This is a genomic window from Goekera deserti (assembly GCF_010685995.1).
Classification (GTDB): domain Bacteria; phylum Actinomycetota; class Actinomycetes; order Mycobacteriales; family Geodermatophilaceae; genus Goekera; species Goekera deserti.
In genome coordinates, this window is sequence record NZ_JAAGWK010000002.1 from 1 (window position 1) to 113,738 (window position 113,738).

Genomic DNA, 113,738 nt, shown 5'->3' on the forward strand with positions numbered 1-113,738 from the left:
GCCGCCGCGGTCGGCGTCGCGAGAAGGGCGGTCGTTGTCGCGGGCGGGGCGGTCGGCGGGGCCGTCACCGGCGTCGGCGGCGACGACGCCACCGCGGTTGCGGGTGCGGGTGCCGCGCTCGTTCCCGTCACGGGCGGGACGCTCGTCGCGGCCGCCGTCCCGCTCGACGCGCGTGCCACGCCGGGCGCGGTCGCCGGCCGGCTCGTCCTCGACCTGCTCCGGCGCGCGGTCCACCGACTCGGTCGTGGTCTCGGCGGGGGCGCCGGCCGGGCGGCTGGCCCCACGACGACGGCGACCGGTGGCGACCTCGGGCGGGGCGCTCGCGGTGTCGGCCGGTCCCCCGTCGGCGGTCGCACCCTGGTCCGGGGCCTCGGTACCGCTGGATCGCGGGCCGGTGTCGGCCGGGGCCTGCTCGGCGGCGGGCGTGCGGGTCGTGCGTGCGGACCGGGCCGACGCGGGACGGCCGGTCGCACCCGGCTCGACGCCGGTCGGTGCCGCCGCGTCCGGTGCGATGGCGTCGGGTGCAGTGGCGTCCGGTGCAGTGACGTCCGGTGCAGTGACGGCCGGTGCGGCGGCCGCGGGGGGCGCCGTCACGGGCGCGGCGGTGCCGGTGGCCGGGGTCCCGTTCGACGCGGCGGTGCCGCCGGTCTGGCGCTCACCGATGGCGGCGACCAGGTCGCCCTTGCGCATCCGGCCGGCGCCGGGGATGCCCAGCTCGCCCGCGAGTCGCTGCAGCTCCGGCAGCAACATCCCGGACAGTCCGCTGCCGCGGCGACGGGAGCGGACGGCCGCTCCGCTCTCGGCAGCGGCCTCGGTCGTGTCCGGCGCGGGGGCGCCGTCGACGACGAGGTCGGTTGTTTCGCTCACGTACAGGTCCTTCCCTGCGGTGACCTGCGCCTACCAGCGCAGGAGGTGACCTGAGCACCCTCGGCCCCGGCGTGCTGCAGGGAACGGAGGGCCGGGCTCTGGTCTGTGGATGCGAGGCGGATCAGCGGCGACGGCTCGAGAAGTCCGCATCGCCTGCGCGTGGAACTCGCCCGGAGGCGGCTACGAGGTGAGACTAGAACAGCCTCACGAGGCCGACAACACCGGCTGCACCCGGTGTCCCCCCGCGCGAGGAGGACGATACCGCACCGCGGGCGGGCGGCCAGGGGCGTCACCCGTCCCGGTGACCTCAGCCGAGGGGGGTGCGCGAGACGCGTGCGCCGGAGTGGTCGACGGCGAGCGGCAGGCACGTCCAGTCCGGTGGTGCGAGCGCGGCCACCCGGCGCGCGGCGGCCCCGGCCGCCGGCGTCGACGGGTCGTCGTCGGGGCCCCGGACGCCGAGCACCAGCACGCTCGGGCCGGCCCCGGACACGACGGCGGCGTGCCCCTCGGCGCGTAGCGCCGCGATCAGCTCGGCGGTCCGCGGCATCGCGGGGGCGCGCTGCGCCTGGTGCAGCCGGTCCTCGGTGGCGTCGAGCAGCAGGCCCGGCTCCCGGGTCAGCGCGTGCACCAGCAGCGCTCCGCGCCCGGCGGCGAACGCGGCGTCCGCGTGCGGCACGACGGGCGGGAGCAGCCCGCGCGCGACGTGGGTGGACAGCGTCCCGCCCGGCACGAGCACGATCGGGACGACGTCGTCCCGCAGCGCCAGCCGGTCGGCGGCGACGTGCTCCCCCCGCGTCCAGGACAGGGTCGCCCCGCCCAGCAGGCAGGCCGCGACGTTGTCCGGGTGGCCTTCGAGCTCGGTCGCCAGCGCCAGCACGCGGTCGTCGTCCCGGGTGTCGACGTCGGGGCACAGCTGCCAGGCCGCGACGATGCCGGCGACGACGGCGGCGGCCGAGGAGCCCATGCCGCGACCGTGCGGGATGGTGTTGACGCAGTGCATCCGCAGGCCCCGCGGCGTCCAGCCCAGGTCGTCGCACGCAGCGCGGAACGCGCGCACCACCAGGTGCGTCTCGTCGCAGGCCAGCGTGCCGGCGCCCTCCCCCGCCACGCTGACCTGCAGCCCGTCGGCCAGCTCGACGTCCACGAGGTCGTGGTGGGTCAGGGCGAGGCCCGCGCAGTCGAAGGCGGGCCCGAGGTTGGCGCTGGTCGCCGGCACGCGGATGCGCCAGCTGCCGGGCGCGGCGCCCGGGGGCGTGCTCACCCGGTCACAGGCCCAGCTTCGCGGCGGCGACCGCGGCGTCCACCGGGATGGTGACCGGCGCGGGGGCACCGGAGATGGCCCACTCGGGATCCTTGAGGCCGTTGCCGGTGACGGTGCAGACCACGCGCTGGCCGGGCTCGAGCTCACCGGCGGCCGCGACCTGCAGCAGACCGGCCACCGAGGCGGCCGAGGCCGGCTCGACGAAGACGGCCTCGGTGCGGGCCAGCAGCCGGTAGGCGGCCAGGATCGCCCGGTCGGTGACGGCGTCGATGCGCCCCGCCGAGTCGTCCCGGGCGCTCAGCGCCTTGCTCCAGGACGCCGGGTTGCCGATCCGGATGGCGGTGGCGATCGTGCTGGGCTGCTCGACGACGGCGCCCCGCACGATCGGTGCGGCGCCGGCGGCCTGGAAGCCCCACATGCGGGGCAGCCGGCTGGCCGGCCCGTCGGAGGCGTACTCGCGGTAGCCCTGCCAGTAGGCGGTGATGTTGCCGGCGTTGCCGACCGGCAGGCAGTGCACGTCCGGGGCGTCGCCGAGCACGTCGACGACCTCGAAGGACGCCGTCTTCTGGCCCTCGATGCGGAACTGGTTGACGCTGTTGACCAGGCTGACCGGGTAGTCGATGGCCAGCTTGGAGGCCAGGGCCAGGCAGTCGTCGAAGTTGCCCTCGACCTGCAGCAGCGTGGCGCCGTGCACCAGCGCCTGGGCCAGCTTGCCCGTGGCGATCTTGCCCTGCGGCACCAGGACGGCGCAGATCAGCCCGGCGCGCGCGGCGTAGGCGGCGGCGCTGGCGCTGGTGTTCCCGGTGGAGGCACAGATGACCGCGCGGGCGCCCTCCTCGACGGCCTTGCTGATCGCCATCGTCATGCCGCGGTCCTTGAAGGAGCCGGTGGGGTTGGCGCCCTCGACCTTCAGCCACACCTCGCAGCCGGTGCGGCGGGACAGCTCGCGCGCCGGCACCAGCGGGGTGGCGCCCTCCTGCAGCGTCACCACGGGGGTCGCGTCGGTGACCGGCAGCCGGTGACGGTAGGCCTCGATCAGGCCGGGCCACAGCGGTGACACGGCGCCCTGCAGGGGTGTGATCACGTCGGGCTCCTTCAGCCGCCCGGGAACTGTCCGGGGGTGGGGCGGGGTGTCAGCGGGGGCAGGGTGGGCGTGCCGCCGGGAGGCGTCGTCCGGGTGCGGTGGTGCGGTGATCCTACGAGGGTCGGGCCCTGCTCAGGTGAGACCCTCGACGCGCAGCACGCTGGTCACCGCGCGCACGGCGTCCATCTCCCGCAGCCGGGCGACGGTCGTGGCGAGCGCGGCGTCCGGCGCGCTGTGGGTGACCAGCACCAGTGTCGCCGCCTCGCCGCGGCCGTCCTGGCGGACCGTGGAGATGCTCACCCCGCGCGAGGCGAACTCGGCGGCCACCGTCGCGAGCACGCCGGGCTTGTCGGCGACGTCCAGGCTGACGTGGTACCTGGTCGGCGTGTCGGCCATCGGCCGGGTGGCGAGGCCCGCGTAGGCGTTCACGTTGGGCCCGGCGACGCCGGCGACCCGGTTGCGCGCGACGGCGACCAGGTCGCCGAGCACGGCGCTGGCGGTGGGTTCCCCACCGGCGCCCTGGCCGTAGAACATGAGCTGGCCGGCCGCCTCGGCCTCGACGAACACCGCGTTGAAGGCGCCGCTGACCGCCGCGAGCGGGTGCGTGGTGGGGATCATCGCCGGGTGCACGCGGACGGCGATCGAGTCGGTGCTGGTGCCGTCGGCCGCCACGTCGCTGACCCGCTCGCAGATGGCCAGCAGCTTCACCGTGCAGCCGATCTCGGCGGCCCGGGCGACGTCGGTCGCGCTGACCGCGGAGATGCCCTCGCGGTACACGTCGGAGGCACGGACCGGCGAGTGGAACGCCAGGGTGGCCAGGATGGCGGCCTTGGAAGCAGCGTCGAACCCGTCGACGTCGGCGGTCGGGTCGGCCTCGGCGTAGCCCAGCTCGGTGGCCTCGGCCAGCGCCTCGGCGAACCCGGCGCCGGTCTCGACCATCCGGGACAGGATGTAGTTGGTCGTGCCGTTGACGATGCCGACGACGCGCCGCAGCTGGTCACCGGCCAGCGACTCGCGCAGCGGGCGCAGCAGCGGGATCGCCCCGGCCACGGCGGCCTCGTAGTAGAGGTCGACGCCGGCGTCGGCGGCGGCGGCGTGCAGGGCGATGCCGTCCTCGGCCAGCAGCGCCTTGTTGGCGCTGACCACGCTCTTGCCTGCGCCGATCGCGGCCAGCAGCAGGCTGCGGGCCGGCTCGATGCCGCCGATCACCTCGACCACGAGGTCGACGTCGCCCGAGGTGACCAGGGCGTGCGCGTCGGTGGTGAGCAGGTGGGCGGGCACCCCGGGGTGCCGGTCGGGCCGGCGCACCGCGATGCCGGCCACCTCCACCGGCCGGCCGATGCGGGCGGCGAGGTCGGCGCCCTGCTCGTCCAGCAGCCGCAGCACGGCGCTGCCCACGGTGCCGCAGCCCAGCAGCGCGACCCGCAGCGGCTCGGTCACGGGCGGGGTCACGGGCGGGGTCACGACGCTGCCTCGGCGTGCAGCTCGGGTGCCGGTTGCGAGGGCGCGGGGTGCGGGGCCGGCACGTCGGCGAGCACGGCGTCGAGGGCGAAGACGTCGGCCAGGGTCTGCCGCCGCACGATGCCGGTGGCCCGGCCCTCGCGCACGGCCACCACCGGGGGCTTGAGCAGGTAGTTGTAGTTGCTGGCCATCGACCAGCAGTAGGCGCCGGTGGCGGCGACCGCGAGCAGGTCGCCCGGCACGACGTCGGCCGGCAGCCAGAGGTCGCGGACCAGGATGTCGCCGCTTTCGCAGTGCTTGCCGACCACGCGGCACAGCGCCGGCGGCGCCTGCGACTCCCGGTTGGCCAGCACGCAGGTGTAGCTGGCGTCGTAGAGGGCGGTGCGGATGTTGTCGCTCATCCCGCCGTCGACGGACACGTAGTTGCGCACCAGCGGTGTGCCCGGCGAGCCGCTGGCCCCCAGCCGCACCGGCTTGATGGTGCCGATCTCGTACAGCGTCACGGTGCCCGGGCCGGCGATGGCGCGGCCCGGCTCCACGGCCAGCCGCGGGACGGGCAGGTCCAGCGCGGCGCACTCGGCCGCGACCACCGAGCGCAGCCGTGCGGCGACGTCGCCGGGGGTGACCGGGTCGTCCTCGGACAGGTAGGCGATGCCGAAGCCGCCGCCGAGGTTGAGCTCGGTCAGCACCTCGCCGGTGGCCTGGTGCACCTGGCCCATCAGCCCCACCACGCGGTGGGCGGCCGCGTCGAAGCCGGCGGTGTCGAAGATCTGCGAGCCGATGTGGCTGTGCAGGCCGGCCAGGCGCAGCGCGGGCTCCCGGATGACCCGCACGGCGGCGGTCAGCGCGTCCCCGGTGGCCAGCGAGAAGCCGAACTTCTGGTCCTCGTGCGCGGTGGCGATGAACTCGTGGGTGTGCGCCTCGATGCCGACCGTGGACCGGATCAGCACCGGCACCGGGGCACCGCCGGCGCTGACCCGCGCCTGCGCCAGCGGAACCAGGCGGTCGATCTCGTCGAAGGAGTCGAGCACGACGTGGCCGATCCCGGCGTCCACGGCCAGCTGCAGCTCGGCCAGGGACTTGTTGTTGCCGTGCAGCGCGATCCGCTCCGCGGGGAAGCCGGCGGCCAGCGCGACGGCGAGCTCGTTGCCGCTGCAGGCGTCCAGGTGCAGGCCGTCCTCGGCCACCCAGCGGGCCACCTGGCCGCAGAGGAACGCCTTGGACGCGTAGTGCACGTCGGCGCCGGCGAACGCGTCGGTGAAGTCGGCCGCCCGGCTGCGGAAGTCGGCCTCGTCCAGCACGAACAGCGGGGTGCCGTGCTCGCGCACCAGCGCGGTGACCGGCAGCCCGCCCAGGTGCAGCTCGCCGTCGACCCGCTGCGCCGAGCGCGGCCACACCAGCGGGTCGAGCGCACCGAGCACCGCGGGTGGGGCGCCGGCGGCCGGCGGCGGGGAGATGTTCCCGTGCAGCGGCCCGGCCGGGTGCGCCCTCACATCCGCTCCGGGGCGTGCACGCCGAGCACGTCCAGGCCGTTGCGCAGCACCGTGGCGGTGGCGGCGCACAGCCACAGCCGCGCCGTGGTCAGCGACGTCGCCTCCTCGTCGCCGCGGGGCAGCACCCGGCAGGAGTCGTAGAAGCGGTGGTAGGTGCCGGCCAGCTCCTCCAGGTAGCGGGCCACCCGGTGCGGGGCCCGCAGCTCCGCGGCGGTGGACACCACCTGCGGGAACTCCGCGACCGCCCGGATCAGGTCGCTCTCCCGCTGGGTGGCCAGCGCGGCGACGTCGACATCGTCCGGCTCGCCCAGGGCCAGGCCGAGGTCGGCCGCGCCCCGCAGCAGCGAGGCGATCCGGGCGTGCGCGTACTGCACGTAGAAGACCGGGTTGTCGCTGCTCTGCCGGCTCCACAGGTCCAGGTCCAGGTCGATCTGCTGGTCGACCGAGGCCCGGGCCAGGGCGTAGCGCGCGGCGTCCGCGCCGACCGCCTCGACCAGGTCGGCGAGCAGCACGAAGTTGCCCTTGCGCTTGCTCATCCGGACGATCTCGCCGTCCTTGACCAGGTTGACCAGCTGGCCGAGCAGGATCTCCAGGTGCACGTCGGGGTCGTCGCCCATCGCCGCCACCAGGGCCTTGTACCGGCCCACGTACCCGGAGTGGTCGGCCCCCAGCATGATCAGGACCTTGTCGAAGCCGCGCTCGCGCTTGTCCAGGTAGTAGGCGCAGTCGGCGGCGAAGTAGGTGGTCTCGCCGTCGCCCTTGACCAGGACCCGGTCCTTGTCGTCGCCGAACGTGGTGGTGCGCAGCCACACGGCACCGTCGGCCTCGTAGACGTGCCCGCCCTCGCGCAGCCGGCCGACCGCCTTGTCCAGCGCGCCGGACTCGTGCAGCGTGCGCTCGCTGAAGTAGACGTCGAACCGGACGCCGAAGTCGGCCAGCGAGCCCTTGATCTCGGCGAACATCAGCTCCACGCCCCGGGCCCGGAACACCGCGAGCTGCTCGTGGTCCGGGCGGTCGAGCAGGCCGGGCTCCAGCGCCACCACCTGGGCGCCGATGTCCTGCACGTACTCCCCCGCGTAGCCGTCCTCCGGGGTCGGCCGGCCGGCCGCAGCGGCCTGCAGGCTGGCGGCGAAGCGGTCGATCTGGGCACCGGCGTCGTTGAAGTAGTACTCCCGGGTGACCTCGGCGCCGCTGGCGGTCAGCAGCCGGCCGAGCGCGTCGCCCACCGCGGCCCACCGGGTCGACCCGATGGTCACCGGCCCGGTCGGGTTGGCCGAGACGAACTCCAGGTCCAGCCGCTGCCCGGCCAGCACCTGGGTGCGCCCGTAGCCGGCACCGGCGGTGACCGCCTGCACGGCGAGCCGGCCGAGCGCGGCCTTGGCCAGGGTGACGTTGAGGAAGCCCGGCCCGGCCACGTCGACCCGGTCGATGCCCGGCTGCAGGCGCAGCTCGGCGGCGACGAGCTCGGCGACCTCGCGGGGCGGGCGGCCGGCCGGCTTGGCCAGCCGCATGGCCACGTTGGTGGCGTAGTCGCCGTGCTCGGGGTTCTTCGGACGGTCGACGACGACGTCGTCGGGGACGTCGACGGCGAGCTCCCCGCGGCCGACGACCCCCGCCACGGCGGTCCGGACGACGTCACGCAGCTGCTCGGGTGTCACCGCGCGATCGTAGGCGACCTGGTGGTCCGCCCCGGCCGCACACCTCCCTCGACGGGGTGCACAGGCCGGTCACAGCACCGCCGGGGAGGCCGGGTCGCACAGCCTGCCGCCCTACACTCGCAGGCTCCGGGGCCTCCGCACCCCGCCGGGCCGCCGCCGGCGAGGGCGGCGCCGACCGCCACGGAGCACCCGACACCAGCCGGCGCAGGACCACGTGGGTCCGCGCCCAGCACCGAGGAGAGGCCTTGGCCAAGGACCCTGACCCGCAGGACCGCACGACCGGTCGGAAGGGGTCCACACGGGCGACCGGGGGCCGGGACAGCGCTGCTGCCAAGGCCGGCGCGAAGGCGGTCGGCAAGGCCGCCGCGGCCGGCGGCCGGTCCGACCGGTCCAGCCGGCCCAGCGCCACCGCCCGGGGCAAGGGCGGGCGCACCCGCCCGCCGACGCAGGTCGTCGCGCAGCCCAAGCCGTGGGGGCTGATCGCCGCGGCCGCCGCCGTGGTCGTCTTCGCCGCCGCCGTGATCGGCTACGCCGTCGTCCAGGTGCGGGAGAAGAACGAGAACTCGGTGGCCAGCGCCGAGGACATCTCCGGCATCCGGACCTTCGACTACGCCAACGGCCAGGAACACGTCGCCACCCCGGTCGACTACTCCGAGTCCCCGCCGGTGGGCGGGCCGCACGACCCCTACTGGGCCGACTGCACCGGCACCGTCTACTCCATCCCGATCCGCACGGAGAACGCGGTGCACTCCGAGGAGCACGGCGCGGTGTGGATCACCTACGACCCGGACGCGGTCTCCGACGGTGACCTGGACACGCTGACCGGCCTGGTCGACGGCCGGTCCGGGATGATGCTGTCGCCCTACCCGGGCCAGAGCTCGCCGATCATGCTGCAGGCCTGGAACCACCAGCTCGGCGTGGACTCCGCCAGCGACGTGCGCGTGCAGCAGTTCATCGACACGCTGCTCTACGACCCGGAGAACACCCCGGAGCCGGGCGCGAGCTGCGAGAACCCCGAGTTCGCCGCCAACCCGCTCGCGGCCGACGCCGAGAGCGCCCCGATCGGCAACAGCGACGCGCCCACCACCACCAGCCCGGCCACCGGCTCCGGCGCCCCGGCCACCCCGGCGCCGTGACCGCACCCGCTGCCGGCGGGGCCAGCCGGCTGCTGCGGCCGCTGCTCGCCGCGGTCATCGCCGTCGCGCTGGTGCTGATCGGCGGCGGGCTGGCCGTGGCACTCGGCATCGGCCAGCAGCAGACCCCGGGCACCGACTCGGTGGACGCCGGCTTCTCCCGCGACATGTCCCGCCACCACCTGCAGGGCGTGGAGATGGCGAACCTGGCCGCGTCCCGGAGCCAGGACCCCGAGGTGCTCTCGCTGGCCTTCGACATCTCCGCCACGCAGACCAACCAGGCGGGCCGGATGCAGGGCTGGCTGGCGCTGTGGGGCCTGCCGGCGACGAGCGCGGAGACGATGACCTGGATGGGCGGCTCGCACGGGCACGGCTCGGGGTCGAGCCAGATGGGGTCGGTGGCGATGGACGACATGGCGATGGGCCCCGGCGGCCTCATGCCCGGCATGGCGACCGAGGAGGAGCTGGCCGAGCTGCGCTCGCTGTCCGGCCCGGCCTTCGACGTGCGGTTCCTGCAGCTGATGACCCGGCACCACCAGGGCGGGCTGGAGATGGCGCAGTACGCCGGCTCGCACGCCATCGAGCCCGCCGTCGCCACCCTGGCCCGCACCATCGCCGAGACCCAGACGGCCGAGGTCACGACCATGACGGACATGCTGGCCGCCCGCGGCGGCGCGCCCCTGCCGGCACCCTGAGCCGGCGCCCCGGCCCGACCGGGCGGACGCCCCGCGTCGGTGCGCCCGGGGCGGCTGATAACGTCTACGCCGCCACCCCGCACCACGAGCCCCCGTAGCTCAGGGGATAGAGCACTGCCCTCCGGAGGCAGGGGCGCAGGTTCGAATCCTGCCGGGGGCACCACGATCGACCAGGGCGCAGCGCCCCGGCGGCGGGCCACCCGGCCCGCCGCTCACACCTCCCGCACCGCGCCGTCCTCGACGTGCAGCCGGCGGGTCACCCGCACCGCCTCGAGCATCCGGCGGTCGTGCGTCACCAGCACCAGCGTGCCGGCGTAGCCCTCCATCGCCTGCTCCAGTTGCTCGATCGCCGGCAGGTCCAGGTGGTTGGTCGGCTCGTCGAGCACCAGCACGTTGACCCCGCGGGCCTGCAGCAGGGCCAGCGCCGCGCGGGTGCGCTCGCCCGGGGACAGCGTGTCGGCCGGTCGCAGGACGTGGTCGGCGCGCAGCCCGAACTTGGCCAGCAGCGTGCGCACCTCGGCGTCGGGCAGGTCGGGCACCTCGGCGCCGAAGGCCAGCGCCAGCGGCTCGCTGCCCAGGAAGCGGCCGCGTGCCTGGTCGACCTCGCCGACCTGCACGCCGCTGCCCAGCGACGCGGTGCCGACGTCCAGCGGCACCCGCCCGAGCAGGGCACCGATGAGCGTGGACTTGCCCGCACCGTTGGCCCCGGTGACGGCCAGCCGGTCACCCCAGTCCACCTGCAGGTCCAGTGGGCCCAGCCGGAACCCAGACCGGGTCACCACCGCACCGCGCAGCGTGGCGACGACGGCGCCGGCCCGCGGCGCAGGCGCGATCTGCATCTGCAGCTCCCACTCCTTGCGCGGCTCCTCGACCACCTCCAGCCGCTCGATGCGCCGATCGGTCTGCCTCGCCTTGGCCGCCTGCTTCTCCGACGACGCCCGGGCGGCTGCCTTGATGTTCTTGTCGCCGTCCTTGGACTTCTTGATCGAGTCGCGGACGCCCTTGGCCATCCAGTTGCGCTGCATGCGCGCCCGGCCCTCCAGCCCGGCCTTGGTGTCGGCGTACTCCTCGAACTCCTCGCGGGCGTGCCGGCGGGCCACCTCCCGCTCGGTCAGGTAGGCGTCGTAGCCGCCGTCGTGCACGCGCACCAGCTGCTGGGCGAGGTCGAGCTCGACGACGCGGGTGACGGTGCGGGCGAGGAACTCCCGGTCGTGGCTGACCAGCACGACGCCGGTGCGCAGCGAGGCGACGAAGCGCTCCAGCTGGTCCAGCCCGGCGAGGTCCAGGTCGTTGGTGGGCTCGTCGAGCATCAGCAGGTCGTAGCGGGACAGCAGCAGCGAGGCGAGCCCCACCCGGGCGGCCTGACCGCCGGACAGCCCGGTCATCAGCGCCTCGGGCGCCACCCCGGGCGCGACCTCGGCGAGCACGTCGGCGGCCCGGTCGTCCAGGTCGGCACCACCGAGGGCCAGCCAGCGCTCCAGTGCCTCGCCGTAGCGGTCGTCGGCCCCGGCGACGCCCTCGGTCAGCGCCTCCAGCGCCGCGTCCATCTCCTGCTGCGCCGCCGTCACCCCGGTGCGCCGGCCCAGTGCACCCAGCACGGTCTCCCCCGCGCGCCGCTCGTGCTCCTGCGGCAGGAACCCGACGGTCGCCGACGGGGGACTCAGGACGACGCTGCCCGCCTCCGCGGCCGCCTGGCCGGCGAGGGTGCGCAGCAGCGTCGACTTGCCCGCACCGTTGACCCCGACCAGCCCGACGACGTCGCCGGGGGCGACGACGAGGTCCAGGCCGGAGAACAGCACGCGGGCACCGTGACCGGCGGCGAGGCCGCGGGCGAGGAGGGTGGCCATGGGCCCCATGGTCCCTGCCCGCGGTCCCACCCCGCTCCGCCCTACTCCGCGACCCTGTCCCCCTCGGCCTCGACCGGCTCGTCCAGCACGTCGCGGGCGATCTCGTCCAGCAGGTCCTCCAGCACCGTGTCGTCGTCCCCGGACCGGCGTCGGACCAGCCACGGCCGCAGGTTGTCGTACCCCCGCACCGAGACCCGGCGCAGCGGCCGGACCCGGTAGGCGGTCCGGCCGCGCAGCCGGCGGGCCAGCTGCTGGTCGGCCAGGACGGCGCCCGGACGGGCGATGGAGGTCAGCCGGCTCGCGAGGTTGACCACCGGTGAGTAGACGTCGCCGAGCCGGGTGAGCACCCGGCCGTGGGCCAGGCCGACCCGCAGCGGCGGCCGGTCCTCCGCGGCCCAGCCGACCGGCAGGTCCAGGGCGATCTCCGCGGCGTCGACCGGGTCCTCGGCGGTGAACAGCACGCCGTCACCGACGGTCTTGACCACCCGGCCGCGGTGCCGGGCGATCACGTCGGCGGCGAGGCTCTCGAAGTCCTCGACCATGCGGCCCAGCTCCCGCCCGCCCATGCCCCGGGAGCGTGAGGTGTAGCCGACCAGGTCGGCGAACCCGACCGACAGCTCGCGCACGTCGGTGCCGGGGCCGGGCACCAGCAGCCGGTCGACGTTGGCCGCCAGGTGCCGGCGCCAGATGTGGTCCTGCACGTTGCGCATGAGCGGCACGAGCAGCTCGGCGACCTGCGCGGCCCGCGCGGCGGCGTCCTCGGGACCGTCCCCGACCGGGGCGGACGCCGGCTCACCGCCGGGCTGCCCCGCGGGGTCACCGCCGTCCCGGGGCCGGGGCGCGGCGAGGATCGCGGCCAGCATGTCGGTCTGCCAGTCGGCCAGCCGGGACAGCGACTGGCCCATCGCCCGGGCGATCGAGGCCTCCGCGTCCGCGTCGACGAAGCCCGAGGAGATGAGCCGGCTCAGCGTGGAGAGCGCGGCGACGTCGGCGTCGGTGAAGGCGGCCTCGTCGTCGGGGACGTCGGGGAAGCCCAGCGCGCGCCACAGCCGCCGGCTGCGCTCGGAGGACACACCGGACAGCGCCGCGACGTCCTGCCGGGTGTAACGGCGGGGACCGCCGAGCAGCAGTTGCTCGAGCGTGTCCCGGGGGTCGACCGGGTCGCTCACCGCCCCGTCCCGCACGCGGTCGACCGGCCGGGCACCGGCCTCGCGTCGCCCCTCGGGCGGGGGACGACGGCAGCAGCACGGGTCACGCGCCGCAAGATAACCCGTGCGGAGTCAGGAGTGGCGTGGGTCACCTGCGCCGCGCCGGGGGCAGGTGCGCCGCACGGCCCCGGTGCGCTTGGATGCCCCCGACAGGCCATCGCGTCGAGGAGGAGCCATCAGCAGCGCAGTGCGGACCACGGTCGACCCGGTGCGGGTCGACGTGCAGGGGTTGAGCAAGAGCTTCGGCTCGGTGCGGGCGGTGCACGACCTGAGCTTCACCGTCGAGCCGGGCCAGGTCACCGGCTTCCTGGGGCCCAACGGCGCCGGCAAGACGACGACGCTGCGGATGGCGCTCGGGCTGATCACGCCGGACGCCGGTTCCACCACGTTCGACGGCGTGCCCTACGCCGACCTGCCGTCGCCGCTGCGCCGCGTGGGTGCCGTGCTGGAGACGGCGTTCCACCCGGCCCGCACCGGGCGCAACCACCTGCGCGTCTACTGCCGCGCCGCGGGGCTGCCGATCGAACGCGCCGACCAGGTGCTCGACCAGGTCGGCCTCACCGCGGCGGCCGGCCGCAAGGCCGGCAACTACAGCCTCGGCATGCGCCAGCGGCTGGGCCTGGCGACCGCGCTGCTGGGCGACCCCGACGTCCTGGTGCTGGACGAGCCGGCCAACGGGCTGGACCCGGAGGGCATCCAGTGGCTGCGTGGGTTCCTGCGCCACCTCGCCCACGACCAGGGCCGCACGGTGCTGGTCTCCAGCCACCTGCTGACCGAGGTCGAGCAGACCGCCGACCGGGTGGTGATCGTGGGGGCAGGCCGGCTCGTGCGGCAGGGCTCGATGGCCGAGCTGCGGGCCGGCGCGGGCGCCGGCACCGTGCTGGTGCGCAGCCCGGAGGCACCCCGGCTGGCCGAGGTGCTGCGCGGCGCGGGGGCCACCGTGCTCAGCGCCGAGGGCCAGGAGCTCACCGTGGGTGGCTCGACCACCGACGACGTGGGCCGGCACGCGTTCGCCGCGGGCGTCGAGCTGCACGAGCTGCGCTCGAACACCAGCGGCCTGGAGGAGATCTACTTCCGGCTCACCGCCGGTCAGGAGCAGTACGCCGCCGGCAGTCCGGCCGGCGGACCGGGTCCGGACCCTGCCGTGGCCGGCGCCCACGCAGCCCAGGGAGGACAGTCGTGATCGGCGCGCTGGTGCGCTCGGAGTGGACCAAGCTGCTCACCACGCGGGTGTGGATCGGCCTGCTGCTGGGCGCCTGCGCCTTCGGCGGCGGTTTCGCCGCGCTGTTCACCGGGCTGGCCGGCGGCGAGGGCGTGCCGGCCCTCGGCACGCCCGACTACGAGCAGACGGTGCTGGCCGTGGCCGCCAACGGCACGGTCTTCGCGCTGATCCTGGGCATCATCGGGGTCACCCAGGAGTACCGGCACCGCACGGCCACGCCGACGTTCCTGTCCAGCCCGCACCGCTGGCGGGTGGTCGTGGCGAAGCTGCTGGCCTACGTCGCGGCGGCGGTGCCCTTCGCCCTGGTGGCCTGCGCGGTCACCGCGGTCGTGGCGCTCGTGTACTCCTCTGCCCGCGGCACCGCGCTGACGTTCGACCAGGACAACCTGGTCGTGCTGGCCCGGGCCGGGCTGGCGATCGTGATCTACGTGGTGATCGGCATCGGGCTCGGTGCGCTGCTGCGCAACCAGGTGGGGGCCATCGTCGGCGCGCTGGTGTTCCTGTACGTGGTGGAGCCGCTGCTGGGCAGCATCCCGGCCACGCAGGGGCTGTACAAGTGGCTGCCCGGCGGGGCCCTGTCCGCGATGACCAGCGACTTCCAGGCCCCGGACGTGCTCGGCCCCTGGCAGGGCGCCGCGATCCTGGTCGCCTACGGCCTGGTCGCCGCGGCCCTGGCCACCCTGCTCACCGTCCGCCGGGACGTCGTGTGACCGCACGGCACGCCCCACCGCAGCCCGGCTGCGCCGACCGAGGACGTGCCCGCGGATGACCACCCGGATGACCGCGGCCCGGCTGGCCCGGCTGATCGGCGCGGGCGACCTGCCCGGCGTCGTCGAGGCGGTCGCCACCTCCCCCGCGCTGCTCCGGCGCACGGTCGAGCACGAGGGCACCGACGGGTGGACGCCCCTGCACCTTGCCGTGGCCACCGGGCGGGCCGACCTCGTCGAGGCCCTGGTCGACGCCGGGGCCGACCTCGGCGCCCGCACCGAGCAGGGCCTCACGCCGCTGCACGTCGCGCTTGGCCGGGCACTCGGGCTGGTCGAGGTGCTGTGCCGCCTCGGTGCGGAGGTCGACGCCCCGACGGCCGCCTGGCTGGGCGACGTGCCCCGGCTGGAGATGTTCCTGGACGGCGGCAGCCCGCTGCTCGACCCGGTCACCGGCACCCCCTTGCTGTCCTGGGCGGCGCACGGCGGATCGGTGCCGGCCGTGCGCCTGCTGCTGGCCCGCGGCGCGCCCGCCGAGGTCGGTGCGCTGCGCACGGCCGTGCTGGCCGGTCGGGTCGACGTCGTCCGGGTGCTGCTGGCGGCCGGCGCCGACGTGCACGACCGGGACGCCGCCAGCGGGCAGTCCGCCCTGCACGCGGCCGTGACCGCCCCGCTGACCGACGACTCCGCGCGGCTGGTGCAGCTGTTCCTGGAGGCGGGCGCCGACGTCGACGCCACCACCTCCGACGGCGCCACCGCCCTGGACATCACCCGGGTCGCCGCGGCACGCCAGCGGGCCGACTCCCCGGGCGGGACCCCCGAGTACGAGGCGCTGGGCGCGCTGCTCGTCGCCCACGGCGCCACGCACTGAGCGGCCCACGCACCTGCGGGGCGGCCGCCGCGGGCCCCCGACGCAGATCACCCCCGGGACGGCCGCGACCTCCGCGACCAGATCGGCCGGGTGGATAGACTCCCCCCTGGTCCAACGACGTCCACAGACGAAGAAGGCACTCGACCCCGTGTCAAGCGTGAGCTCATCCCAGCCGTCCACGAACCAGCCCTCCGCGGTGGCTGGTTTCGGAACCAACGAGTGGCTGGTCGAGGAGATGTACCAGCAGTACCTCGCCGACCCCGGCAGCGTCGACCGCGCGTGGCACGACTTCTTCGACGACTACCGACCGGGCAGCCCGGTCGCGGCCGGTGAGGACCGGGCAGCCCCCGAGCCCTCGGCCAGCACACCGGACGACGCCCCGGACGACGAGCCGGCCGCCGGCCCGGGCAGCGCCAGCTCCTACGCCTCGCCGGCCCCCTCGCAGGAGGTGGCCCCCCCGGCAGCGCAGCGCACGCCGGCCCCGGCGCCTGCCGCCCCGGCGCCCGTGGCAGCTGCGCCGGCCGCACCGGAGCCGCCCGCGCCGACGCCGGCCGCACCGAAGCCGGTGACGCCGAAGGCCGAGCCGCCCAAGGCCGACCGGCCGCGGGTCGAGGCGCCGAAGGTGCCCGCGCCGGCCGCCGAGTCCACCGGCCCCACGCGCACCCAGCTGCGCGGCGCCGCGGCCAGCATCGTCAAGAACATGAACGCCTCGCTCGCCGTCCCCACGGCGACCAGCGTGCGCGCCGTGCCGGCGAAGCTGCTGGCCGACAACCGCATCGTGATCAACAACCACCTGGCCCGCTCCCGCGGCGGCAAGGTGTCCTTCACGCACCTGATCGGCTACGCGCTGGTGCGGGCGCTGGACGACTTCCCGGAGATGAACGCCGCCTTCGCCGAGGTGGACGGCAAGCCGACGCTGGTCCAGCCCGAGCACGTCAACTTCGGCCTGGCCATCGACCTGCCCAAGGCCGACGGCAGCCGCTCGCTGGTGGTGGCCAACATCAAGGCCGCCGAGGAGCTCGACTTCGCGGGCTTCTGGGGCGCCTACGAGGACGTGATCCGGCGCGCCCGGGCCGGCAAGCTGGTCATGGAGGACTTCACCGGCACCACGGTCAGCCTGACCAACCCCGGAACCCTGGGCACCAACCACTCGGTGCCGCGGCTCACCGCCGGCCAGGGCACGATCGTCGGCGTCGGGGCGATGGACTACCCCGCGGAGTTCCAGGGCATGAGCCCGGAGACGCTCGCCGACCTCGCCGTCGCCAAGACGATCACGCTCACCTCGACCTACGACCACCGGATCATCCAGGGCGCCCAGTCCGGTGACTTCCTGCGCCGGCTGCACGGCCTGCTGCTCGGCCAGGACGGCTTCTACGACGACGTCTTCCGGTCGCTGCGCATCCCCTACGAGCCGGTGCGCTGGGCGCCGGACGTCACGGTGCGGCACGAGGGGCAGATCGACAAGGAAGCACGGGTCATCGAGCTCATCGAGGCCTACCGGCGCAACGGCCACCTCATGGCCGACACCGACCCGCTGGAGTTCAAGGCCCGCACGCACCCCGACCTGGACATCGTCCGGCACGGGCTGACCCTGTGGGACCTCGACCGCCGGTTCCCGGTCGGCGGGTTCGCCGGCGAGCGGATGATGAGCCTGCGCGACATCCTCGGCGTGCTGCGCAACTCCTACTGCCGCACCGTCGGCGTGGAGTACATGCACATCACCGACCCCGCCGAGCGGGCGTGGCTGCAGGCCCGGATCGAGGTCAAGCACGACCAGCTCGAGCGGGAGAAGCAGAAGCACGTGCTCGGCCGGCTCAACGCCGCCGAGGCGTTCGAGACGTTCCTGCAGACCAAGTACGTCGGGCAGAAGCGGTTCAGCCTCGAGGGCGGCGAGTCGGTGATCCCGCTGCTGGACGAGGTGCTGGTGGCCTCCACCGACTACGAGCTCGAGGAGGTCGCGATCGGCATGGCCCACCGGGGCCGGCTCAACGTGCTGGCCAACGTGCTGGGCAAGAGCTACTCGAAGATCTTCGGTGAGTTCGAGGGCAACATCGACCCGGGCACCGTGCAGGGCTCCGGCGACGTGAAGTACCACCTCGGCGCCGAGGGGTGCTTCCAGAACCCGTTCCGGGACGCCCAGATCAACGTCTCGCTGGCCAGCAACCCCAGCCACCTGGAGACGGTCAACCCGGTGCTCGAGGGCATCGTGCGGGCCAAGCAGGACATGATCGACAAGGGTGAGGGCGGCTTCACCGTCCTGCCGGTGCTGTTGCACGGCGACTCGGCGTTCGCCGGCCAGGGCGTCGTCCAGGAGACGCTGAACCTGTCGCAGCTGCGCGGCTACCGCACCGGCGGCACCGTGCACGTGGTCATCAACAACCAGGTCGGCTTCACCACCAGCCCGGCCGCGGCGCGCTCCAGCCTCTACTCCACCGACGTCGCCCGGATGATCGGTGCCCCGGTCTTCCACGTGAACGGCGACGACCCGGAGGCCTGCGTGCGGGTGGCCCGGCTGGCGGTCGACTACCGCCAGGAGTTCCGCAAGGACGTCGTCATCGACCTGGTCTGCTACCGGCGCCGCGGTCACAACGAGGGCGACGACCCGTCGATGACCCAGCCGATGATGTACGACATCATCGACCGCAAGCGCTCGGTCCGGAAGCTGTACACCGAGGCGCTGGTCGGCCGCGGGGACATCACCATGGCCGAGGCGGAGGACGCGCTCAAGGACTACCGCGGGCAGCTGGAGCGGGCGTTCGCCGAGACCCACGACGCCCGGGACTCCTCCGCCCCCGAGCCGGTCATGGACCCGCGCACCCCGCAGCAGTCCACCGTGGTCACCGCCACGACCCCCGAGGTGCTCAAGACCATCGGCGACGCGCACGTCTCGCTGCCGCAGGGGTTCACCGTGCACCCGAAGCTGCAGCGGATGCTCGAGCGCCGGGCCGCGATGCCCAGCGAGGGCGGGATCGACTGGGCGATGGGCGAGCTGCTGGCCTTCGGGTCGCTGCTCATGGAGGGCGTGCCGGTGCGGCTGGCCGGCCAGGACTCCCGCCGTGGCACGTTCGTGCAGCGGCACTCGGTGCTCATCGACCGGGAGAACGCCGACGAGTACACCCCGCTGGGCAACCTCACCCAGGACCAGGCGAAGTTCTTCGTCTACGACTCGCTGCTGAGCGAGTACGCCGCACTCGGCTTCGAGTACGGCTACTCGGTGGCCAACCCCCAGGCGCTGGTGCTCTGGGAGGCCCAGTTCGGCGACTTCGTCGACGGCGCCCAGATGGTCATCGACGAGTTCATCAGCTCCGGTGAGGCCAAGTGGGGCCAGCGCTCCGGCGTGGTCATGCTGCTGCCGCACGGGCTGGAGGGGCAGGGGCCCGACCACTCCTCGGGTCGCATCGAGCGCTTCCTGCAGCTGTCCGCGGAGAACAACATGACCGTGGCGAACTGCTCGACGCCGGCGAACTACTTCCACCTGCTGCGCCGCCAGGCCCTCTCCGACGTGCACCGGCCGCTGGTCGTGTTCACGCCGAAGTCGCTGCTGCGCGCCAAGGTGGCCGTCAGCTCGGTGAGCGACTTCACCGAGCAGGGCTTCCGACCGGTGCTGCCCGACCCCGGGGTCGGCGGTGCCCCGCTGGACGCCGCGGCCGTCACCCGGGTGCTGCTGTGCAGCGGGAAGGTCGCCTACGACCTGCTCGCCGCCCGCGAGGCCGAGGGCACCGCGCACGTCGCCGTGCTCCGGGTCGAGCAGCTCTACCCGCTGCCCGAGACCGAGATCGCCGCGGCGCTGGAGCAGTACCCGAACGCGACCGACGTCGTCTGGGTGCAGGAGGAGCCGGCCAACATGGGCGCCTGGCAGTTCATGGCGGTCAACCTGCCCGAGCACCTGCCCGCCGGGCGGACCCTGCGGCCGGTCAGCCGGCGGGCGTCGGCCAGCCCCGCGGTCGGGTCGGCGAAGGTGCACGAGCGCGAGCAGAAGCAGCTCGTCGTCCAGGCCTTCGCGGACTGAGCGGGAGCAGGGCAGGCGTGTACTTCACCGACCGCGGCATCGAGGAGCTGGCGGGCCGGCGCGGCGAGGAGCAGGTGTCGCTGGCCTGGCTGGCCGACCAGCTGCAGGCCTTCGTCGACCAGCACCCCGACTTCGAGGTGCCGGTCGAGCGGCTGGCCACCTGGCTGGCCCGCGGTGGCACCGACGACGTGGACGAGGACGGGTGACCGTCCCGACCCCCGCCGTCCCCCGGACGGCGCTGCTCGTCGACGCGCTCAGCAACAACGGCGCCGTGCAGATCACCATCGGGCTGGCCCGGCGCTGGGCCCCGGCCGGTGCCCGCCTCGGCGTGCTCCGGCAGCCCACCGGCGCCGGGTTGCCCACGCCGGGGGTGGACGTGGTCCCGCTCATGCCCCCCGGCACCCCGCTGCACCGGGGTCTGCCGCGGGTGCTCACCCGGCTCGTCCGGCTCTCCCGCGGGTCGCAGGTGGTGCTCGTCGGCTCCGAGATCGGCCCGGCCCTGCTGCTGGGCTTCCTCGGCGCCCGGCTCGCGCGCCGACACGTCGTCGTCGCTGTGCACGCCGACCTCGGTCAGGCGCTGCGCGAGTGGATGCCCCCGCGCACGCACGGGCTGCACCGCTGGGTGCACGGCCACGTGGACGGCGCCATCTGCGTCTCCCCCGGCCTGGTCGAGGAGCTGGTCGGCAACGGCCTGCCCGCGGAGCGCATCTGGGTGGTCCGCAACGGGATCGACACGGCGGCGATCGCCCGGGCGGCAGCGACCGCCACCGATCCGGCGCCCGCCGACGTGCCGGTGGTGGTGGCCACCGGCCGGCTGGCGGCGCAGAAGGGCCACGACCTGCTGCTGCGCGCCCACGCCCGGCTGGTCGCCGACCACCCGCACCGCGTGCGGCTGCTCAACGACGGACCCGACCTGGCCGGGCTGCAGGCACTGGCGGCCGAGCTGGGGGTCACCGGCTCCGTCGAGTTCGCCGGTGCCGTGCCCCCGCTGCCCAGCGTCTCCCGGGCGGACCTGTTCTGCCTGCCCTCCCGGCACGAGGGGCTCCCGCTGGCCCTGCTGGAGGCGGTGTCCCTGGGCGTGCCGGTGATCGCGGCCGACTGCTCGCAGGGCGTGCGGGACGCGCTGGACGGCGGCCGGGTCGGCGCGCTGGTCCCGGTGGAGGACGTCGACGCGCTGACCGAGGCGCTGCGCCGGCATCTGACCGACCCGGCCGACCTGCGCGCCCGGGCCGGCCACGGGCCGGCGCACGCCCGGGCCTTCGACGTCGAGGTGATGACCGCCGGGTGGGCGGCCGCCCTGGCCGACGTCGTCTCCCGCCCCCGGCGCCCGCTGTGGGCGTCCCGGAACGGTGGGGTCCGCGCCGGGGTGCTCAGCCGGCTGCGTAGAAGGACCGCACCCCGTCGATGACCTGCTCGAGCACCTCGGGCGTCATGTAGGGGTGCAGCGGCAGCGTGAGCACCTCACCGGCTGCCTGCTCGGTGACCGACAGGTCACCGCGGCGGCTGTCGGCGTAGAAGCTGAACTCGTGCGCGCCCAGGAAGTGGATGCCGGTGGACACGCCCCGGGCCGACAGGTGGGCCGCCAGGTCGGCGCGCCGGCCGTCGGCCACGCGCAGCACGTAGATGTACGGCGCGATGTCCTTCCAGTCGGTGTCGAACAACCGCAGACCCTCGATGTCGGCGAAGGCCTGGTCGTAGGTCCGGCAGTAGGTCTGCCGGTTGAGCACGAACTCGTCGACCATCGCCAGCTGCGCCAGGCCGATCGCGGCCGGGACCGACCCCAGGTGGCAGCGGTACCCCTGCCGGACGACGTCGAAGTCCCAGTTCCGCTGGTTGCGGTAGCGGGCGTCCGTGTCGGCGTCGATGCCGAGGTGGCGCAGCTCGTGGAGGGCCTGCACGTCGCGCTCGTCCGGGGTGATCACCGCCCCGCCCTCCAGCGTGGTGATGGTCTTGACCGGCCCGAAGCTGAAGCAGGTGATGTCACCGAAGGACCCCACCGGCCGACCCTTGCTGGACGAGCCGAAGGCGTGCGCGGCGTCCTCCAGCACGCGCAGGTCGTGCTCCCGGGCGATGTCCATGAGCTCGTCGAGCTGGCACGGGATGCCCAGGTAGTCGACGGCCAGGACGGCCCGGGTCCGGTCGGTGATCAGCTCGCGCACCCGTGCCGGGTCGATGGACAGGTTGTCCGGCTCCACGTCGCAGAACACGATCGACGCCCCGGTCCGGCTGATCGCCTGGTGGCCGGCGACGTAGGTGAACGACGGGCAGATGACCTCGTCACCCGGGCCCAGGCCGATGAGCCGGGCCGCGATGTGCAGCGCCTCGGTGCAGGAGTTCGTGGAGACGGCCCGCCGGCCGTCGAGCAGCAGCCGTGCCTCCAGGGCCTGCTCGAACTCGCGGGTCAGCGCGCCCATGCCCAGCCAGCCGACCTCCAGCGCCTTCCGCGCGGCCTCCTGCACCTCGACACCGAGGTAGGGCCGGTAGACCGGCACCTTCGGTGGGACCCCGACTGCACCCGACATGGACGACCCTTCGGCACGACGACACGGACCTGCGCGGAGCGCACGACGACACGGCTCCTGACCGGGACGGACCCGGTCGAGCGCGACTGTAGGCCGGGAAAGCGCACGTGGGACCGCGTGTCCCCTGATCGTGTGTCCGTCGTGGCGGTGGTCACGCTGCGACACGACGGGTGCCCGCCGGGCACGTCCCACGGTCCGGCACCAGCGCACCGCACGCTCGGTGGGTGCTCGGTCACTCCCACGCGCTCTCCGGTCTCGCCGTCGGCGCCGCCACCCTGCCCTGGGCCCCCGTGCAGGGCGCCGTCGCCCAGGTCGCCTGGGTGTCCGCCGTCGGCGGGTTCTCGATGCTGCCGGACCTGGACCAGCACGGCTCGACGATCTCCCGCATGTGGGGACCGCTGACCGACGTGCCGTCCCGCGCGGTCGGTGCGGTCGCCGGTGGGCACCGTTGGGGCACCCACGACGCCCTGCTCGCCCCCGTGGTGTTCGGCCTGGTGGCGCTGGCGGCCAGCGGCGCCTGGTGGTCCAGCCTGCTGCTGCTCGCCCTGGCCGTCGGGCTCGCCCTGCGGGCGCTGCACTTCGTGATCCCCGGCCGCGCGGAGAACACGGTCATCGGCAACCTGGCGCTGTCCTGGGGCAGCGCGTGGCTGCTGCTGGAGCACAGCCCGAACCCGGCGTGGCTGCCCTGGGCCGTGGCGGTCGGCGTACTGGCGCACATCGCCGGCGACGCGCTCACCACGGCCGGCGTGCCGGTGCCGCTGGTCTGGCTGGTCCGGCGGTGCCGGCTGGCGATCAGCCCGATGCGCACCGGTGCCCGGCTGGAGACCGCGGTGCTGGCACCGGCGTTCCTGGTCGCCACGCTGGCCCTGCTCTACGTGAACACGCCCGCCGGGGCCGCGCTCACCCCCGTCGTGGAGATGATCGACGGGCTCGGCTGAGCCGCGCACCGGGGGTGCAGCGGACCGCACCCCCGGCAGGGCTCAGCGGGTGATGCCCTGCTCCCGCGCGCAGGCGGCGACGGCCTCGGCCACCGCGGTGGCGACCCGGCGGTCCAGCGGGCTGGGCACCACGTAGTCGGCCCGCACCTCGTCCCCGACCACGTCGGCGATGGCGGCCGCCGCGGCGAGCTTCATCTCCTCGGTGATCGCGGTGGCACCGGCGTCGATGGCGCCCCGGAAGACGCCGGGGAACGCCAGCACGTTGTTGATCTGGTTCGGCTCGCCACTGCGGCCGGTGGCGACGACGGCGGCGTACCGGGCGGCCATCACGGGGTCCACCTCGGGCACCGGGTTGGCCAGCGAGAAGACGATGCAGTCCGGTGCCATCGCGGCGATCGCCGACTCGGGCACCGAGCCGCCGGAGAGCCCCAGGTACACGTCGGCCCCGGCCAGCGCCTCCACCATGCTGCCCGCGTGCCCGGCCCGGTTGGTGTGCTCTGCCACCCACTGCTTGATCTCGGTCAGCCCCGTGCGACCGGTGTGCAGCACGCCCTGGGAGTCGGCGACGGCGATGTCGCCCACGCCCGCCTCCAGCAGGATCTTGGCGCAGGCCACCCCGGCGGCGCCGGCGCCGGAGACCACCACCCGCAGGTCGCCCAGCGGCCGGCCGACCACCCGCGCGGCGTTCCGCAGCGCCGCCAGGACGACGATCGCCGTGCCGTGCTGGTCGTCGTGCATGACCGGGATGTCCAGCCGCTCCCGCAACCGGGCCTCGATCTCGAAGCAGCGGGGGGCGCTGATGTCCTCCAGGTTCACCCCGCCGAAGGAGGGCGCCATGGCCACGACGGTCTCGACGATCGCGTCGACGTCGGTGGTGGCCAGCACGATGGGCACCCCGGAGAGCCCGCCGAACTCGCTGAACAGGCAGGCCTTGCCCTCCATCACCGGCAGCGAGGCGACGGGGCCGATGTCACCGAGGCCCAGCACCGCCGTCCCGTCGGAGACGATCGCCACCGCCCGGGGTGCCCAGGTGTAGTCCCGGGCCAGGTCGGGCTCGGCGGCGATGGCGCTGGACACCCGGGCCACGCCGGGGGTGTACGTGAGGGCGAGGTCGGCCAGCGAGGTGATCGACCGGGTCGGCCGTACCGTCAGCTTGCCGCCCGCGTGCACCGCGAAGGCGGGGTCGTCGGCGAACCTGTCCGCGTGCTGGGAGCTCATGGGACGGGGACTGTAGTGCCCGTCCCGACGCGCACAGCCCGGTGTGGGCGCAGCTAGCGTGTGACCTGTGCAGATCCGCGAGCTCGCCGTCCCTGACAGCTACGTCCTGGACCTGGTGCCGCACGGTGACCGGCGGGGCCGCTTCACCGAGTGGTACCGCGCCGACGTGCTGGCCGGGGCGCTCGGGCACGAGCTGCGGCTGGCCCAGGCCAACCACAGCGTGAGCGCCCGCGGCACCCTGCGCGGCGTCCACTTCGCCCTGGTGCCGCCCGGACAGGCCAAGTACGTCTACTGCCCGGCCGGCCGGGTGCTGGACGTCGTCGTCGACATCCGGGTGGGGTCGCCGACCTTCGGCGCGCACGACGCCGTGCTGCTGGACAGCGAGCAGCCGCGGGCGGTGTACCTGTCCGAGGGCCTCGGCCACGGCTTCGTCGCCCTGGAGGACGACAGCTCGGTCACCTACCTGGTGTCCGCCGGCTACTCCCCCGGCCGCGAGTTCGGCATCGACCCGATGGACCCCGACCTCGCCCTGCCCTGGCCGGCCGACCTGGAGTTCGAGCTGTCGGCCAAGGACACCGAGGCGCCGACCCTCGCCCAGGCGCGCGAGCAGGGCCTGCTGCCGACGATCGAGCAGTGCCGGGCGCACTACGCGACGCTGGGCCCGGGGTCGCCGTCGTCCTGAGCGGTGTCCGGGCGCGGGCCGAGCCGGCCCGGCCGCGGCGACAGCCGCAGCACCACCCGGCCGACGACGACGGCGACGCCGAAGCTGCGGCTGTCGTCGGTGACGAACGGGTTGTCGCCCTCCACCCAGTGCCCGCCGGGCACGAGCCGGCGCACCCGCTTGACCACCAGCAGCTCCGGGCGCGCCGGGAACCGGGCGAGCACGACGTCCCCGGGCCGGGCGCGGCGGGAGCGGCGCACCAGCAGCCGGTCGCCGGAGCGCACCGTCGGGGACATGGACGGCCCCGTCACCCGGGCCAGGACGAACGGGGTGCCCAGGTGCCGCAGGTCACGGTCGGGCTGCCCGCTCGACGGGTCGTGTCTGATCACCGCGGGTAGGGTCGCAGACGATCCACCCACGCGAACCGGAGGGACACACCATGCGTCTGCGCATGTTCTCCGCCGTGGAGGCAACCGCGCACTGCGACCTCCCCTGCGGCGTCTACGACCCGGCCCAGGCCCGCATCGAGGCCGAATCGGTCAAGGCCATCCAGGAGAAGTACCAGGGCAACGAGGACCCGGTCTTCCGTACGCGCGCGATCCTGATCAAGGAGCAGCGGGCCGACCTGGTCAAGCACCACCTGTGGGTGCTCTGGACCGACTACTTCAAGCCCCCGCACTTCGAGAAGTACCCCGAGCTGCACGAGCTCTTCAACAAGGCGACCAAGCAGGCCGGCGCTGCCGGCGGCAAGGGCAGCATGGACCCCGCCGAGGGCCAGAAGCTGCTGGACTACATCGCCCAGATCGACAAGATCTTCTGGGAGACGAAGGCCGCCTGACAGCGGGTCCACCGCCCCGCAGGGCCAGACCGGTGCCGGGCCACCCTCGTGGGTGGCCCGGCACCGTCGTGTCCGGGCCCGGCGCCTCCCGCTGACCTGCCGGCCCCGCACGCAGCGCAGGCACCCGGCGACGGCCGGTACCGTCGGGGGACGATGCGCATCGACCGGGCCGGCTGGCCCTTCATCACCGTGCCCCTGGCCCCGGCGGCCCTGCTCGGCGTCCTCGGCCGGGCCGGTGGCCGCCGGTGGGCCCGTCTGGCGAGCTGGCCGCTGGTGGGCCTGTCGGCCTACATGGCGCTGTTCTTCCGCGACCCGGACCGCCGCTGCGACACCAGCCCCCCGGCCGTCCAGGACGTGCTCGCCCCCGCCGACGGCGTGGTGATGGTCGCCGGCGAGCCGCAGGAGGGCGTGGCACCCCCGGGCGAGTGGCAGCAGGTCAGCGTCTTCCTGTCCGTGGTCGACGTGCACGTCAACCGCTCCCCGTACCGCGGGGAGGTGGTGGAGAGCTCCTACCGGCGCGGCAGTTTCCTGGCCGCGTACCGCAAGGAGAGCGCGCACCGCAACGAGCGCAGCGAGATCTGGCTGCGCGACGGCGACCGGGTCGTCGTGTTCCGGCAGGTCGTCGGGGTGCTCGCCCGGCGCATCGTGACCCGCACCGGGCCCGGCCGCACGCTGGCCACCGGTGAGCGGATGGGCCTGATGAAGTTCGGCTCCCGGATGGACGTGTTCGTGCCCCGGGAATGTACGGTCACCGTCACCACCGGGCAGCGGGTCCGGGGTGGCGAGACCGTCATCGCCCGCTGGCCCCAGGGCAGCTGAGGGAGACCGGTCAGATGCGCCGGACCACCACGGTCGAGTTCGTACGCGGGTCGGTCCGTGGCTCCCGCCGCCGCGCGGTGTCCACGCTGCCCAGCCTGTTCACGCTGGCCAACATGTTCTGCGGCTTCGCCGCGATCCTGGTGTCCATCCGCGGCGCCCACGAGACCGCCGCGGTGCTCATCGGCGCCTCGGTGGTCTTCGACATCGCCGACGGCGCGGTGGCCCGGCTGGTCGGCGCCGTGTCGCCCTTCGGCCTGCAGTTCGACTCCCTGGCCGACCTGGTCTCCTTCGGGCTGGCGCCGGCGCTGCTGGCCTTCACGCTGTTCTCCGAGGGCCGCGACGAGTACGACCCGCTGGGCTGGATCGCCTGCTTCCTCTGGCTCGCCTGCGCCGCGATCCGGCTGGCGCGGTTCAACACGACCGTCGACCCGACCGCCGACAAGCGCTACTTCATCGGGATGCCCAGCCCCGGTGCGGCCGGTGTCGTGCTGGCGTCGGTCTTCGCCTTCGGTGACCAGATGCAGGGCCGCGACCGGCTGTGGGTGCTGCTGATCGTCGCCGTCCCGGCGCTGCTGATGGTCAGCACCGTGCGCTTCCGGTCGTTCCGGTCCCTGGTCAGCCCCCGCAGCGGCCGGCCCTACGGCATCATCGCCGCCGCGCTGGTGCTCGCGGTCGGGTTCGCCACGGTCCCGGTGGTCACCGGCATCGCGATGGCCTACGGGTACCTGTTCGCGCCGGTGCTCGTGCCCCTGGTGTCCCCGCTGGGCCGCCTGGTGCCCACCCGCGTGAAGGAGCTGCTGACGTGAGCGTCCGACCCGCCACCGCTGCCGACGTCCCCGTGCTGGTGGCGATGGTGCGCGAGCTGGCCGCGTACGAGCGGGCCGAGCACGAGGCCCGGATGACCGAGCAGCAGCTCACCGACGCCCTCACCGGCCCGGACGCCGCGCTGTTCGGCCACGTCGCCGTCGACGCCGCGGGCGAGGTCGTCGGGTTCGCGCTGTGGTTCCGCACCTTCTCCACCTGGCGGGGCACCCACGGCATCCACCTGGAGGACCTGTACGTGCGTCCCGGGCAGCGCGGCGGCGGGCACGGCCGGGAGCTGCTGCGCACGCTGGCCGAGGTGTGCGCCGAGCGCGGGTACGCCCGCCTGGAGTGGTCGGTGCTCGACTGGAACGCCCCGTCGATCGGGTTCTACCGCTCCGTCGGGGCGCAGCCGGTGGACGGCTGGACCGTCTTCCGGCTCACCGACGACGCGCTCACCGGCTTCGCGGCCGACCGCCGCGCCACCGGCTGACCCCGGGCGGGCGGGCGGGCGGCGTCCCGGGCAGGCTGGGCACGGACCACCCCGCCGTCGGCGGCGACGGCGGGCACCCCAGGTGAGGAGACGACGTGACCACCGAACGCAGCGCGCCCGAGTGCTGGCTCACCGACATGGACGGCGTGCTGGTGCACGAGGGCCAGGCCCTGCCCGGCGCGGCGGACTTCCTGCAGCGCCTGGTCGACCAGAGCCGGCGGTTCCTGGTGCTCACCAACAACTCCATCTTCACCCCGCGCGACCTGGCCGCCCGGCTCACCCACTCCGGGCTGCACGTGCCGGAGGAGTCGATCTGGACCTCGGCGCTGGCGACGGCTGACTTCCTCGCCTCCCAGCTGCCCGGCGGGTCGGCGTTCGTCGTCGGGGAGGCAGGTCTCACCACCGCACTGCACGAGGTCGGCTACACGCTCACCGACACCGACCCCGACTACGTGGTGCTCGGCGAGACGCGCACGTACTCCTTCGAGGCGATCACCCGGGCGATCCGGCTGGTCGAGCGGGGGGCCCGGTTCATCGCGACCAACCCCGACGCCACCGGCCCCTCCCCGGAGGGCTCGCTGCCGGCGACCGGAGCCGTGGCCGCGCTGATCACCAAGGCCACCGGCGCGGAGCCCTACTTCGTGGGCAAGCCGAACCCGATGATGTTCCGCAGCGCCATGAACCGCATCGAGGCGCACTCGGAGAGCACCGTGATGATCGGCGACCGGATGGACACCGACATCGTGGCCGGCATCGAGGCGGGCCTGGACACGATCCTGGTGCTCACCGGCTCCACCCGCGCCGCGGACGTCACCCGCTTCCCGTTCCGCCCGGGCCGGGTCCTGGACTCCATCGCCGACGTCATCGAGCTCGTCTGAAGAAGGACCCCCGTACCCCCGCCACGGGCACGCTCGTGGCGGGACCCTGCACGGGGCCCGTTCAGCGGTCGAAGTAGGCCAGGCGGGCCTCGGGGGTGGCCAGGAGGTACAGCTCCACGGCCACCAGGGCGAGCACCGGCAGGCCGATCAGCGGGCGCTCCGCCTCGAAGGCGATCGTGTAGCCGACCAGACCCAGCAACAGCTGCAGCACGATCACCGGTGCCCGGGCCCAGCCCGCGGCACGCCACAGTCCGGCCGCGGTGACGCCCAGGGCGGTGGCGGCGAGCAGGACGAAGACCACCTCGCCCACGGCGGCCGACGTGCTGGTCGGGGTGCTGGTGAGGATCAGGTACACCAGCACGACCGCCACGCCGACCAGCCCGAGCGCCTCGACGGCGACGACGAGAGCCGCCCGTCGCAGGGCCGGGGGCGCGGCCGGGCGCTCGCGCTCCGGGCGCGGGGTCCCGGGGTCGGCCGGGGCGCCGAAGAGGCGCTCGCCCCGGCGGCTGCGACGTCCCGGGCCGTCGGCTGCACCGGTCTCACCTGCCACGTCACCCGACAGTACGCGCCGCGTCCCGGGTGGGCTGCGTCCGAGCCGGCCACCGGGCTGGATAGGTTGGCGGGCATGCGTGCGCTGCTGGTGGCCAATCCCGCGGCCACGACGACCAACCGGCGGGTGCGCGACGTCATGGTCGGCGCCCTGGCCAGCACGCTGAAGGTCGACCTGGCCGAGACCACCCGCCGGGGCCACGCCCGCGAGTTCGGCGTGCAGGCGACGACGGACGGCTACGACCTCGTGGTGGCCCTCGGCGGGGACGGCACGGTCAACGAGGTCGTCAACGGCATGCTGGACGGCGGCCCCGGCCCGCACGTGCCCACCCTGGCGGTGGTGCCCGGCGGCTCCACGAACGTCTTCAGCCGGGCACTGGGCCGCTCGCGGGACCCGGTGGAGGCCGTCGGCGAGATCCTGGAGTCCTGGCGCGCCGGGCGGGTGCGCCGGGTGTCACTGGGCACCGCTGCCGCCCGCACCCCCGACGAGCCCGACCGGTGGACGCCGCACCGGTGGTTCGTCTTCACCGCCGGCATGGGCTTCGACGCCGACGTGATCGCCCGGATCGAGGAGCAGCGCGCCCGCGGCCGCCGCTCGACCGGGGCGCTGTACGTGCAGACCGGCACCCGGACCTTCCTCACCAGCCGCGATCGGCGGCACCCGCCGATCCGGCTCGAGGTGCCCGGTGAGGCGCCGGTCGACGGCCTGTTCCTCTGCCTGGTGTCCAACGTCAGCCCGTGGACCTACCTGGGCAGCCGGCCGATCGACCCGAGCCCGCACGCGTCCTTCGAGACCGGCCTGGACGTGTTCGCCCTGCAGCGCACCGGCTCGCTGCGCATGATCGACCACCTGCGCCGCGCGATGTCCGCGCAGCCGGACGTGCGCGGCCGCGGCGTGCACCGCTGGCACGACCTGCCCGACCTCACCCTCGCCTGCAGCCGGCCCCAGCGCTGGGAGCTCGACGGCGACCACCTCGGCGAGGCGGTCGGGCTGCGCCTGCGGCACGTCGCGGCGGCACTGGACGTCGTCGCCTGAGGCCCGGCGGCCGTGCCGGCCTCGCCGGTACGCCGCGGTGGGGCGCGTGTGACGCGTGGGCCCACTCACACCGGCCCCGGTGGCGGCTCCGTACGGCGCGTGGTGAGGTTGCTCACGGGGTCGTCACGGAGTGCGTATCTCCTTGACAGCGCCTCAGCGCATGAAAGCATCAACACCGGAACGCAACCTGCTGGTAACAAGCAGGCAGTCGCTGAGCCCACCCACCGACATCATCGGTGCCGGCCTGCGGGGGCGGTCTCAGGACAGCGACTGGTACGACACCGTAGACGACACCGAGGAGTACACCGCCATGGACTGGCGCCACCGCGCGCTCTGCCGGGACGAAGACCCGGAGCTCTTCTTCCCGATCGGGACGACGGGCCCTGCGGTCGTACAGATCGAGCAGGCCAAGGCGGTGTGCCGGCGCTGCCCGGTCGTGCAGTCCTGCCTCGACTGGGCGCTCACCTCGGGCCAGGACTCCGGTGTGTGGGGCGGCCTCTCCGAGGACGAGCGACGGGCGCTCAAGCGCCGCACGGCCCGCACCCGGGTCCGCACCGCCTGATCCAGCACCACCCGAGCCAGCACCGCCCAGTCCCCGCCCGACCGGGCAGGCGATCCGCCCGGACGACCTGCACGCCGGGCCGCACCGCCGGGTCCGCAGCACACGAGGCCGGTCCAGCACCGCTGGGCCAGCCTCGCTGCGTCCCGGCAGCCGTCCGGCCCGGAGGTGCTGCGCCCGGTCACCGGCGCACCCGCCCGGCCCCGGGGAGCACCACCACGACCTCGGTGCCGGGGCCGGCCGGCGTGTCGCCGTCCGGCCGGGGCGCGGGGCTGTGCACGGCGAGGCTGCCGCCGAGCTCGCTGGTCACCAGGGTGCGCACGATCTGCAGGCCCAGCCCGGTGCTGGTCAGCGGGTCGAAACCGGCCGGCAGCCCGAGGCCGTCGTCCCGCACGCGCACGGTGAGGTCGTGGCCGTCGCGCTCGGCGATCAGCTGGATCAGCCCCGGCTCGCCTCCGGTGAAGGCGTGCTCGGCCGCGTTGTGCAGCAGCTCGGTGACCGCCATGACCAGGGGCGTCGCGGCCTCGGCCGGCAGCTCGCCGAAGCTGCCCACCTGCCGGATCCGAGCGGCCGGCCCGACCGAGGCGAGGTCGCCCAGCATGGGCAGCACCTGGTCCATCACCTGGTCGACCTCGACGACGTCCTCCCGGCTGCCGGCCAGGGTCTCGTGCACGATGGCGATCGAGGCCACCCGCCGCACCGACTCCTCCAGCGCTGCGCGGGCGGCCGGCTCGGTCATCCGGCGGGCCTGCAGGCGCAGCAGCGCGGCGACCGTCTGCAGGTTGTTCTTCACCCGGTGGTGGATCTCCCGGATGGTGGCGTCCTTGGTGAGCAGTGCCCGGTCCCGGCGGCGCACGTCGGTCACGTCGCGGACCAGCACCAGCGCGCCGGCCTCGCCTCCGGGGGCCTGCAGCGGCAGGGCGCGGAGCAGCATGATCCCCGCACCGCCCTCGACGTCCATCGGCTCGGGGAAGCGGCCGGCCACCGCGGCCATGATCCCCGCGGCCGCGGCCTCGCCGGCCACGCCGTCGGACGCCGCCCCGCGGGTCAGCCGGGCCAGGTCGGAGCCCACCAGGTCGCCGGGCACCCCCATCCGGCGGTAGGCCGACAGTGCGTTGGGGCTGGCGTACAGGGCGCGGCCGCCGGAGTCCAGCCGCACCAGCCCGTCGCCGACCCGCGGGCTCATCTCGACGTCCTCGAGCATGCGGGGCGGGAAGGTGCCGGCCGAGACCATCAGGCAGAGCTCGGCGGCCATGTCCAGGTAGGTCAGCTCCAGCGCCGACGGCGACCGGGTGGCGGCCAAGTTGGTGTCCTTGGCCAGCACCGCCACCACGACGCCCTCGTGCCGCACCGGGATGACCTCGCGGCGCAGCGGGCTGGCGCCGCTCCAGTCGGGGTCGCCCTCGGTGACCGGCCGGCCGTCACGCACCGCCTGGGCGAACGGTGCGGCGAGCTCGCCGTCGAACTCGGTGCCCACCAGGTCCTCCGGGTGGCTGGTCGGCGCGGTCAGCGGGCGCACCTGGGCCACGCACCACCACGGCCCGCTGCGCAGCGGCACCCACAGCGTGAGGTCGGCGAACGCCAGGTCGGCCAGCAGCTGCCAGTCGGCCACCAGCCGGCGGGCGTGGTCGACCTGCGACGGGGACGACGAGGAGCCGTGCGAGAGCCGGTCGGAGAGGCTGGACGTGGTGCGGGTCATCGGGGGCAGCCTAGGGGAAGGCCCCCGCTGCCCCCCGCCCCGTCTCGGGGCCGCCCGAGCCTGCCCGGGACGAGGTGGACGGGGCGCTCCGGCTCCCGGCAGGCCCCTGCAGCGGGGCCGCGAGCACGGGGTTCAGCTGGTCACGGTGGCGATGAGGTCGCCCTCCTGGAGGACCTCGCCCTCGACCACGTGGAGCTCGCCGACGGTGCCCGCGTGCTCGGTGAGCACCGGGATCTCCATCTTCATCGACTCGAGGATGACCAACGTGTCCCCGGCAGCGACCTCGGCACCGGGGGCAACGAAGACCTTCCAGACGCTGGAGACCATCTCGGCATGGATCTCCTGGACCGCCACGACCACTCCTCGCTGAGACTGCCGACCCGACACCGCGCACCGCACGCCCACGACTGCGGACTGCGACCGCCCGGTCATCCAATCACGGTCGGTGCCGTACCGACCGCGCTCACGCCCCGGCGGGGTCCTGCCCCGCCACGAGCTGCTCCAGCACCGCGCAGACCGCCGGCCCGTCGTGCGGCACCCCGGTCTCGGGCAGGTGCGCGAGCGAGGCCATCACCTCGGCCGCGGCGGACGCGACGTCCGGGCCGGCGGCGCTGACGACGACCAGCAGCGCGTCGTACCAGCCGTCGAGCCGGTCACCGGGCTCGTAGCCGGTGAACGCGACGGCACCGCCGGTGGTCGGGCGGATGCCCGGCAGCGGCCCGCGCACCACCCCGCCACGACCCGGGGGCAGCGTGGAGCGCAGCTGCACGGCGACGGCGGGCTGCCACGGCTTGCCCTGCACGACCGGCTCCACCCGCCCGCGCCGGGCGGACCGGCCGCGCGGACGGACGGCGCTGCGCAGCGCCAGCTCGACGGCGTCCACGCCGTGTGCCCGCTCCAGCACCGCCATGTCCAGCGGGAAGCCGGCGGCGACCTCGGCCAGCTCGCCGTCCGGGTCCACCCCGACGGTCGCCAGGCCACGCCAGCCGACGGCGGCCAGCCGCTGGGCCGCGGCGGGAAGCGGGTCGACGTCGTCGGTGGTCCAGGTGACCCGGGCGATGCCGGCGGCGCGATCGCGGCGCACCGGGGTCACGTGCTCCAGCCCGGCCGCGGTGACCAGCGCGAGCAGCCCACGCTCGCTGGCCGGCTCCACGCCGTCGCCGCCGATCCGGTCCAGCACCTCGGCGTCCGGCCCCACCCAGGTGAGGCCGGCGCGGTGCACCTCCTGCGCGAGCCGGGCGTTGCCGGCCAGGGCGGGCGGCACCGGCAGCACCGCGCTCACCCCGCTGCGCTGGGCGGCCTCCACCAGCCGGTCGACGGCGAGGTAGGACTCCTCGGCCGGCGCCGGGCCCAGCAGCACCGACTCGTCGGCCAGCCGCACGTGCCGGGCACCGCGCTCGGTGGCCGAGTGCACCGAGACGGTCTTCACGCCGAGCCGCTGGCAGGCGGTGATCACCGCGCACGCCGCGGGCCCCCGTCCGGCCACCAGCACGCTCTCCACGCCGATCTCCCCCATGACCTGCCCTCCCCCGTCCAGCCCGGCGACGACGCCGGTCCTGCCTCCTGTCACTGTGCACCTGCCGGCCCCCTGCCCGGCGCACCGGCACGGCGGCAGCTCACCGTCCCCGGCCGCCAGGGGCCGGTGGCCGGGTCCGTGAGAACCTAGGGGGGTCAGCGTGGCCTGTCCGCCGACGAGTCGCGCACCCGGACTCGGCGCCGGCCCGCCACCTGGAGCACCCGGCCCGATCGGGGCCGGGACGACCCATGGTGAGAGGAGGGCAGCGATGTCCAAGCGTGGACGCAAGCGGCGCGCCCGCAAGAAGAGCGGCGCCAACCACGGCAAGCGGCCCAACGCCTGACCCGGGCCCCCCGCGCCGAGCTCGGGGGTACGGGGGTCCTGCCGGCGAGGTCCGACGGGTCCTGTCCTGCGGGACGGGGCCCGTCAGCCGAGCGGCCGGTCGCTCTCGACGGAGACCGTGGTGCGCTCGTAGCTGACCGTGCTGCCGTCCTCCTCGAAGGACACCCGGGTGAGCTGGAGCTTGATCCGGTCGCGCAGCCCCAGCGGGGGCTGGTCACCCCCGCAACGGCGGCGGACCAGCGCCTTGAACTCCTGCTCGATGCCGAACTCGCGCAGGCACGGCGAGCAGTCCTCGAGGTGCTCGGCGATGACCGCCCGGCGCTGGTCGTCGGTCTCCCGGTCGAGGAACTCGTACACGTGCGAGAGCACGTCGTCGCACGAGGTGATCTCCAGACCGGACGCCTCCCCGGCGTGGTCGCCCCTGTGGTCGAGGCTCATGACGTCTCTCCGTCCTGGACGCCGGCCCGGGCGAAGCCCCGCTCACGGGCGTAGTCGGCCAGCAGCTTCTGCAGACCCCGGCGGCCACGGTGCAGCCGGGACATCACGGTGCCGATCGGAGTGCCCATGATCTCGGCGATCTCCTTGTAGGCGAACCCCTCGACGTCGGCCAGGTAGACCGCGAGCCGGAAGTCCTCGGGCAGCTGCTGGAGGGCGTCCTTGATGTCGGAGTCCGGCAGGTGGTCCAGCGCCTCGATCTCGGCCGAGCGCAGGCCGGTGGAGCTGTGCTGCTCGGCGGCGAACAGCTGCCAGTCCTGCACCTGGTCGGTGGGGTACTGCTGCGGCTGGCGCTGCTTCTTGCGGTAGCTGTTGATGTAGGTGTTGGTGAGGATCCGGTACAGCCACGCCTTGAGGTTGGTGCCCTCGGCGAACTGGTGGAAGGCGGAGTACGCCTTCACGAACGTCTCCTGCACCAGGTCCTCGGCGTCGGCCGGGTTGCGGGTCATCCGCAGGGCCGCCGGGTAGAGCTGGTCGAGGAAGGGCAGCGCGTCGCGCTCGAAGCGGGCGTCGCGCTCGGCGCGGCTCTCCGCGAGCTCGGCGCGGCTGCCGTCGGCGCGCGCTTCGGGGGTCTCCTCACGCACCGGCACGGCCGGGACGACGGGCTCCCCGACAGCGGCGGGGCCGTCCGGCCCCACGGTCTCCTCAGGCACCGGCCATCCTCTCTGCGGCGCCCGGTCCCGGACCACCACGGTGGCCGATCCTAGCCGGGTCGTCTGAGGGTGACCGGGCGGACGACGGACCGCCGGCGCGCGCACGGCCCGCGGGCGGGCGGTGGAGGGTGTGCTGCTCACGGTGGGTCCAACGGCCACCACGGCACCGCTCATTCCCGCCCCCGCGCGGACCCGTCCAGGGCCTCGGGCCGGCGGCCCGGCCTCGCGGCTACGGTGCCGGGCATGGCTGCCACTCCTGCGGTGCGGGTGCTGGACCGGGCCGGGGTGACGTACGCACTGCACCCCTACGACGCCGGGACGGCGGACGGCCAGGGGTACGGCGAGGCCGCGGCGGCAGCGTTGGGCACCGACCCGGCCCGGCTGTTCAAGACGCTGGTCACCGAGCTCGACGGCACGCTGGCCGTGGCGGTGGTGCCGGTCAGCGGGCAGCTCGACCTCAAGGCGTTCGCCGCGGCCGCGGGCGGGCGGAAGGCGGCCATGGCCGACCCCGCCGCCGCCGAGCGGTCCAGCGGCTACGTGCGCGGCGGGATCAGCCCGCTGGGCCAGCGCCGGGCGCTGCGCACCGTCGTCGACGCGAGCGCCCTGGACTGGCCGACGGTCTTCGTCAGCGCCGGCCGCCGCGGCCTGCAGGTCGAACTCGCTGCCACCGACCTGATCCGCCTGACCGCAGCCCTCACCGCCCCCATCACCCGCTGAGCCACCCGCCGCGAACACTCACGAGTTGATCATCGCCTGGTGGTGGCGCGACACGCCGCGTGCCGGCGTGTCCCGCCGCCACCTGACGATGATCGACGACGCACGGGGCGGGAGCGGGGGTGTGCTGGTCAGAGGCCGTCGAAGGGGGCCGCGTAGCGGAAGCGGCCCCGGACGGGTGGGCCGGTGAGCAGTCGTGCCTGGAAGTGCCCGGCCCGGGCGGGGTCCGGCGGTTCGACGCCGAGGTCGGTGGAGAGCCGGAAGCCCAGCCGGCCGTAGTACGCCGGGGAGCCGAGCAGGCACACCAGCCGCTCGTCGCACGCCTCGGCCACGGCCAGCAGCGCGTGCACCAGCGCAGAGCCGACCCCGCGCCGCTGCTCGCCGGGGTGCACGCCCAGCGGCCCGAGGCCGAGCACCGCCGTCCCGGTCGGCTCCAGCCGGCCGCGGGTGGCGATCACGTGGCCGACGACCCGCCCGGGCTGCTCGGCGACCAGGCTCAGGTGCGGGAGGAAGCCGACGTCCTCGCGCAGCCGGTCGGTGAGCAGGCTCTCCACGGTCGCGCCGGTCCCGGCCGGGCCACCGAACGCCGCCTCGTGCACCGCCCGGACGGCGTCGTGGTCACCGGGACGCTCTCGTCGGACGATCACCCGGCGACCCTCGCGCACCCGGCCACGGGGGCGCCACGGGTTTCCCGGGCGGCGGTCAGCCGTAGGGCGTGAGCAGCTGGTCGACCGGGGCGAAGTCGTCGGTGAGCACCGGCGCCTGCCCGACGAAGCGGTCCAGCTCGGCGCCCTCGGCCACCTGCCAGGCCAAGTCCTGCTGGGCCAGCGCGGCCTCGATGCCCCCGATCGGCAGCGGCTGGTGCGAGGCCACGGCCACGACGTTGCCGCCGTCATCACCGGCCAGCACCGGGGCCCGGGCGACCAGGGCGACGTGCTCGAACACCTCGGCGAGCGTGGCGAGCTCGGCGCGGACGAACTCCAGCGGCGGGTTGTCGATCAGGTTGGCCGCGTAGACGCCCTCGGGCGTCATGGCCCGGGAGACCAGGTCCAGCGCCTCGGTGGTGGTGAGCTGCCACGGCACCGACAGCCCGCCGAACGCGTCCCCGACGACGAGGTCCCGGGTGCCGGCCGCCTGCTCGGCCAGGCCCACGCGGGCGTCGCCGATGCGCACCCGGAGCTGCTCGGAGGTGCGCACGCCCAGCTCGGCCTCGTCGACCGCGAGCACGCCCGGGTCGACCTCGAGCACCTCGCTGGTGGTGCCCGGGCGGACGGTGGCGAGGTAGCGCGGCAGCGTCAGCCCACCGCCGCCGAGGTGCAGCGCGGACAGCGGCTCGCCTGCCGGGGCCATGGCGTCGGTGACCGATGCGATGGCGCGGACGTACTCGAACTCCAGGTACGTCGGGTCGTCGAGGTCGACGTAGGAGTGCCGCAGCGTGTCCAGCACCAGGGTGCGACCCCCCTCCCGGTCGGGGTCGGCCACGACCCGCGCGCAGTGGTAGGTGGTCTCCTCCTGGCACGGGGTCGGGGCGACGGCGGCCAGCAGCGGGCCGAGCAGCACCAGCAGCAGCAGCGCCGGCGGCACCCGGCCGGCACCCTCGCCCGGCCCGCGGCGCAGCAGGACGCCGACCGCGACCCCCACCAGAGCGGTGAGCAGCCCGGCACCGACCATGATCACGCTGCTGGGCAGCACCGCCACCAGCACGAAGCCGGTGCCGAAGGTGGCCGCGATCCCGCCGAGCGTGCCGATGCCGGACAACTTGCCGACGACGGACCCCGTCTCGTCCAGGCTGTTCAGCTGCAGCGCCACGATCATCGGTGGCACCGCGGACAGCAGCGCCGCCGGCACGACGACGGCGATCGCCGCGAGCAGCAGCACGTTGGCCGCCGCCGCGCCGGTGAACAGCTCGCCGGCGAACCGCACCAGCGGCAGCACGGCCACGATCAGCCCACCGCCGGCCACCATCAGCGGGGCGATGAGCCGGCGCGGGTCGGTGCGGTCGGCAGCCTGACCACCGGCCCACGCGCCGAGGGCGATCGCGGCCAGCGCGAAGCCGATCACCGCGGTGTTGGTCTGCAGCGTGATGCCGACGTAGGGCGCGATCAACCGCAGCCCGGTGATCTCCAGGACGAGCACCGCACCGGAGGCGAGGAACGTGACGCCCGCGGCGAGCCAGCCGGGCAGCGCCCGGGACGGCGTCGTCGGGGCCGGCACGCCCGTGTCGGCGCTCAGAACAGGGCCGGCTGGTCGGCGGGGGCGCTGACGTCGGCGACCCGCTCGGTGAGCTCGGGACCGTTGTTGGACACCTTGCCCACGGCGGCGCCGACCGGGCGGATCTCCAGGGACTCGACGAGCTCGGCGGGTGTCGGCGCGGTGAGCGCGGCGACGTCGGTGAGCTCCGGGTCCACCCAGTCGGCCCAGCGGTCAGGGGGCAGCACCAGCGGCATCCGGTCGTGCACCGCGGCGAGCGCGCCGACGGCGGGGGCGGTGACCACCGTGCACGTGTAGAGCCGGTCCTCGCCGGTGCCCCACACCTCCCAGAGGCCGGCGAAGGCGAGCACGGACCCGTCCGCGGGCGTGGTGTACCAGGGCTGCTTGCCGGGGCCGTCGGTGCGCGGCGACCACTCGTACCAGCCGTCGGCCGGCACCAGGCAGCGCCGGGTGGCCGCGGCCTTGCGGAACGCCGGCTTCTCGGTCAGCGACTCGACCCGGGCGTTGAGCATGCGGGAGCCGACCGAGGGGTCCTTGGCCCAGGAGGGCACCAGGCCCCAGCGCACCACGCGCAGCTCACGGTGGCCACCGCCGGTCGGCCGGCCCTCGGCGTCGCGCTCGCGGGCGTGCCGGACGACGTGCACGTCCTTCGTCGGGGCCACGTTGTAGTCGGCGGGCAGCGCGGGCTGCCCGGGCGCCGGGACCGCCTCGAACTCCAGCGCGAGGTCCTCCGGACGCCGACTGGCCGCGTACCGACCGCACATGACCGCTCCCACCCTCTCCCCGCACCTCGTCGCCGTCCCCGTGCACTTCCTGTACAGAGAGCGCCTGCGCTTTCTGTACAGAAAGCGCCGGGACCCTCCACGACTGTAGGAGGCGGTACCGACGGCGGGCCCGCCCGCGGGCCGGTCAGGCCGGCGGGGCGGCCGGGGGGTCGAAGAGCACGCTGACGCTCTCGCCGTCGTGGATGCGGCGCACCGCCTCGGCCAGCGCCGGCGCGATGGAGAGCACGGTGAGCTTGTCGGAGGTGTCGGGCACCGGGACGGTGTTGGTGCAGACGATCTCCAGCACGTCGGGCTGGGCGCCGATCCGCTCCAGCGCCCCGGAGCTGAACAGCCCGTGCGTGCAGGCCACCCGGATGGTGCGGGCACCGTGCTCGCGCAGCCGCTCGACCAGCTCCAAGACGGTGCTGCCCTTGGCGATCTCGTCGTCCAGCACGATGACGTCGCGGTCGACGACGTCGCCGATGATCGAGCTGATGCTGACCCGGTCGTCGGCGAAGCGCTGCTTGGCCCCGGCCGCGACCGGCACCCCGAGCATCCGGGCGAAGGCCGAGGCCACCTTGGCGTTGCCCAGGTCCGGCGACACGACCGTGGTGCGGGACAGGTCCAGCGCGCCGAAGTGCCCGGCCAGCTCGCGCAGCGCGTGCAGGTGGTCGACCGGGACGCTGAAGAAGCCGTGCACCTGCGGGGAGTGCAGCGTCATGGCCAGCACCCGGTCGGCGCCGGCGGCGACCATGAGGTCGGCCACCAGGCGCCCGCCGATGGAGATGCGCGGGGCGTCCTTCTTGTCCGAGCGGGCGTAGGCGTAGTGCGGCATGACCACGGTGATCCGGCCGGCGGAGGCACCCCGGGCCGCGTCGAGCATGAGCAGCAGCTCGACCAGGTTCTCCTGCACCGGGGTGACCAGCGACTGCACGATGAACACGTCGCGCTCGCGGCAGTTGGCCTGCAGCTGCACCTCGAGGCAGTCGTTGGCGAAGCGGGTCACCCGCACCGGGTGCAGCGGCACACCGAGCTGCGCGCACAGCTCCTCCGCCAGCCGCGGGTGGGAACTGCCGGCGAAGACGGTGATGTCGCGCAAGGGGGACTCCGGTGGTCGGCGGGCCGGGAGCCCCGGGGGCGGGGGCCGGAGGGCGCGTGCGGCACGCACCCTAGGTCAGTGACGTGCGCCGCACCTGCGTGGCCGACGCGACCACCCCAGCTCCGGGTGACAAGCTGCGCGCATGGCGGTCGAGGACACGGGCACCGCGGCCGGCCCGCCGCGACGCAGCCGGGCGGGCAGCATGATGGGCAAGGGGTCGCTGCTGCGGGAGATCCCGGTGCTGCTCGTGGTCGCGGTGACGCTGGCGGTGCTGATCAAGACGTTCCTGGTGCAGCCGTTCTACATCCCGTCGGGCTCGATGGAACGCACGCTGCACGGCTGCGTCGGGTGCACCGCCGACCGCATCCTGGTCACCAAGCCGCCGTACTGGACCGGCGACCCCGAGCCGGGCGACATCGTCGTGTTCCGCGGCCCGGACACCTGGGCCTCGGAGATCACCGTGGCCCCGGCCGCCAACTGGTTCACCGCCGGTCTGCGCTGGGTCGGCCAGGCGGTCGGCGTCGCGGCGCCGAGCGAGGACGACTTCGTCAAGCGGGTCATCGCCACCGGCGGCCAGACGGTGCAGTGCTGCGACGCCGAGGGCCGGGTGACCGTGGACGGGCAGCCGCTGGACGAGCCGTACGTCTACGAACCCGAGCCGATCGAGCGCCGGTCGTTCGGTCCGGTCACCGTCCCGGAGGGCCGGCTCTGGGTGATGGGCGACCACCGCTCGGACTCGGCCGACTCGAAGTACCACGTGACCGACCGCTGGTCGGGCACCGTCGCGGTGGACGACGTGATCGGCAAGGCGTCGGTGATCATCTGGCCGCTGGACCGGATCACCCTGCTGGACTCCCCCGACATCCAGGCCGGCGCTGCCGGGCCGCCCCCGGCCACCGGCGCACCCCTGGACGGCGGCACCGTGCTGCTGCTGCCGGCCGCCCTGCTCGCCGGCAGGAGCCGTCGTCGTCCCCGCCGGGGCCGGAGCCGGAGGGGTGTGCGGCCGAGGCGGTGACTGCTGCCAGGAGGCACGGGTAGAAGGTGGTGCACGACACCCCGCGAGACCACCGGAGGCACCGCACCGTGACAGCCACCCAGGAACCGACCACCGAGCACCCGAAGACCGCCAGCTCCGCCGGCGAGCGCCGCTACGCCACGGTCAACCCCTACACCGGGGAGACCGAGCAGGAGTTCCCGTTCCTGGAGACCGCGGAGATCGACGGCGTGGTCGAGCGGGCGCACGCCGCGTTCCTCGACTGGCGCAGCCGCAGCGTGGCCGACCGGGCCGCCGTCGTGGGGCGCGCAGCCGAGCTGATGCTCGAGCGCAAGGACGAGCTCGCCGCGCTGGTCACCCGGGAGATGGGCAAGCGCATCCAGGAGGCCGACGGCGAGGTGCAGCTGGCCGCCAGCATCCTGGCGTACTACGCCGAGAACGGCGCCCGCTTCCTAGAGCCGCGCACCATCGAGGTGCGGCAGGGCGAGGCCCTGGTCACCACCGAGCCCACCGGCGTCGTCCTCGCGATCGAGCCGTGGAACTACCCGCTCTACCAGGTGGTGCGGGTGGCCGGCCCCAACCTGGTGCTCGGCAACACCGTGCTGCTCAAGCACGCCGAGCTGAACCCGCAGTGCGCGCTGGCGCTGGAGCAGCTGTTCCGCGACGCGGGCGCCCCCGAGGGCGTCTACACCAACCTCTTCCTGCGCATCGCCGACGTCGAGCAGGTCATCGCCCACCGGTACGTCGAGGGCGTGACGCTCACCGGCAGCGAGCGGGCCGGCTCCGCGGTGGCCTCGCTGGCCGGCAAGCACCTGAAGAAGTCGGTGCTGGAGCTGGGCGGCAGCGACCCGTTCATCGTGCTGGACAGCGCCGACCTCGGACGCACCGTGAAGGCCGCGGCCATGGGCCGGATGCAGAACTCCGGGCAGGCCTGCATCGCCGCCAAGCGGCTGATCGTCACCGAGGACCTGTACGAGCCCTTCGTCGAGGGCCTGCGGCAGGCCTTCGGCACGTTCGCCCCTGGCGACCCCAGCGACCCTGCCACCACGCTCGCGCCGCTGTCGTCGGAGCAGGCGGCGAAGGACCTGCACGCCCAGATCCAGGACGCCGTGGACAAGGGCGCCACCGTGGTCGCCGGCGGCGGGCGCCCGGACCTGCCCGGTGCCTTCGTCGACGCCACGATCCTCACCGGCGTCACCCCGGACATGCGCGCCTACCACGAGGAGCTGTTCGGCCCGGCCGCCGTCGTCTACAAGGTGGCCACCGACGACGAGGCCGTGGAGCTGGCCAACGACAGCCGCTTCGGCCTGGGCGCCTCGGTGTTCTCCGGCGACGCCGACCGGGCCCGCTCGGTGGCCGACCGGATCGAGGCCGGCATGGTGTGGGTCAACCAGCCGACCGGCTCCTCGGCCGAGCTGCCCTTCGGTGGGGTGCGCCGCTCCGGCTACGGCCGCGAGCTGTCCGAGCTCGGCATGTTCGAGTTCGCCAACCGCCGGCTGACCCGTGTGCTGCCCGCCGCCAGGCCCAGCAAGCCGCAGGCCGGCTGACGACGGTCCCCGCCCCGGGGGCCCACCCGCGCGCTCACGGGTGGGCCCCGGGGCGGGGACGGCGGGCAGTATGGGCAGCGTGACCGAGGTCTGGACGACGCCCTGCTCCCCCGCGCCCGTCGACGCCGTGGTCGCGCTGCCCGGCTCCAAGTCGCTGACCGCCCGGGCCCTCGTGGTGGCAGCGCTGGCCGACGGCCCGAGCCGGCTGGTCCGCCCGCTGCACGCCCGGGACACCGACCTCATGGTGGCCGCCCTGCGCGCGCTCGGCGTCGGCATCACCGCCGACGGTGAGGACCTGCTCGTCGTCCCCGGTGTGCTGCGCGGCCCGGCGACCGTGGACGCGGGCCTGGCCGGCACGGTGCTGCGGTTCCTGCCACCGGTGGCGGCGCTGGCCACCGGTCCGGTGCACCTGGACGGCGACCCGCGGCTGCGGGACCGGCCGAACGCCGGCCTGATCGAGGGTCTGCGGGCCTGCGGCGTGCAGGTCGAGGACGGCGGCCGCGGCCGCGCGCCGTTCACCGTGCACGGCACCGGGTCGGTGGCCGGCGGCGTGGTGACCGTGGACGCCAGCGAGTCCTCCCAGGTGGTGTCCGGGCTGCTGCTGGCCGCGGCCCGCTTCGAGCGCGGCATCGACCTGACGGTGGCCGGGGCCATGCCCTCGCTGCCGCACGTGGAGATGACCGTGGCGACGCTGACCGAGCACGGCGTCGCGGTCGCCGAGACCGCCGGCGGCTGGCAGGTGGCCCCGGGCCCGATCGCGGCGCTGGACCGGGTGGTGGAGCCCGACCTGTCCAACGCCGCGCCGTTCCTGGCCGCCGCCCTGGTCACCGGGGGGCGGGTCACCGTGCGCGACTGGCCGCGGCGCACCACCCAGCCCGGCGCCCACCTGGAGCAGCTGCTGCCCCGGATGGGCGCCACCGTCGAGCGCACCGCCGACGGGCTGCAGGTCCGCGGCACGGGGGCGCTGCACGGGGTGACCGCCGACCTGGGCGAGATCGGTGAGCTCACCCCGGTGCTCGCCGCGCTGTGCGCGCTGGCCGACGGACCCTCCCGGCTGACCGGGGTGGCGCACCTGCGCGGGCACGAGACCGACCGGCTGCAGGCGCTGGACGAGGTGCTCACCGCGGTGGGCGCCCAGGTGCGGCAGCTGCCCGACGGGCTGGAGATCACGCCCGGCCCGCGGCGGGCCGCGCAGCTGGAGTCCTACGCCGACCACCGCATGGTGCACGCGGCCGCGGTGCTGGGGCTGGCCATCGAGGGCGTGCGGGTCGCCGATCCCGGCGCGGTCGCCAAGACCATGCCCGACTTCACCGACCGCTGGGCCGCGCTGCTCACCGACCCGGCCGGGGTGACCCGCTGAGCGCCCAGGCGCCCGCCGGACCGGGGCGCAGCTGATGGCCCGCCGCATCGACAGCCGCTCCGACGAGGACGACGTCCGCGTCCGGGCGTCCCGGCACGGGTCCCGGCCGCGCACCCGGCAGCGACCGGCGCACGAGGACGCCACCCCGGGCCTGGTCGTGGCGGTGGACCGGGGCCGGATGACGGTGCGCGTGGAGGGCCCGGCCGGCGCACCCGTCGACGTGACCGCGATGCGCGCCCGCGAGCTTGGCAAGCACGGCGTCGTCGTCGGCGACCGCGTGCGGGTGGTCGGTGACGTCACCGGGCGCACCGACAGCCTGGCCCGGATCGTCAGCATCGCCGACCGGGTCACCACGCTGCGCCGCTCGGCCGACGACGCCGACCCCACCGAGCGGGTGGTGGTGGCCAACGCCGACCAGCTGGTGGTGGTCAGCGCGGTCACCGACCCCGACCCGAGCGTCGGCTTCCTCGACCGCTGCCTGGTCGCCTCCTACGCCGGTGGGCTGGTGCCGGTGCTGGTGTTCACCAAGGGCGACCTGGGCAGCCCCGCCGAGCTGCTGGTGCGCTACGCCGGCCTGGACGTCGACGCCGTCGTGGTCTCCCTGGACACCCCGGTCGAGGACGTCGCCGCGCGGCTCGCCGGGCGCACCAGCGTGCTGGTCGGGCACTCCGGCGTCGGCAAGTCCACGCTGGTCAACCGGCTGGTGCCGGGGACCAACCGGGCCACCGGCGACGTGAGCAAGGTGGGCAAGGGCCGGCACACGTCGTCCTCGGCGGTGCTGCTGGACCTGCCCGGCGGCGGGCAGATCATCGACACCCCCGGCATCCGCTCCTTCGGGCTGGCGCACGTGACCGCCGACGACGTGCTCGCCGCCTCCTCCGACCTGGCCGAGGCCGCGCTGGACTGCCCGCCGCTGTGCGGGCACACCGCCGAGGACCCGGAGTGCGCCCTGGACGCCTGGGCGGCCGCCGGTCCGCCGGCCCGTGCCGAGCGGCTGGCCTCGCTGCGCCGCCTGCTCGGCGCCGTCGGCCAGACCGACCCCGCCCACTGACCCCACTCGCCCAACCCCACCCCTGCCCCCGGACCCATCCGGCGCAGGTGACCGCCCCTCGGGCCATTCCCGCGGAAAGGGCCGCCGTCGATGGCCGTTCCCGCGGAAAGGGCCGCCGTCGGGGGCCGTTCCCGCGGAAGTGGCCGGTGGGGGGCCGGCCACTTCCGCGGAAACGGCCACGGAGGACGGCGGGTGGTGGGCTCAGACGTCGACGTAGCCGCCGCTGCGCCAGTACTCGCCGGACTCGCGGGAGAGGAAGCCGTCGTCGACGAGGTAGCGGCGCAGGGCGGCGACGTCCGGGTGCCAGACGGCGAGCAGGGCGTTGACCTCCCGCTCGGGGTAGCGCACGCCCGGCTCGAACACGGCGGCGAGGTGGCGCAGCACCACCAGCTGCTTGCTGCGCTGGGCCGGGATCGACACCAGCCGGCCGTCGCGGACGAAGGCCTGCAGCACGGCGTCCTCGGCCGGGTCGTCGGACAGCGGGGTGGGCGGCGGCGCGCTCTCCGCGGCTGCGCGGGCGGCGGCGCCGAAGCGCTCGGCGTGCAGCGTGAGCGCGTGCCCGTCCCGGCTCACCAGGCCCGAGCGGGACAGCCGGCGGGCGGCGAGGGCGACGTCCTTGAGCGGCAGGCCGGCGGCGGCCGCCACCTGCTCGATGGTGCCGGCGCCCAGGGCGAGGGCGGCGACCACCTTCAGCCGGGTCTCGTCGGCGAGCAGTCCCACGAGGGTCGCGGCTTCCATGGCGTCGACGGTAACGAGTGCATGCCCGGCGTCCGGCCGGGTAGCCCCGGTCCCATGGTGAGCCCCATCGACATCCAGAAGGCCCTCGGCGGCATGGACTACCCCGCGGGCAAGGACGACATCGTCGAGCACGCCGAGGGCAAGGGCGGCGGCAAGGAGGTGCTCGAGGCGCTGCAGGGCATCGAGGACCGCGAGTACGAGGGCCCCAGCGGGGTCAGTGCCGCGGTGTTCGACAAGAGCTGAGCAGGCCGGGGTCCCGGTCCCCGGCGGTCCGCCGTGATTGGCTGCGGGCATGACAGTCGGGGACCGTGGCCACAGCGACGACATGCGGCTGGCCCACGTGCTGGCCGACCAGGCCGACTCCATCAGCCTCGACCGGTTCCGCGCGCAGGACCTCCAGGTCGACACCAAGCCCGACCTGACCCCGGTCACCGACGCCGACCGGGCCGTGGAGGAACAGCTGCGCCAGTCGCTCTCGCGCACGCGCACCCGGGACTCCGTGCAGGGCGAGGAGTTCGGCACCACCGGCCACGGGTCGCGGCGCTGGGTCATCGACCCGATCGACGGCACCAAGAACTTCGTCCGCGGGGTGCCCGTCTGGGCCACGCTCATCGCCCTGCTGGACGGCGACGAGCCGGTGGTGGGGATGGTGTCCGCCCCGGCGCTGAACCGCCGCTGGTGGGCCGCGAAGGGCGTCGGCGCCTGGACGGGACGGCGGCTGGAGAACGCGCACCGCTGCCACGTGTCCGCGGTGGGCACGCTGGCCGACGCCAGCCTGTCCTACTCCAGCCTGTCCGGCTGGGAGGAGCGCGGCCTGCTGCCGGGGTTCCTGGACCTGACCCGGTCGGTGTGGCGCACCCGGGCCTACGGCGACTTCTGGAGCTACATGATGGTGGCCGAGGGCACCGTGGACGCCGCCTGCGAGCCGGAGGTGTCGATCTGGGACCTCGCCGCCCTCGACGTCATCGTGCGTGAGGCCGGGGGCCGGTTCACCGACCTGTCCGGCCGGCCGGGCCCGGCCGGCGGCAGCGCCGTGGCCACCAACGGCCTGCTGCACGGCGACGTGCTGGCGGCGCTCACCGCCCAGGAGGGGTGAGCGCCGCCGTCCCGACAGTGCAGGACGGCCCCGTCGCAGTGTCCCTCGCCGAGCGAGCGAGGCGTGCGGGGCGACGGGGTCCGCCTCCTGCTACTTGCCGCCCTGCAGCTTGCGGCGCATCTGGTCGATCTTGGCCCGGTTCTTCGGGTCCTTGGCCAGCTCCTGCGCCTTGGTCGTGGCCTGGGAGATGACCTGCTTGCCCTTCGGGCTGTTCGCGAACTGAGCGACCTTGCTGAACAGCGATGCCATCGGGTGGCCCCTCTCTCGTCGGGCCCCGCTCCGGGGCCACTCGCCCTGCTCAACGCCCGCGCCGGACGAGACGTTCCGCGCCGGGGGCCGGCCCGGTGGTCCGGGCCCCGTCACCCGCGGCTCAGCCGACCGACCACCGCGCGCGGACGTCGTCCCAGGGGCCGCCGGTGCCCGGCTCGACGAGCGGGCCCAGGGTGCGCTGCGGGGTGAAGGCCGTGCCGGTGCCGCGGGCGGCGAGCGCCGCGGCGCCGGTGGCCGACGCGCTGCGCACCTGCACGTGCCGCACCGGCCGGCCGAGCACGTCGGCCAGCAGCTGCTGCACCGCCGGCGAGCGGCCACCGCCACCGGTCAGCACCACCGTGCCGGCGTCGTCGTCCGGGAGCAGGCGCAGCGCGGCGTCGATCGCCAGCACCACGCCCTCCAGGGCGGCGCGGGCCAGGTCGTCCCGGGTGGCGCCGGGGTGCAGGCCGGCCCAACCGCCGCGGTCCGCCGGGCCCGCGACCCCACCACGCTCGCCGGTGAGGAACGGCCGGAACACCACCCCACCCGCGCCCGCCGGGGAGCTGCCCAGCGCCGCGAGGAACTCCGTCCAGGACAGCCCGAGCACGCTGCGCACCCACGACCACGCCAGCCCGGCGTTCTGCAGCGCGGCCATCGCGTACCAGCCACCGTCGGCGTCCGCGTAGGAGTGCACGAGCGGGTCGGGCACCGCGGCCGGGCGCAGGCCGGGGCGCAGCAGCTGGGCGCCGGTGCCCAGGTTGACCTGCACCCCGGTGCCGGTACCGGCGGCCAGCAGCGCCAGCGGGGTGTCCGCGGCCCCGACGACGACAGGCACCTCGGTGCCGGCCAGCACGGCGACACCGACGACGTCGGAACCGGGGCGCACGGTGGGCACCTGGTCGCTCCCCAGCCCGGCGAGGTGGAGTGCGGCCGCCGACCAGGTGTCGGCGGGCACGTCCCAGAGCAGGGTGGCCGAGGCGTCGCTGCGGTCGGTCACGGCCTGGTCGGCGCCGGGCACCAGGGTGGCCCGCAGCGCGTCCTTGGGCAGCAGCACGGTGGCCGCGCGGGCCAGCAGCTCCGGCTCGTGCTCGGCCAGCCAGGCCGTCAGCGGGCCGGTCATGCCGGGCACGAGCGGGTTGGCCAGCGCCGCGCGGTCGGCCTCGGGCAGCACCTGCCAGCGGCGCACCTGGTCCGCCGCGCGCTGGTCGGGCCACAGCAGGGCGGGCGCCAGCGCGGTGCCGGCGTCGTCGACCAGCACCGCGCCGTGCATCTGGCCGCTCAACCCCAGGCCGGCCACCCGGTGCCCGGTCAGCGCCGGGGCCACCTCGGCCAGCGCCCGGTCCAGCGCCGCCCGCCAGGTCGCCACCTCCGTCTGCGCCCAGCCGGGTGCCGGGGTGTCGACGTCGTAGCCCACCTCGGCCTCGGCCACCACCGCGCCGTCCCCGTCGAGGGCGGCGAGCTTCAGGCCGCTGGTGCCGAGGTCGGCGCCGAGGACGACGTCGCGGGAGGGATCGGGGCCGGAGGTCACCGGACCGGTGTACCCGACGGCGCCCCGCGAACCGTCCACGGGCTCAGCGCCGGGCGGCCATCGGCCCGCCGGAGCGGCCGTTGCGGTCGGCGACCAGCCCGGCGAGCGTGGACACCGCGATCTCCGCCGGGGTGCGCGAGCCGATGTCCAGCCCGATCGGGCGGTGCACCCGGGCCACCTCGGCCGGCGGCACACCGAGCGCGGCGAGCGCCGCCACGTGCGGGCCCTCGTGCCGCGGGTTGCCCATCAACCCGATCCACCGCAGCGCTCCACCACCCTGCTCCCGGTCCCCGGCGGCAAGCGCGTCGCGCAGCACCTCCCCCAGCTCGGGGCGGTGGTGGTCGGTGACCACCAGGTCGGTCCCGGGGCCGGCGAGCCGGCCGAGCGCGGCGACGTCGACCACCCGGAGCACCTCGGGCCGCAGCCCCTCCGGCAGCGGTCGGGCCGGGTCGGGCTCCAGCAGCACGGGCTCGTAGCCCAGGTCGGCGCCGTAGCGCAGCAGGAAGGCCGAGACCGGGGACGCGAAGACGCCGACCAGCACCCGGACCGGGGGGTCCTGGGCCTCCCCCGCCCCCGGATCGTCCCCGTGCGCGACCCCGCAGGTGTCGCTCACCGGGTGGGGCTGTCGCCGTAGGAGTAGGACGCGTTCACGTACCGCCCGCCCTCGGCGACCCCGGGTGGGGCGATCTCGGCCAGCCGGGCCAGGTCGGCCGCGGACAGCTCGACCGCCAGGGCGGCGGTGTTCTCGTCCAGGTACGCGCGCCGCTTGGTGCCCGGGATCGGGACGACGTCGCTGCCCTGGGCGAGCACCCAGGCCAGTGCCAGCTGCCCGGGCGCGACGCCCTTCTCCCCGGCCAGTGCCCGCACCGCGTCCACCAGCCGCAGGTTGGCGGTGAAGGCGTCCCCGGTGAAGCGGGGGTGCCCGCGCCGGAAGTCGTCCGCGCCGAAGTCCTCGGGGCTGCGGATCGCCCCGGTGAGGAACCCGCGGCCCAGCGGGCTGAACGGCACGATGCCGATGCCCAGCTCCCGGGCCACCTCCAGCACCGAGGGCCCACCGTCGGCGCCGGGGGTCTCCAGGTCGCGGGTCCACAGCGACCACTCGCTCTGCAGGGCGGTGATCGGGTGCACGGCGGCCGCGCGGCGCAGCGACTCGGCGCTGGCCTCGGACAGGCCGAGGTGGCGCACCTTCCCGGCGGTGACCAGCTCGGCCATCGCACCGACGGTGTCCTCGATCGGCACCTGCGGGTCGACCCGGTGCTGGTAGTACAGGTCGATCACGTCGACACCGAGCCGGCGCAGGCTCGCCTCCGCGCAGGCGAGCACGTTCTCCGGCCGGCCGTCGATGCGCATCCCGCCGTCGGCGTGGGTGAGCGAGAACTTGGTGGCCAGCTGCACCTCGTCGCGCCGTCCGGCGATCGCCTCGCCGACCAGCTCCTCGTTGTGACCGCTGCCGTAGACGTCAGCGGTGTCCAGGAAGGTGGTGCCGGTGTCCAGGGCCCGGTGCAGGGTGGCCAGCGACTCGGAGCGGTCGGCCGCCCCGTACGCCTGGCTCATGCCCATGCAGCCCAGCCCCAGCGCGGACACCTCGAGGCCCGGGCTGCCCAGCGTGCGACGTCCTGCTGTCTGCGTCATGCCCCCATCGTGATCTCCCGGCCGCAGGGACCGGGCGCGGGGTCCGGCCGCCACGGCGTCACGAGTCCGCGGTCGCCGGCCGCGGGCCCCGGCGGGAGGCCACGAGCGCGCCCGGTACCGGGGCCCGTCCGGGCCGCCCGACCGGCGCGCGCAGGCCGCGGGCCCGGGCCGGCAGCCCGGACAGCACGCGCGCGGACCGGTCGACGAGCGGGCCGGCCACCGGCAGCAGGAGCAGCACCAGGGCACCGGCGACCCACCCGGCGAGCACGTCGGAGACCCAGTGCGTGCCCAGGTACACCGTGGTCAGCCCGACCGTCACGGCCAGGACGGCGGCCAGCACCGCCCCGGTGCGCCGGTACGACCGGGCCACCAGCACCAGCACACCCCAGGTGACGACGGCGTTGGCGGTGTGCCCGGACGGGAAGATCGTGCCGTCGGTGAACACGCTGGTCGCGCCCGGCGCGGTGGCCCCGGCCCCGAGCTGCAGCGGGCCGAGCCGACCGAGCACCGTCTTCACCAGCCCGACGCTCACGTTGACCATCAGCGTGGCCACGGCCAGCGTGCACAGCGGCCGGGGGTCGCGGTCGCGCAGCAGCCGGGCGCCCAGCCACAGCACCGCGATGACCAGGCACACCGCCCGCTGGCCGAGCAGCACCCACGCGTCGGCGAGCGGCGCCAGCGCCGGCCAGTGCGCGGCCGGGCCCCAGTTGTAGACGTCGGCGTCCAGCTCGACCAACCACGTCCGGGCCAGGACGGCGACCGTCAGCAGCGCGTAGACCACCAGCAGCGCACCGGTCAGCCAGCGGGCGGCCGGGCCGAGCGCACCGACGTCGACCCACCGGCCGGCCACGGCGCGCAGCCCGGCGACACGGGACCCGGCCGGGACGGCGCGGTCCACCGGGACGGCGACCGCGGCCTCCCTGGCCGGTGACGGGGAGGGAGGGGCCGGGAACGAGCGGGGGACGGTCCGGACGCGGCGCGGCGGCGCCCCTGCGGCGGCCGGACGCCGGCCGCGGGGAGGGAGCAGGTCGAGGTCGGGGGCGGGCACCCCCCGACGGTGTGGAGGGCGCCTGGTGATCAGCTGGGGGCGAGCAGTGGTGTCCGTGGGAACTCCAGCGGGGGCGGGGGCCACGCCGACCGCGCACGACGCCGACCGGCCCGGCGCGACGGGGGCTCGTCGTCTCCACAGCTGGCCCACCACACCGGCGTCGCTCAGTTACCCGGGGCGGTCGGCACGGAAACGACGACGCCGGTCACACCGGCCCGGCACCGCCGCCCGGGCCCTCGGCGGGTCCGCCGACGGTGGGTCGCGGCGGGATCCGTCAACTACGGTCCAGCACGAGGGTGCCGGCGACCGCCGGGCCCGATCGAGGAGGACCCCGTGCAGTACGCCGAGTCCGTCGTCGAGCTGATCGGCAACACCCCGCTGGTCAGGCTCACGAAGGTCACCGACCGGCTGGGGCCGAACGCCCCGCTGGTGCTGGCCAAGGTCGAGTACGTCAACCCCGGCGGGTCGGTCAAGGACCGGATCGCCGTGCGCATGATCGACGCCGCCGAGGCCTCGGGTGCACTGCGGCCCGGCGGCACCATCGTGGAGCCGACCAGCGGCAACACCGGCGTGGGGCTGGCGATCGTCGCCCAGCAGCGCGGCTACCGGTGCATCTTCATCTGCCCCGACAAGGTCAGCCAGGACAAGATCAACACGTTGCGGGCGTACGGCGCCGAGGTGGTCGTCTGCCCGACCGCGGTCGACCCCGCCGACCCCCGCTCCTACTACTCGGTGTCCGACCGGCTGGCCCGGGAGACCCCCGGCGGCTGGAAGCCCGACCAGTACTCCAACCCGGCGAACCCCCGCTCGCACTACGAGACGACCGGCCCGGAGATCTGGACCCAGACCGAGGGCCGGATCACCCACTTCGTCACCGGCGCGGGCACCGGCGGCACCATCAGCGGCGTCGGCCGGTACCTCAAGGAGGCCTCCGGCGGCGCGGTGCAGGTCATCGGCGCCGACCCGGAGGGCTCGGTCTACTCCGGCGGCACCGGGCGCCCGTACCTGGTGGAGGGCGTCGGCGAGGACTTCTGGCCCAGCACCTACGACCAGGAGGTCGCCGACGAGATCATCGCGGTGTCCGACGGCGACTCGTTCGCGATGACCCGGCGGCTGGCCCGCGAGGAGGGCCTGCTGGTCGGCGGCTCCTGCGGCATGGCCACCGTCGCCGCGCTGCGGGTCGCCGAGCGCTGCGGGCCGGACGACGTCGTGGTGGTCCTGCTGCCCGACGGCGGCCGCGGCTACCTGGGCAAGATCTTCAACGACAAGTGGATGGCCGACTACGGATTCCTCGCCGCCACCGGTGGCGAGACGGTGGGCGAGCTGCTGCGGCTCAAGGCCGGCGACACGCCCGCCCTGGTGCACACGCACCCGTCGGAGACCGTGCGCGAGGCGATCGACATCCTGCGCGAGTACGGCGTCAGCCAGATGCCCGTGGTCAAGGCCGAGCCGCCGGTGACCGCCGGTGAGGTGGTCGGCTCGGTGGAGGAGAAGGCGCTGCTGGACGCGCTGTTCGCCGGCCGGGCGTCGCTGGCCGACCCGCTGGCCGAGCACATGTCCCCGCCGCTGCCGATCATCGGCTCCGGGGAGACCGTGTCGGCCGCGGTGACCGCGCTGGGCTCGGCGGACGCGCTGCTGGTGCACGTGGACGGCAAGCCCGCCGGCGTGGTCACCCGGCAGGACGTGCTCGGCCACCTGGCGGGACTCGCGCCGGTGCCTACGGTGGTCGCATGAGCTCCGACGCCCGGTTCCAGCACGGCTTCACCACCCGCGCCATCCACGCCGGGCAGGAGCCCGACCCGACCACCGGCGCGGTGACGATGCCGGTGCACTTCACCAGCACCTACAAGCAGGACGGCGTCGGCGGGCTGCGCGGGGGCTACGAGTACAGCCGCAGCGCCAACCCGACGCGCACCGCGCTGCAGGAGGCGCTGGCCGCCCTGGAGCAGGGCAGCACCGGCATGGCGTTCGCCTCCGGGCTGGCCGCCGAGGACGCCCTGCTGCGCACCGTCTGCGCGCCCGGTGACCACGTGGTGCTGCCCGGTGACGCCTACGGCGGCACGTTCCGGCTGGTCTCGAAGGTCTACGCCCGCTGGGGCGTGGAGTACACGCCGGTCGACCTGGCCGACCTCGACGCGGTGCAGGCCGCGATCCGGCCGACCACCCGGCTGGTCTGGTGCGAGACGCCCACCAACCCGCTGCTGAACATCGCCGACATCGCCGGGCTGGCCGCGGTCGCGCACGGGGCGGGGGCGCTGCTGGCGGTGGACAACACGTTCGCCTCCCCCTACCTGCAGCAGCCGCTCACCCTGGGCGCCGACGTCGTCGTCCACTCGACGACGAAGTACCTGGGCGGGCACTCCGACGTCGTCGGTGGGGCGCTGGTGACCGCCGACGCCTCGCTGGGTGAGCAGCTGGCGTTCTCGCAGAACGCGATGGGGGCGGTGGCCGGGCCGATGGACGCCTGGCTGGTGCTGCGCGGCATCAAGACCCTGGGCGTGCGGATGGAGGCCCACCAGGCCAACGCCGCCCGGATCGCCGAGTTCCTCACCGCTCACCCCGCGGTGTCCTCGGTGCTCTGGCCCGGGCTGCCCGACCACCCCGGCCACGACGTCGCCGCGAAGCAGATGTCCGGCTTCGGCGGCATGCTCTCCTTCCGGCTCGCCGGCGGTGAGGAGGCGGCGCTGCGGGTGTGCGAGCGGGCGACCGTGTTCACCCTGGCCGAGTCCCTCGGCGGCGTGGAGTCGCTGATCGAGCACCCGGGCCGGATGACGCACGCCAGCGCCGCCGGCTCCCCGCTGGAGGTGCCCGCCGACCTGGTGCGCCTGTCGGTCGGCATCGAGGACGCCGAGGACCTGCTGGCCGACCTCGAGCAGGCCCTGGCCCCGTAGTCCAGCAGATCCGACACGAACAGCCCGCAGAGATGGCCATCTCTGCGGGCTGATCGTGTCGGTCCTGGTCGGCGATGCGCCGGCTTCCGGCGTGCTCCCGCGGGTGCACGCTGATCGGGCTGTCCCGGACCGCCGAGACCTCGATCCCAGCGCACTCGCGCAGGTGTCGCGGTGGCCTCCGCGGGTCATCAGCCATCGGTGAGGACCGAGCCGCGGGTCAGCGTCGTGATCGCCACGCGGGATCGGCGGGAGTCGCTGCTGCGCACGCTGGCGCAGCTGGCAGGTGGGCCGCCGGTGCTCGTCGTCGACAACGGCTCGCACGACGGGACGCCGGACGCCGCCCGGGCGGCCGGGGTGCGCGTGGTCGAGCTGGGGCACAACGCCGGCGCCGTCGCCCGCAACGTCGGCGTGCAGTCGGTGCGCTCGCCGTACGTGGCCTTCGCCGACGACGACTCCTGGTGGGCGCCGGGTGCCCTGGCACGGGCAGCCGACCTGCTGGACGCCCACCCGCGGGTCGCCGTGCTCGCCGGGCAGGTGCGGCTGGCTGCCGACGGCTCGGTCGACCACGTCTCGCGCAAGCACGCCGCGGCCGTCCTGGGGACGTCGCCGGGCGGCCCGGGCCCGGACGTGCTGAGCTGGCCGGCCTGCGGGGTCGTCGTGCGACGGTCGGCGTTCCGCGCGGTCGGCGGCTTCGACCCGCTGCTGTTCTTCGGCGGCGAGGAGCACCTGCTGGCGCTGGACCTGGCCAGCGCAGGCTGGCACCAGGTGTACCTGGAGGACGTCGTCGCCTGGCACGACCCGGCCGGCCCGGCCGACCCCACGCCGACCCGGTGGGTGCTGCAGACCCGCAACGACCTGCTGGTCGACTGGCTGCGCCGGCCGCTGCCGGTGGCGCTGACCGGCACCGCCGGGCTGGCCCGCCGCGCGCTCACCGACCCGCTGGCCCGCCGCGCGCTGGCCGGGCTGCTGCGCCGGCTGCCCGCGGCCCTGCGACGCCGCCGGCCGGTACCGGCGGAGCTGGAGGCACGCTTCCGGCGGGCTCAGCAGCCGGTCGACTGAGCGCTCCGGCCGGCGAGCCCGTGCTCGTGGGCGTAGACGACGGCCTGCACGCGGTCGCGCAGCCCGAGCTTGGCCAGCACACGGGCGACGTGCGTCTTGACCGTCGTCCGGCTGACGTACAGCTCGGCCGCCACCTCGTCGTTGGTGAGCCCCCGGGCCACCAGTCGCAGCACATCCAGCTCGCGCGGCGTCAGCCGGCCGTGGCGCGCATCCGGGTCGGCCGGGACGGCGGTGCGCGCGAACTCGGTGATCACCCGCCGGGTCACCGACGGAGCGAGCAGCGCCTCACCTGCGGCCACCAGCCGTACCGCGCTCACCATGTCCTCCGGCGGCGCGTCCTTGAGCAGGAACCCGCAGGCACCGCCGCGCAGCGCCTGGAACACGTACTCGTCGAGGTCGAAGGTGGTCAGCATGACGACGCGGGCTGCTGAATCCGAGGTCACGATCCGGGACAGTGCTGCCAGGCCGTCCAGCCGGGGCATCCGCACGTCCATGAGGACGACATCGGGACGCAGCCGCGCCACCGCGTCCACGGCGTCCAGGCCGTCCACCGCCTCACCGACCACCTGGAGGTCGGGTTCTCCCTCGAACACCAACCGCAGTCCGTAGCGGATGACCACCTGGTCGTCGACGAGCAGGACGCGGGTGCTCACCGGGGCTCCACGGGCAACCGAGCACGTACCGCGAAACCGCCCTCGAAGCACGGCCCGGCCTGCAACTGCCCGCCGAACACCGCCACCCGCTCGCCCATGCCGAGCAGCCCGTTCCCGCCGGGGGACGCGGCCCGGTCGCCGTGGCCGTCGTCGACCACCGCCAGCTCGACCGCCCCGGGCGGGAAGCGCACCTCGACCCGGGCGTGGGCTACCCCGGCGTGCTTGATCACGTTGGTCAGCGACTCCTGGACGACGCGGTAGACGCACAGGTCGACCGCCGGTGGCAGCTCGCGGCAGGGTTGCTCGATCGTCAGCCGGACCGGGATGCCCGCCGCGGCGGTCCGCTCGACGAGCTCGTCGAGCCGGGCGAGACCGGGGTGGGGTGCCAGTGGCGCCGGCTCCCCGTCGACCTCACGCAGCAGGCCCAGCATGCGGCGCAGCTCGACCAAGGCGTCGCGGCCGGTGCGCTCGACGGTGCCGGCCAGGCCGACTTCCCGGGTGGCCTCGGCGGGCAGCATGCGGCGCAGCGCACCGGACTGCATGACCATCACGGTCACCGCATGGGCGACGACGTCGTGCAGCTCGCGTGCGATGCGGGCGCGTTCGTCGGCGACCGCCGCCGCGGCGGCGGTGTCACGGAGCTCTTCCGCCGTCCGCGCCCGCAGGTCGGCGGCCACGGCAGCCTCGATGCGCCCGCGCAGGCCCGCACCTGCCCCCCAGAGCGCCGTGCAGACGATCGCCGGGAACACAGCCTCGGAGAGCGGCAGCCCCTCGAGCAACGTGCCGACGGCGAGCACCAGCATGCCGACGCCGAACGACACCGCCGACCGCCACAGTGGTGCGTGCGCGCCGAGGGTGTAAGCGGCCGGGAACAGCGTGAGCGGCACGGAGAAGGAGTCGGACTCGAAGCGGAGGGCCTGCTGGACGAACAGCGTGCCGATCACCACGGCGAACACGGCCACCGGCGCGGTCCTGCGCCACGCGAGGGCAGCGGCCATCACCGTCGCGGTGACGTAATGGCCGACCGGCGCGTCCCGGCCGGCGAGTTCGGCGACGCCGACGACGCCGACCGAACCGGCCAGCGCCGGGTCGAGCCACCGCGGCCAGCGTCGCGGTTCCCGGGTGGACATGGCGGCACGGTAGCGAGCCCGGGCCGTCCTCGGCGTCGTCCGGCGGGCCGGTCGGGGTCATCCCCGCGGACGACGCGGACGGCCCGCGCGGCCGATGCCGTCGACCCTGCCCGGCGGCCAGGGTCGACGGCGGCACCCAGCCCCGACCCAGGAGGAACCCCATGACCACCACCGTCCGGACCGCCGCGCTCACCGCCCTGGCACTCGGCTTCCTCACGCTCGCCGGCTGTGGCTCGAGCGAGTCCGACGCCCCTCGGGCGGCGGCGTCCTCCGCCCCGCAGGTGGCGCCGTCGTCGTCCACCGCGCGGGACGCGGAGCCCTACTGCACCCACGTCGCCGAGCTGAACGGCATCGGCGAACAGGTGTTCGCCGACGCCCCTGAGGAGCCCACCGCCGAGGACATGGCGGCCCGTTGGCAGCGGCTGCTGGACGAGGGCGCGACGTCCGTCGACGGTCTGCTCAGCAGCGCCCCCGACCCGATCGCCCAGGACGTCGAGGTCTTCGTCACCGATCTACGGGCCCGCGCCGCGACCGGCACCGGGCCCGACCCGGAGGCGGCGGCCGCGGCCGAGGACCGTGTGCGGGCCTGGGAGGAGGCCTACTGCCCCGGTGGCCCGGACGGGTCCTGACCCGTGACCGCCCGGCTGAGCGCCGTCAGCCGCCGGTCAGCCGGGCGGCGAACCAGGCGTGCGCCGTCTCGTTGGCGGCCAGCCCGCGCTGGAGGGCGGCCGGCACAGCCGCGCCCAGCCGACCGGACAGTGCCTGGGCCAGGGCGTCGTCCAGCCCGGCCGGGGTGACGTCGTCCGGGCCCAGCAGCAGCGGCCACCCGAGGGCACGGGCCTGCGCGGTGACCTTCGCCCCGCCCGCGATCGCGTCGCAGGCGACCACCGGGCGACCGTGGGCGAGGCCCAGCACGAGGGCGTGCAGGCGCATGCTCACCACCACGTCGGCCCGCCGGATGAGTGCCTCCACCTGGGCCGGGTGCCGGGCGTGCGGCTTCTCGAAGAGGTCCATGGTCAGCTCGAACCACGGCAGCGCCCGCATCGCCAGCCACTCCTCGAGGGCACCGCGCACCTGCTCGGCGCGGCTGCGCCCGCCGTACTCCTCCTGCGGCGGCGTGAAGGCGACCGCGAGCACCGGCAGGTCGGCCGTCGTCGTCCCGATGGCGAGGTCGGGGCGGGCGACGCCGGGGGCGTCGCGCTCCCAGACCTCGTCGAACAGCGCCCGGCCGGCCGGGGAGACCACCGAGACGTTCACCGCCCACCGCCGGGCAGCGGCGAAGGTCTCGGTCAGCTCGCGCAGCAGCGGGGTGTCCGACACCGGACCGCTGACGAACACCAGGTGCGTGTACGCGGCCGGGTCGACGTCCCGCCAGTCGACGCCACGGCCCAGGTAGGGCGCCCAGGCGACGTCGTGCGCGACACCCGCCTGCGCCAGCCAGCGGACGACGACGTCGGCCCCCAGCTCGTCGCCGACGGTGGCGATCACCTCGTCGAAGGAGAACCAGCCAGCAACCAGGACGCGCATGGCCCCACCCTCCCAGCCGGGGGCGGGGTGCACGACCGGGGGTGGGTCAGTCGCCCAGGCGCGCGAGCACGGTGTCGGCGATGTCAGCCATCGCGCGCACCTGGGCCGCCGACAACCCGTCGAAGACCAGCTGCTGCACCGTCTCGACGTGTGCCGGTGCCGCGGCCCGCAACGCGGCCAGCCCGGCGTCGGTGACCACGACCTCGAAGCCCCGGCCGTCGGCGGCGCAGTCCTCCCGGCGCACCAGCCCGCGGCGCTCCATCCGGGTCAGGTGGTGGGACAGCCGGCTCTTCTCCCACTGCAGCGCACGCCCCAGCTCCAGCACGCGCAGCCGCCCGGAGTCGACGTCGGTCAGGTGCACCAGCACGTCGAAGTCCGGCAGCGACAGCTCGGAGTCGGCCAGCAGCTGGCGGTTGAGCCGGGCGGGCAGGCGCGCGGTGAGCAGCAGCCACTGGCGCCAGGCGCGCTGCTGCTCGTCGGTCAGCCAGCGCGGCTCGTCGGAGGTCATCGGCAGAGCCTAGCCGCTTCTGGTTGACATGTCACCGATCGCGGCGCAGGGTGGAACCGACCCCGAGGAGAGCACATGACCAGCATCCCGCAGCCCGCCACCCCGGAACACCTGGCCGCCGAGCGCGACCGGATCCGCACCGCGCACCTGCGCCCAGCCGACCAGCGCCCGGCGTCCACGGCGCGCGGCCTGCACCACACCGCCCTGATCAGCAGCGACGTCGAGGCCACCATCGCCTTCTACCAGGGCGTGCTCGGCTTCCCGCTCACCGAGCTGATCGAGAACCGCGACTACCCGGGCTCGTCGCACTTCTTCTTCGACATCGGCAACTCGAACCTGCTGGCCTTCTTCGACTTCCCCGGGCTGGACGTCGGCCCCTACGCCGAGGTGCTGGGCGGCCTGCACCACGTCGCGATCAGCGTCGACCCCGACCGCTGGGCGGCGCTGGTCGACCGGCTGACCGAGGCCGGCATCGCCCACGAGGTGCACAGCGGGGTGTCGGTCTACTTCCGCGACCCCGACGGCGCCCGCATCGAGCTCATCGCCGACCCGCTGGGCGAGATGTACGGCGAGCACGTCCTCTGACCCCGACGGCGCCGGGTCAGGCGCGGTCGGCGGGGAGCAGGTCCTGGTACTCCGGGTGCCGGTCGATCCACCCGCGCACGAACGAGCACAGCGGGACGACGGTGCCGCCCTGGGCCCGGACGTCGTCCAGCGCCCCGCGCACCAGGGTGCCGCCGCGACCCTTCCCCTCACCGGCCGGGTCGACCTCGGTGTGGGTGAACGTCCACTCGTCGCCACTGCGCTGGTAGGCGGCCAGGCCGACGCGCGGCCCACCCTCCCCCTCGGTCAGCGCGTACAGGCTGTTCTCCGGGTCGTGCGTCACGGTCAGGTCCATGCCGGCCGGAACGCCACGGGGCCGGGGTCGTGTTCCGGCCCCGTGGCGGGCAGGGTCAGCCGGCCCGGGTCAGCCGCGCCGGCAACCGCTTGACGCCGTTGACGAAGGAGGACCGCAGGCGATCGGGCTCCCCGGTCACCTCGAGGTCCGGGAGCTGGTCGAAGATCGTGGTGAACGCGATCTCGATCTCCCGGCGCGCGAGGTTGGCCCCGAGGCAGAAGTGCGGCCCGGGCGCCCCGAAGCCCAGGTGCGGGTTGGGCGAGCGCCCGAGGTCGAACGCGTGCGGGTCGGCGAAGACGGCCGGGTCGCGGTTGGCGGCGTTGTAGAACAGCACGAACTTCGAGCCGGCCGGGAACCGCCGGCCGGACAGCTCGACGTCCCGGGTGGCGGTGCGGCGCATCCAGGTGACCGGGCTGGCCCACCGCACGACCTCCTCGACCGCGGTCCGACCCAGGCCGCGGTCGGCGACCCAGCGGGCCCGCTGGTCGGGGTTCTCGTGCATCGCCCAGACGCCCTGGCTGATGGCGGTGCGGGTGGTCTCGTTCCCGGCCACGCACAGCAGGATGAAGAAGGAGGCGATCTCCTGGTGGGTGAGCTGCTCGCCGTCGACCACGGTGGTGACCAGGGCACTGGTCAGGTCCTCGGTCGGGGTCTCCAGCCGCTCGGCGGCCAGCCGGGTCATCAGCTCCGACAGCGCACCGCCGGCCTCGAGGAACGCGGTCAGCGCGTCGTTCGGGTCGGCGATCAGCTCGGGGTCGCCGCCGCTGAGGATGATGTTCGACGCCGCCAGCACCATCGCCCGGTCGGCGTCCGGCACGCCCATCATGTCGCAGATGACCCGCAGCGGGAGCGGGGCGGCGAGGTCGGCGACGACGTCGATCCTGCCGTCGCCCTCCTGCGCCCGCCGGCGGGCCGCCGCGGCCACGTCCAGGGCCACGTGCTGCACCGACTCGACCAGGTCGGCCAACCGCCGCGGGGTGAACGCCCGCGAGACGATCTTCCGGATCTTGGCGTGCCGCGGGTTGTCCATGCTGATCAGCGAGCCGTAGAACTCGCTCAGGTCCGCCGGCATGTCCTGGATCGACACAGCGCCCTGCCCGGAGCTGAACAGCTCCGGCTGGTTGCTGATCGCCACGACGTCGGCGTACCGGGTGACCGCGTGGTAACCCGGACCCGGCTCCAGGAACGGCATCTCCGGCTCGGCGAAGAACGCGAACGGGTCCCGCTCGCGCAGCCGGTCCAGCGCGGCGTACCGCTCGGCCGGCGGCCGGCCCCAGAAGTCACGATCGGAGAGGTCGACGTCGTCGAGGTCGGAACCGGTGAGGGTCATGGGGTGCCCCTGGGCGTCTGCTGGTGCATCGTCGCACTCCCGTCGCGCGGTGACGGTCACCGCTGACTGCTCACGGTAGGCAGCCCGGGAGTGACGCACAACACCCTCGGCCACGACTCCCGGCGCAGGCCCGCACAACGCCGAAGGCCCGGCCCCTGAGGGGGCCGGGCCTTCGACCGGTGGTAGCGGGGACAGGATTTGAACCTGTGACCTCTGGGTTATGAGCCCAGCGAGCTACCGAGCTGCTCCACCCCGCGTCGCGTCCAGAACACTACCCCACTCCTGGAGCGCGTGCCGCCCGGGGGGTCCGGCGGCCTCAGGGCACGGGGAGTGCGTGGTGGTCCTCGGTGGCGACCGGGCGGAAGCCCAGCGACATGCAGAGCCCCAGCGCCTGCTCGTTCTGCACCGAGACCTCCAACCCCACCCGGCGGGCGCCGTCCGCGCGCAGCCGGGCGCACACCCGGCGCAGCAGGTCACGGCCGATCCCCTGACCCCGACAGGCCGGGTCGACGACGAAGCCGTACACCCCGCTGTCCGCGCCGTCCCCGGTGACGCGCAGCGTGCCGACCGGCGCCCCGTCCCGCTCGACGAGCAGGGTCGGGGCGGAGCCGTCGGCGAGCCGCCCGGCCAGGTCGTCCACCTCGTAGCCGAACCCGAGCCGGAGCAGCCGGGCGACCACGCCGGCGTCCGCCGGGCCGGCGTCACGCAGGGTCACCCGCGGGGTCGCCCGGGCCGGCCGCCGGGTCGCTGTCCGGTCGTGCACGGCGTCCTGGGGGCGCGTGCGGAGAATGCCCCACTCCAGCTCCGGCCGGCCGCCGTCCGAGTCGACCACCTGCCGTTCCAGCTCGGCGATGGCCGCGAGGTGGCGGTCCGGCGAGCCCCTGCCGAGTTCGAGCACGCCGCCAGCCGACCATGCCGGTGAGCCGTGTCGTCAGGACGGCCGTCGGCATCGACCGGCCTGCCCGGACACGACAACGGCCCCTCCGCGTGGCGGTAGGGGCCGTTCCGGACGCTGGTCCGTGTCGTAGCGGGGACAGGATTTGAACCTGTGACCTCTGGGTTATGAGCCCAGCGAGCTACCGAGCTGCTCCACCCCGCGTCGGTAGGAGAACCATACCAACCCCGACGGGATCCGACCCACCGGGGTCCGACCCCGGGGAGTGGGACCGGGTGTGCCGCCCTGCCCGGGGGCAGGGCGGCACCAGCTCACCCGGTGGGTGTGGCCGGGGCGCTGCTCTCCGGCGCGGTGCTTCCGGCCGCCGGCGACGGCGTGGCCCCACCGGCCGCCTGGTAGGCGGTGATGGCGTTGGCCAGCGCCTCCTGTGCCGAACCGATGCCGGAGAAGTCACCGCTGGCCTGGGCGGCTGCCAGCGCCTGCAGCGCGGCGTTGATGTCGGCCACCGCCTGGTCCCGCGCGGGGTTGTCCGAGCCGCCGGTGCCCGGGTCGCTGGGCGCTGGGGTGGCGGGCGGTGCCCCCCCGTCCGACGGCGGGGCCGGCGCAGGCGCGGGACTGTCGCTGTCGGCCGCAGCCGCACCCGCCCCTTCACCGAACACCTGGTCCAGGGCCTCGGCGAAGGTGTCGGCGTAGCCGACCCGGTCGCCGTAGTTGACCAGCACCTTGCGCAGCAGCGGGAACGACGTGTCCCCGGTGCCCTGCACGTAGAGCGGCTCCACGTACAGCAGCCCGTCGGTGCCGATCGGCAGCGTGAGCAGGTTGCCGAAGACGGCCTGGGAGTTCGCGCTGTCGAACAGGGTCAGCTGCTGTCTGACCTCGGTGTTGGTGTTGAACGACTGGAACACCTGGGTCGGGCCGCGGAACTGCGTGCTGCCCGGCAGTTGCAGCACCTGGATCTGGCCGTAGGTCTCCGGGTCGCTGGAGATGGAGATGAACGCCGACAGGTTCTCCCGGTTGAAGGCGTTCAGCGCGCTGGTCAGCTGGAACGTCGAGTTGGCCTCCCCGGTGCGCTGGGACAGCACGTAGTACGGCGGCTGCGCGTCCCCGCCGGAGACGGTCGGGTCACTGGGCACCTCCCAGAAGTCGGTGCCGTTGTAGAAGTTCCGCGGCGAGTCGACGTGGTACTGGGTGAGCACGTCCCGCTGGAGCTTGAACAGGTCCTCCGGGTACCGGAAGTGAGACCGCAGCTCGGGGCTGATCTGGTCGGCCGGCGTGATCGTGCCCGGGAAGGCCTTCTCATAGGTGCGCAGCATCGGGTCCGCCTCGGCCTCGTCGAACGCGTACAGCGTGACGGTGCCGTCGTAGGCGTCCACGGTCGCCTTGACCGAGTTGCGCACGTAGTTCACCTGGTCGTTGGGCAGCGCGGCGGTGCCGGTGCCGGTCAGCGAGTCGGTGGTGACCTCGCCCAGGGAGTTGCGCGCGGAGTACGGGTAGGCGTCGGAGGTGGTGTACGCGTCCACGATCCAGAGGATCCGGCCGTCGACCACGGCCGGGTACGGGTCGCCGTCCACCTGCAGGTACGGGGCGGCCTTCTCCACCCGGTCCCGCGGGTCGCGCACGTACATGACCTTGGAGTTGTCGTTGACCGCACCAGAGAGCAGGAAGTTCCGCTCGCGGTAGTAGATGGCGTAGGTCAGCCGGCGGAAGAAGCTGCCGATCGAGACGCCGCCCTCGCCGTCGTAGGTGTTGTTGACCTCGCCGTCGTCGCCGCTGGCCGGGCGGTCGAACTCCTGCGGGGCGGCGTCCTGGCTGGCGGCGCCGACCACCGAGTAGTCGTCGGCACCCATCAGCTCGCCGTAGTAGATGCGGGGCTGGTCGATGTCCAGGTTGCCGGTGGTGGGCAGACCCTGGCTGGTGAAGTTGGGCTCCCCGCCCTCGGCACCGGACACCACCTGGTTGGCCGGCGCGGCCACGAAGCCGTTGCCGTGCGTGTAGACGGTGCGCCGGTTGATCCAGTTGGTCTGGTTGCCCGAGAGCGCGGCGGTGTTCAGCTCGCGCACCGCGACCACGTAGTCCTGGGTCACGCCGTCGATGGTGTAGCGGTCGATGTCCAGCTTCTCCGGGAAGCCGTAGACGTTGCGGATCTGCTGGCGCTGGGTGAACGTGGCCGAGAGCACGTTGGGGTCGAGCAGCCGGGCGTTGCTGATCGTGCCCGCGTCGGCGGCCAGGTCGGCGACGCTGGGCACGGCGCTGGTGGTGCTGTCCGACCCGTAGTCCACGTACTCCACGTCGCTCAGGCCGTAGGCCTCACGGGTGGAGGCGATCGCCCGCTCGATGTAGGCCGCCTCGCGGGAGTCGGCGCTGGGGCGCACCACGAACTGCTGCACGATCGCCGGGTAGGCGACGCCGATGACCACGCTGGACACCAGCAGCAGCACCAGCGCCGCGGCCGGGATGAGCACGTTGCGGAACAGGATGTTGGCGAAGAAGGCGACGGCGCAGATCACCGCGACCGCGGCCAGGATCGTCTTGGCCGGCAGCAGCGCGTTGACGTCGGTGTAGGACGCGCCGGTGTAGACGCCACCGCGGTCGGAGTAGACGGTGCCGTACCGGTCGAACCAGTAGGCGATGGCCTTCAGCAGCACGAACAGGCCCAGCAGCACGGAGAACTGGACGCGCGCGGCCGGCGTCAGCTTCTGGCCCGGGGTCTGCAGCCGCAGGCCGCCGAAGACGTAGTGGGTCAGCGCGGAGCCGATCAGCGCCAGGATCACGATGGCGAAGCCGAAGCCCAGCAGCAGGCGGTAGAACGGGTAGTCGAAGACGAAGAACGAGATGTCCAGGCCGAACTGCGGGTCGAGGGTGCCGAAGTCGGTCGAGTTCCGGAAGGTCAGCCAGGTCTCCCAGCTGCTCTGCGCGGTGACCCCGGCGAACAGGCCCAGCACGACGCCCAGGGCGATCAGCACGAGGGTGCGACGCGGCTCGAGCGACTGGCGGTAGCGCTCCAGGTTCTGCTGCTCCAGCGACATCGGCCGGAACACCGGGCGGAACCGGTAGGCCAGGTGCACGGCGAGTGCCACCAGGCCGCCGGTGGCGACCCCGGCGACGATGAACAGCAGGGCGCGGGTGCGCAGCTCGGTCCAGAAGACCTCGGTGAAGCCCGTCTCGGCGAACCACAGGTAGTCGACGTAGACGTTGGTGAGGCTGCCGATGACGCTGACGAGCGCAAGCAGGACGACGATGACGCCGATCACGAGCTTGGCCCGACGGGACAGCGTCGGTACCGGCACGGGGGGCCGCATGGCCACGGATGTGCTCCTTCTGGTCCAGATGTGGCCCCCGATGTGGTCGGGGGTCACAGGTCTACGACGTCGCGCGTCCAGGTCCCCGACAGCAGCGCTGCGGATGGTGGGCTCGGAGTCGACTGCTCAACTCACGCGAGGGGCGCCGGGTTCCCCGCTGTGCTCGACATGGTGCTCGTCCGCGGCACTCAGCAGGCCGCCGGGGTGCGGCCGGCACCGAAGTCGGCCAGGGCGGTGAGCGCGTCGTCCAGCGAGGCCACCTTCGCCATGGTGATCCCCGGCTGCGGGGCCGCCAGGGCCTCGGCGCAGTTGGCCGCCGGGACCAGGAAGAGCTCGGCGCCGATGTCGTGCGCGGCGACCAGCTTGAGCTGGATGCCGCCGATCGGGCCGACCACGCCCTCGGCGTCGATGGTGCCGGTGCCGGCGATCACCTCACCGCCGGTGAGGTCCGTGGGGCCGACCAGGTCGAGGATGCCGAGGGTGAGCATCAGCCCGGCCGAGGGCCCGCCCACGTCGGCGACGTCGATCGAGACGGTGAACGGCGCCGAGGGCAGCGAGGCCACCGTCACCCCCAGCACCGAGCCCGCCGGCACGGTGCCCGTGTCGTCGGCCGGCGGCGTCCCGGTGACGACGGTCGCCGTCCCCGGGGCGCCCAGCCGGGTGTAGTCGACCGGCACGGCGGTGCCCGGTGGCACGGCGCCCAGCACGGCCTTGAGGGTGTCCTGGTCGGGTGTCGGCCGGCCGCCGACCGCCTCGATCGCGTCGCCCACCTCCAGCACCGACTCCGACGGCGACTCGTCGGCGAAGCCCTGCACGACGACCTTGACCGGATATCCGAGCTCGCTGAGCGCGGCGCTCTCCGCGGCCTGCTCCGAGCTCAGGAACTGGGCCCGGTTCTGCTGCTGGGTCTCCTCGACGGTCTGGTCGGCGGGGTAGACCGCCTCGCGCGGCACCACCACGGTGTCCTGGTCGAACCAGCCGCGCACCGCCTCCACGATGGTCAGGTCACCGCTGGTCACCCCCACCGTCATGAGGTTGAGGTTGCCGGTGACCTCGCGGGTCTCCCGGCCGGTGACGGTGATGATCCTGTCGCCGTCGATGCTGCCCAGCGTGTTGTAGGTGGGCCCGGGCACCTGGGCGACGTACGGCACCGGCAGGACGGTCCCCAGGACACCGAAGGTGAGCAACAACACGGCCCCGGTGACGAGGACGACGATCCGACGGCTCACGGTTCTCCCTGCACGGGCTGCTGCCCGCGGTCGCGCTCAGCTGGGTCAGGCACGGGCTGCCCCTGCGTGCCGGCGGCGTGCCGGTCCGGCCGGGAGCCTAGGCGAGGATCCTGACCAGGGGGGTCGGCCGCACCCGGCGCACCCGGTCGGCGACCCCCGGTGCTGTCCGCCGTGGGCGGACGGCACCGGCACGTCCGGGGGGCACCGGCCCGGCCGGACGCGGCTACCGTGGGCACATGAGCGACGTGCCCTTCGGCTTCGGGATCCCCGACCGCGACCCTGACCGCCGAGGCGACGGCGACCAGCCCGGCAGCACCGGCGGCGGGGGCAACCCGGCCGACCCGTTCGGCCTGGGCGCCCTGGGCCTGGGCGGGCTCGGCGCCGGCGGCGGGCCCGAGGACCTGCTGGGCAAGATGCCGCTGTTCGCCGAGCTGCAGAAGCTGATGTCCTGGCAGGGCGGCCCGGTGAACTGGGACCTCGCCCGCCAGGGCGCGATCAGCCAGCTCGCCCCCGGCCACCAGCCCACGTCCGGCGCCGAGCAGACCGCCGTCGCCGACGCCCTGCGGCTGGCCGACCTCTGGCTGGACCAGGCCACCGAGTTCCCCTCCGGCGTGGAGCGCACCGCCGCCTGGTCCCGGGTGGACTGGCTGGAGCAGACGCTGCCGGCCTGGGGCGGGCTGATCGACCCGCTGGCCGAGCGCGTGGTGGCGGCCATGACCAGCGCCCTGCCGCAGGAGGCGGCCAGCATGATGGGGCCGCTGGCCGGGATCATGGGCCAGCTGGGCGGCATGATGTTCGGCTCCCAGGTCGGCCAGGCCCTCGGCAGGCTCGCCGACGAGGTCGTGACCAGCACCGACGTCGGGCTGCCGCTCGGCCCCACCGGTGTCGCGGCGCTCGTCCCGCAGAACGTCACCGCCTTCGGGCAGGGTCTGGATCGCCCCGAGGACGAGGTGCGGCTGTTCCTGGCACTGCGCGAGGCGGCCCACCAGCGGCTGTTCGCGCACGTGCCGTGGCTGCGCCAGCAGCTGCTCGACGCCGTGCACGCCTACGCCCGCGGCATCCACGTCGACCGGGAGGCCATCGAGCGTGGCATGGCCGAGGCGATGGGCTCGACCGACGGCGGTGGCATCGACCCCAGCGACCCGGAGAGCATCCAGCGGCTGCTGAGCAGCGGCATGCTGGAGCCGGAGGAGACCCCACAGCAGCAGATGGCCCTGCGCCGGCTGGAGACGCTGCTGGCCCTCGTCGAGGGCTGGGTCGACCACATCGTCGCCGCCGCGGCGACCGACCGGCTGCCCGGGCTGTCCGCCCTGGCCGAGACGATGCGCCGGCGCCGCGCCTCCGGCGGCCCGGCGGAGCAGACGTTCGCCACGCTGGTCGGACTCGAGCTGCGGCCGCGCCGGCTGCGCGACGCCAGCACCGTGTGGGGCGCCATGGCCCAGCAGCACGGCACGGCCGCCCGCGACCAGCTGTGGTCGCACCCGGACCTGCTGCCCACCTCCGACGACCTGGACGAGCCGCTGGACTTCGTCGCCCGCCAGGGCCGTTCCGACGAGATGGCCGAGCTCGAGTCGATGGGCGACGACACCCAGAGCGACGGTCCCGCCGGCGACGGGACATCCGGGACCGACGACGGCCCGGCACCGGACGGCGACAACCGGGGCTGACCCGGCGCGCCGTGGACCGGCGGCGCGTGCCGCCGGTCCACGGCCCGGCGCGGGCGCACGTGGCGCCCGGCGACCTCAGTCGGGCAGCTGGGCCCCACCGGGCCGGGCCGCGCCCAGCTCGACCCCCTCCAGGAAACCGAGGGCCCGCTCGGCCAGCGGGTAGCGGCCGACCAGCTCCCAGAACGCCGGGCCGTGACCCGGTTCCACCAGGTGCGCCAGCTCGTGCACCAGCACGTAGTCGACGACGTACTCGGGCATCCCCTGCAGGCGCCGGGACAGCCGGATCGTGCCGTCGGCGGGCGTGCAGGAGCCCCAGCGGCGGTTCTGGTTGTCCACCCAGCGCACGCTGACCGGCAGCGGCCCGCCGCCCAGGTGCGCGGCGCTGAGCGTGGCGGCCCGCTCCAGCAGCTGCTCGTCGCCACCCAGCGAGCGGCGGCGGCGCTCCTCCTGCCGGCGCAGCTTGGCCACCATCTGGTCCACCCAGCGGCGCTCCTCGGCCGGGCTGAACGCCGCGGGGATGAGCACCACGGTGCGGCCGTGCTCGCGGTAGGCGGTCACCGTGCGCCGGCGGCGCGGGCTGCGCCGCACCTCGACGACGCCGTCCTCGGAGGTGTGCGCGTGGACCTTGGCCGGTGCGCCGGACAGCGCGGCCCGCCGACGACTGCTCCCGGACGACGGCGCGTCGGCGGACGCGCCGGACCGGTCGTGGGGTCGCTGAGGCACGAGCGCACGGTAACCAACATCGCCGGTCGCGCCCATCCGGTCCACCCGGTCGTGTCCAGGTCCACACGTCTGCGCGCACCGCGCGACCCCTCCCACGAGCCGCTGACCAGCCATCGGACCGGCACTGTCAACACGCCGTCCACAGGTCCGTCCACATCCGGACCGTCACTCGTCGTTGACGGCGGGCGGTGCGGGCAATAGCGTGCCGGGTGCCGGGGCCCCCGGTGGTCCTGGTCGGTCCGCAAGGGGAAGGTGGACCGCCCAGGGAGAACACCGGGGGCCTCGTCGCACCCTCCGTCCACAGCGCCCGTCGTGCCCCGATCCGTGGACGGCGCCGCCCTGTGGACGACGCCGGCGGGACGGCGTCCCCGGATGGCACCCTCGCGCCGTGACCGACGCGATCCACCCCCTGGTGCCCCCCGCGACGCCCCTGCTGGAGCTGGCGGACTCGAGCCTGCGCATCGGCGGCCTGGACGGTGCGGACGGGCTGCTGGTCACCGGCGGTGGCCCGTGGCTGGCACCGCTGGTGCGCGGGCTCGACGGGCGCCGCAGCACGCGCACGGTCCTGGCCGACGCGGCCGCGACCGGCCTGGACCCGGTCGCGGTGCACGACCTGCTGGACGGGCTGCGGAGCGCCGGGCTGCGCACCGACGTCGACCCGGCCGACCTGCTCGCCGCCGAGGCCGGCCCGGCGGCCCGCAGCCGCACGGCCGTGGAACTGCCCGGCACCCTCGGCGCCGCGCCCCAGGACGGTGGCCGGTCCCCCACCTGGCGCGCCCGTCGGGCGGCCCGAGTGGTCGTGGACGGGGCCACCCGGGTGGGGGCACCGCTGGCGTCGGTGCTGGCCGCCAGCGGCATCGGCCGCCTCGACGTGCGGGACCGGCGGCCGGTCGCCTCCGCCGATGCGGTGGTCGGCGGCGTCACCGCCCAGGACGAGGGTCGACTGCGCTCGATGGCCGCAGCGGACGCCGTGCGCCGCGTGCACCCGACGGTCGACCTGCGGCCGCTGGACGCCGGTGAGCTGCCCGACCTCGTCGTCCTCTGCCGGCCGTGGGCGGCGGTCGACCCGCTGAGCTCGGCCTGGCAGCGGGCCGGGGTGCCGCACCTGGTCGCCACGATGCGGGGCGAGGCCGGCGTCGTCGGGCCGCTGGTCGTGCCCGGGCTGACCAGCTGCCTGCGGTGCGGCGACCTGCACCGGCGCGACGCCGACCACCGGTGGCCGGAGATGGCCGCCCAGCTGACGGCCGTGGAACCGCCGCCGAGCGGGGCGACGCTCACCTGCCTGGCCACCGCGCTCACCGCGGCACTGCAGGTGCTCGCGCACGTCGACGGCGGCGCCGCTCCCGCCGCGCTCGAGGCGACGATCGAGCTGCGGTTGCCCGACCTGGTGCCGCGCCGGCGCAGCTGGCCACCGCACCCGGCGTGCGGGTGCGCCGGGTCCCGGACCGGCCGGTGACCAGGCTGGGCCCGGGCACCCGACCGGGGGACCACCCGCCACCGGGTGGCGCGGCGGTGGACACTGTTCCTGTGACCGAGACCGGACGTCCGATGCCCCGAGGGTCCGTGTCCCGGACGGCGAAGCTCGCCTCCCTGCCGCTGGGCGCTGCCGGCCGGGCGACCCTGGGCATCGGGAAGCGGATGTCCGGCCGCTCCTCGGCGGAGGTCTCGGCCGAGCTGCAGCAGCGCACCGCCGAGCAGCTGTTCGCCGTGCTCGGGCAGCTCAAGGGCGGGGCCATGAAGCTCGGGCAGACGCTGTCGGTCTTCGAGGCCGCCGTGCCCGAGGAGATGGCCGGCCCGTACCGCGAGGCACTGGTCAAGCTGCAGGAGGCGGCGCCGCCGATGCCGGTGCGCACGGTGCACGGGGTGCTCGCCCAGCAGCTGGGCAGCTCGTGGCGGCAGCGGTTCCGGGAGTTCGACGACGCCCCGTCCGCGGCGGCGAGCATCGGCCAGGTGCACCGGGCCACCTGGCGCGACGGGCGTGACGTGGCGGTCAAGATCCAGTACCCGGGGGCCGCGACCGCGCTGATCGCCGACCTCAACCAGCTGGGCCGCTTCGCGCGGCTGTTCGCCGCGTTCATGCCCGGCATGGACATCAAGCCGCTGGTCGAGGAGCTCAAGGCACGGGTGATCGAGGAGCTGGACTACGGCATGGAGGCCGACTCGCAGCGGGCCTTCGCCGCCGCCTTCGCCGGTGACGAGCAGATCGTGGTGCCGCGGATCGTGGCCAGCGCGCCCAAGGTGATCGTGTCGGAGTGGCTGGACGGGCTGCCGCTGGCCAAGATCATCGCGTCCGGGACGCGGGAGCAGCGCGACCGCGCGGGCCTGCTCATGGGCGTGTTCCACTTCTCCGCACCGCAGCGCGCCGGCCTGCTGCACGCCGACCCGCACCCGGGCAACTTCCGGCTCACCGCCGACGACCGGCTGGGTGTCATCGACTTCGGCGCGACCGCCCGGCTGCCCGAGGGACTGCCGGAGCCGATCGGCCGGCTGCTGCGCTGGTCGCTGGCCGGCCGCGCGGAGAGCGTGCTGGCAGACCTGCGCACCGAGGGCTTCGTCCGGCCCGAGGTCCAGGTGGACGCCGAGGCCGTGCTGGACTACCTGCGACCGCTCATGGAGCCGGTCGCCACCCGCCACTTCCACTTCACCCGGGCCTGGATGCAGGCCCAGGCGCTGCGGCTGGGCGACCCGCGCACCGAGGCCAGCAAGCTGGGCCGGCAGCTGAACCTGCCGCCCAACTACCTGATGATCCACCGCGTGACGATGGGGTCGATCGGGGTGCTCTGCCAGCTCGACGCGGCCGGGGACTACCGCGGCGTCATCGAGGAGTGGCTCCCCGGCTTCGCCGACTGACGACGGGCATCCCCGCCCGTGTCCTCCACGGCGGGGATGCCCGTCAGCGCGAGCCGTACGCGGTGCGGAGGCCCTCCTGCCCGTGCCGCGCGCGGCGTGGAGGGCGGAGCACCTCCCGCCGCGGACTGCAGGAGGCACTCCGACCTCGGGGGCACGGCACCTGACCGTGGTGCGGTCCGCAGGATCGCGGTGCTGTCGCGCCTCCGCCGTCACCAGACGGCGGCGTTGGCCCGGGCGGCTCGCCGGGAGGCGCGCTCGGCGCGCCGGGCCCACCGTCGGGCGGCCATGATCCGGCGCGCCCGGTCGGCGTCGTCGGACCTGGTCTGGAAGTCGCGCATGCGGCTGCGCGCCAGGTCGTCGTGGAACGTGTGCACGGTTCTGTCCTCACAGGGTGGGTGGCCGGCGCCCCGGGTGGGGCGCCGGCTCGAACGGGGTCTGCCGGCCTCGGGGCGGCAGGTGGCTGGCCGAGCACCGGCGCGACGTGCAGCCGGTGCGGTGCTGGCAGGTCGGGCTCCTCACGCGGCGGCGTCCTTCCGGGGACGACCGCGCGGGCGCTTGCGGGCGATGACCACTCCCTGCTGGAAGATCTCGCCGCCCCAGACGCCCCATGGCTCGGCCCGATCCAGAGCGCCGGCCAGGCAGGCGGCCCGGACGGGGCAGGTGGAGCACAGCTCCTTGGCGATCTCGAGCTGCGCGGGCGCCTCGGCGAACCACAGGTCGGGGTCCTGGACACGGCAGGGCAGGGTGCGAGCGGGGGCCGACCCGGTCGTCGTCGTCCTGGGGCTGTTGCCCCCGCCCTGCCCCCGGGCCCCGCCCGTGTCGGGCCCGAGACGGCGCTGGGACGTCGGCCGCTCGATCGTCTGCTGCACGTCTCCTCCTCTTCCTCGTCGGTGACTCACTCCCGACCGACGGGGGACCGACGGCCGGGTGACTCGACGGGATCCGCGGAGAAAGACAGAGGCCGCGGATCCCGGTTCGGGTTCCGCGGCCTCGAGGAGGTCCTGCTGAGCTCAGCTCAGCGGGTCTCTCGGGGGCAGCTCGCCCGGAATGGTGTTCTTCAGCTGGACGGTGCGCTCGGCGGTGCCGGCACCGGTGGTGTGCAAGCCGGTCGAGCCGGCAGCGGCGATGAGGCCGCGGAATCGGATGGCAGCGCCGACGGAGGACGCACCGGTCCCCGGGATCGGGGCGGCCAGGCCGGACAGGACACCGGCGCGCAGATCGACCGGCAGTGCCGTCGCGGCGACCGGGGTCGCCCAGGCGTACGGACGCGCGGCGAGGACACCCAGGCCGGTCGGCGCGGCGGGGGCATCCCAGGTCATGGTGTTCTTCACGTGGTCAACCCCTCTCCGGGCAGGACACCGGCTGGTGGGCCGGTGCCGGTCGCTGGTCGTGTCGTCGTGCTCCGCGGTGTGGCGTGGGCCGCACTGCGATGTGGTGTGAGGGGAGGTTATGGGCTGCCCGGCGAGGGGCGCAACGCAATTAACGAGAAGTTCCGGTGACTGCCCCGATCGGGCGTGTCGCCCGGGCCCGCGGCCGCGCGGCGAGGTCGTCCGGCGAGGTCAACCGGCGACGGCGGCGAGCACCTCGGCGCCGTACATGTCGAGCTTCCGGCTGCCGATGCCGGGCAGCCCGGACAGCTCCTGCAGGGTCGAGGGACGGGTCTCGGCGATGGCCTGCAGGGTGGCGTCGCTGAACACCACGTAGGCGGGGACCGACGCGGTGGCCGCCGTCTGGGCACGCCAGGCGCGCAGCCGCTCGAAGCGCTCCCCCGCAGCCCCGTCCAGCACGACCGGGGGCCGCTTGGTCGGCGTCGTCCGCGGCCGGGCGGCGCCGTCCGGGGCGAGCCCGTCGAGGAACCGGCTGCGTGGCCGGGTGCGCCGGCCACCGGGTGCCCGGGCCAGCGACCAGGACAGGGTGAGCTGCTCGCGCGCCCGGGTCACCGCCACGTACAGCAGCCGGCGCTCCTCCTCGACCGCATCGGGCCGGGAGTGCGACTGGGCGATGGGCAGGACGCCGTCGACCAGACCGACGACGAAGACCGCGTCCCACTCCAGGCCCTTGGCGGCGTGCATGGAGGCGAGCGTGACGCCCTGGACGGTGGGCGCGTGCTGGGCGTTGGCGCGCTCGGCGAGGTGGGCGACGAAGCCGGCGAGGTCGAGGGCGGGCTCCTCGGAGACCATGTCGACGGCCAGGTCGACCAGGGCGGCCAGCGACTGCCAGCGGTCCCGGGCGGCACCGCCGGGCGGGGGCCGGTGCTCGACCCACCCGGTGGCGGCCAGCACGTCCCGGACGGAGGGCACCAGGGCGCCGGGCTCGTTTCCGCCGGCCGCCGCACCCCGCAGCAGCTGGACGGCGTCCCGGACCTCGGGGCGCTCGAAGAAGCGCTCGCCGCCCTTGAGCACGTACGGCACGCCGACGTCGGTGAGCGCGGCCTCGTAGACCTGGGACTGCGCGTTGATCCGGAACAGCACGGCGATCTCCGAGGCGGGCAGCCCGCCGTCGACCAGCGCCCGGCAGGCCGCGGCGACCGCCGCGGCCTCGGCCGGCTCGTCGGGGTGCTCGACGAAGCGCGGTTCGGCCCCCGGGGTGCGCTGACCCAGCAGCCGCAGGCCGGGCAGCCCCTTGCGGCGGGGCGCCTGGCCGATCAGCTTGTTCGCCAGTGCCACGACCTGCGGGGTGGAGCGGTAGTCGCGCTCCAGCTTCACCACCTCGGCGTCGGGGTAGCGGTCGGCGAAGCCGAGCAGGTGGTCGGGGTCGGCGCCGGTGAAGGAGTAGATCGTCTGGTTGGGGTCGCCGACGACGCAGATCTCCGCGCGGCCACCGAGCCAGGCGTCCAGCAGCCGCTGCTGCAGCGGGTTGACGTCCTGGTACTCGTCGACGACGAAGTGCCGGTACTGACCGCGGACCTCGCGGGCGACGTCCCGGTGCTCCTCCAGCGCGTAGGCCGTGACCAGCAGCAGGTCCTCGAAGTCCAGTGCGCCGTCGCGCTGCTTGGCCGACTCGTAGCCGGCGTAGACGGCGGCGACGGTGGCCGCGTCGAAGGGGACCTCCCGCTGGGCGGCGGCAGCCCGGGCCGGGTAGTCCTCGGGCGTGGCCAGCGTGGTCTTGGCCCACTCGATCTCGCTGGCCAGGTCGCGCAGGCTGGCACGGTCGGTGGTCAGCCGGGAGCGGGAGGCCGCCGCGGCGACCACCCGCAGCTTGTTCTCGACCAGCTCGGGCATCGGCCCGCCCAGCACGCGGGGGGCGAAGTAGCGCAGCTGGCGCATGGCGGCGGCGTGGAAGGTGCGCGCCTGCACCCCCCCGACGCCGAGGGCGGACAGCCGGCCGCGCAGCTCGCCGGCGGCCCGGGCGGTGAAGGTGACGGCCAGGACCTGCTCGGGCACGTACACCCCGGTGTGCACCCCGTAGGCGATCCGGTGGGTGATGGTGCGGGTCTTGCCGGTGCCGGCCCCGGCCAGGATGCAGACCGGCCCCTGCACCGCCGCTGCCGCCGAGCGCTGCTCCTCGTCCAGGCCGGCCAGGATCGCCTCGGCTCCTCCGTCAGCGGTCGTGCGCAGCGCACCCGGGGTCCCCACGCGCCCATCCTCCCAGCCGGTGCGCCGCCCGGGCCGACGGCGGCACCGGCGGGGGGAAGCATCGCCCGGCGGCCCGCGTTCGGCCCTGCGGGCTCCCAGTGTCCTGGGTGGCCCATCTCGCACCGACCGTGGAGGATCTCACTCGATGAGCGCCGCAACCGTTCCCGTGACCATGTACACCACCAGCTGGTGCGGCTACTGCGTCCGGCTGAAGAAGATGATGCAGCGCGAGGGCATCGAGTTCGCCGAGGTGAACATCGAGACCGACGAGACCGCGGCCGACCGGGTGATGGCGGCCAACGGCGGCAACCGCACGGTGCCGACGCTCGTCTTCGCCGACGGCAGCGCGCTGACCAACCCGAGCATCGACCAGGTGAAGTCCCAGCTCTCGCAGCTCCACGGCGCGTGATGCCGGGGTCGCGGCCTCTCCCGGGTGATGATCGCCCGCAGGGAGGCCGTCGGCCCACCTGGCACCGGACGCCGCCGTGGCGCCCACCCCAGTCGAGGAGGTCCCCGTGAGCGAGCCGGCCGAGCCCCTGGAGGCGGGAGGTGCGTGGCCCCTGCCGGGCGACGCGGTGCGCACCCGCACCGGTGAGCCGGCCGTGCTGCTCACCCGTACCGAGGGCGGTTGGGCGGTGCTCGCCCCGCACGGCGAGCACACCGCCGGGGACCTCGTCGAGGCGCTGAGCCTCGCCGACCTGGTGGTCGAGGAGCTCGACGTGCTCACCCGGCCCACCCCGCCGCCACGGCCGGCGTGCCCTGCCGACGAGCCGGGCGACGACGACCCGGTCGGCCGGGAGCTCGCCGCCCTGCGCCGCACCGTGGGTCAGCTGGAGCACGCCCTGGTCACCCGGGTGTGCACCGAGCGGGCCATCGGGGTGCTGGCCGAGCGCCAGCGGCAGTCGCCCCGTGCGGCCTTCGAGGGGCTGCGCCGGGAGGCGCGGGCCAGCGGCCGGCTGGTGCACGACCTGGCCCGCGAGGTGCTCGACGGCCTGGACGTGGCCGCCGCCGCGGGACCGCCGGTGGGTCTGCGCCCGGCCCCGTTCCCGGCTCCCACCCCCGGGCAGCCCCCGCTGCGGCACGCGGGCACCCAGGACGCCGCTCCCCTGCTCGCCCCGGCCCCGGCGGCGCCCAGCGACGAGACCGCCGCACGCTCCGGTCCGCGCCGGGTGTCCCGCACCTTGCGCCCCGGTGTCACCCGGCACCGGGTGGACGGGCAGCCCTGATCCCCCCGCACCTGCCCGGTCGCCGGCCGCGCGGCCGGACCGCGCCCCGCCGGTGAGCCGGGCCGGCCGCCCGGAGCCGCTGACCCCGGGCGCACTCGCCGACCGGCTGGCAGCGGAGCTGGCCACGGTCGCGCCGGTGCCGGGCGCCGGCGCCCTGCGGGTGGCCGTGGACGGCCCCCCGGTCGCCGACCCCGAAGGGCTGGCCCGGTCGATCGCCGAGCGGCTGCCCGCGCTGGGCCGCTCCGCGGTGGTGGTGCCCGCCGCCGGGTTCCTCCGGCCGGCGTCGGTGCGCCTGGAACACGGCCGCACCGACCCCGACGCGCGGTACGAGGACTGGCTGGACGCCGGCGCCCTGGCCCGCGAGGTGCTCGACCGCACCGGCCCGGGCGGGCCGGGTGAGTACCTGCCGGAGCTCTGGGACACCGTGCGCGACCGGGCGTCCCGGCAGGTGCACCGCCCGCTGCCGCCGCGCGCGGTGCTGCTCGTGCCGGGCTCGCTGCTGCAGGGCGTCGGGCTGGCCTTCGACGTCACGGTGCACGTGCGGGTCAGCGCCGCCGCACGCCGGCGCCGCACCCCGGCCGAGCTGGCCTGGGAGCTCGCCGCCTTCGACCGGTACGACGCGGAGGTCGACCCCGCGGCGCTCGCGGACCTCGTGGTGCTCGCCGAGCACGCCGACCGCCCCGCCCTGGTGCGCCAGGGCCGCTTCCTCCCCTGACCTCCCACGCCGGCGGCGCCTGCCGCCGGGCCGGTCAGCGATGATCAGGAGCCCGCGCCCCAGAGGTCGCCGGCGACCCAGCGGTCGATGATGAAGCGGGCGATGGACACCGGTGGCGGCAGGGCCTGCGGGCCGCGCCCGGCAGCGAGCTCCTCCCGGGTGAACCAGCGGGCCTCCTCGATCTCGTCCTCATCGACGCGCAGCGTGCGGTCGCCCTCGACGCGGGCGGTGAAGCCGAGCATCAGCGACTGCGGGAACGGCCAGGGCTGGCTGGACACGTACCGGACGTCGGTGACCCGCAGCCCCACCTCCTCGGCGACCTCCCGGACGACGGCGGCCTCGGCGGACTCCCCCGGCTCGACGAAACCGGCCAGGATGGAGAACCGCCCCGGCGGCCACACCGCCTGCCGGCCCAGCACGCACCGGTCGCCGTCGTGCACCAGCATGATCACCGCGGGGTCGGTGCGCGGGAAGACCTGGCCGCCGCCCACCGGGTCGCGCTGCACCCAGCCGCCCTGCTCGACGACGGTGGCCGCGCCGGTGGCGGGGCTGAACCGGTTGCGCTCGTGCCACTCCACGATGCCCACCGCCTGGGCGAGCAGACCGGCGTCCCGGTCACCCAGGTCGGCCCCGATGTCGCGCAGCCCGGACCACCCGTCGACCGGCCGGCCGGACACCGTCAGCGAGCGCTCCCCCCGGACGACGGCGTACGGCACGCCGTCTGCCTCGCCCAGGTAGACCGCGCCGGTGGGCATCGTGGGCTGCTCGTCCCACAGCAGCTCGGGGCCGCCGGCGCCCTCGTGCACGGGCGCGGCGCGGGTGGCGTCCAGGGTGAGCACCCGCACCGGGCGCCCGCCGGTGGGGTCGGGCAGCGAACGGGCGAGGTGGCCGCGGTCGTGCGCGACCCGGGACAGCACCGGCACGCCGGGCTCGCTGGCCCGCGAGCCGGTCGGCCAGTCCCGCTCGGTCACCGGCTGCCCGGCCGGCGGCGGGTGCGCGCCGCTGCCGGCAGGTGGTGCGCCCGCCGAGGTCATGCCCCTGGCTCTGGCTCTGCGGTGGCCGTGACCTGGACCGGGCCGAGCACGTGCAGCGCGTCGGCCACCCGCCCGGCGTCGCCGACGACCACGCCGGTCAACCGGGCCGGCGCGAACCAGCGCCTCGCGGCCTGGGTGACCTCCTCGACGGTGACCGCGCCGAGGGCCCGCTGGTGCTCCGCGAGCCAGCCGGGCTGCAGGCCCGCGCCCAGCAGAGCCGACAGGGTGCTGGCCAGGCCGGCGTGCGTGGCCGTCGCCAGCGCGGTGGTGCCCAGCACGTAGCGGCGGGCGGCGTCCAGTTCGGCCTCGGTGACCGTGGTGAGCGCCATCCGGCCCAGCTCGTAGGTGGTCTCCAGCAGCGCCGGCCCGGTGACCTCGGTGGCGACGTCGGCCTCCACGAGGAAGGACGCACCGCCGGCCAGGTGGTCGATCGCGCTGCGCGGGCTGTAGCTGTAGCCCTTGCGCTCCCGGATGTTCTCGACCAGCCGGGAGGAGAAGTAGCCGCCGAAGACCATCGCCGCCAGCCGGACGGCGGGCAGCTCCGGGTCGGTGCGCGCGGGCGCCGGCCCGCCGAGCCGGATGTTCGACTGCACGGCGCCCGGGCGGTCCACCAGCTCCAGCGGGCCGGGTACGGGCTGCGGCACGGCCAGGACGGGGACGTCGGTGCCGGTCGCCGTCCAGCCGCCGAGCGCGGCACCCACCGCGTCGAGGGCGGCAGCGGGGTCGAGGTCGCCGACGAGCACGAGCGTGCTGCCGGCCGGGAGGACGCGCTCGCGGTGCAGCTTGCGCAACGCGGCCGAGCTCACCGACCCGACCAGCTCGGTGCGTGGCAGCTGCTGGCCGTAGGGGTGCAGCCCGTAGCGGCGGGAGGCCAGGGCGCTGCGGGCGATCACGCCGGGCTGCGAGCGGGCGATGGCGATGCGCTCGGCGACCCGGGCCCGCTCGCCCTCGACCGGACCGGCCGGGTAGGTCGCCGCGGTGAGCAGCTCGGCGAGCACGCCGAGCACCGGGGCGAGCCCGCTGGGCAGCAGCGTGGTGGAGAAGGTGAGCCGGTCGGGGTCGACCGAGACGCCCAGCTCGGCACCCTGCGCCTGCAGCAGCTGGGCGATCTCGACCTGGTCGTGCCGGGCCGTGCCCAGCAGCACCGCGCCGGCCAGCACCGCGGAGCGGGCCACGTGCGCCGCGGCCGCGCGGGCGGACGCCGCGGCGAAGGGCACCCGCAGCCGCAGCTCGACCAGCGGCACCCCCGGCCGCGGGACGACGACCAGGCGCAGGCCCGAGGGCAGCGTGGTGTCGTGCGCCTCGGGCACCGGCTGCGGGCGCGGCTCCCCCAGTGCGGGGACGAGGGTCGTGTCCAGCACCGGCACGCTCATCGACGTCCTCCGATCGTGCGCAGCTCCAGCACGGCGGCCGTGCCGGGGTCCAGGCCGCGGGCGGCCTGCTGCACCTGCTCCGGGGTGACGGCGGCCAGCCGGGCGGCCAGCTCCCCGGCCAGCTCGGCCCGGCCGTGCACCAGCTCCGCGGCGGCGAAGGCCAGCGTGCGGCCCAGCACCGAGTCGGCCTGGCGCAGCAGCTGGGCGCTGGTGCGGGCCTGCACCCGCACCAGTTCCTCGGCGCCGACGCCGTCGGTGGCGACCCGGGCGACCTCCTCGAACACCGCGTCGAGCACCCGGTCGGCCGGCACCTCGGCGGGGTGGTGCACCTGGGTGACCAGCATGGTGGCGTCGCGCACGTCGAACGGGTCACCGAACAGGCCGAGGTAGCTGCTCTGGGCCACCGCGACCCGGTCGCCGTGCACCAGGCGCAGCTCCAGCCGGGAGGCGTCGCCCTCGCTGAGCAGCTCGGCCAGCAGCACGGTGCCCAGGTAGGTGTCGAAGTCGCCCACCGGGTCGGGCACCCGCCAGCCGACGGCCACGGCCGGGGTCGGGATCAGCGGGTCCTCGACCACCCCGCGGCGCACGCTGGTCGGCGAGGGCTCCCCGGTGTGCGGGGTGGGCGGCGCCGGCCGGGCGGGCACGACGTCGAACCAACGGCGCACCAGGCGCTCGGTCTCGGCGGTGTCCAGGTCGCCGCCGAGGCACAGCACCGCGTTGGACGGCGCGTAGTAGCGGGAGAAGAAGTCCTCCGCGTCCTCGACGGTGGAGGACTCCAGGTCTACGAAGGAGCCGTAGCCGTCGTGGGTGTTGGCGAAGCTCTCGAAGGCGACCGGCGGCAGCTGCAGCCAGGGGAAGGCGCCGTAGGGCCGGTTCAGCACGTTGACCCGGATCTCCTCCTTCACCACGTCGATCTGGTTGCGGAGGTTCTCCTCGGTGATCGCCGGGGCGGCCATCCGGTCGGCCTCGAGGAACAGCGCGCGCTCCAGCGCCTCGGACGGCAGTGCCTGGAAGTAGTTGGTGTAGTCCAGGTGGGTGGAGCCGTTGAACATCCCGCCGGCGGCCTGCACCAGCCGGGCGTGCTCCATCTTCGGCACGTTGGCCGAGCCCTGGAACATCATGTGCTCGAAGAGGTGCGCGAACCCGGTGCGCCCCTCCGGTTCCGAGCGCATGCCCACGTCGTAGAACACGCTCACCGCGACCACCGGGACGCTCCGGTCGGGCGCCAGGACCACCCGCAGGCCGTTGTCGAGGGTGAACCGCTCGACGGGGTGGCGCAGGGTCAGGTCGGCACCGTCTCGCGTCACGTCCAGGACACTAGCTCTCCCCCGTCACACCACCTCGACGGCGTCGACCACCCGGTCGATCACGCCGTAGAGCTCCGCGTGGGTGTTGGGGATGGAGATGTAGAGCAGCGCCGGGGCCGGCCGGCCGACGTCGACCAGCAGCAGCGCGGCCCGCTCGCCGGTGGCGTCGTAGCCCTCGACGTCCCAGCTGAGCTCGAACTCGAACAGCTGCGCGGGGGCGCCGTCGACGGTGAGCGCCTCGTCGCGCAGCACCCGGCGGTCGTTGGGCATCGGGTAGTAGTTCAGCCGCACACTGTCGGCGACCTGCGGCATCGTGGCCGCCAGCGACCCCGGGCCGGTCCAGCCGTAGCCGTCCTGCAGCCCTCCGGAGGTGCACTGCGCGATGAAGCTGGTGCCGTCCGGGGTGAGGTCCTGGGTGGTGAAGAACTGGCCGGCGGTGGTGACCGTCTCCCGCTGCCGCCCCAGGTCGTACTCGTACCAGCCGTTGCCGAGGAACGGGTAGCTGATCCCGGCGTCGGAGTCGGTGATCCGCACGGTGCCGGGCGGGAAGGGCGTGCCGGGGGCCGCCTGCGGTGCGACGCTGCCCGGCGCACCGGGCGACGGGCCGGTGCCGCCCGACCCGCTCAGCACCACCGCCAGGACGACGGCCAGCACCAGCCCGAGCACCGACAGGCCGACCACGACCGGCACCCGCCGCGACCGCGACGCCGGCGGGGCCTGCTCCCAGCCGGGGTGCTGCGGGGGCGTCCAGGCGTGCTGGTCACCGGCGAGCGCGACGCCGGGGCCGGCCGGGGTGGTGACGTCGGACCAGGCGGCGCCGTCGAACCAGCGCACCAGCCCGGGGGCGCCGTCCGGGTCGGGGTACCAGCCGGGCGCCGCGCTCGTGGTCGGCTGCCCGCCCGACACGGCTCCGGGTCCGCTCATGCCGCGCAGCCTAGGCCGTGCCGGCGGCCGGTCACAGCACCCGCGGTGTGTCCCGGCACGCTCCCGGGGCCGGCCCGGCGGTCAGCTGCCGTCGGCGTGCGAGCTGAACCAGGACGCCAGGTCGGCGACGCCGTCGACGCCGCCACCGCGGAGCTCGGCCCGGCCGATGACGCCCAGCCCGGGCACCGTCCAGGCCAGCACGCTGTCGCCGTCGGGCTCGGTGACGGTGCAGGAGACCCGGCCGACGACGGTGTCGTCGTAGGCGGTCAGCTGGAACCAGCCGCGCCCGTCGTCGGGGTCGGTGCAGCCGTAGGCGCTGGTGTCGTCGTCCAGCTGGGGCAGGTCCAGCCGGCTGACGCCGGCGGCGAAGACGTCCGTGGCGGCGTCCTCGGAGTCGTAGAGCGTGTACGTCGCGCCGGTCGGCCCGCCGTCGGTGGCGCTGCGGCCGCAGCGCAGCCCGGTCAGCGCGTCGTCGCCGCCGGCGACGACGGTGCAGTCGGCCGGGTCCACGTCGTCGGGCAGCCCGAGCCGCAGCAGCCGCTGCTGCGCCGCGGTGGCCGCCGCGGCGTCGTCGTCCCGGGCGCGCTCGCTGAGCACCAGCAGCACCCCGAGGGTCGCCGCGACCAGCGCCAGGACGACGGCCACCGCCCACCCCAGCCGGCCGGGGCGCCGGTCCCGGTTCTGCCGCACCGGCTGCAGCGGCGCCGGCGGGGGCACCGCCGGGGAGCCCGGCCAGCCGCCGGGAGGTGGCGGTGCACCCGGGCCGGGCCGGTCGGGCGTGGGCCGGGGCAGCTGCGCGGTGACCGGGCGGGAGCCGTCCGGGGCGAGCGGGCCGGCGGTGGTCGGCGCGGTGCGACCGTCCTCCGGGCGGGGCACCTCCACACCGCTGACCGACAGGGCGGCGCGGGCGGCCGCGGCCATCCCGCCGGCCGACGTCCAGCGCTGCTCCCGGTCCTTGGCCAGCCCGCGCAGCACGACGGCGTCCAGCAGGTCGGGCAGTCCGGCCCGGACCGAGCTCGGGGCCGGCGGCTCCTCCTGCAGGTGGGCGTACATGTGCTCGGCCGCCCCCACGCCCTGGAACGGACGGCGCCCGGTGAGCAGCTCGAACAGCAGGCAGGCCAGGGAGTACACGTCGGCCCGGCCGTCCAGCGGCTGCCCGGTGAAGCGTTCCGGGGCCATGTACTCGGTGCTGCCCAGCGCCAGCCCGGTGCCGGTGAGCGCCGGCTGACCCTCGTCCTCGGTGCTGCGCGCGATGCCGAAGTCGACCAGGTAGACGAAGTCCTCCCCCGGGCGGTTCACGGCCAGGTCCGCGCCGTCGGCCCGGCCGACGAGCAGCACGTTGGAGGCCTTGACGTCGCGGTGCAGCAGGCCGTCGGCGTGCGCGGCGTCCAGGGCACGGGCCACCTGGCCCACGACGTCGACCGCCCGCGCGGGGTCCAGCGGGCCGGTGCGCGCCAGCAGCGCGGCCAGGTCCTCGCCCTCGACCAGGCGCATGTCCAGGAACAGCCGGCCGTCGATCTCGCCGTAGCGGTGGATCGGGATGACGTGCGGCTCGCGCAGCCGGGCCACCACGCGGGCCTCCCGCCGGAACCGCTCCTGGTAGGTGGCGTCGCTGGCCCACTGCGGGCCGAGCACCTTGAGCGCGACGTCCCGGTCGTGCTCGGTGTCGTGCGCGCGCAGCACCTCGCCCATGCCGCCGCGACCGAGCAGGCCGAGCACCTCGTAGGGGCCGAAGCGCTGGCCGGGACCCGTCACGACCCGATCCCCTCTGACTTCTGCCCGAAGAAGTCAGTGGGTGCGATGGCCGCCATCGGCGTCAGCGGGCGGCGAACGGCACGCGGGCCAGCTCGCGCCACAGGTGCGCGGCGGCCTCGGCGCCGCGGTACAGCATCGGCAGCAGCACCCGCTCGTTCGGGGAGTGGATGCGGTCGGTCGGCAGCCCGGCGCCCAGGAACAGCAGCGGCGCGCCCAGCACACCGGCCAGGTCGGCCTCCGGGCCGCTGCCGCCCTCGCGGGTGATGAGCACCTGGTCGGCGTCGGTGTCGAAGGCCTGCGCGACGGAGCTGAGCAGGGCGGTCATCGCGGGGTGGTCGATGTCGCTGGCGCAGGGCGCGACGCCGCCGGCGGGCACGTGCACGTCGGCCTCGATCCCGTCCGGGGTGTTGGCCGCGACCCAGGCGCGCACCTGGTCGCCGAGGTCGGCCGGGACCTGGTCGGCGACCAGCCGGAAGGTGATCTTCGCGTGCGCCTCGGCGGGCACGATCGTCTTGTGGCCGGGCCCGGTGTAGCCGCCCCACATGCCGTTGACCTCGGCGGTCGGCCGGGCACCGACCCGCTCCAGGGTGCTGAACCCGGCCTCGCCGGCGGTGGCCCGCGAGGCGGCGGGGCCGGCCAGCCAGGCCGCCTCGTCGAAGGGCACCCGGCCCATCAGCTCGCGCTCCCGGTCGCTCAGCGGCCGCACCCGGTCGTAGAAGCCGGGCAGGGTGACCCGACCCTCGGCGTCGTGCAGGCCGGCCAGCAGGGTGGCCATCGCGTGCAGCGGGTTGGGCACCGCACCGCCGAACGAGCCGGAGTGCAGGTCGACCGCGGGGCCGCGCAGGGTGATCTCGGCGTCGGCCAGCCCGCGCATCGCGGTGACCACGCTGGGCACGTCGGGGGCGGCCATGCCGGTGTCGCTGACCACGACGACGTCGCAGCGCAGCCGCTCGGCCCGTGCCTGCAGCAGCGCCGCGAAGTGCGGCGACCCGGACTCCTCCTCGCCCTCGACCAGCAGCTTGACCGTGACGGCGGGGCTGGTCCGGCCGGTGGCGGCGAGGTGGGCGCGGATGCCGAGCAGGTGGAAGGCGACGTTGCCCTTGTCGTCGATGGCGCCGCGGGCGTGCAGCTCCGGCCCGTCCGGGCCCTCGACCCGGGTGGGCTCGAACGGCGGGTGCTCCCACAGCTCCAGCGGGTCGACCGGCTGGACGTCGTGGTGGCCGTAGACCAGCGCGACCGGGGCGCCGGGCTCCTCGGCGGGCCACTCGGCGTACACGGCCGGCGCGCCGGGGGTCGGCCAGATCTCCACCGTGGGGAAGCCGGTACGCCGCAGCGCGGCGGCGAGCCACTCGGCGCTGGCCGCGACGTCGGGTGCGTGGGCCGGGTCGGCGGAGATCGAGGGGATGCGCAGCCACGCATCGAGGTCGGCGTGCAGGTCGTCGGTGTGGGCGGTGACGAAGTCGCGCTCGGGGCTGCTCACCCGTGGCACGGTAGTGCGGCGTGCCCGGGCGCGGGGCCCGCGCCCCTCGCGCCCCACCCGACCGGGCGTGGTTGGGTGGCCACCATGCCCCCGGGGATGCAGCAGGTGGACGTCGGCGACCTGGTCTTCGACGTGCGGACCGACGGACCCGAGGACGGGCGCCCGGTGCTCCTGCTGCACGGGTTCCCGCAGACGTCGCTGTGCTGGTCGGCGGTCACCCCGCTGCTGGCCGCGGCCGGGCTGCGCACCTACGCCCCCGACCAGCTGGGCTACTCCCCCGGCGCCCGCCCGGACGACGTGGACGCCTACTCCACCCCGGCCCTGGCCCAGGTCACCGCCGACCTGATGACCGCCCTGGACGTGCCGGTGGCCGACGTGGTCGGGCACGACTGGGGCGCCAACGTGGGCTGGGCGCTGGCCGGCTGGCACGCCGACCGGGTGCGCACCCTGACCGCGCTGTCGGTGCCGCACCCGACGGCCTACACGCTGGCCTACCGCGCCGACCCGGAGCAGAAGGAGCGCTCGGCCTACATCAAGCTGTTCTGGCACGAGGGCAAGGCGGAGCAGGTGCTGCTCGAGGACGGCGCCCGCCGGTTGCGCCGGATGCTGCACGCGCCGGGGGTGCTGGCCGAGGCGGTCGACGTCTACGTCGCCCACCTGTCCGCGCCGGGTGCGCTGACCGCCGCGCTGAACTGGTACCGGGCGATGAGCTCCGCCACGCCGGTCGACCCGGTCGGCGTCGGCACGACCTACGTGTGGAGCGACGGGGACGTCGCGATCGGTCGCACCGCCGCGGAGGCGTGCGCCGACCAGGTCACCGGCGACTACACGTTCGTCGAGCTGCCCGGGGTCACCCACTGGATCCCCGAGCAGGCACCGGAGGAGACCGCCCGCGCGGTGCTCGACCGGATCGCCCGCGGCTGACCGGGTCGGCCGAGCGGTGCACGTGCTGGCCTGCCCGTACGACGGGGACGCCGTCCAGGTCGTCGACCTCCGGCGCGCCGGCGGCGGGCACCCATTGGTCACCTGCCCGACCTGCGGGCGCCGGTTCGAGCTCGTCGGCACCCGGCTGGTGGAGCTACCACCCGGCGAGGAGTGCTGACGGCACGGATGACCGACGTGGCCCGCGACCAGGGCGGGCAGGCCGACCTGCACCGGCGGAGGCTGCGCTCCTGCGGTGTTGCTCCTGCTCCTGCGGTGGTGCACGACCGCAGGAGCAGGAGGGCCGCCGCAGGAGCAGTGCGGCCCGGGCGGAGGCGTACGCCGACCAGGTCACCGGCGACCACACGGTCGTCGGGCTGACCGGGGTCACCCACCGGGTCCCCGCGCAGGACCCCGAGGACACCGCGCGCGCGGTGCTCGACCGGATCGCCCGCGGCTGATCCGCCTGCGTGTCGCAACACACCCGCCGCGCGGCTGGTGTGATCCGCGCCTCCCGCGGTCTACGGTGCGCTCGCACACCCCGCCGAGAGGGAGATCCCATGCGCGTGCGCCGTGCCCCCGTCCTGTCCCTGGCCGCCGTCGCCCTGGTGCTCCTCGCGGGCTGCTCCGGTCAGGAGGAACCCGCGTCCGGGGGCGGCACCGCCGCCGAGGAGCGGGAGTCGCCGCTGACGCCCTACTTCGACGCCGTGTACGGCGGGGACCTCTCCGAGGAGGAGCAGCAGGCCCGGTTCGAGGAGCAGCAGCGCGAGCAGGAGGAGATCGTCGCGCAGTGCATGCAGGACGAGGGCTTCGAGTACACCCCCGCCGACAACGGCAGCTTCTCCACCAGTGACGGCAGCGAGTACCGGCCCGAGGACCGGGACTGGGTCGAGCAGTACGGCTACGGGGCCATCAACTCGCCGTTCAACGAGCAGCCGCCGCCGGAGGAGGAGTACGTCGACCCGAACGCCGACTACGTCATGAGCCTGTCCGAGTCCGAGCAGCAGGCCTTCAACGAGGCCCTCTACGGACCGCCGGTGCCCGAGGACCAGATGTCCGAGGACGGCTCCTACGAGTACGACTGGGAGGCCTCCGGGTGCACCGGCCGGGCCCAGCACGAGGTCACCGGGGAGGACCCGTCGCAGTCGGAGGAGTTCCGGCCGCTGTTCGACGCGATCAACGAGCTCTACGAAACCGCCGCGTCGTCGCCGGACATGACCGCGCTGGACGCCGAGTGGGCCGCGTGCATGGACGCCGCCGGCCAGCCCGGCTTCTCGGTGCAGGCGGACGCGCAGAACTCGATCTACGAGGAGCAGAGCGCGCTGTACGAGGACGCCGGCTCCGGTGAGCTCGGGGAGGCCCCACCGCCGCAGCCGGGGGACGCCGTCTTCGACGCCCTCGCCGAGAAGGAGGTCGAGTTGGCCCTCGTCGACCTCGACTGCCGCGAGGAGACCGACTATCGCGACCGTGCCGCGGACGTGATGTTCGAGATCGAGGAACAGTTCGTCGCCGACCACCAGGCCGAGCTGGACGCGCTGGTGGCCGCCGCGGAGCAGGACTGACGGTGCCCCGCCCGGACGACGAGACCGCTCCCTCCCCGAGCACCCCCGCCACCCCCCGGGACGACGCGACACCGCACCACGTGACCATGGACGCCGTGACCACGGATGGTGCGACCACGGACGGGACCGCACCGGGCGGGCCGGCGCCGGACGACGGCGCCGGTGCCCGGCGCGGTCGGCGGCTGGCCGGGCTCTCCGCGTGGTCGGCACTGGTGCGACGCAACCGGGCCCTGTGGGTCACCGCCGCGGTCGCCGTCGTGGCGCTGGTCGCCGGCCTGCTGCTCGGCCGTTTCGTGGTCTCCCCGGACGACGCCGCGGCCGAGCCGCCGGCTCCCGGCCTGATCACCGTGCCGGTCGGCTTCGGCCCGCTCAGCAACGACGTGACCATCCGCGGCGAGGTCGGCTACGCGGACTCCGTGGAGGTCACCGTGGACACCTCGGCGATCTCCGGGCCCGCGGTCGTCACCGGGCAGGTGCCCGAGGTGGGTGCCGAACTGGCGCCGCTGAGCGTCGCCCTGGAGATCGCCGGGCGCCCGGTGATCGTGCTGCCCGGCGAGCTGCCGTCCTACCGGACGCTGCGCTTCGGGGTGTCCGGGCCCGACGTGTTGCAGTTCAAGGAGGCCGTGCGCGCGGTCGGCCTGGACGCCGGCGACCCGGGCGACGACGTCTTCGACGCGCAGGCCGCGGCCGCGGTGACCGCGCTGTACGCCCAGGCCGGGTACACCGCGCCGGCCGGGGAGGAGGGCGCGGCGGAGGAGGTGCGCGCCGCGCAGGAGGGCGTCACCGCAGCCGAGCAGGGCGTGGCCACCGCGCAGGCGGAGCTGACGACCGCCCGGGCCGGGGCGTCCGCGGTGGCGGTGAAGACCGCGGACAACGCGGTCGCCGCCGCCCGGCGCGAGCTGGACGCCGCGCTGGCCTCGGCGCCCGACGACGCCGTGACCATCGGTGGTCTGCGCGACGCCCTGGCGCTGGCCGAGCTGCAGCGCCGCGAGCTGGACGCCACCCCGGACACCTCCGCCCAGCGCAGCCAGCTGACCACCGCGCAGTCCCAGCTCACCCGGGCCCGCGAGGACCTCACCCGGGCGCAGCAGTCGGCCCTGCCGGCCCTGCCCGGCGGGGAGGTGCTCTACCTGGGTCAGCTGCCCCGGCGGGTCGACGCGGTCGCCGTCCGGCGGGGCGCGGTGCTGGACGGGGCCGCGATGACGGTGTCCGGGGCGACGCTGGCGCTGAGCGGCACCGTGGCCGTGGCCGACGCCCGGCTGCTCTCCCCCGGCATGACCGCCACCTTCGAGCTGCCGGATGGCACCGAGCAGACCGCCACCATCCGCGAGGTGGAGGCCGGTGCCCAGGACGGGGAACGCTGGACCGTGCAGCTGGAGCCGGCGCCGCTGACCCCGGTCCAGGTCACCGAGCTGCAGGGGTCGAACGTGCGGGTGGCGATCCCGGTGGGCGCGACCGACGGCGACGTGCTGTCGGTGCCGCTGGCCGCACTGAGCGCCGGCCCGGGCGGTGAGTCCCGGGTGGAGGTGGTCGACGGTGACCCGCGGGACGGCGAGCGCGCCGCGTCCCACCTGGTCGTGGTCGAGACCGGCCTGGCCGCCGAGGGCGCCGTCGAGGTCCGCCCGGTCGACGGCGAGCTCGCCGAGGGGGACCTGGTCGTGGCCGGCCGATGACGGCGGCACCCACCGCCCCGGCCGCGGCGACCGGGCCGGACCCGGCGCCGGACGCCGTCCCGGCGATCGAGCTGCGGGACCTGACCCGCTCGTTCCCGGGTCCGCCGGAGGTGCAGGCCCTCAAGGGGGTCAACGTGTCCGTCGCGGACGGCGAGTACGTGGCGATCACCGGGCCCAGCGGCTCCGGGAAGTCCACGATGCTGAACATCCTGGGGCTGCTGGACCGGCCCACGGTCGGTGAGTACCGGCTGGGCGGGGTGCTGACCGGGACGCTCACCGAGGACCAGCGCGCCGCCGTCCGGGCCCGGCAGCTGGGGTTCGTGTTCCAGGCCTTCCACCTGATGTCCCGGCGCACGGTGCTGGAGAACGTGCTGCTGCCCATGCTCTACAGCGGGACCCCGCGCGCGCAGCGGGAGCCCCGGGCGCGCGAGGCGCTGCAGCGGGTGGGGCTGGACCACCGGGTGGACTTCCTGCCCGGCACCCTGTCCGGCGGCGAGCGGCAGCGGGTGGCCGTGGCCCGCGCCGTGGCGACCCGGCCGCGGGTGCTGCTGGCCGACGAGCCGACCGGGAACCTCGACCAGGCCACCAGCGGGGAGATCATGGCGCTGTTCGAGGAGCTGCACGCCGACGGGCTGACCCTCGTGGTCATCACCCACGACGAGGGCGTCGCCCGACGGGCCTCGCGACGCATCCGGCTCGCCGACGGACGCGTGAGCCCGGCGGCATGAGGGTCCCGCGGTCGATGCGCGGCCGACCCGGCCGACGTGTCGGCACCGGGCTGCTGCCCGGCCGACGTGCCGGCACCGGGCTGCTGGCCCGGCTGCCGCTGCCCCGGCGGACCGGCCGGGGTGCGTCGGCGCCGGACCTGCTGGTGGACCCAGCCGACCGGTTCCGCTTCACCGACCTGCTCGGTGAGGCCACCGCGGACATCGGGTCGCGGCCCGGGCGGCTGGTCACCACGATCATCGGCACCGTGCTGGGCATCGCCGCGCTGATCGCCACCATCGGCTTCGCCCAGACCGCCGCCGCGCAGATCGCCCGGCAGTTCGACACGGTGGCCGCCACCCAGCTGGTGGTGACGCCCGCGACCGCGCGCACCGGCGGCGGGCAGACCGTCGCCACGGCGGCGCTGCCGTGGGACGCGGTGGCCCGGATGGAGCGGCTGGCCGGGGTGGAGTCGGCGGCGCTGCTGGCCGAGGTGTCGCTGCCGACGGCGACGATCACCGCGGTGCCGGTGAACGACCCCTCGCAGGCACCCGTGGCGGCGCCCCCGGTGTACGCCGCCTCCGCGGAGCTGCTGGACGCGCTCGGGGGCCGGCTCTCCACGGGGCGGTTCTTCGACGCTGGGCACGACGAGCGGGCCGACCGGGTGGCCGTGCTCGGCGCCCGGGCAGCCACCCGGCTGGGGGTCGAGCGGGTGGACCAGCAGCCGTCGATCTTCGTGGACGGGATCGCCTACACGGTGGTGGGTGTGGTCGACGGCCTGGACGCCCGGGCCGAGCTGCTCGACGCGGTGCTGCTGCCGACCGGCACGGCCCGCGCGGACCTCGGCCTGGGGGCGCCCGGCGACGTGCAGGCCCGCATCGCCATCGGCGCCGGACCGCAGCTGCGCGACCAGGCGGCCCGGGCGCTCGCCCCGGACGCCCCGGACACCCTGGAGGTCCGGGCACCGGACGGGCGCTCCCAGCTGCGTCAGGACGTGCAGGCCGACGTCAACGGCGTGTTCGTGGTGCTGTCGGTGGTGGTGCTGCTGGCCGGCGGTGTGGGGATCGCCAACGTGACGATGCTGTCGGTGGTGGAGCGGGTCGGTGAGATCGGGCTCCGGCGCGCGGTCGGTGCGACCGGCCGGCAGATCGCCGGCCAGTTCGTGGCCGAGTCGATGGTGATCGGGCTGCTGGGCGGGCTCATCGGTGCCTCGCTGGGCGTCTTCGCGGTGGTCGCCATCGCGCTGGCCCGGGACTGGACGCCGGTGGTCAGCCCGTGGGTGACGGTCGGTGGGGCCCTGCTGGGCGCGCTGCTCGGGTTGGTCGCCGGTGGCCTGCCGGCGCGCCGGGCGGCGCAGATCGAGCCGGTCGACGCGCTGCGCGGGGGGACGTGACCTGTCAGTGCCCGTCGGGTGTCGGGTGCCCGTCGGGCCGTCGGGTGCCCGTCGGGCCGTCGCGTGCCCGTCGGGTCGGGATGCCGCGGTCGGAGGCCGACGCTCAGGCCTCACCCCCGCTGACCAGGGCGAGCAGCCCCGCCTCGTCGAGCAGGTCGACCGGCCGCAGCGTGACCCCGGCGGACACGTGGTGGAACCCGGCGCTCACCCGCTCGACCGGCACCCCGGTGAGCCGGGACCAGCCCAGCCGGTAGGCCGCGAGCTGCACGCCCGCGGCACTGAGCTCGGCGGCGGTGGGCACCGGACCGGTCTTCCAGTCGATCACCTCGAAACCGCCGGCGCCGTCGGCGTAGACCGCGTCGATGCGGCCGCGCAGCGTCAGCGGGCCGAGCGGCGTCTCGAACGGCGCCTCCACGTCGACCGGCTGCCGGTCGGCCCAGGGGCTGGCCAGGAACGCGTCCTGCAGGGCGGTGAGGGCGTCGTCCGGGGCGGCCGCGGCGTCGCCGGAGCCGGGCAGCTCGTCCAGGTCTATCAGCCGGGAGGCGCCGAAGCGCTCCTCCAGCCAGGCGTGGAAGGCGGTGCCGCGCCGGGCCAGCGGTGCCGGTGCGGCGGGCATCGGCCGGCGCAACCGGCGGGCCAGCTCGGCCGGGTCCCGGCGCAGGCTGACCAGCGAGGAGACCGACAGGTGGCTGGGCAGCGGGACCTCGACCACCCCGCTGGCGCTGCGCCGGCGTTCCCGCAGCAGCAGTTCGGCGTCGCGCACCCACTCCCGGACCAGCGGGTCGGCGTCAGAGGTGCCGGTGAGCGGGTGCGCGGCGGCGCCGGCGACCTGCTCGGCGGCGGCGGACAGCGCCCGCCGTCGCCCGGAGGACAGCGGGTCGGTCGGCCAGACGCCCACCGGCCACTCCGCCAGCGCGGGGTTGTCGGCGCCGTCCTGCGGTGAGTCGGTCCAGGAGTCGACGACCCCGGCGCCGGCCTCGCAGGCACCCCGGACGGCGTGCAGCAGCAGCGAGGGCCCGCAGGGCCGCTTGCCGTCCCGCCACCAGCTGCCCGAGCACAGCAGCAGGTGCTTGGCCCGGGTGACGGCCACGTAGCCCAGCCGGACCTCCTCGTCCAGGCCGAAACGCTTCCAGTCCTCCTGGTAGCGGTCCAGGGCGTCCCGGACCGCGGCCTGGTCACCGGAGCCCGGCACGGGCAGCCGCAGCTGCGGCAGCTCGCCCCGGTCGGTGAGCCGCAGGTCGACCGGGACGGCGCCCGGGTCGGCGATCCAGGAGTCGGCGGTGCCGGGGCGCGCCGGGAACTGGTCGACGGTCATGCCCGGCACGGCGACGACGTCCCACTCCAGCCCCTTGGCGGAGTGCCCGGTGAGCAGCTGCACCGCCTCCGGGTTGACCGCGACCTCGCCCGGCTCCAGCCCGCGCTCGCGCACCTCGGCGTCGGCGAGGTAGCCGAGGAACGCGGGCAGCGAGGGCAGCTCGGCCAGCTGGACGAACTCGGCGGCCACCTCGTGCAGGGCGTCCAGGTGGGTGCGGGAGCGGCCGGGGGTGGCGTCGGGGTGGCTGGCCAGCTCGGTCTCCAGGCCCAGCGTGCGGACCACCTCGTCGACCAGGTCGGGCAGCGACTCCCCCAGCCGGCCGCGCAGTTGACCCAGCTCGGACCCGAGCCGGCGCAGCCGCCGGAACCCGGTCGGCGAGTACTGCTCCGGGCGACCCAGGTCGTCCAGCGCCTCGATGATGCTGCCCCGTTCGGCCGGCGGCGCGACCGGGACCGGGCGATCGGCCGACGGAGCACCGTCGGCGGCAGGCGCGGCGTCACCGGACACGGGCGCGCGGCGCTCGCGCACCAGGGCGCGGGCGCGCGCCTCGAGCGCGGCGAGGTCGCGCGGACCCAGCCGCCACCGGGCCCCGGTGAGCAGCCGGCCCAGGGCGTCGCCGGCCGTGGGGTCGACCAGCACCCGCAGGGTGGCCACCACGTCGGACACCTCGGGCACGTCGAGCAGCCCGCCCAGGCCGACGACCTCGACGGGCAGTCCCCGCTCGCGCAGCGCGGCCGCGATGCCCGGCAGCTGCGCGCGCCGGCGCACCAGCACGGCCACCGTCGGGCGGGCGCTGCCCCACGCGGCGGGCGTGGCATCGGGCCGCCCGCCCGGGCCCGGGCCAGCGGCGACGGGGGTCGGGGAGCCTGCAGCCGCAGGACCCGGGTCCACGGTGGTGCCGTGCCAGGCCGCGGCCAGCCGGTCGGCCAGGGCCGCGGTCTCCTCGGCGACCGTGTCGTAGAGGCCGCAGTGCACCTGGCCGACCCCCGCGGTGGGCGCCGGCTGCAGGTCGGGGAGCGGCTCGTCGGGATCGGGCAGGGCCGCGGACACCGTGTTGGCCACGGCCAGCACGGCCTCGTCGTTGCGCCAGCTGGTCGACAGGGTCAGCCGGGCGGCCGGCCGGTCGGGCGCGCCGGGGAAGGTGCGGGTGAACCGCTCGATGGTGCCGGCCGACGCCCCGCGCCAGCCGTAGATCGACTGGCGGGGGTCGCCGACCGCGAGCACCGGGTGGGCGGTGTCCCCGCCGAACAGCGCGGCGAGCATCCGGAGCTGCCCCACGCTGGTGTCCTGGTACTCGTCGAGCAGCACCACCCGCCACCGGGCCCGCTCCCGCCGGCCCGCCTCGGGGTGCCCGACCGCGACCCGCGCGGCGTGCGCGACCTGGTCGGCGTAGTCGATGGCGCCGGCGGCACGCTTGCGGGCCTCGAAGGCCTCGACCAGGGGCAGCAGCGCCAGCCGGGCGCGCTGCCGGGCGAGCATCCTGGTGACGTCGGCGTACGGGCCCTTCTTGCGCGGGGCGTCGGGGTACCCGAGCACCTGGCGTTCCAGCGCCTCCGTCCACCGGCGCAGCTGCGCCGGGGTGACGTCGTGCTCCCCCAGCTCCGCGGCCAGCTGGAGGACGTCCTCGGTGGTGCTGACCAGGCCGAGCTGCACGTCGTCCATGTCGCCGGTGTGCGCGGCGACCGCGGTGGCGGCCTGGCCCCAGCACATCGCCGGGCCGAGCACCCCGGAGCCGGGCTCGACGCCGATCCGCAGGCCGTGCTCGGCGACCAGGGCCGCGGCGTAGCCGTGGTAGGTGGACACCGTCGGTGCCGCGATCTCCAGCCGCTCCCGGAGCGCCGGGGAGGTCGCGGGGTGCGCGGCGAGCGCCGCCAGCCGGAGCCGCACCCGGGCGTTCAGCTCGCTGGCCGCCTTGCGGGTGAAGGTCAGCCCGAGCACCGCCTCCGGTGCCACCAGCTCGTTGGCCACCAGCCAGGCCACCCGGGCGGCCATCGTCTCGGTCTTGCCCGAACCCGCGCCGGCGACCACCACCAGCGGCCGGTCGACCGGCGCGGCGACGACCCGGGCCTGCTCCGCCGAGGGCGCGTAGGACAGACCACACCGCGCGGCGACCTCGGCCGGGCCCAGCAGCCGCGGCAGCTCCGGCACGCGCACGGGCGCGACCCCGGGCAGGTCCAGGCCGAGCTGCCCGGGCACCTCGCCGCCGTCCCGCCGGCCACCGGTGCGCCCGCGGGCGGAGCCGGCACCCGACCCGTCGGACGGGCGCAGGACGTCGCGGCTCACCGGGTCACCTGCCGGCCGGGCTCCTGCATGGGGCAGCTGCGCCGGAACGAGCAGCGGTCGCAGTCGGCGTCGGTGCGCACCGGGAAGCTGCCGGCGCCCATGCCCTCGCCCACCTCGGCGACCAGCTCCCCGGCCCACGTGGTGCGCGGGTCGGCGTCGGGGGGCAGGGGTGGCTGCACGTGTTCCTTGGCGGCCTTCTGCGCGCCACCGACCTGCAGCAGCGCCGCGCCACCGGGCACCTGGCCGTGCTCGCCGAAGGCGCCCTCGGCGACGGCCACCTGGTAGGCCGCCAGCTGGCCGTTCTCGGTGACCGAGCGCGGGGCGCTGGCGCCGGTCTTGAGGTCGACCACGACGAGCCGGCCGTCGGCGTCCCGCTCCAGCCGGTCGACCTGACCGCGCAGCCGGGCACGGCCGACCAGCACGTCGAAGTCCTGCTCGGCGACGACCAGCTCCCGGTCGCCGCGGGCGTGCCAGGTGAGGAACTTGGCGAGCATGTCCTGGGCGCGCCGGCGTTGCCGCTGGTCGACCCACCCGGGCCCCAGGTCCAGCTGGTCGAGCTCGGCGTCCAGGACGGCGGGCGCATCGGCCGGGAGCAGGCCCTCGGCGACCTGCTGCGCGACGTCGTGCACCGCAGAGCCCACGGTGCGGATCGCCTCGGGCGCGGACTCCGCACCGACCGCGCCGAGCACCCACCGCAGCGGGCAGCGCTGGAACGTGTCGATCGCCGAGGGGCGCACCCGCACGTCGGCGTCCGGGTCGACCAGCGGGGAGTCGTCGGACAGCGGGGCGAGCCCCCACCAGCTCGACGGGTCGGCGCCGGGCACCCGCTCGTCGGCGAGCCGGCGCAGCACCGAGGCCGCCCCCGCCCGCAGCGGCGCCGGCGTGTGCGGGTCGGTGAGGTGCCGGCGCAGCTCGGCCACCAGCGCCGGCAGGGTGAGCGCGCGGGGCAGCGGGGTGTGCGGGCGCGGCTCGCCGGCCGGCGGCGGCACGACGAGGTCGAGGAACCGGGAGGCGGTGGCCGCGGCGTCGGTGCCGTCGAGCGAGCCGTCGACCGCGCTGACCACCAGCCGGCGCCGGGCCCGCGTGCAGGCCACGTAGAACAGCCGGCGCTCCTCGGCCAGCGCCAGCGTGCGGCGGTCCAGGGTGGCGCTGTCGGTGCCGGCGACGGCGTCGACGAGCTCCTCGGTGCCGAGCAGGCTGGCGCGGCTGCGCAGGTCGGGCCAGACACCCTCCTGCGCGCCGGCCACGCACACCAGGTCCCACTCCAGGCCCTTGGAGGCGTGCGCGGTGAGCACCCGGACGGTGTCGCTCGCGCCGCCCTCACCGACGGCCGCGGTGCCCGGCAGCTGCTGGCCGGAGAGGTGCTCGACGAACGCGGAGACCTCCGCGTACGGCAGCCGGTCGACGAAGGCGGCCGCGGCGTCGAAGAGCGCGACGACCGCGTCGAGGTCCCGGTCGGCCACCGCGCCGCCGGACCCGCCGGCGGCACTGGCCCGGGCCCACACCCCGGCCAGCCCGCTGCGCTGCCACATCGCCCACAGCACGTCCTCCGCGCTGCCTCCCAGGGCCAGGGCCACCCGGCCCTCGGCGAGCACCGCGGACACCCGGGCCGCCGGGCGGACCAGGTGCTCGGGCACCGCGTCGAGCAGGGTGTCGTCGGCCAGCAGCGCGGCCAGCGGCGCGGCCCGCTCGGCCGGGTCCTCCGCCCGGGCCACCAGGGCCCGGCGCACCGCCCGGCGCATCCGGCGCAGGTCGAGCACGGTGGCCCCGCCCAGCGGGGAGGCCAGCAGTGCCTCGGCGCCCGGCTCGTCCAGACCGGCCGGGCCGGCCTCCACCGGTGGGCCGGCAGCGGCACCCCGGCGCGGGACGGGCAGCAGGGAGCGCAGCGCGGTGAGCAGCGGCGCCACGGCCGGCTGCTGGGCCAGCGGCAGGTCCTCGGCAGACACCGCCGAGGGCACACCCGCCTGCCCGAGCGCGCGCCGGATCGGGCCGATGGCCACCGTGGAGCGGACGATCACCGCCATCTCCGACCACGGCACGTCGTCCAGCAGGTGCGCCCGGCGCAGCGTGTCGGCCAGGTGCGCGGCCTCCACCGCCGGCGAGTCGAAGACGTGCACCTCGGCGGACCCCTCGGGACGTCCGTCGCCCGGCCGCAGCCGCCGGTGCTCCCAGGGGCCGGGCAGCCCCTCGGCCACCCGGCGGCTGACGGCCAGCAGCTCGGCCCCCGAGCGCCGGCACACGCCCAGCGACACCCGTTGCGCGGGCCGGCCGTCCCGGTGCCGGAAGCGGTCGGTGAACTCCACGATGCCGCGCGGGTCGGCACCCCGGAAGGCGTAGATGGCCTGGTCGGGGTCACCGACGGCGACCAGGTCACCGCCCCCACCGCCGAGCAGCTCCAGCAACTCGACCTGCGCCGGGTCGGTGTCCTGGTACTCGTCGACGAACAGCCAGGAGGCCCGCTCGCGCTCGCGGGCCAGCAGCTGCGGGTCGTCGGTCAGCTCGTCGATGGCGGTGCGCACCAGCTCGGCCGGGTCGTAGCCGCTGGCCCCGCCGCGGGCGGCCGTGGCGAACGCGGTGACGCCGTCGTACTGGTCGCGGAAGGCCGCGGCGGCGACCCAGTGCGGGTACCCCAGCTCCCGGCCCCACTCGGCCAGCTGCTCGGTGCCGACGCCGCGCTCGGTGGCCCGCAGCAGCAGCTCGCGCAGCTCGGCGGTGAAACCCGCGGTGCCCAGGGCCGGCCCCAGCTCGTCGGGCCAGCGGACGCCCTCGGAGTCCTGGTCGCCGCGCAGCAGCTCGGCGACGACCGCGTCCTGCTCGGCGGCGGTGAGCAGCCGGGGTGGTGGGTCGCCGCGCAGCACCGCCGCCCGGTGCAGCACGCCGAAGGCGTAGGAGTGGAAGGTGCGGGCCAGCGGCTCCCGGATGGTGCGCCCGACCCGGGCGGTGATCCGGGTGCGCAGCTCGGCGGCGGCCTTCCGGCTGAAGGTGAGGACCAGGATCCGTTCCGGGTCGACGCCCTGCTCGATGCGCCGGGCCACGGCCTCGACGATCGTCGTGGTCTTGCCGGTGCCCGGGCCGGCCAGCACCAGCAGCGGGCCGCCCGGGTGGTCGACGACGGCCTGCTGGGTGGCGTCCAGCCGGGGCACCGGGGGTGCGGCGGCCATGGCCGGCTGCACCAACCGGTACACCGGCACCCTGCCCGGCGCCCCCGGCGCGCTCACCGTCCCGGCCCCCGTCGTGGTCACCTGTCGATCAGAACACGGGCCACCGACAGTCCCGGCGCGGCGCCCCCGGCCGGGCGGGCGCGGTCCGGGCAGCAGGTCAGCCGTCCCCGTCGTCCGGCCAGCCGACGGCGCGCAGGTCGACCCGGCCACCGCGGGCGGGCACGCCCTCGGCGGCCAGCAGCTCCAGCTGCCGCGCGCGGACCGGCTCCGCGGCGGTGCCGTCGGCGCGCAGCACCCGGTGCCAGGGCACGGCGGCACCACCGGCCGACAGCGCGCGGGCCACCCGCCGGGGGCCCACCCCGACCAGCCGGCCGACCGCCCCGTAGGTGCTCACCCGGCCGGGCGGGATGCGCTCGACGACGTCGAAGACCGCCTCGTCGACGTCGCCGGGCTCGCGGGACCCGGCCGGCCGCGGGCCCGGGGTCAGGGCCGCCGGCCGGTGCGGGCCAGCAGCTGCTGCAGCGGTGTGGCGCCGGCGCGGGCCTCGACCGGGGCGTCGAACAACCCGGGCATGCCACCGGCCGGGATCGCCTCGGCGACGGCGAGGGCAGCGGTGACCAGCTCGCCGTCCGGCTGGTCGTCCACGCCCAGGGCGCGGGCGAGGTCCCAGGCGTGCACCGTCAGGTCGAAGGTCAGCTCGCCGAGGTAGTCGGTGGCCGGCACCGGGCCGCGGCTCAGGTGCACGGTGCGGTCCAGGGCCCCGGGCGTGGCGACGGCGGTCAGCGCCGCGTCCGCCGCGGCCTCCCAGGCGCCCAGCGGGTCGTCGTCCAGCAGCTGGTCGGTGTCGGTGGGCACCGCGTCCCCGACGTCGGCGACGGTGCGGCCGTCGACCAGCAGCGGCACCCAGCGCGCCTCACCGACCAGGTGCGCGACCAGGTCGGCGACCGTCCAGCCGGGCAGCGACGGCGCGTCCCACTGCCCGGTCTCCACGACGTCGACGAGGTCGGTGAACGCCGCCTGCGCCCGCTGGAACCTCTCGATCCGATCAGCATGCTCCGGGTGCATTGCCACATCATCGCCTGCTGGAACGGCCCCGCTTCAGGGACCCGCGGCGTGCGGAGCGCGTCGTGGGGGGAAGCGGGGTCCTTCCTCAGTACGTGGGCAGCGCCTTGTCGATGCGGGTGGCCCACGCGGTCACGCCGCCCTGCACGTGCACGGCGTCCTTGAAGCCCGCGGCCTTGACGGCGGCCAGCGTCTCGGCCGACCGGACCCCGGTCTTGCAGTGGATGACGATCGGCTTGTCCTGCGGCAGCTGCGCCAGCGCCCGGCCGGAGAGGATCTCGTCCTTCGGGATCAAGACGGAGCCCGGGATCGACACGATCTCGTACTCGTTGGGCTCCCGGACGTCGATGAGGGCGAAGTCCTTGCCGGCGTCCATCATGTCCTTGAGCTCGTCGACGGTGATCGTCGAACCGGCGGCGGCCTCCTGCGCCTCGACCGACACCACGCCGCAGAAGGTCTCGTAGTCGATGAGCCCGGTGATCGGCTCGCCCTCCGGGTCCTTGCGCACCTTGATCGTGCGGAAGGTCATCTCCAGGGCGTCGTAGACCATCAGCCGGCCCAGCAGCGTCTCCCCGATGCCGGTGATCAGCTTGACCGCCTCGGTGGCCTGGATCGCGCCGATCGTCGCGCACAGCACGCCGAGGACGCCGCCCTCGGCGCAGGAGGGCACCATGCCGGGCGGCGGCGGGACCGGGTAGAGGTCGCGGTAGTTGGGGCCGTGCTCGTTCCAGAAGACCGACACCTGGCCGTCGAAGCGGTAGATCGAGCCCCACACGTAGGGCTTGTCCAGCAGCACGCACGCGTCGTTGACCAGGTAGCGGGTGGCGAAGTTGTCCGTGCCGTCGACGATCAGGTCGTAGTCGGCGAAGACCTCCAGCACGTTCTCGCTGTCCAGCCGGGTCTCGTGCAGCCGGACGTCGATCAGCGGGTTGATCTCCTTGACGGAGTCCCGCGCGCTCTGCGCCTTGGACCGGCCGACGTCGGACTGGCCGTGGATGATCTGGCGCTGCAGGTTGGACTCGTCGACGGTGTCGAACTCGACGATGCCCAGCGTGCCGACACCGGCCGCGGCCAGGTACATCAGGACCGGCGAGCCGAGCCCACCGGCGCCGACGGCGAGGACCTTGGCGTTCTTGAGCCGCTTCTGCCCGTCCATCCCGACGTCGGGGATGATCAGGTGGCGGCTGTAGCGGCGGACCTCGTCGATCGAGAGATCGGCGGCGGGCTCCACCAGGGGTGGCAACGACACGGGACAGCTCCTCTGCGTGCTCGGACGTGCACCGCCCCGGGGGGTGGCGCGCTCGGTTCGGGCAACAGCGTGGCAGCCGCATCCCTTCCCCGGCCCACCGTGTCCGGGGAAGGGCCGGGCACGGAGGACCCCGTGGAGCTCAGGGGAACGGCCAGGCACGAAGGACCCCGTCGCCCCCCACACCTCGCTACGCTCGCTGTGGGCCCCCGCGACGGGGCCGTGGAGCTCAGGGGAACGGCCAGGCGTTCTTCACGCAGCCCTCGAGGCCCAGGGTCTGCTGCTGCATCACCGGGGCGGGCAGGCCCGGGCCGGGGCACTCCTCGTGGCCGTTGCCCAGCGCGTGCCCCACCTCGTGGTTCACCACGTACTGGCGGTAGGTGGCGATGTCACCGGCGTAGTCCGGGACCGCGGTCTCCCAGCGGGCCAGGTTGACCACGGCGCGCTCGCCGTAGCGGCAGGAGGTGTAGCCGCCGGTGCCCACGCCGGGGCAGTAGACCTCCATGTTGCCCGGGCTGACCAGGGTCACCTTGAAGTCGTAGCTGCCGGCCGCGGCGTCGGCGGCCCCCACGCGCTGGAAGGACATCGCCCCGCCGGCGCCCCAGGACCGCGGGTCGCCCAGGGTCGCCTCCACGGCGGTGGCGAAGCTGGGCCCGTCGACCTCGATGCCGTCCTCCACCTCGACGACGAAGCGCTGCAGCGGGCCGCTGCCGTACACCGGGGAGGTCCCGTCGACCACCGAGACGGTGCCGGCCCCCTTCTCGACGTAGCCGGTGGCCTGGTCGGGGACCGGCACCGGTGCCACCGGGGCGCCCTCGCCCTCGGCCGCGGCCAGGGTGTCCGCGGCGCCGGGCTGCTCGGCGGCCAGGACGGCGGTGTCGGTCGGGGTGTCGACCGGGGCCGGCTGCCGGGCGACCTGGAACAGCGCGAGGAACGTGGCCACGGTCAGCACCGGGATGGCGTAGGCGCGCCAGCCGTGCCGCCGGGCGAAGCGCTGCAACCGCACCGCCTGCGACACGTGGGCGGCGGCGTGCCGGCGGCGGCCGGGGTCGCGGTCGGCGACCAGCGGGCCGGCCGCCCGCACCGTCCGGGACGCCGGGTCCGGGTCCACGTCGGGGCGGGGGCGGGGTCGCGGGGGCACCGGGGTCCGCGCGCCGGCCGGGCGGGGCGGGAGCGGCGGCAACGGTGGGCGCGGCGGCACGGCCCCCCGCGCGGGCGGCACCCGGGGCGGCACGGGCACGGGGACGACCTGGTCACGGTCCGGCCGGCGCACCTCGGGACGGCGGCCGTCGGCACGCCGGGCGTCGAAGCGACCCGCGGTGGACGGGCCCGCCGCGCCGGCGCCGCGCACCCGACCGGGAGCGGGCCGGCCGGCGCGGGGGTCGGGACCTGTCACGGAGCCGAGGCTCTCACGCGGCCGGCGCTGCGGGCGTCAGCCGGCCGCACGCGCCGTGGCGTGTCGGACCACCCCGTCACACCCGTCCCAGCCGTCGTCCCCGCCGCGCGCCGGCGACCGGCCCGGGGGCGGCGTCGGGACGCCCCGCGACCTCCTCGAGCAGCCCGAGGACGGCCCGCGCCGTGGGTTCCGGCGCCTCCATCATCGCCACGTGCCCGATGCCCTCCTGGACGTACAGCCGGGCGTCCGGCAGCGCCGCGGCGAGCCGGGGGGCGAGCGCCGGGTCGACCAGTCGGTCCCGGTCGCCCCAGACGACCAGGGTCGGCTGGGTGACCCGCCGAGCGGCACGCCAGGCCGACCTGCCCGGCCGCAGGTAGGACGTCATCAGCCCGCGCAGGCTCTGGGTGAGCGCCAGCCCGGCCCACGGCTGCTCGTCGTGCTCCCGCATCTCCTCGACCGCCTGCCGCACCCGGTCGGCCGGCACCCGGGACGGGTCCCCGAAGCACATCGCGAGCATCCCGCGCACCCGCTGCTCGGCCGAGACCCGGGCCAGCCGGCGGCCGGCCAGCGCCGGGACCCCGGGCAGCAGCACGAGCAGGATCGCCCGCCGGAACGCCGGGGGCACCCGGTAGACCGGCATCGCCGGGGACACCAGCGTCAGCGTCGCGACCAGGTCCGGCCGGCGGACGGCGACGGCGAGGGACACCAGGCCGCCGAGCGAGTTGCCGACCAGGTGCACCGGCCTGCCCCGCCCGGACGGCGTCCCCCGCCCGGCGTCCCCCTCGTCCGGGGGGTGCGCGCCGACCGGGTCGGGCTGGTCGACGACCCACTCCAGGACGTCGACCACGGCCTCCACGTGCCGCTGGAGGGAGAACCCGCGCCGCCGCGGCGGCGGGGACGCGCCGAAGCCGGGCAGGTCCAGCGCCCACCCGTCCACGCGCACGGCCATCGCGGCGGCGAAGTCGGTCCAGTTGGTGGCCGCGCCACCGAGTCCGTGCACGTAGAGCGCCCGTTCCCGGGGGGCGTCGACCGCGCCGCCCGGGTCGCCGGCAGCGCCACCGACGGGGCCGACCCAGGGGGTGTGCCGCACGAACACCGGACCGCCGCGGCTGGACACCTGCTCCCCCGGCCAGGGCCCGCGCGCGCCGTCGGGCGCCGGCAGCGCGGCGGTGGACGGTCGGGGGGTCTGCACACACCGACGGTAGAGCCGGCGCAGGATCGGTGCCCGACGCCCTGACTCGTCGGTAGCATGACCTGCGTCATGCAGCCATCGCCCCCCGCCGCCCCCGAGGGCCCTCCGGTACGGGGTGGGGCGAGGCTCCCGCGCGACGCGCGCAGGGTCCAGCTCCTCCGTGCCGCGCAGGACGTCTTCGTCGCCCAGGGTTTCCACGCCGCCGCCATGGACGACATCGCCGTCCGGGCCGGGGTGAGCAAGCCCGTCCTCTACCAGCACTTCCCCGGCAAGCGGGAGCTGTACCTCGCGCTGCTCGAGCAGAAGGTCGGCGAGCTGACCGACCGGGTGCGGGAGGCGATGGCCGCGACCGACGACAACCGGCTGCGCGTCCAGGCCGCCGTGGGCGCGGTGTTCGAGTTCGTCGACGACGACGGCCAGGCCTTCCGGCTGGTCTTCGAGTCCGACCTGCGCAACGACCCCGACGTCCGGCACTGGGTGGACCGGGGGCTGCGCACCTGCTCGGAGGCCATCGCCGACACGATCAGCGACGACACCGGGGCCGACCGGCAGCGTGCGCTGCTGCTCGCCTCCGGGCTCACCGGGCTGGCCGAGAGCAGCGCCCGGTGGTGGCTGGCACGCAAGGGCGAGGTGTCCCGCGAGGAGGCCGTCTCGCTGATGTCCGCGCTCGCCTGGCGGGGCATCTCCGGCTTCCCCCGACGCGACGCCTGACCGACCCCGTCCCCGTCCGGGACGGGGCGGTGCGTTCGCTGACGGCGCAGCCCGCCCGCGCTCGGGCCGGGCCGGGCTGGACTAGCGTTGCCGCCACGCAGCACGACCTGAGGAGGCATCTCTACGTGGAAGTCAAGATCGGTGTCCAGCACTCCCCCCGGGAGCTCGTCATCGACAGCCCGAAGACCCCCGACGAGATCGCTGCCGAGGTCTCGGCGGCCATGTCCTCGTCCAAGGACGGCCTGCTGACGCTGGTCGACGAGCGCGGGCGCCGCGTCGTCGTGCCGGTGGACCGGATCGCCTACGTCGAGATCGCCGAGGCCGACCAGCGTCGCGTCGGCTTCATCGCGGGCTAGCAACCCGATGGAACGGCCCCGGTGCAGGGCCCCGCGGCGCGCGCAGCGTGTCGTGGGGGGCACCGGGGTCCTTCTTCAGGTGTTGAGTCCGAGGGCGTGCATCCGCTCGGTGTGCGCGCCGGTGATCCGGTCCAGCAGCGCCCCCACGCCGGCGAGGTCGCCGCTGCCCTCCAGGATCAGCGCGGCCAGCTCGTCGTGCTCGGCGATGACCGCCTGCGACTGGGTCAGTGCCTCGCCCACCAGCCGGCGGGCCCACAGCGCGAGCCGCCCGGACAGCGACGGGTCGGCGGCGATCGCGGCCCGCACCTCGCGCAGGGCGAAGTCCGAGTGCTCGGTCTCCGACAGCGACTCCTCCACGAGGGCACGGTCCGGTCCGGGCAGGAAGGCCGCGATCTCCCGGTAGAAGTCGCGCGCCAGCCCGTCCCCGACGTAGACCTTCACCAGACCCTCCAGCCAGGACTTGGCCCGGGTGCCGTCGTGGAAGGCGTCCAGCGCGGCGACGAAGGGCTCCATGGCCGCGTACGGGTCGGCGCCCATCGCCTCCAGGCGCTCGGTGAGCCGCACGTGGTGCTCCATCTCCACCACCGCCATCCGCGCCAGGGCGGCGCGACCTCGCAGGGTGGGCGCGAGGCGCGCGTCCTCGGCGAGCCGGTCGAAGGCGGTCAGCTCGCCGTAGGCGAGCACCCCCAGCAGCTCGACGACGGCCTGACGGCTGACGGTGGTCATGCTGTTCCCCTGCCTACGCGTCCGCCGGTGCGCCCGCAGGCGCGACCGGCGGTCGGTGCTCGCCGTGTCCGCCCTCACACCAGGACGGTCGTCGGATCCTCGCAGACGGCCTCCCGGGCGGCGCGGACGGCCGCTGCGGGCCACCGCGCTACCATGGACGGCGACGAGCCGCCAGGCTCGTTCTCCGTGTGCGCTGATGACCGCTGGACGACGACCACCGGGCCCTGCCCAGGGCACCCCCGGGCACTCGACACCCGCTCTCCTGGCCGAGTCGGCGCTGGACCCAGATCCCGGACAGCCGCCCGGGACCGTGCACCGCCCGGCGTCGATGCCGGGCGCGAGCCGGTCCCCCACCAGACCGAGGCGAGACCACTGACCACCGACGACACCGCCACGACGCCGCCCGCCCCCAGCGAGCCGGTCGCCATCGAGCACGCCGAGACCGGCGCCCCGGCGCCGGAGCAGGTCGCCGCGCAGATCGGCGAGCTCGGCGGCGCCCCCGTCGCCCCCGACAGCCCGCTGTTCAGCGACTTCGACGTGCACCCCGACATCGTCGCCGCGCTGGCCGACGTCGGCATCACCCGCACCTTCGCCATCCAGGAGCTCACCCTCCCGCTGGCACTCACCGGCAACGACCTCATCGGCCAGGCCCGCACCGGCACCGGCAAGACGCTCGGCTTCGGCGTCCCGATGCTGCAGCGCGTCGTGCCGCCGGCGGAGGGCGGTGACGGCGTCCCGCAGGCCCTGGTCGTCGTGCCGACCCGTGAGCTGTGCGTGCAGGTCTCCCGCGACCTGGCTGCCGCCGGCACCCGGCGCGGCATCCGCGTGCAGGCCATCTACGGCGGCCGGGCCTTCGAGCCGCAGGTGCAGGCGCTGCAGGCCGGGGTCGAGATCGTCGTCGGCACGCCCGGGCGGCTGCTCGACCTGGCCCAGCAGGGCCACCTGGTCCTGGGCAAGGTGAAGGTCCTGGTGCTGGACGAGGCCGACGAGATGCTCGACCTGGGCTTCCTGCCCGACATCGAGCGCGTGCTGCAGATGGTGCCCGACAAGCGGCAGACCATGCTGTTCTCCGCCACCATGCCCGGCCCGATCGTGACGCTGTCCCGGTCGTTCATGACCCAGCCCACGCACATCCGGGCGCACGGCAACGACGAGGGCTCGACGGTCCCGCAGACCACCCAGTTCATCTACCGGGCGCACAACCTGGACAAGCCCGAGCTGCTCTCCCGGGTGCTGCAGGCCCGCGACCGCGGTCTGGTCATGGTGTTCTGCCGGACCAAGCGCACCGCGCAGAAGGTGGCCGACGACCTGGTCGAGCGCGGGTTCGCCGCCGCCGCCGTGCACGGCGACCTCGGCCAGGGCGCCCGCGAGCAGGCGCTGCGCGCGTTCCGCGGCGGCAAGGTCGACGTCCTGGTCGCCACCGACGTCGCCGCCCGCGGCATCGACGTCACCGGCGTCAGCCACGTGGTGAACTACCAGTGCCCCGAGGACGAGAAGACCTACGTGCACCGGATCGGGCGCACCGGCCGGGCCGGCAGCCAGGGCGTCGCCGTCACCCTCGTGGACTGGGACGACATCCCCCGCTGGCAGCTGATCAACAAGGCGCTCGGCCTGGACTTCCCGGACCCGCCGGAGACGTACTCGACGTCGAAGCAGCTGCTGGAGGACCTCGGCATCCCGGAGACCGCGACCGGACGGCTGCCTCGCGGCCAGCGCACCCGGGAGGGCCTCGGCGCCGAGACGCTGGAGGACCTGGGCGAGACCGGACGCCGCCAGCGCGGCGGTGACCGCCCCGGCGCCGACCGGTCCGGCCGCGGTTCCTCCGGGCCCGGGCGGGAGGCCACCGACGCCGACGAGGCGCCCGCCGCCGCCGGCCCGCCGAAGAGCCGCCCGCGCCGCCGCACCCGGGGCAACGGCCCGGCCGCGGCCGGCGCCGCTGCCGCGGCCGACCCGGTCGGCCCCCCGTCGACGGCCGGTGACGCCCCGGCCGCCGACGGCGAGGCGGGCGGCACCGGCAAGCCGCGGCGCCGTCGCCGGCGGGGTGGCGCGAACCGGGGCGCCGGCGGCGAGTCCCCGGCGGAGTAGCCGGACCCCTGTCCCGCCCGTGACAGCCTGAGGGCCGCCCGGGCGGGGCCGCCGCCCCGTCGTCCAGTCCCGGAGGTCCTCGTGCGCCGACCGCCGCTGCGGGTGGTGGGGTGGGCCGCGCTGACCCTGGTGCTGGTCCTGGTCGCCACCCTGCTCTGGCGCGGCTCGGACGCGGCGGCCACGTCCAGCACCACCAGCGGTCAGGCCGCCGAGCCCGCCGGCAGCCCCGCGGCGCAGCTGGGCGAGGCCTGGTCGGCGGCGTCCCGCGGGTCGGGGTCCGTCGTCGCCGGCGGGCGGGTGCTCGTGCGGGAGGACACCGGCGTCCGGCTGCTCGACCCGGGCTCGGGCACCGAGGCCTGGCACTACGAGCGGGCCAACGCACGGCTGTGCGACGCCACCTCCGTCGACGGGCTCGTGGTCGCCGTGTTCCGCACCACCGGCCGGTGCAACGAGATCGTGGCACTGGAGGCCGGTACCGGCCGGCGCGCCTGGTACCGCACCGTGGGCTTCCGCGCGGACGTCCGGCTGTCCAGCACCGACGCGGTGGTGCTGGCCTGGACGCCGACCGGGCTGGCCACCATCGACCCGTCGGGCAACAGCATCCGCTGGCGGTTCGCCGCCCCGGGCGGCTGCCGCATCGTCGACGCCGCCGTGGGCAGCGCCGGGGTGGGCGTGCTGCAGAGCTGTCCGGGGGCCGACGCGGTGCAGGTGCGGCTGCTCGACGGCTTCGGCGGCGAGCCCCGCTGGAGCCGCGACGTGACCGGGGTGGCCGTCGGCCCCGGTGCGGCGCCGGGCACCGCCCCCGCTGCCGGCAGCACACCGGTGCGGCTGGCCGGTGTCGGCCCGTTCGTCGCCCTGCTCGCCGGGGACACGCTGCAGGCCCTCGCCGGCGCCGACGGCGCCCCGCTGTCGACCCTGCCGCTGCCACCGTCCAGGAGCGGGCCGGCGGACGAGCCGGTCGAGCTCGGCGGGGACGACGCCACGACCCTGGTGTCCGCGCGCGGCACGGTGCTCGCCCTGGACGCGGCCACCGGGGCGCCGCGCTGGCAGGCGGCGGCGACCGGGCTGCCCGCCGTCGGGGACCCCGGCGCGCCGGACGCCGACCGGTCGGTGCTCGTGCCGGAGCCGGGCGCGTTCGTCCGGCGGGACGCTCTGACCGGGGCGGAGCTGGGCAGGTCGACGGTGAGCGACCCGGTCGCCCCGGGCGGACGCACCGAGGTGCTCGGGACCGTGGTCGTCGTCGCGACCCGCAGCGAGGTCACCGCCTACGGGTAGGTGCGCCCCGACACGATCGCGCGGGACGGGTGACACTGGGTACATGGTCCTGCCCGGCGGTTCCGAACAGACCTCGTCCACCGCACTGCGTCAGCTGGCCGAGCACGACGCGCTCGCCGTGACGCTCACCGGCCGCACCGGCCCGCTCGCGGCGCTGGACACCGGTGCCCGCGCCGCTGACGGGCCCGGGTCACTGCACGGCACCGTCCTGATGATCGCCGGGTACACGGGCAGCAAGGAGGACTTCGCCCCGCTGCTCGGCCCGCTGGCGCAGGCCGGCCTGCGCGTGGTGACGCTGGACCAGCGGGGCCAGTTCGAGTCCCCCGGGCCGGACGACCCGGCCGCCTACACCGTGACCGAGCTCGCCGCGGACGTGCTGGCCGTCGCCGCCCAGCTGCGGGACGACGCCTCGTCCCCGCTGCACCTGGTGGGCCACAGCTTCGGCGGCCTGGTGGCGCGGGCCGCGGTGCTGGCCGACCCGGGCGCGTTCACCTCCCTCACCCTGCTCGGCTCCGGCCCGGGCCGGCTGACCGGCCCGCGGGCCGACATGCTCGACCACCTGGCGCCGCTGATGGACGCCGGTGGCGTGCAGCTGGTGCACGAGACGCTGGAGCAGCTGGCCATGACCGACCCCCGCACCCAGCTGGTGCCGGCGCCGGTCCGGGCCTTCCTGGCACGGCGGTTCCTGGCCAACAACCCCGCGGGCCTGCGCGGGATGGCGGACGCGATGCTCGCCGAACCCGACCGGGTCGCCGAGCTGGCCGCCACCGGCCTGCCGGTGCTCGTCGCCCACGGGTCGGCCGACGACGCGTGGACGCCGGCGGCGCAGGCCGACATGGCACGGCGGCTGGGGGCCCGGCACGAGGTCGTCGAGGGCTCGGTGCACTCCCCGGCGATCGAGGCCCCGGACCGGACCCGCGACCTGCTGCTGGCCTTCTGGACCTCCGTGGTCTCCCCCGACGACGCCCGCGACGCGGACGGGACCGACCCGGCCGGCGTCCCCGGCGAGAGCGTGGAGGCAGACCGGTGAACCGCACCCCGTCGATGAGGGACGTCACGCCCGAGCAGGACCGCCTCGGCTTCTTCGGCCCGGACAGCGTCACCTGGCGGGTGCACGCGGACCCGGCGTTCTCCGTCGGGGGCATCCGAGCGCTGCTGCTCCAGGCACTGCACCCGGCCGCCATGGACGGCGTCCACCGGTTCTCCGAGGGGTTCCGGACCGAGCCCTGGGCGCGGCTGACCCGCACCGCCGAGTACGTGGCGACGCTGACCTACGGCACCCGTGCCGACGCGCTGCGCCAGGTGCGCCGGGTGCGGGGCGTCCACCGCGGCAAGTCCGCCGTCGAGGAGACCACCGGCCGCGCGTACGACGTGGACGACGCCGACCTGCTCCTCTGGGTGCACAACTGCGAGGTCGACTCGCTGCTGTCGGTGGCGCGCCGCGCGGGCGTCGTCACCAGCGACGCAGACGCCGACCGCTACGTGGCCGAGCAGGTGGTCGCGGCGACCCTGATCGGGGTGGACGAGCCGGACGTGGCCACCACCGAGGCCGAGCTCGCCGCCTACTTCGAGCGGATGCTGCCGCACCTGGCCGCCACCCCGCCGGCGCGGGACGCCCTGAGATTCGTCCTGCTGCCGCCGATGCCGGGCTGGGTGCAGCTGTTCACCCCGGCCCGGCCGGCCTGGGGCACCCTCGCCTCGCTCGGCGTGGCGACGCTGCCGCGCTGGGCGCGGCGGATGTACTCGCTGCCCGGGTTCGGCATCACCGAGCCCGCGACGACGGCGGCGGTGCGGGCGTTCCGGCAGACCACGCTGGCCGTGCCGGCGCGCGTCCGGGAGTCCCCGATCGTCCGCGCCGCCCGCGAGCGGGTGGCCGGCCCGGAGTCCCTCACCGCCTGAGCCCCGGGAGTACGCCCCACTCCCCCACGGTCCCCCTGGGGCGGCAGTGGCCCGCAGTCGGCCGGGGGTGCCCGGTCGCCGGCCGGTGGCGGGCCACTGCTGCGAGCCGGGGTCGCACGGGGTCCGGACTCAGCCGGTGGCGGGTGCGCGCCCCGTGCCGAGGGCCACCAGCGCCTCGTACTGCCCGGGGTCGGTGGTGCAGGCCGCGATCGGGGTGCGCTTGTTGGTGCCGTGGTAGTCGCTGGACCCGGTGGCCACCAGGCCGAGGTCGGCGGCGAGGCCACGCAGGTGCGCCCGGTCGTCCGGCTCGTGGTCGGGGTGGTCGACCTCGAGGCCCAGCAGGCCGACCGCCGCCATGGCCGCCATCGCGTCGTCACCGACCACCCGGCCCCGGGACCGGGCCAGTCCGTGGGCGAACACCGGGACCCCGCCGGCCTGGCGCACCAGCCGGATGCCGTCGAGCACGTCGGTGTCGGCCTTGGCCACGTAGTACGGGCTGTGGTGGTGCAGCAGCGTGGCGAACGCCTCGTCCACCGAGGCGACCACACCGGCGTCGACCAGCGCCCGGGCGACGTGCGGGCGGCCGACCACCCCGCCGGCGCTGCGCCGGACCAGCGCCTCCCAGCTGATCGGGTGGCCGGCGGCGACCAGCAGCGCCACCATCCGCTCGCCCCGGGTCAGCCGCTCGGCCCGCAGCCGCGCGCGTTCCTCGGCCAGGCCGGCGTGCCCGGGGTCGAACAGGTAGGCCAGCAGGTGCACGCTGACCGGCGGCCCGTCGCCGGGGAACCAGCGGCAGGACAGCTCCATGCCCGGGACCACGGTGAGCCCGGCCGGGCGGGCCCGCTCGGCCGCCGCCCAGCCGTCGGTGGTGTCGTGGTCGGTCAGCGCGACGACGTCGAGACCGGCGGCGACCGCGGCGGCGACCAGCTCCGCGGGGCTGTCGGTGCCGTCCGAGACCGAGGAGTGGGTGTGCAGGTCGATGCGCATCGTCCTCAGCCTGCCGTACCCGCGGGGCGGGGCCCGCTCAGGTCCGCCGCGGCCACCGGGACGGCGGCTCCTGCGGGCCGGGCGCGCCGAGCGACGGCAGCGGGGCGGTGTCCTGCCGGCCCCTGGCGGTGGGCGGCGGCGGCGCGCTACGCGGCGGGGCGGGTCGCCGTGGCTGCTGCCCGCCGGCCAGCGACTCCTCCTCCTCGCTGCTGTTGGCGCCACCGAAGTCCTTGCCGAACAGCAGCTCGCTGACCGACAGGTACAGCTGGTCGGCGTGCGGCAGGTAGCTGATCTCCGACAGCGCCTGGTCCTGGCCGGCGGACTCGAAGCGGAACGTGCCGTAGCCCAGCAGCTGCCCGAACGGCGTCTCCTGCCAGGTCATGTCGGTGATCCGGCGCAGTGGCATGACCGCCACCGTGCGCACGACGAAGCCCGAGATCAGCATGACCCGGCGCTGGGTGATCAGGAAGTGCCGGATCCACCACTCGCCGACGTGCACGGCGAGATAGCCCAGCGCCGCCACCAGCAGCACCAGCCCGAGGCCGGTGACCACGGCGTTGGGCGACACCCCGAGCAGCCACAGGGCGGCGACCAGCACCGGCAGCGACTTGGCCGCCGGCAGCACCAGGACGGCGCCGTGCCGGCGGGTGGACACCACCAGCTTCTCGTCCGGCAGGAGGTACTTGGCGACGTCCTTGGGCTGGTGGGGCGTCGCGCTGGCGTGCGGGCCGGTCACGGGCGCCTAGGCGAGCGAACCGACGAAGGTCGCCAGCGACTGCGCCGCGCTGCCGAGCGCCTCGCCGGCGCTGCGGACGATGTCCGCCGACTCCTCCGGTGACTGCACGACGTAGAAGATGACGAAGGCGACTGCGAGCCAGACGAGGACCTTCTTCTTCACACCAGCTCTCCCGTCCGGCTCAGGACGGTGGAGGACGCACCGTCACGACGGCTCGAACCGGGCCGCGTCCCATGGGTAACACAGGCAGCACCCGCCCCATGCTCGCCACGCCGGGCCGTCTCCGTGCCGTGACCGGACCGGCCGCGCGCCCGTCCCGTCGCGGTGCGCCTCAGGCCCCGGGCAGCAGGTGGTCACCGGGCGGGCCGAGCGGCAGGTCGGGATAGACCCGGTCTCGCAGGTCGAGCAGCGACAGGTCCTCGGCCAGCAGCCAGGCCGCGGACGCCGGCCAGGTGATCATCCACAGCCAGACGCCGTAGGCCTCGCCGACGAACGCGGCGCGGTCCTCACTGGTCGGCACGTCCCACATGGGCGCGCGCTGGCCGGCGGCCCGCACGACAGCCGCCGGCGACCCGCCCACGAGTTCCCCCGGGTCGAGCCACGGCAGCCCGGCGTACCCGGAGCCCAGCCCGGTGCCCGGCTCCTCGGCGACGATGAGCAGCTCCGCGGACCCACCCAGCGGTCCGGGACCGGTGCAGTCGACGACGATGGCGCGCGCTCCGGGCTCACCGCCCCAGGCGATGCCGCCGACCGACCAGCCCGGCGGCATCGGGTCGGGGACCCAGGCGGGGACGCGGGAATCGGCACACACCGCCGCCAGCGCGTCGTGCGCGAGCACCGGGGCGTGGTGCAGCGGCGTGACGGCGGCGTGCAGGTGACACCAGGCTTCAGCGGTCTCGCCCGGGCGCACGACGAGGATCTCGCCGCACCGGGGGCACACCGGGGTGAGGGTCATCGCCCACACCGTCGCGGGGCCGGAGCCGTTCGTCAAGCTCCGACTGCTGGGAGTCACCGGTGCACGTCCTGGTGGCACAGCGGTGCCGCGGATCCGGCCGTAGGTCCGGTCGCCGGGTCCGGCCGCCGGGCCCCTCCGGTGGCGCCTGCGGCCCGGCACCACCGGTGGTGCGTGCCGCCGGCGCCCGCGGGTGGTCCCTGCCGCCTAGCCTGGCGTCGTGGAGCCCGGGGTCCGCGTCGTGCCGTGCGTCGGCGGGGTCGTGCACGATCGGGCCGGTCGGCTGCTGGTCGTCCAGCGCGGCCGGGAACCCGACCGCGGGCGCTGGTCGGTGCCCGGGGGTCGGGTCGAGGCCGGGGAGTCGATCGCCGAGGCCGTCGTGCGCGAGGTCGCGGAGGAGACGGGCCTGGCCGTGGTGGCCGGCGCCGAGCTCGGCCGGGTGCGGGTGCCGGGCCCCGGCGGCGTGGTCTACGAGGTGGCCGACCTGGTCTGC

Annotated in this window: 108 protein-coding genes and 3 tRNA genes (1 of these 111 running past the window's edge); 50 read left to right on the forward strand and 61 right to left on the reverse strand. The window is 75.5% G+C overall.

The window, feature by feature from the left end; genetic code table 11:
* From G1H19_RS00205 to argS, 6 genes are all read right to left on the reverse strand, one after another.
* Positions 1–867: Rho termination factor N-terminal domain-containing protein (locus G1H19_RS00205; protein WP_204282625.1), on the reverse strand; the 867-nt coding region annotated here is incomplete at its 3' end.
* Between the two features lie 307 nt (positions 868–1,174).
* Positions 1,175–2,128, reverse strand: coding sequence for a homoserine kinase (gene thrB / locus G1H19_RS00210; RefSeq protein ID WP_235928318.1), 954 nt, complete (start codon positions 2,126–2,128; stop codon positions 1,175–1,177).
* Positions 2,129–2,132: 4 nt separating this feature from the next.
* Positions 2,133–3,212, reverse strand: coding sequence for a threonine synthase (gene thrC, locus G1H19_RS00215; RefSeq protein ID WP_235928315.1), 1,080 nt, complete (start codon positions 3,210–3,212; stop codon positions 2,133–2,135).
* A 132-nt stretch (positions 3,213–3,344) separates the two neighbouring features.
* Positions 3,345–4,664 carry a homoserine dehydrogenase gene (locus tag G1H19_RS00220; RefSeq protein ID WP_235928313.1) on the reverse strand — a complete coding sequence of 440 codons (1,320 nt, stop codon included), beginning with the start codon at positions 4,662–4,664 and terminating at the stop codon, positions 3,345–3,347.
* An 8-nt stretch (positions 4,665–4,672) separates the two neighbouring features.
* Positions 4,673–6,166: a diaminopimelate decarboxylase gene (gene lysA, locus G1H19_RS00225; protein ID WP_162393460.1), complete on the reverse strand. Its 1,494-nt coding sequence runs from the start codon at positions 6,164–6,166 to the stop codon at positions 4,673–4,675.
* Positions 6,163–7,824: an arginine--tRNA ligase gene (gene argS / locus G1H19_RS00230; RefSeq protein ID WP_162393459.1), complete on the reverse strand. Its 1,662-nt coding sequence runs from the start codon at positions 7,822–7,824 to the stop codon at positions 6,163–6,165. Before argS ends, lysA begins: the two co-directional genes overlap by 4 nt.
* Positions 7,825–8,069: 245 nt before the next feature.
* On the opposite strand from argS, the gene G1H19_RS00235 reads away from it, so the two are divergent.
* The 3 genes from G1H19_RS00235 (at position 8,070) to G1H19_RS00245 (ending at position 9,815) form a co-directional block, all read left to right on the forward strand.
* Positions 8,070–8,960, forward strand: a complete 891-nt coding sequence (locus G1H19_RS00235) for a DUF3105 domain-containing protein (RefSeq protein WP_152731358.1) — start codon at positions 8,070–8,072, stop codon at positions 8,958–8,960.
* Positions 8,957–9,652, forward strand: coding sequence for a DUF305 domain-containing protein (locus tag G1H19_RS00240; RefSeq protein ID WP_162393458.1), 696 nt, complete (start codon positions 8,957–8,959; stop codon positions 9,650–9,652). The genes G1H19_RS00235 and G1H19_RS00240 overlap by 4 nt, the downstream gene beginning before the upstream one ends.
* 88 nt (positions 9,653–9,740) lie before the next feature.
* Positions 9,741–9,815, forward strand: a tRNA-Arg gene (locus tag G1H19_RS00245).
* 49 nt (positions 9,816–9,864) lie between these two features.
* Here G1H19_RS00245 and G1H19_RS00250 read toward each other — a convergent pair.
* Together G1H19_RS00250 and G1H19_RS00255 are read right to left on the reverse strand one after the other, a co-directional pair.
* Positions 9,865–11,499: an ABC-F family ATP-binding cassette domain-containing protein gene (locus G1H19_RS00250; RefSeq protein WP_152731357.1), complete on the reverse strand. Its 1,635-nt coding sequence runs from the start codon at positions 11,497–11,499 to the stop codon at positions 9,865–9,867.
* A gap of 41 nt (positions 11,500–11,540) precedes the next feature.
* Positions 11,541–12,668: an adenylate/guanylate cyclase domain-containing protein gene (locus G1H19_RS00255; RefSeq protein ID WP_162393457.1), complete on the reverse strand. Its 1,128-nt coding sequence runs from the start codon at positions 12,666–12,668 to the stop codon at positions 11,541–11,543.
* A gap of 226 nt (positions 12,669–12,894) precedes the next feature.
* Here G1H19_RS00255 and G1H19_RS00260 point away from each other — a divergent pair, with 226 nt between their 5' ends.
* From G1H19_RS00260 to G1H19_RS00285, 6 genes are all read left to right on the forward strand, one after another.
* The gene (locus tag G1H19_RS00260) at positions 12,895–13,890 is read left to right on the forward strand and encodes an ABC transporter ATP-binding protein (protein ID WP_322099375.1); all 996 of its coding nucleotides are present in this window, start codon (positions 12,895–12,897) and stop codon (positions 13,888–13,890) included.
* A complete protein-coding gene (locus tag G1H19_RS00265) occupies positions 13,887–14,639 on the forward strand; it encodes an ABC transporter permease subunit (protein WP_235928311.1) in 753 nt (250 codons plus the stop codon). Before G1H19_RS00260 ends, G1H19_RS00265 begins: the two co-directional genes overlap by 4 nt.
* Positions 14,640–14,694: 55 nt before the next feature.
* Positions 14,695–15,504, forward strand: a complete 810-nt coding sequence (locus G1H19_RS00270; protein ID WP_152731356.1) for an ankyrin repeat domain-containing protein — start codon at positions 14,695–14,697, stop codon at positions 15,502–15,504.
* A 196-nt stretch (positions 15,505–15,700) separates the two neighbouring features.
* A complete protein-coding gene (locus tag G1H19_RS00275; protein WP_235928309.1) occupies positions 15,701–19,513 on the forward strand; it encodes a multifunctional oxoglutarate decarboxylase/oxoglutarate dehydrogenase thiamine pyrophosphate-binding subunit/dihydrolipoyllysine-residue succinyltransferase subunit in 3,813 nt (1,270 codons plus the stop codon).
* A 17-nt stretch (positions 19,514–19,530) separates the two neighbouring features.
* Positions 19,531–19,719, forward strand: coding sequence for a DUF6104 family protein (locus tag G1H19_RS00280; RefSeq protein WP_162393455.1), 189 nt, complete (start codon positions 19,531–19,533; stop codon positions 19,717–19,719).
* Positions 19,716–20,921 (forward strand): glycosyltransferase, encoded by a 1,206-nt coding sequence (locus tag G1H19_RS00285; RefSeq protein WP_162393454.1) that lies wholly within the window; start codon positions 19,716–19,718, stop codon positions 20,919–20,921. The genes G1H19_RS00280 and G1H19_RS00285 overlap by 4 nt, the downstream gene beginning before the upstream one ends.
* Here the strand turns inward: G1H19_RS00285 and G1H19_RS00290 are convergent.
* Positions 20,884–22,035 (reverse strand): DegT/DnrJ/EryC1/StrS family aminotransferase, encoded by a 1,152-nt coding sequence (locus G1H19_RS00290; protein WP_152731353.1) that lies wholly within the window; start codon positions 22,033–22,035, stop codon positions 20,884–20,886. The genes G1H19_RS00285 and G1H19_RS00290 overlap by 38 nt on opposite strands.
* A 224-nt stretch (positions 22,036–22,259) precedes the next feature.
* Between G1H19_RS00290 and G1H19_RS00295 the strand changes: the two genes are divergently transcribed.
* The gene (locus tag G1H19_RS00295) at positions 22,260–22,973 is read left to right on the forward strand and encodes a metal-dependent hydrolase (RefSeq protein WP_162393453.1); all 714 of its coding nucleotides are present in this window, start codon (positions 22,260–22,262) and stop codon (positions 22,971–22,973) included.
* Positions 22,974–23,015: 42 nt separating this feature from the next.
* Here the strand turns inward: G1H19_RS00295 and G1H19_RS00300 are convergent, their stop codons facing one another.
* Positions 23,016–24,191: an NAD(P)-dependent malic enzyme gene (locus G1H19_RS00300; RefSeq protein ID WP_152731352.1), complete on the reverse strand. Its 1,176-nt coding sequence runs from the start codon at positions 24,189–24,191 to the stop codon at positions 23,016–23,018.
* Positions 24,192–24,258: 67 nt separating this feature from the next.
* On the opposite strand from G1H19_RS00300, the gene G1H19_RS00305 reads away from it, so the two are divergent.
* Positions 24,259–24,873, forward strand: a complete 615-nt coding sequence (locus G1H19_RS00305) for a dTDP-4-dehydrorhamnose 3,5-epimerase family protein (protein ID WP_162393452.1) — start codon at positions 24,259–24,261, stop codon at positions 24,871–24,873.
* Here G1H19_RS00305 and G1H19_RS23725 read toward each other — a convergent pair.
* A complete protein-coding gene (locus G1H19_RS23725; protein WP_235928307.1) occupies positions 24,837–25,241 on the reverse strand; it encodes a S26 family signal peptidase in 405 nt (134 codons plus the stop codon). The genes G1H19_RS00305 and G1H19_RS23725 overlap by 37 nt on opposite strands.
* Positions 25,242–25,291: 50 nt before the next feature.
* Here G1H19_RS23725 and sodN point away from each other — a divergent pair, with 50 nt between their 5' ends.
* The 5 genes from sodN to G1H19_RS00335 all read left to right on the forward strand — a co-directional run bounded on the left by sodN (position 25,292) and on the right by G1H19_RS00335 (position 28,681).
* Complete coding sequence (gene sodN, locus G1H19_RS00315) at positions 25,292–25,690, forward strand: superoxide dismutase, Ni (protein ID WP_152731350.1); 399 nt, start codon at positions 25,292–25,294, stop codon at positions 25,688–25,690.
* A 153-nt stretch (positions 25,691–25,843) separates the two neighbouring features.
* Entirely contained in the window at positions 25,844–26,509 is a 666-nt protein-coding gene (locus G1H19_RS00320) for a phosphatidylserine decarboxylase (protein WP_152731349.1), read from the forward strand.
* 14 nt (positions 26,510–26,523) lie between these two features.
* Entirely contained in the window at positions 26,524–27,315 is a 792-nt protein-coding gene (pssA, locus tag G1H19_RS00325; RefSeq protein WP_152731348.1) for a CDP-diacylglycerol--serine O-phosphatidyltransferase, read from the forward strand.
* Complete coding sequence (locus G1H19_RS00330; RefSeq protein ID WP_202926004.1) at positions 27,312–27,803, forward strand: GNAT family N-acetyltransferase; 492 nt, start codon at positions 27,312–27,314, stop codon at positions 27,801–27,803. The genes pssA and G1H19_RS00330 overlap by 4 nt, the downstream gene beginning before the upstream one ends.
* Before the next feature lie 95 nt (positions 27,804–27,898).
* Positions 27,899–28,681 carry an HAD-IIA family hydrolase gene (locus G1H19_RS00335; RefSeq protein ID WP_235928305.1) on the forward strand — a complete coding sequence of 261 codons (783 nt, stop codon included), beginning with the start codon at positions 27,899–27,901 and terminating at the stop codon, positions 28,679–28,681.
* 61 nt (positions 28,682–28,742) lie between these two features.
* Here the strand turns inward: G1H19_RS00335 and G1H19_RS00340 are convergent, their stop codons facing one another.
* Positions 28,743–29,231 carry a hypothetical protein gene (locus G1H19_RS00340; protein ID WP_162393450.1) on the reverse strand — a complete coding sequence of 163 codons (489 nt, stop codon included), beginning with the start codon at positions 29,229–29,231 and terminating at the stop codon, positions 28,743–28,745.
* Positions 29,232–29,306: 75 nt separating this feature from the next.
* Between G1H19_RS00340 and G1H19_RS00345 the strand changes: the two genes are divergently transcribed.
* A complete protein-coding gene (locus G1H19_RS00345) occupies positions 29,307–30,266 on the forward strand; it encodes a diacylglycerol/lipid kinase family protein (RefSeq protein WP_152731347.1) in 960 nt (319 codons plus the stop codon).
* 160 nt (positions 30,267–30,426) lie between these two features.
* The gene (locus G1H19_RS24925; RefSeq protein ID WP_456071375.1) at positions 30,427–30,828 is read left to right on the forward strand and encodes a WhiB family transcriptional regulator; all 402 of its coding nucleotides are present in this window, start codon (positions 30,427–30,429) and stop codon (positions 30,826–30,828) included.
* A gap of 178 nt (positions 30,829–31,006) precedes the next feature.
* Here the strand turns inward: G1H19_RS24925 and G1H19_RS00355 are convergent, their stop codons facing one another.
* The 3 genes from G1H19_RS00355 to G1H19_RS00365 all read right to left on the reverse strand — a co-directional run bounded on the left by G1H19_RS00355 (position 31,007) and on the right by G1H19_RS00365 (position 34,094).
* Complete coding sequence (locus tag G1H19_RS00355) at positions 31,007–32,524, reverse strand: sensor histidine kinase (RefSeq protein ID WP_152731346.1); 1,518 nt, start codon at positions 32,522–32,524, stop codon at positions 31,007–31,009.
* 132 nt (positions 32,525–32,656) lie between these two features.
* Positions 32,657–32,878 carry a biotin/lipoyl-binding carrier protein gene (locus G1H19_RS00360; RefSeq protein ID WP_162393449.1) on the reverse strand — a complete coding sequence of 74 codons (222 nt, stop codon included), beginning with the start codon at positions 32,876–32,878 and terminating at the stop codon, positions 32,657–32,659.
* A gap of 109 nt (positions 32,879–32,987) precedes the next feature.
* Complete coding sequence (locus G1H19_RS00365; RefSeq protein ID WP_268896003.1) at positions 32,988–34,094, reverse strand: biotin carboxylase N-terminal domain-containing protein; 1,107 nt, start codon at positions 34,092–34,094, stop codon at positions 32,988–32,990.
* 214 nt (positions 34,095–34,308) lie between these two features.
* On the opposite strand from G1H19_RS00365, the gene G1H19_RS24805 reads away from it, so the two are divergent.
* Positions 34,309–34,383, forward strand: a complete 75-nt coding sequence (locus G1H19_RS24805; protein WP_014742531.1) for a 50S ribosomal protein bL37 — start codon at positions 34,309–34,311, stop codon at positions 34,381–34,383.
* 83 nt (positions 34,384–34,466) lie between these two features.
* Here G1H19_RS24805 and rsrA read toward each other — a convergent pair whose 3' ends face one another.
* Both rsrA and G1H19_RS00375 read right to left on the reverse strand, forming a co-directional pair.
* Positions 34,467–34,820, reverse strand: a complete 354-nt coding sequence (rsrA, locus tag G1H19_RS00370; protein ID WP_152731344.1) for a mycothiol system anti-sigma-R factor — start codon at positions 34,818–34,820, stop codon at positions 34,467–34,469.
* Entirely contained in the window at positions 34,817–35,530 is a 714-nt protein-coding gene (locus G1H19_RS00375) for a sigma-70 family RNA polymerase sigma factor (protein ID WP_322099374.1), read from the reverse strand. Before G1H19_RS00375 ends, rsrA begins: the two co-directional genes overlap by 4 nt.
* Positions 35,531–35,773: 243 nt before the next feature.
* Between G1H19_RS00375 and ybaK the strand changes: the two genes are divergently transcribed.
* Positions 35,774–36,247, forward strand: coding sequence for a Cys-tRNA(Pro) deacylase (ybaK, locus tag G1H19_RS00380; RefSeq protein WP_152731343.1), 474 nt, complete (start codon positions 35,774–35,776; stop codon positions 36,245–36,247).
* Positions 36,248–36,375: 128 nt separating this feature from the next.
* On the opposite strand, the gene G1H19_RS00385 is transcribed toward ybaK, so the two are convergent.
* The 4 genes from G1H19_RS00385 to G1H19_RS00400 all read right to left on the reverse strand — a co-directional run bounded on the left by G1H19_RS00385 (position 36,376) and on the right by G1H19_RS00400 (position 40,318).
* Positions 36,376–36,891 (reverse strand): GNAT family N-acetyltransferase, encoded by a 516-nt coding sequence (locus G1H19_RS00385; protein ID WP_162393448.1) that lies wholly within the window; start codon positions 36,889–36,891, stop codon positions 36,376–36,378.
* Positions 36,892–36,946: 55 nt separating this feature from the next.
* Positions 36,947–38,458, reverse strand: coding sequence for a fused MFS/spermidine synthase (locus G1H19_RS00390; RefSeq protein WP_235928302.1), 1,512 nt, complete (start codon positions 38,456–38,458; stop codon positions 36,947–36,949).
* 14 nt (positions 38,459–38,472) lie between these two features.
* Entirely contained in the window at positions 38,473–39,219 is a 747-nt protein-coding gene (locus G1H19_RS00395) for an SOS response-associated peptidase (protein WP_152731341.1), read from the reverse strand.
* 145 nt (positions 39,220–39,364) lie between these two features.
* Positions 39,365–40,318 (reverse strand): ribose-phosphate diphosphokinase, encoded by a 954-nt coding sequence (locus G1H19_RS00400; protein WP_152731340.1) that lies wholly within the window; start codon positions 40,316–40,318, stop codon positions 39,365–39,367.
* Between the two features lie 142 nt (positions 40,319–40,460).
* Between G1H19_RS00400 and lepB the strand changes: the two genes are divergently transcribed.
* The 4 genes from lepB to rsgA all read left to right on the forward strand — a co-directional run bounded on the left by lepB (position 40,461) and on the right by rsgA (position 45,270).
* Positions 40,461–41,333, forward strand: a complete 873-nt coding sequence (gene lepB, locus G1H19_RS00405; protein ID WP_152731339.1) for a signal peptidase I — start codon at positions 40,461–40,463, stop codon at positions 41,331–41,333.
* A 68-nt stretch (positions 41,334–41,401) separates the two neighbouring features.
* Positions 41,402–42,859, forward strand: coding sequence for an NAD-dependent succinate-semialdehyde dehydrogenase (locus G1H19_RS00410; RefSeq protein ID WP_162393447.1), 1,458 nt, complete (start codon positions 41,402–41,404; stop codon positions 42,857–42,859).
* Positions 42,860–42,929: 70 nt separating this feature from the next.
* The gene (gene aroA / locus G1H19_RS00415; RefSeq protein ID WP_152731338.1) at positions 42,930–44,219 is read left to right on the forward strand and encodes a 3-phosphoshikimate 1-carboxyvinyltransferase; all 1,290 of its coding nucleotides are present in this window, start codon (positions 42,930–42,932) and stop codon (positions 44,217–44,219) included.
* Between the two features lie 34 nt (positions 44,220–44,253).
* The gene (gene rsgA, locus G1H19_RS00420) at positions 44,254–45,270 is read left to right on the forward strand and encodes a ribosome small subunit-dependent GTPase A (RefSeq protein WP_152731337.1); all 1,017 of its coding nucleotides are present in this window, start codon (positions 44,254–44,256) and stop codon (positions 45,268–45,270) included.
* Positions 45,271–45,471: 201 nt separating this feature from the next.
* On the opposite strand, the gene G1H19_RS00425 is transcribed toward rsgA, so the two are convergent.
* On the reverse strand, positions 45,472–46,008 hold the full coding sequence (locus tag G1H19_RS00425) for a DUF2087 domain-containing protein (RefSeq protein ID WP_152731336.1): 537 nt from the start codon (positions 46,006–46,008) through the stop codon (positions 45,472–45,474).
* A gap of 54 nt (positions 46,009–46,062) precedes the next feature.
* Here G1H19_RS00425 and G1H19_RS00430 point away from each other — a divergent pair, with 54 nt between their 5' ends.
* Complete coding sequence (locus G1H19_RS00430; protein WP_152731335.1) at positions 46,063–46,251, forward strand: DUF2795 domain-containing protein; 189 nt, start codon at positions 46,063–46,065, stop codon at positions 46,249–46,251.
* 49 nt (positions 46,252–46,300) lie between these two features.
* The gene (gene hisN, locus G1H19_RS00435; RefSeq protein WP_152731334.1) at positions 46,301–47,104 is read left to right on the forward strand and encodes a histidinol-phosphatase; all 804 of its coding nucleotides are present in this window, start codon (positions 46,301–46,303) and stop codon (positions 47,102–47,104) included.
* A gap of 90 nt (positions 47,105–47,194) precedes the next feature.
* Here hisN and G1H19_RS22410 read toward each other — a convergent pair whose 3' ends face one another.
* From G1H19_RS22410 to G1H19_RS22810, 5 genes are all read right to left on the reverse strand, one after another.
* Complete coding sequence (locus G1H19_RS22410) at positions 47,195–47,353, reverse strand: hypothetical protein (protein ID WP_174277992.1); 159 nt, start codon at positions 47,351–47,353, stop codon at positions 47,195–47,197.
* 121 nt (positions 47,354–47,474) lie between these two features.
* A complete protein-coding gene (locus tag G1H19_RS24270) occupies positions 47,475–48,881 on the reverse strand; it encodes an FGGY family carbohydrate kinase (protein ID WP_162393445.1) in 1,407 nt (468 codons plus the stop codon).
* A 43-nt stretch (positions 48,882–48,924) separates the two neighbouring features.
* Positions 48,925–49,494 (reverse strand): XdhC family protein, encoded by a 570-nt coding sequence (locus tag G1H19_RS00445; protein ID WP_162393444.1) that lies wholly within the window; start codon positions 49,492–49,494, stop codon positions 48,925–48,927.
* Positions 49,491–50,513 (reverse strand): aldo/keto reductase, encoded by a 1,023-nt coding sequence (locus G1H19_RS00450; protein ID WP_152731333.1) that lies wholly within the window; start codon positions 50,511–50,513, stop codon positions 49,491–49,493. The genes G1H19_RS00445 and G1H19_RS00450 overlap by 4 nt, the downstream gene beginning before the upstream one ends.
* 58 nt (positions 50,514–50,571) lie before the next feature.
* Positions 50,572–51,561 (reverse strand): phosphatase PAP2 family protein, encoded by a 990-nt coding sequence (locus G1H19_RS22810; RefSeq protein WP_152731332.1) that lies wholly within the window; start codon positions 51,559–51,561, stop codon positions 50,572–50,574.
* Between the two features lie 333 nt (positions 51,562–51,894).
* On the opposite strand from G1H19_RS22810, the gene G1H19_RS00460 reads away from it, so the two are divergent.
* The 3 genes from G1H19_RS00460 (at position 51,895) to G1H19_RS00470 (ending at position 55,511) form a co-directional block, all read left to right on the forward strand.
* Positions 51,895–53,295 carry a cystathionine beta-synthase gene (locus G1H19_RS00460; protein WP_162393443.1) on the forward strand — a complete coding sequence of 467 codons (1,401 nt, stop codon included), beginning with the start codon at positions 51,895–51,897 and terminating at the stop codon, positions 53,293–53,295.
* Positions 53,292–54,452 carry a cystathionine gamma-synthase gene (locus G1H19_RS00465; RefSeq protein WP_152731331.1) on the forward strand — a complete coding sequence of 387 codons (1,161 nt, stop codon included), beginning with the start codon at positions 53,292–53,294 and terminating at the stop codon, positions 54,450–54,452. Before G1H19_RS00460 ends, G1H19_RS00465 begins: the two co-directional genes overlap by 4 nt.
* A gap of 198 nt (positions 54,453–54,650) precedes the next feature.
* Entirely contained in the window at positions 54,651–55,511 is an 861-nt protein-coding gene (locus G1H19_RS00470; RefSeq protein ID WP_162393442.1) for a glycosyltransferase family 2 protein, read from the forward strand.
* Here G1H19_RS00470 and G1H19_RS00475 read toward each other — a convergent pair.
* Both G1H19_RS00475 and G1H19_RS00480 read right to left on the reverse strand, forming a co-directional pair.
* Positions 55,493–56,164: a response regulator gene (locus G1H19_RS00475; RefSeq protein WP_162393441.1), complete on the reverse strand. Its 672-nt coding sequence runs from the start codon at positions 56,162–56,164 to the stop codon at positions 55,493–55,495. The genes G1H19_RS00470 and G1H19_RS00475 overlap by 19 nt on opposite strands.
* Positions 56,161–57,294, reverse strand: a complete 1,134-nt coding sequence (locus G1H19_RS00480; RefSeq protein WP_152731330.1) for a sensor histidine kinase — start codon at positions 57,292–57,294, stop codon at positions 56,161–56,163. The genes G1H19_RS00475 and G1H19_RS00480 overlap by 4 nt, the downstream gene beginning before the upstream one ends.
* 161 nt (positions 57,295–57,455) lie before the next feature.
* Between G1H19_RS00480 and G1H19_RS00485 the strand changes: the two genes are divergently transcribed.
* The gene (locus G1H19_RS00485; protein WP_152731329.1) at positions 57,456–57,923 is read left to right on the forward strand and encodes a hypothetical protein; all 468 of its coding nucleotides are present in this window, start codon (positions 57,456–57,458) and stop codon (positions 57,921–57,923) included.
* Positions 57,924–57,948: 25 nt separating this feature from the next.
* Here the strand turns inward: G1H19_RS00485 and G1H19_RS00490 are convergent, their stop codons facing one another.
* Together G1H19_RS00490 and G1H19_RS00495 are read right to left on the reverse strand one after the other, a co-directional pair.
* Positions 57,949–58,821, reverse strand: a complete 873-nt coding sequence (locus tag G1H19_RS00490) for a polysaccharide pyruvyl transferase family protein (RefSeq protein ID WP_152731328.1) — start codon at positions 58,819–58,821, stop codon at positions 57,949–57,951.
* Between the two features lie 46 nt (positions 58,822–58,867).
* Positions 58,868–59,329, reverse strand: coding sequence for a MarR family winged helix-turn-helix transcriptional regulator (locus tag G1H19_RS00495; RefSeq protein ID WP_152731327.1), 462 nt, complete (start codon positions 59,327–59,329; stop codon positions 58,868–58,870).
* Between the two features lie 75 nt (positions 59,330–59,404).
* Here G1H19_RS00495 and G1H19_RS00500 point away from each other — a divergent pair, with 75 nt between their 5' ends.
* A complete protein-coding gene (locus tag G1H19_RS00500; protein WP_152731326.1) occupies positions 59,405–59,914 on the forward strand; it encodes a VOC family protein in 510 nt (169 codons plus the stop codon).
* Between the two features lie 16 nt (positions 59,915–59,930).
* Here the strand turns inward: G1H19_RS00500 and G1H19_RS00505 are convergent, their stop codons facing one another.
* The 7 genes from G1H19_RS00505 to G1H19_RS00535 form a co-directional block, all read right to left on the reverse strand.
* Complete coding sequence (locus tag G1H19_RS00505) at positions 59,931–60,215, reverse strand: GNAT family N-acetyltransferase (RefSeq protein WP_235928300.1); 285 nt, start codon at positions 60,213–60,215, stop codon at positions 59,931–59,933.
* Positions 60,216–60,282: 67 nt separating this feature from the next.
* Positions 60,283–61,557 carry a cytochrome P450 gene (locus tag G1H19_RS00510; protein ID WP_152731324.1) on the reverse strand — a complete coding sequence of 425 codons (1,275 nt, stop codon included), beginning with the start codon at positions 61,555–61,557 and terminating at the stop codon, positions 60,283–60,285.
* Positions 61,558–61,737: 180 nt separating this feature from the next.
* Positions 61,738–61,814 (reverse strand) — tRNA-Met (locus G1H19_RS00515).
* Between the two features lie 59 nt (positions 61,815–61,873).
* Entirely contained in the window at positions 61,874–62,455 is a 582-nt protein-coding gene (locus tag G1H19_RS24275; protein WP_152731323.1) for a GNAT family N-acetyltransferase, read from the reverse strand.
* A 127-nt stretch (positions 62,456–62,582) separates the two neighbouring features.
* A tRNA-Met gene (locus G1H19_RS00525) sits at positions 62,583–62,656 on the reverse strand.
* Positions 62,657–62,763: 107 nt separating this feature from the next.
* Positions 62,764–65,751 (reverse strand): UPF0182 family membrane protein, encoded by a 2,988-nt coding sequence (locus tag G1H19_RS00530; RefSeq protein ID WP_152731424.1) that lies wholly within the window; start codon positions 65,749–65,751, stop codon positions 62,764–62,766.
* A 188-nt stretch (positions 65,752–65,939) separates the two neighbouring features.
* Positions 65,940–66,980, reverse strand: coding sequence for a YlbL family protein (locus G1H19_RS00535; protein WP_162393439.1), 1,041 nt, complete (start codon positions 66,978–66,980; stop codon positions 65,940–65,942).
* Between the two features lie 236 nt (positions 66,981–67,216).
* Here G1H19_RS00535 and G1H19_RS00540 point away from each other — a divergent pair, with 236 nt between their 5' ends.
* Positions 67,217–68,647 (forward strand): zinc-dependent metalloprotease, encoded by a 1,431-nt coding sequence (locus G1H19_RS00540; RefSeq protein WP_152731322.1) that lies wholly within the window; start codon positions 67,217–67,219, stop codon positions 68,645–68,647.
* A gap of 75 nt (positions 68,648–68,722) precedes the next feature.
* Here the strand turns inward: G1H19_RS00540 and G1H19_RS00545 are convergent, their stop codons facing one another.
* Positions 68,723–69,370 (reverse strand): M48 metallopeptidase family protein, encoded by a 648-nt coding sequence (locus tag G1H19_RS00545; RefSeq protein WP_235928298.1) that lies wholly within the window; start codon positions 69,368–69,370, stop codon positions 68,723–68,725.
* Between the two features lie 388 nt (positions 69,371–69,758).
* Here G1H19_RS00545 and G1H19_RS00550 point away from each other — a divergent pair, with 388 nt between their 5' ends.
* Together G1H19_RS00550 and G1H19_RS00555 are read left to right on the forward strand one after the other, a co-directional pair.
* Positions 69,759–70,826 carry a ThiF family adenylyltransferase gene (locus tag G1H19_RS00550; protein ID WP_162393438.1) on the forward strand — a complete coding sequence of 356 codons (1,068 nt, stop codon included), beginning with the start codon at positions 69,759–69,761 and terminating at the stop codon, positions 70,824–70,826.
* A 92-nt stretch (positions 70,827–70,918) separates the two neighbouring features.
* The gene (locus tag G1H19_RS00555; RefSeq protein ID WP_193616540.1) at positions 70,919–72,220 is read left to right on the forward strand and encodes an ABC1 kinase family protein; all 1,302 of its coding nucleotides are present in this window, start codon (positions 70,919–70,921) and stop codon (positions 72,218–72,220) included.
* A 209-nt stretch (positions 72,221–72,429) separates the two neighbouring features.
* Here the strand turns inward: G1H19_RS00555 and G1H19_RS00560 are convergent, their stop codons facing one another.
* The 4 genes from G1H19_RS00560 to G1H19_RS00575 form a co-directional block, all read right to left on the reverse strand.
* The gene (locus G1H19_RS00560) at positions 72,430–72,594 is read right to left on the reverse strand and encodes a hypothetical protein (RefSeq protein WP_162393408.1); all 165 of its coding nucleotides are present in this window, start codon (positions 72,592–72,594) and stop codon (positions 72,430–72,432) included.
* A gap of 141 nt (positions 72,595–72,735) precedes the next feature.
* A complete protein-coding gene (locus G1H19_RS24280; protein WP_162393437.1) occupies positions 72,736–73,089 on the reverse strand; it encodes a WhiB family transcriptional regulator in 354 nt (117 codons plus the stop codon).
* Positions 73,090–73,230: 141 nt separating this feature from the next.
* Complete coding sequence (locus G1H19_RS00570; RefSeq protein WP_152731320.1) at positions 73,231–73,551, reverse strand: hypothetical protein; 321 nt, start codon at positions 73,549–73,551, stop codon at positions 73,231–73,233.
* A gap of 228 nt (positions 73,552–73,779) precedes the next feature.
* Positions 73,780–75,795: an ATP-dependent helicase gene (locus tag G1H19_RS00575; protein WP_162393436.1), complete on the reverse strand. Its 2,016-nt coding sequence runs from the start codon at positions 75,793–75,795 to the stop codon at positions 73,780–73,782.
* A gap of 145 nt (positions 75,796–75,940) precedes the next feature.
* On the opposite strand from G1H19_RS00575, the gene G1H19_RS00580 reads away from it, so the two are divergent.
* The 3 genes from G1H19_RS00580 (at position 75,941) to G1H19_RS00590 (ending at position 77,736) form a co-directional block, all read left to right on the forward strand.
* Positions 75,941–76,204 carry a mycoredoxin gene (locus tag G1H19_RS00580; RefSeq protein ID WP_152731319.1) on the forward strand — a complete coding sequence of 88 codons (264 nt, stop codon included), beginning with the start codon at positions 75,941–75,943 and terminating at the stop codon, positions 76,202–76,204.
* Positions 76,205–76,310: 106 nt separating this feature from the next.
* A complete protein-coding gene (locus G1H19_RS24285; protein WP_202926003.1) occupies positions 76,311–77,021 on the forward strand; it encodes an ANTAR domain-containing protein in 711 nt (236 codons plus the stop codon).
* A gap of 52 nt (positions 77,022–77,073) precedes the next feature.
* Positions 77,074–77,736 carry a nucleoside/nucleotide kinase family protein gene (locus G1H19_RS00590; protein WP_235928297.1) on the forward strand — a complete coding sequence of 221 codons (663 nt, stop codon included), beginning with the start codon at positions 77,074–77,076 and terminating at the stop codon, positions 77,734–77,736.
* A 44-nt stretch (positions 77,737–77,780) separates the two neighbouring features.
* Here the strand turns inward: G1H19_RS00590 and nudC are convergent, their stop codons facing one another.
* The 6 genes from nudC to G1H19_RS00620 form a co-directional block, all read right to left on the reverse strand.
* Positions 77,781–78,770 carry an NAD(+) diphosphatase gene (nudC, locus tag G1H19_RS00595; RefSeq protein ID WP_152731318.1) on the reverse strand — a complete coding sequence of 330 codons (990 nt, stop codon included), beginning with the start codon at positions 78,768–78,770 and terminating at the stop codon, positions 77,781–77,783.
* Positions 78,767–80,143 (reverse strand): M16 family metallopeptidase, encoded by a 1,377-nt coding sequence (locus G1H19_RS00600; protein ID WP_152731317.1) that lies wholly within the window; start codon positions 80,141–80,143, stop codon positions 78,767–78,769. The genes nudC and G1H19_RS00600 overlap by 4 nt, the downstream gene beginning before the upstream one ends.
* Positions 80,140–81,450 (reverse strand): M16 family metallopeptidase, encoded by a 1,311-nt coding sequence (locus tag G1H19_RS00605; RefSeq protein ID WP_162393435.1) that lies wholly within the window; start codon positions 81,448–81,450, stop codon positions 80,140–80,142. The genes G1H19_RS00600 and G1H19_RS00605 overlap by 4 nt, the downstream gene beginning before the upstream one ends.
* 24 nt (positions 81,451–81,474) lie before the next feature.
* The gene (locus G1H19_RS00610) at positions 81,475–82,374 is read right to left on the reverse strand and encodes a DUF2510 domain-containing protein (RefSeq protein WP_152731315.1); all 900 of its coding nucleotides are present in this window, start codon (positions 82,372–82,374) and stop codon (positions 81,475–81,477) included.
* 81 nt (positions 82,375–82,455) lie between these two features.
* Complete coding sequence (locus G1H19_RS22420) at positions 82,456–84,129, reverse strand: serine/threonine-protein kinase (RefSeq protein WP_202926002.1); 1,674 nt, start codon at positions 84,127–84,129, stop codon at positions 82,456–82,458.
* A 61-nt stretch (positions 84,130–84,190) separates the two neighbouring features.
* The gene (locus tag G1H19_RS00620) at positions 84,191–85,609 is read right to left on the reverse strand and encodes a M20/M25/M40 family metallo-hydrolase (protein WP_162393434.1); all 1,419 of its coding nucleotides are present in this window, start codon (positions 85,607–85,609) and stop codon (positions 84,191–84,193) included.
* Positions 85,610–85,693: 84 nt separating this feature from the next.
* Between G1H19_RS00620 and G1H19_RS00625 the strand changes: the two genes are divergently transcribed.
* The 6 genes from G1H19_RS00625 (at position 85,694) to G1H19_RS00650 (ending at position 91,863) form a co-directional block, all read left to right on the forward strand.
* Positions 85,694–86,533 (forward strand): alpha/beta fold hydrolase, encoded by an 840-nt coding sequence (locus G1H19_RS00625; protein ID WP_152731415.1) that lies wholly within the window; start codon positions 85,694–85,696, stop codon positions 86,531–86,533.
* Positions 86,534–86,549: 16 nt separating this feature from the next.
* A complete protein-coding gene (locus G1H19_RS00630; protein WP_162393433.1) occupies positions 86,550–86,711 on the forward strand; it encodes a hypothetical protein in 162 nt (53 codons plus the stop codon).
* Positions 86,712–87,090: 379 nt separating this feature from the next.
* On the forward strand, positions 87,091–88,092 hold the full coding sequence (locus G1H19_RS00635) for a hypothetical protein (protein ID WP_152731314.1): 1,002 nt from the start codon (positions 87,091–87,093) through the stop codon (positions 88,090–88,092).
* A 2-nt stretch (positions 88,093–88,094) separates the two neighbouring features.
* Complete coding sequence (locus G1H19_RS00640; protein WP_162393432.1) at positions 88,095–89,765, forward strand: efflux RND transporter periplasmic adaptor subunit; 1,671 nt, start codon at positions 88,095–88,097, stop codon at positions 89,763–89,765.
* Complete coding sequence (locus tag G1H19_RS00645; RefSeq protein ID WP_152731313.1) at positions 89,762–90,493, forward strand: ABC transporter ATP-binding protein; 732 nt, start codon at positions 89,762–89,764, stop codon at positions 90,491–90,493. The genes G1H19_RS00640 and G1H19_RS00645 overlap by 4 nt, the downstream gene beginning before the upstream one ends.
* A gap of 14 nt (positions 90,494–90,507) precedes the next feature.
* Positions 90,508–91,863, forward strand: a complete 1,356-nt coding sequence (locus tag G1H19_RS00650; protein WP_152731312.1) for an ABC transporter permease — start codon at positions 90,508–90,510, stop codon at positions 91,861–91,863.
* Between the two features lie 103 nt (positions 91,864–91,966).
* Here the strand turns inward: G1H19_RS00650 and G1H19_RS00655 are convergent, their stop codons facing one another.
* The 7 genes from G1H19_RS00655 to G1H19_RS00685 form a co-directional block, all read right to left on the reverse strand.
* Entirely contained in the window at positions 91,967–95,461 is a 3,495-nt protein-coding gene (locus G1H19_RS00655) for an ATP-dependent DNA helicase (RefSeq protein WP_235928295.1), read from the reverse strand.
* Complete coding sequence (locus G1H19_RS00660) at positions 95,458–98,703, reverse strand: ATP-dependent helicase (protein WP_235928293.1); 3,246 nt, start codon at positions 98,701–98,703, stop codon at positions 95,458–95,460. Before G1H19_RS00660 ends, G1H19_RS00655 begins: the two co-directional genes overlap by 4 nt.
* A 76-nt stretch (positions 98,704–98,779) precedes the next feature.
* The gene (locus G1H19_RS00665) at positions 98,780–99,109 is read right to left on the reverse strand and encodes an MGMT family protein (RefSeq protein ID WP_152731311.1); all 330 of its coding nucleotides are present in this window, start codon (positions 99,107–99,109) and stop codon (positions 98,780–98,782) included.
* The gene (locus G1H19_RS00670) at positions 99,106–99,687 is read right to left on the reverse strand and encodes a TIGR03086 family metal-binding protein (RefSeq protein ID WP_152731310.1); all 582 of its coding nucleotides are present in this window, start codon (positions 99,685–99,687) and stop codon (positions 99,106–99,108) included. Before G1H19_RS00670 ends, G1H19_RS00665 begins: the two co-directional genes overlap by 4 nt.
* A gap of 85 nt (positions 99,688–99,772) precedes the next feature.
* Positions 99,773–100,933 (reverse strand): adenylyltransferase/sulfurtransferase MoeZ, encoded by a 1,161-nt coding sequence (gene moeZ, locus G1H19_RS00675; protein ID WP_162393431.1) that lies wholly within the window; start codon positions 100,931–100,933, stop codon positions 99,773–99,775.
* Positions 100,934–101,159: 226 nt separating this feature from the next.
* Entirely contained in the window at positions 101,160–102,071 is a 912-nt protein-coding gene (locus tag G1H19_RS00680; protein ID WP_235928288.1) for a DUF3152 domain-containing protein, read from the reverse strand.
* Positions 102,072–102,402: 331 nt separating this feature from the next.
* Positions 102,403–103,518: an alpha/beta fold hydrolase gene (locus G1H19_RS00685; RefSeq protein ID WP_162393430.1), complete on the reverse strand. Its 1,116-nt coding sequence runs from the start codon at positions 103,516–103,518 to the stop codon at positions 102,403–102,405.
* A gap of 69 nt (positions 103,519–103,587) precedes the next feature.
* Here G1H19_RS00685 and G1H19_RS00690 point away from each other — a divergent pair, with 69 nt between their 5' ends.
* Both G1H19_RS00690 and G1H19_RS00695 read left to right on the forward strand, forming a co-directional pair.
* Complete coding sequence (locus G1H19_RS00690; RefSeq protein ID WP_152731309.1) at positions 103,588–104,229, forward strand: TetR/AcrR family transcriptional regulator; 642 nt, start codon at positions 103,588–103,590, stop codon at positions 104,227–104,229.
* Positions 104,230–104,354: 125 nt separating this feature from the next.
* On the forward strand, positions 104,355–104,585 hold the full coding sequence (locus tag G1H19_RS00695) for a DUF3107 domain-containing protein (protein WP_162393429.1): 231 nt from the start codon (positions 104,355–104,357) through the stop codon (positions 104,583–104,585).
* A gap of 75 nt (positions 104,586–104,660) precedes the next feature.
* Here G1H19_RS00695 and G1H19_RS00700 read toward each other — a convergent pair whose 3' ends face one another.
* Positions 104,661–105,311, reverse strand: a complete 651-nt coding sequence (locus tag G1H19_RS00700) for a ferritin-like fold-containing protein (RefSeq protein WP_152731308.1) — start codon at positions 105,309–105,311, stop codon at positions 104,661–104,663.
* A 186-nt stretch (positions 105,312–105,497) separates the two neighbouring features.
* On the opposite strand from G1H19_RS00700, the gene G1H19_RS00705 reads away from it, so the two are divergent.
* The 4 genes from G1H19_RS00705 (at position 105,498) to G1H19_RS00720 (ending at position 110,570) form a co-directional block, all read left to right on the forward strand.
* Entirely contained in the window at positions 105,498–107,396 is a 1,899-nt protein-coding gene (locus G1H19_RS00705) for a DEAD/DEAH box helicase (protein WP_235928284.1), read from the forward strand.
* Positions 107,397–107,477: 81 nt separating this feature from the next.
* Positions 107,478–108,671 carry an outer membrane protein assembly factor BamB family protein gene (locus G1H19_RS00710; RefSeq protein ID WP_235928282.1) on the forward strand — a complete coding sequence of 398 codons (1,194 nt, stop codon included), beginning with the start codon at positions 107,478–107,480 and terminating at the stop codon, positions 108,669–108,671.
* Between the two features lie 43 nt (positions 108,672–108,714).
* On the forward strand, positions 108,715–109,701 hold the full coding sequence (locus G1H19_RS00715; RefSeq protein ID WP_152731306.1) for an alpha/beta fold hydrolase: 987 nt from the start codon (positions 108,715–108,717) through the stop codon (positions 109,699–109,701).
* Entirely contained in the window at positions 109,698–110,570 is an 873-nt protein-coding gene (locus G1H19_RS00720) for an oxygenase MpaB family protein (RefSeq protein WP_162393428.1), read from the forward strand. The genes G1H19_RS00715 and G1H19_RS00720 overlap by 4 nt, the downstream gene beginning before the upstream one ends.
* Positions 110,571–110,699: 129 nt before the next feature.
* Here the strand turns inward: G1H19_RS00720 and G1H19_RS00725 are convergent, their stop codons facing one another.
* From G1H19_RS00725 to G1H19_RS00735, 4 genes are all read right to left on the reverse strand, one after another.
* Entirely contained in the window at positions 110,700–111,557 is an 858-nt protein-coding gene (locus tag G1H19_RS00725) for a PHP domain-containing protein (RefSeq protein WP_152731305.1), read from the reverse strand.
* A 37-nt stretch (positions 111,558–111,594) separates the two neighbouring features.
* Positions 111,595–112,293 carry a PH domain-containing protein gene (locus G1H19_RS00730; RefSeq protein ID WP_162393427.1) on the reverse strand — a complete coding sequence of 233 codons (699 nt, stop codon included), beginning with the start codon at positions 112,291–112,293 and terminating at the stop codon, positions 111,595–111,597.
* Between the two features lie 6 nt (positions 112,294–112,299).
* Positions 112,300–112,455: a hypothetical protein gene (locus tag G1H19_RS22425; protein WP_174277991.1), complete on the reverse strand. Its 156-nt coding sequence runs from the start codon at positions 112,453–112,455 to the stop codon at positions 112,300–112,302.
* A gap of 169 nt (positions 112,456–112,624) precedes the next feature.
* Positions 112,625–113,248 carry a DUF6758 family protein gene (locus G1H19_RS00735; RefSeq protein WP_152731304.1) on the reverse strand — a complete coding sequence of 208 codons (624 nt, stop codon included), beginning with the start codon at positions 113,246–113,248 and terminating at the stop codon, positions 112,625–112,627.
* Positions 113,249–113,465: 217 nt separating this feature from the next.
* Here G1H19_RS00735 and G1H19_RS00740 point away from each other — a divergent pair, with 217 nt between their 5' ends.
* Positions 113,466–113,738 carry the 5' portion of an NUDIX domain-containing protein gene (locus G1H19_RS00740; protein ID WP_162393426.1) on the forward strand. Its footprint extends 144 nt past the window's final position, so 273 of the gene's 417 nt are visible here — the first part of the coding sequence; its start codon is at positions 113,466–113,468; its stop codon lies off the right edge, out of view.

Coding starts and splice junctions, on each gene's coding strand:
- G1H19_RS00250 (WP_152731357.1), bottom strand. CDS start 11,499: ATGGCCACCCTCCTCGCCCGCGGCCTCGCCGCCGGTCACGGTGCCCGC.
- G1H19_RS00270 (WP_152731356.1), top strand. CDS start 14,695: ATGACCACCCGGATGACCGCGGCCCGGCTGGCCCGGCTGATCGGCGCG.
- G1H19_RS00290 (WP_152731353.1), bottom strand. CDS start 22,035: ATGTCGGGTGCAGTCGGGGTCCCACCGAAGGTGCCGGTCTACCGGCCC.
- G1H19_RS00300 (WP_152731352.1), bottom strand. CDS start 24,191: ATGAGCTCCCAGCACGCGGACAGGTTCGCCGACGACCCCGCCTTCGCG.
- sodN (WP_152731350.1), top strand. CDS start 25,292: ATGCGTCTGCGCATGTTCTCCGCCGTGGAGGCAACCGCGCACTGCGAC.
- G1H19_RS00320 (WP_152731349.1), top strand. CDS start 25,844: ATGCGCATCGACCGGGCCGGCTGGCCCTTCATCACCGTGCCCCTGGCC.
- pssA (WP_152731348.1), top strand. CDS start 26,524: ATGCGCCGGACCACCACGGTCGAGTTCGTACGCGGGTCGGTCCGTGGC.
- G1H19_RS00345 (WP_152731347.1), top strand. CDS start 29,307: ATGCGTGCGCTGCTGGTGGCCAATCCCGCGGCCACGACGACCAACCGG.
- G1H19_RS24925 (WP_456071375.1), top strand. CDS start 30,427: ATGAAAGCATCAACACCGGAACGCAACCTGCTGGTAACAAGCAGGCAG.
- G1H19_RS00355 (WP_152731346.1), bottom strand. CDS start 32,524: ATGACCCGCACCACGTCCAGCCTCTCCGACCGGCTCTCGCACGGCTCC.
- rsrA (WP_152731344.1), bottom strand. CDS start 34,820: ATGAGCCTCGACCACAGGGGCGACCACGCCGGGGAGGCGTCCGGTCTG.
- ybaK (WP_152731343.1), top strand. CDS start 35,774: ATGGCTGCCACTCCTGCGGTGCGGGTGCTGGACCGGGCCGGGGTGACG.
- G1H19_RS00395 (WP_152731341.1), bottom strand. CDS start 39,219: ATGTGCGGTCGGTACGCGGCCAGTCGGCGTCCGGAGGACCTCGCGCTG.
- lepB (WP_152731339.1), top strand. CDS start 40,461: ATGGCGGTCGAGGACACGGGCACCGCGGCCGGCCCGCCGCGACGCAGC.
- aroA (WP_152731338.1), top strand. CDS start 42,930: ATGGGCAGCGTGACCGAGGTCTGGACGACGCCCTGCTCCCCCGCGCCC.
- rsgA (WP_152731337.1), top strand. CDS start 44,254: ATGGCCCGCCGCATCGACAGCCGCTCCGACGAGGACGACGTCCGCGTC.
- G1H19_RS00425 (WP_152731336.1), bottom strand. CDS start 46,008: ATGGAAGCCGCGACCCTCGTGGGACTGCTCGCCGACGAGACCCGGCTG.
- G1H19_RS00430 (WP_152731335.1), top strand. CDS start 46,063: ATGGTGAGCCCCATCGACATCCAGAAGGCCCTCGGCGGCATGGACTAC.
- hisN (WP_152731334.1), top strand. CDS start 46,301: ATGACAGTCGGGGACCGTGGCCACAGCGACGACATGCGGCTGGCCCAC.
- G1H19_RS22410 (WP_174277992.1), bottom strand. CDS start 47,353: ATGGCATCGCTGTTCAGCAAGGTCGCTCAGTTCGCGAACAGCCCGAAG.
- G1H19_RS00450 (WP_152731333.1), bottom strand. CDS start 50,513: ATGACGCAGACAGCAGGACGTCGCACGCTGGGCAGCCCGGGCCTCGAG.
- G1H19_RS00465 (WP_152731331.1), top strand. CDS start 53,292: ATGAGCTCCGACGCCCGGTTCCAGCACGGCTTCACCACCCGCGCCATC.
- G1H19_RS00480 (WP_152731330.1), bottom strand. CDS start 57,294: ATGTCCACCCGGGAACCGCGACGCTGGCCGCGGTGGCTCGACCCGGCG.
- G1H19_RS00485 (WP_152731329.1), top strand. CDS start 57,456: ATGACCACCACCGTCCGGACCGCCGCGCTCACCGCCCTGGCACTCGGC.
- G1H19_RS00490 (WP_152731328.1), bottom strand. CDS start 58,821: ATGCGCGTCCTGGTTGCTGGCTGGTTCTCCTTCGACGAGGTGATCGCC.
- G1H19_RS00495 (WP_152731327.1), bottom strand. CDS start 59,329: ATGACCTCCGACGAGCCGCGCTGGCTGACCGACGAGCAGCAGCGCGCC.
- G1H19_RS00500 (WP_152731326.1), top strand. CDS start 59,405: ATGACCAGCATCCCGCAGCCCGCCACCCCGGAACACCTGGCCGCCGAG.
- G1H19_RS00510 (WP_152731324.1), bottom strand. CDS start 61,557: ATGACCCTCACCGGTTCCGACCTCGACGACGTCGACCTCTCCGATCGT.
- G1H19_RS00530 (WP_152731424.1), bottom strand. CDS start 65,751: ATGCGGCCCCCCGTGCCGGTACCGACGCTGTCCCGTCGGGCCAAGCTC.
- G1H19_RS00540 (WP_152731322.1), top strand. CDS start 67,217: ATGAGCGACGTGCCCTTCGGCTTCGGGATCCCCGACCGCGACCCTGAC.
- G1H19_RS00555 (WP_193616540.1), top strand. CDS start 70,919: ATGCCCCGAGGGTCCGTGTCCCGGACGGCGAAGCTCGCCTCCCTGCCG.
- G1H19_RS00580 (WP_152731319.1), top strand. CDS start 75,941: ATGAGCGCCGCAACCGTTCCCGTGACCATGTACACCACCAGCTGGTGC.
- nudC (WP_152731318.1), bottom strand. CDS start 78,770: ATGACCTCGGCGGGCGCACCACCTGCCGGCAGCGGCGCGCACCCGCCG.
- G1H19_RS00600 (WP_152731317.1), bottom strand. CDS start 80,143: ATGAGCGTGCCGGTGCTGGACACGACCCTCGTCCCCGCACTGGGGGAG.
- G1H19_RS00610 (WP_152731315.1), bottom strand. CDS start 82,374: ATGAGCGGACCCGGAGCCGTGTCGGGCGGGCAGCCGACCACGAGCGCG.
- G1H19_RS00625 (WP_152731415.1), top strand. CDS start 85,694: ATGCCCCCGGGGATGCAGCAGGTGGACGTCGGCGACCTGGTCTTCGAC.
- G1H19_RS00635 (WP_152731314.1), top strand. CDS start 87,091: ATGCGCGTGCGCCGTGCCCCCGTCCTGTCCCTGGCCGCCGTCGCCCTG.
- G1H19_RS00645 (WP_152731313.1), top strand. CDS start 89,762: ATGACGGCGGCACCCACCGCCCCGGCCGCGGCGACCGGGCCGGACCCG.
- G1H19_RS00650 (WP_152731312.1), top strand. CDS start 90,508: ATGCGCGGCCGACCCGGCCGACGTGTCGGCACCGGGCTGCTGCCCGGC.
- G1H19_RS00670 (WP_152731310.1), bottom strand. CDS start 99,687: ATGCACCCGGAGCATGCTGATCGGATCGAGAGGTTCCAGCGGGCGCAG.
- G1H19_RS00690 (WP_152731309.1), top strand. CDS start 103,588: ATGCAGCCATCGCCCCCCGCCGCCCCCGAGGGCCCTCCGGTACGGGGT.
- G1H19_RS00700 (WP_152731308.1), bottom strand. CDS start 105,311: ATGACCACCGTCAGCCGTCAGGCCGTCGTCGAGCTGCTGGGGGTGCTC.
- G1H19_RS00715 (WP_152731306.1), top strand. CDS start 108,715: ATGGTCCTGCCCGGCGGTTCCGAACAGACCTCGTCCACCGCACTGCGT.
- G1H19_RS00725 (WP_152731305.1), bottom strand. CDS start 111,557: ATGCGCATCGACCTGCACACCCACTCCTCGGTCTCGGACGGCACCGAC.
- G1H19_RS00735 (WP_152731304.1), bottom strand. CDS start 113,248: ATGACCCTCACCCCGGTGTGCCCCCGGTGCGGCGAGATCCTCGTCGTG.